This window comes from Isoptericola sp. Y541, assembly GCF_059445465.1.
In genome coordinates this window covers 1-92474 of the sequence record NZ_JCAIUJ010000011.1, presented here as the reverse complement: position 1 = coordinate 92474, position 92474 = coordinate 1, and the positions used below count along the sequence as shown (strand labels likewise).

Here is a 92474-nt window from a genome sequence, read left to right as displayed (position 1 = left end):
TGGGGTGGAACGACAACTGTTGGCGTCCCCGCCCGAGCTTCTCTATCTCGCGTCGACCCGCGCGCCCCACTTGCTGAAGGTCGACTCCACGTCGAGGTGACCGCGTCGGCCATCGCCTCGGTCTGGGCCCCGGCCTCCATGGACTCCATCGAGTCGAACGTAACCGCCATGGCCGGGTCCTCGGCCATCTCGTCCAGAGACATCCAGAAGTACTCGCCCTGGCTCAGCTCGCCCATAGCGATATACATGGTGCCGCCGAGGAGGATCATGTCCATGTCCATCCCCATGACGGCATGGACATCTGCGTCGACGTGTCCTCGAGCGTGGCCCCTTGCTCGCCGCCACCGCCGCCCTGCGTGAACGCCGCGAGCTCCTGGCCCCCGCAGGCTCGAGGGCGCCACGATCGGGCGATCGTTGCCGATCCGTGAGGCGGACGCACGAGGGCCCCTCGCTCCGGCTGGAGCGGGGGGCCCTAAGACATCCCGTGTGCGCGCGACGCGCCCGGACGTCAGTGCGCGTGCTGGCCGCGGCTGAACTCGAAGACCCAGCCGACGAGGCCGATCACACCCAGGGCGAAGCCGACGTACAGCACCCACCAGCCGACGGCCAGGCCGAGGAACGCGATCGCGGCGGAGGCTCCGATGACCAGCGGCCACCAGCTCCACGGCGCGTACACGCCCTGGTCGCCGGCACCCTGCTCGATCTCGCCTTCCTCATCGTCCTCGGGCCGCGGGTCGATCCGGCGCGCGGTGAGCGCCAGGTACGCGCCGATCATCGCCATCAGGGCACCCACGAGCGGGAGCCCGAGGTAGCCCACAGCGTCACGGAACCCGGAGACCAAGCCGTAGATGACACCCACCACGACGAAGAAGGGGGCGAGGAACAGGAAGAGCTTGACCTCGATCTTCACTTGCGGTCCTCCTGGTCGTCCGGCCGCTCGTCGTCGATCACCGTAGTGGTCGACTGGGACTTGGCCGAGGAGTCGGTGTCGCGCCGCTCCTCGACGAGCTCCTGTTGGCCTCGTCGGTCCGGGTCGCCGTAGACGGCGTCCAGCCCACCGTGGCCAGGGGCCTGCTCCAGCGCCGCGACCTCGGGGTGGTGCAGGTCGAAGGCGGGCGACTCGGAGCGGATGCGGGGCAGAGAGGTGAAGTTGTGCCGCGGGGGCGGGCAGCTGGTGGCCCACTCGAGCGAGCGCCCGAAGCCCCACGGGTCGTCCACGGTCACCTTGGGCGCGTTGCGCCAGGTGGTGTACACGTTCCAGAGGAACGGCAGCGTCGACGCAGCGAGGATGAACGCGCCGACCGTGGAGACCTGGTTCTCCCAGGTGAAGCCCTCCTCGGGCATGTAGTCGGCGTACCGACGCGGCATGCCCTCGACACCCAGCCAGTGCTGGATCAGGAACGTCATGTGGAAGCCGACGAACAGCAGCCAGAAATGCACCTTGCCGAGCCGCTCGTTGAGCATGCGGCCGGTGAACTTGGGCCACCAGAAGTAGAAGCCGGCGAACATCGCGAAGACCACGGTGCCGAAGACGACGTAGTGGAAGTGCGCCACCACGAAGTACGAGTCGGACAGGTGGAAGTCCAGGGCCGGGCTCGACAGGATGACGCCGGTCAGGCCGCCGAAGAGGAACGTCACGAGGAAGCCGATCGACCACAGCATGGGTGTCTCGAAGGTGAGTTTCCCTCGCCACATCGTGCCGATCCAGTTGAAGAACTTCACTCCCGTCGGGATGGCGATGAGCATCGTCATGAAGGCGAAGAACGGGAGCAGCACGGCCCCGGTCACGTACATGTGGTGGGCCCACACGGTCACGGACAGGGCAGCGATCGCGATGGTCGCGTAGATCAGCGTCTTGTACCCGAAGATCGGCTTACGGCTGAAGACCGGGAAGATCTCCGACACGATGCCGAAGAACGGCAGCGCGATGATGTACACCTCGGGGTGGCCGAAGAACCAGAACAGGTGCTGCCACAGGATCGCCCCGCCATTATCGGGGTTGAAGACCTGCGCACCGAGGCGGCGGTCGGCGCCGAGCGCGAACAGCGCGGAGGCCAGCGGCGGGAAGGCCATCAGGACCAGCAGGCTGGTGACGAGCGTGTTCCAGGTGAAGATCGGCATCCGGAACATGGTCATGCCCGGCGCACGCATCGTGATGATGGTGGTGATGAAGTTGACCGCACCAAGGATCGTGCCGAAGCCGGCCAGGGCCAGCCCGAACACCCATAGGTCTCCACCGAGCCCTGGACTGAACGTCGTGTTGGACAACGGCGCGTAGGCGAACCAGCCGAACGAAGCCGCACCCTGCGGGGTGAAGAATCCGGCCCCCGCGATGATGCCGCCGAAGAAGAAGAGCCAGTAGGCGAACATGTTGAGTCGCGGGAACGCGACGTCCGGCGCGCCGATCTGCAGCGGCATGATCACGTTCGCGAAGCCCGCGAACAGCGGTGTCGCGAACAGGAGCAGCATGATCGTGCCGTGCATCGTGAAGAGCTGGTTGTACTGCTCGTTGCTCTGCACCACCTGGATGCCCGGCATGAACAGCTCGGCGCGGATGAGCAGCGCGAGGACCCCGCCCACTGCGAACCAGACGAACGACGTGATGAGGTACATGTACCCGATCGTCTTGTGGTCCGTGGAGGTGATCCACTTGATCACGGTGCGGCCAAAGTTCTGGTGCTTCGGCGGAAGGCCAGGAATGACCTCGGCGCCGTGCGCGGTTTCGGTGGTGACGGCCATCAGCCTTCGCCCTCCTCGGTGCTGGCGTCGGTAGCTGACTCAGGGTGCTGCTGACGGTTCAGGTCGAGTCCGAGCTCACCAGTCTGCCCCGCGTCCCGCAGGTCGTCCATGTGGGCGTCGTACTCCGCCTGCGACACGACCTGGACGTTGAAGAGCATGCCGGAGTGGAACTCGCCGCAGAGCTCGGCGCACTTGCCGGCATAGGTGCCCTCACGCGTCGGGGTCACCTGGAACGTGTTGGTCCGCCCCGGGATCATGTCCCTCTTGTACAGGAACGCGGGGATCCAGAAGGAGTGGATGACGTCGCGCGAGTCGAGCGTGAACTCGACGGACTGATCGACCGGCAGGTAGAGCGTCGGCACCTCCTTGGAGGTGCCCGGCGTGTGGTCGACCTCGTCCTCGACCGTCTGCCCGCCGACGTCACGCAGGTGCTGGCCGGTGTCGTAGACGCCGGCGTCCAGGTAGTTGAAGTCCCAGCTCCACTGCTTGCCGATGACCTGGATGTTCACGTCGGCCTCGCCGGAGGTGTCCTGCACCGCCGACATGTCGCGGTCGGTGTAGAAGAACAGGACCATGACCATGATGGTCGGCACGGCCGTGTACATGATCTCGAGCGGCATGTGGTACCGGGTCTGCACCGGGAGCTGGTGGTCGTCGCGGCGCTTGCGGTAGGCAGCGACGCACCACAGCATCAGCCCCCACGTGATCAAGCCGATGATGAGTGCCGCGATCCAGGAGCCGACCCAGAGGTTCGTGATCCGCTCGGTCTGGTTGGTCACCTCCCCGTCGGTGTAGCCGGGCAGGTATCCGCGCTTCACGGAGTCGCTGGCACAGCCGGAGGCCAAGACTACGACCGCGCCGGCGATCGCCGTCGCGCGCAGGATGACCCGCCGTGTGCGGGTGGTGCTCTTCGAGTGCAAGGGAGGCCTTTCACGTCACGTCCTGCCCGAGGCCACGGCCCCCCTTAGGGCAACGGGCGCGTGGACAGGACCTTCGTCCTCGATGAGATGTAGCCTAGCGCGCCCGGAGCGGGTTCGACGCCGCAGCGCCCCCGTCAGGACGTGACTCTTTCCGCACCGGACGTCCACATCTGCGAGTTGCACACAGACTCTCAGGGAGTGTCAGATCGTTACCCTGAGGTGTCAGATCCTCGCGCCGCCGTCGATCGTCGCGCTCCCCTCGACGAACCGCTCGAGATGGCACGATCGTGCCTCAGACGCCGCGTCCGGACCCGTTCGACGCCCCCGAGGACCGTGCCGGCGACTTCACGACCCGACCGCCACCCACCGGAGCGCACCTGTGACCCACACCACCGACCATGCGGGCGCCTCCCCGGCTGCGGCGCCGCCCCGCGTGCATCTCGACAACGGCGGGAGCGCACCCCTGCACCCGCTCGCACGCCAGGCGCTGCTGCAATCGATGGACGACGGCTGGGCGGACCCGCACCGCCTGCACACGGAGGGCCGGCGCGCCGCACGGCTCCTCGACGGCGCCCGCGAGGCGGTCGCCGGCCTCCTGGGCGCCCGTACCGAGGAGGTCCGGTTCACGGCCAGCCACACCGCCGCCCTGCACGCCGCCGTGCTCGGGACCGCTGCGGCCCGGCGCCGCGCCGGGGGCGACGTCGTGGTGGGCGCTGCCGAGCGGGCGGCCGTCCTGCACGCCGCGTCCTCCGCGTCGGCCCTGCACGGCGGTGCGCGCCAGGTCGTGGACGTCGACCGCCAGGGCCGCGTGGACGCCGACGCCTTCGGCGCCGCCGTGCGCGGCCGCCGCGTCGCGGTCGCCGCGCTCCAGCACGCCAACGGCGAGGTCGGGACGCGGCAGCCGCTCGCCGCGGCGCACGCGGCCGCCCGTGCGGCCGGGGTCCCGCTGCTCGTGGATGCGGGCGCGAGCCTCGGCCACGACGACGTCCCCGGCGCCTGGGATCTCCTCGCCGCCGACCCGGCCGACTGGGGCGGGCCCGCCGGCGTCGGCATCCTCGCCGTGCGCCAGCGCGTCCGGACCGTGCCGCCGGGCCCCGAGGACGCGGACCCCTGGGCGCCGGGCGGCGTCAGCGTGCCGGCGGCCTTCGCCGCCGCCGTCGCCCTGCAGTCCGTCGCGGCGGACCGCGCGGAGCAGGACGCGCGCCGCCGCGTGCTCGTGGAGCGCGTGCGTCGCGCCGTCGCCACGCTCCCCGACGTCGAGGTGGTGGGCGACTCGGACGACCGGCTCCCCCACGTCGTGACGTTCTCCTGCCTCTATGTCGATGGCGAGGCGCTGGTGACCGAGCTCGATCGCGCGGGCATCGCCGTGGGCTCGGGCTCGGCCTGCACCGCGAGCACCCTGGAGCCCTCGCACGTGCTCGCGGCGATGGGCGTGCTCACGCACGGCAACGTGCGGATCGCCCTGGACCGGTCCACGACCGAGGACGACGTCGACCGCTTCCTGGGCGTGCTGCCCGGCGCCGTGCAGCGGGTGCGGGACGTGCTCGGCGTGGGTGGCCTGTGACGACGCCCGCCGGCGGCGAGCTGCCCGCCGACCTCCCCGGCGACGAGGTGGTCGACGCACGCGGGTTGCGCTGCCCGCTCCCCGTGATCCGGCTCGCGGCGCGGGCACGCGACCTGCCGCCGGGCACGCTGGTCACCGTGGTCGCCACCGACCCGGCGGCCCGCCACGACGTACCCGCCTGGGCTCGGATGCGCGAGCACACCATGGCCGGCGGGGCGGAGCGCCGAGAGATGACGGCCGGCGGCCCCGCCTGGGTGCTGACGGTGCGGCTGGGCGACAGCGCCTGAGGGCACGGCTCCTGAGGGCAGCGTCCGGACGCACGACGGCCCGGTCACCACGAGGGTGACCGGGCCGTCGGAGTCAGGTCAGCGGCTCAGCCGAACGAGCCACCGCACGCGCAAGAGCTGCCCGCGTTCGGGTTGTCGATCGTGAAGCCCTGCTTCTCGATCGTGTCGGCGAAGTCGATCGACGCGCCCTCGAGGTACGGCACGCTCATACGGTCCACGACGACCTCGACGCCGTCGAAGTCGCGCAGTGCGTCCCCGTCGAGCAGACGCTCGTCGAAGTAGAGCTGGTAGATGAGGCCGGAACAGCCGCCGGGCTGGACGGCTACGCGCAGACGGAGGTCGTCGCGGCCCTCCTGCTCGAGCAGGCTGCGGACCTTCCCCGCGGCGACGTCGGACATGTCCACGCCGTGCGTGGCGATCTCGGTGGTGTCGGTCATGCTTCCTCCAACATGCGGACCGGGTGCGGCTGTTCCCGATCCTACGCGCGAATTTCCGGGGCGCGATGACACGGGTCACAGGCGCGCCGCGCAAGCCGTCCTGACCGGTCACGACCGGTCATCCCGGTGCATCAGGCCCAGGACGGCGCCCAGGTGCGGGCCACCCGTGCGACGGCCGCCACCGGGTCGGGCCCCACCTCGTGCACGCCACTGATCCCGGCCCCCGACCACTCACGCCGCGAGACCTCGCTGCGGCCCGCCAGCACGACGACCGGCACGGCATGCGGCGCGGCCGCCCGCACCGCCTGCGCGACGCGACCCTCGTGCGTCGACCCGCCGTCGAGCACCGGCACGTGCACGACCACGAGGTCGGCCGCCCGCGCCTGCACCCCGAGCGGCCCCTCGGCCTGCTCCGCGACGCTCCCGAGGCCGAGCGCGGACAAGGGCACGAAGACGCCGCCGGGGTGCGAGCCGTCGGCGGGGGCCGCCGGCGTCTCGGCGAGCGCGACCGTCTCGATGGTGCATCGGGGCGCCGCGTCGCGCCACGCCGTCGCGAGCGCCGGGCCCAGGGTGTCGGCGTCGCCGCCGAGGCAGAGCAGCACGTGCATCCCGCGATCGTGGCACACGCCCGCACGGTCGCGCCGATCGTGACGGCCGATCGTGACAGCCGATCGTGACGCGGCGCCCGACGCCGCGCGGGCGTGCGCTGTGGAAGCATGAGCGGGTGACCACCCTGCTGAACGAATCCGCGGGCGCCTCGACCGGCTTCCTCGAGCCCGCACCGTCCGCGCTGCTGCTGCTCGGCCAGGGCCGCGATCTCGAATCCGAGCGCGGCGTCGAGTGCGCGGGCGCGCTACCCGCGCCGTCGGACCCCGACCTCGTGGAACGCGCCCGGGCCGCCCGCGCGGCCCTCGGCGACCGTGCCTTCGTGCTGGGCCACCACTACCAGCGCGACGAGGTGATCGACTTCGCCGACATCACGGGCGACTCCTTCAAGCTCGCGCGCGAGGCGGCCGCCCGACCCGAGGCCGAGTTCGTCATCTTCTGCGGCGTGCACTTCATGGCCGAGAGCGCGGACATACTCACCTCGGATGCCCAGCAGGTGGTGCTGCCCGACCTCGCCGCCGGCTGCTCCATGGCGGACATGGCGGAGATCTCGCAGGTCGAGGAGGCCTGGGCGGTGCTGCAGGACGTCGGGATCGCCGACGACACCGTGCCCGTGACGTACATGAACTCCACCGCCGCGATCAAGGCGTTCACGGGGCGCCACGGCGGCACCGTGTGCACGTCGTCGAACGCGCAGGTGGCGCTGCGCTGGGCGTTCGAACGGGTGGGCGGCGTCGAGGGCACCGGCAAGGTGCTCTTCATGCCGGACCAGCACCTGGGCCGCAACACGGCGGTCCGCGAGCTCGGGATGCGCCTCGACGACTGCGTGGTCTACGACCCGCGCAAGCCCCTCGGCGGCCTCACGGAGCAGCAGCTGCGCGACGCCCGCATGATCCTGTGGCGTGGGCACTGCTCGGTGCACGGCCGCTTCTCGGAGCGCAACGTGTCCGACGTCCGGGCGAAGGTGCCCGGCGTCCAGGTGATGGTGCACCCCGAGTGCAAGCACGAGGTCGTGACGGCCGCCGACCACGTCGGCTCCACCGAGTTCATCATCAAGGCGCTGGAGGCCGCCGAGCCAGGCAGCTCCTGGGCCGTCGGCACCGAGCTCAACCTGGTGCGGCGCCTCGCCAAGGCGCACCCGGACAAGCAGGTGCACTACCTCGACTCGACCGTCTGCTTCTGCTCCACGATGAACCGCATCGACCTGCCCCACCTCGTGTGGGCGATGGAGTCGCTCGCGGACGGGCGCACGGTCAACCGGATCGTGGTCGACCCCGACGACGCGCACTGGGCACGGGTCGCGCTCGACCAGATGCTGGCGCTGCCGGGGATCTGACCGCCCGGCGCGCGGGCGAGCGACTCCGCGGAACGGAAGGACACGACGATGAGCACCGACGGCGGGCTCCACATCGGCATCCTCGTCTTCGACGAGGCGGAGGAGCTCGACGTCGTCGGGCCGTTCGAGGTGCTCGCCGCCTGGGAGGAACACTCGAGCGCCGAGTCGGGGCCGAAGCCGCATGTGAGCACCTTCTCCCGCGACGGCGACGGGGTGCGCCTGGCCAAGGGGCTGCGGATCCTGCCCGCCCGCTCCGCCGACGACGTCGGCCCGCTGCACGTGCTGGTCCATCCGGGCGGGTGGGGCACGCGGGCGATGATCGCCGACGCCACGCACCTGGAGTGGCTGCGCCAGGTGCGAGCGCAGACGCCGATCGTCGCGAGCGTGTGCACCGGCGCGCTCGTGCTCGCCGCGGCCGGGCTGCTGGGCGGGCGGCCCGCGACGACCCACCGCGACCACTACGACGACCTCGCCGCCATCGACCCGAGCGTCGTGATCGACACGGAGGCCCGGTTCGTCGACGACGGCGACATCGTGACCGCCGCGGGCGTCTCGGCGGGCATCGACATGGCGCTGCACCTCGTGGCCCGGTTGGAGTCGCCCGAGGTCGCGCGCGCCGTCCGCCGCGGGATCCAGTACGACCCGGCGCCCCCGGTCTGACCCGGACGGGCGCGCAAAGTACCTGCTACCGGCCGTATCCGATATAACCTGCTCAGGTGACTCGAATGATCCAGCTCGCCTGGGCCTCCCTGCGACCGCGCAAGCCGATCCCTGGTCGGGGCCTGCTCGACCCGTCCGTGACGCGGATGCGCGTGCACCCCGGCGACCTCGACATGTACCTGCACGTCAACAACGGCTCGTACCTGCAGATGATGGACGTGGCCCGGTCGAACTACATCGCCGACATCGACGGCTTCAGCAAGATCGGCGACCGCAAGTGGTACCCGGTCGTCGCCGCCTCGACGATCACCTACAAGCGGTCGCTCCAGCTCTGGGACCGGGTCGAGATCACGACGCGGATCCTCGGCTGGGACGAGCGCGTGATCTACCTCGAGCAGGTCTTCACCGGCCAGGGCGGCCGGCTCTACGCCAAGGGGTACGTCGCCGGTCGCTTCCTCGGCCCGGGCAACGCGCGCATCCCCGCCCCCGACGTCGTGGCGCTCATGGGATCCGACGCGCCGGAGCGCAGCCCCGAGCTCCCCGGCGACGTCGCCGCGTGGGCCCGCGCCCTGGACGTCGCCCACCGAGACCGCTCCGAGGCCTGAGGGCCGCCGTCGGGCTCCGTCGTCAGGACGGTCCCGACGGCGGGCGTCACGCGGGACCGGCGTCGTGCAGGCCCTGCGCCTCCTCTACCGCCTGCTGCACCGCGGGGTCGTCGCTCCCCGCCGCCAGCGCGTCGAGCTCGGACAGCAGGTCGCCGGCGGCGCCGGAGTCGCCCGCCCGCACCGCGAGCTCGGCGAGGAAGGCGAGGGCGGACGCCAGCTCGCCGGCGGGCGGCGTGGTGCCCGACGCGCGCCGGAGCGCCCCGCCCAGCAGCTTGCGCGCCTGCGCGACCTCGCCGTGCGAGTCCGCGACGACGACGGCGTTCTCCGTCGCCCGGGCCAGCGGCCCGCCGCCGCCCGACGTCCACGGCGTCGTGCCACCCTCCCCCGCCACGACCGGCGTCTCGGGGGCTCGGGTGACGCGCACCCAGTTGCCCGCCGGGTCGACGAGGCTGAACCCGCTCAGCCCCGCGTTGTTCGCCCGGCGCCGCGGCCGTGTCACGCGCGGCGCCCCCGACATGGGCAGCCTCCCGAGCATCTCCTTCAGCCCCGCGGCGAACGCCTCGTAGACCGGTTCGGTGTCCGGCACGACCACCACGCACGACGAGTGGCTCTGCTCCGGGTCCCAGCCCGGCATCCCGTAGTACTGCAGCTGGATACCGCCCCGGCCGAACGCCACGATCGGGTTGGGGCGGCGCTGCCGGTACGTGACCTCGAGGCCGAGCCCCGTCCAGAACGCGACCATCTCGTCGAGGTCCGCCTCCGTGCCGCCGCACGGGAGCAGCGGCACCATGATCGCCCTCCCGGCGGCGGCCCCGAACGCGTCGTCGGTCATCCCTCGGCCCTCATCCCTCAGATGCCGGTCGTCGCGACCTGGCGCAGCAGCAGCGCCTCGGCGAGCACGACGTGGCGCAGCTCGCCCAGGTGCACCGACTCGTTGGCGCCGTGCGCGCGCGAGTCCGGGTCCTCGACGCCGGTCACGAGCACGGCGGCGTCGGGGAAGAACTCGAGCAGGTCGGCGATGAAGGGGATGGACCCGCCGACGCCGATGTCCACCGGCTCGACCCCCCAGGCGGCGGCGAACGCCGATCGCGCGGCCCGCATCGCCGCCGTGTCGTCGGCCGCGTGGAACGACCGGCCCTGCTCGCCCGGCCGCCAGGTGACCCGCGCGCCGAACGGGGCACTCGCCTCGAGGTGCGCGCGCAGCGCGTCCTCCGCCGCCTGCGGGTCCTGGCCCGGCGGGATGCGCAGCGACAGCTTCGCCGCCGCGCGGGGCGCGATCGTGTTGGAGGCGTGGGCGACGCTCGTGGCGTCGATCCCGATGACCGACAGCGCCGGCTTCGCCCAGAGGCGGCCCGCGATGGTGCCATCGCCGGCGAGCCGCACGCCGTCGAGCACAGAGGAGTCCGCGCGGAACGCCGCCTCGTCGTAGTCGACCTCGGGCTCTGGCGCGCTCGTCAGGCCGGGCACCGCGACGTTCCCGGCGTCGTCGTGGAGGGTCGCGATGAGGCGGGCGAGCAGCGTGTTCGCGTCGAGCAGCGGCCCGCCGAACATCCCGGAGTGCACGGCGTGCGCGAGCGCCTCGATCTCCACCACGCCGTCGACCAGGCCGCGCAGCGACGTGGTCAGGGCGGGCACGCCGACCTTCCAGTTGGTGGAGTCGGCGACGACGATGACGTCCGCGGCGAGCAGCTCGCGGTGGTCCGCGAGGAACTGGTGGAAGCTCGGGGAGCCGGACTCCTCCTCGCCCTCGACGAAGACGGTCACGCCCAGCGGCAGCGCCTCGCCGTCCTGCCCCTCAGCGAGGGCGGCCAGGGTCCGGAGCGCGCCGACGTGGGCGATCAGCCCCGCCTTGTCGTCGGCCGCGCCCCGCCCGAAGAGGCGCTCCCCCACCTGCACCGGCTCGAACGGGTCGGTCTCCCACGTCGCGGCGTCGCCCGGCGGCTGCACGTCGTGATGCGCGTACAGCAGGACGGTCGGGCGGCCCCCGGGCGCCGGCCGGCGCGCGATCACCGCGGGGGCGCCGGGCGTCCCGTCGGGGCGGTCGGAGCGCAGGATGCGCACGTCGGGCAGGCCCGCCTCGCGCAGCAGCGCGGCCACGGCGTCCGCGCTCGCGGCCACGTGCGCCTGGTCGAAGGCGGCGGCCGAGACGCTCGGGATGCGCACGAGGCGCTCGAGGTCGGCCTGGAGCGCGGGGAAGAGTCGCTCGACGTGCGCGCGGAGGGTGGCGGCGTCGTGGGGGACAGCGTCCGGGGTGGCGTGGTTCGAGTCGGTCACGCGGCTCACGCTACCCGCGCGCTCGACTACTCTGAGAGTGTGTTCTCCCGCAACAAGTCCGGCGCGACGCCGCCCGCCCCCGATGCCAGCGACCCCGTCGACGCGGCCGCCGAGATCGAGAAGGCCGGCGTCGCCGACAGCCGCAAGGGCCGCCCGACGCCGAAACGCAGCGTCGCCGAGGCCGCCAACAAGCGCCCGCTGGTGCCGAACGACCGCAAGGCCGCGACGCGCGCCGCGCGGGAGAAGGCACGCGAGCAGCGCAACCTCGAGTACAAGGCGATGCAGACCGGCGACGAGCGCCACCTGCCGCCGCGCGACAAGGGCGCGCTGAAGCGCTACGTGCGCGACTACGTCGACGCCCGGTGGAACCTCGGCGAGTTCTTCCTGCCGATCGCGTTCGGCTTCATCGTGCTGAACCTGATCTTCATGCAGAACGTGACGATGTCCGCCGTCGTGCTCATGCTGCTGTACGCGATCGTGCTGCTCACCATCGCCGACGCGTTCCTGATGTGGCGCGGGCTGAAGAAGCGGCTGCACACCAAGTTCGGCGAGGTCCCCAAGGGCACGTTGATGTACGCCGTCATGCGCGCCTTCCAGATCCGTCGCTCGCGCCTGCCCAAGCCGATGTCGAAGAAGCACGGCGTCTGGCCGGAGTGACCGCCCGGCCGATCTAGGGTGACGCCATGGTCAACTACCGGTACCTCGGCAACAGTGGTCTGAAGATCTCCGAGATCACCTACGGCAACTGGCTCACCCACGGCTCCCAGGTGGAGAACGACGTCGCCACGCAGTGCGTGCGCGCCGCGCTCGACGCCGGAATCACCACGTTCGACACCGCGGACGTCTACGCCAACACCAAGGCGGAGCAGGTGCTCGGCGACGCCCTCGCGGGCGAGCGGCGCGAGTCGCTCGAGATCTTCACCAAGGTCTACTGGCCCACGGGTCCGGGCGGCCCCAACGACACCGGACTGTCGCGCAAGCACGTCATGGAGTCGATCAACGGCTCCCTGCGGCGTCTCGGCACCGACTACGTCGACCTGTACCAGGCGCACCGCTACGACACGGAGACGCCGCTCACCGAGACGATGCAGGCGTTCGCCGACATCGTCCGGCAGGGCAAGGCGCTCTACATCGGCGTCTCCGAGTGGACCGCCGACCAGATCCGCGCCGGCGCGGCCCTGGCCAAGGACCTCGGCTTCCAGCTCATCTCCTCCCAGCCGCAGTACTCGATGCTGTGGCGCGTCATCGAGGATGAGGTCGTGCCCGCGTCGAGGGAGGCCGGGCTGTCACAGATCGTCTGGTCGCCGATGGCGCAGGGCGTGCTGTCCGGCAAGTACCTGCCCGGCAAGGAAGCCCCCGCCGGCTCGCGCGCAGCCGACGCGGAGGCCGGGCGCGGCGGCATCAGCCGCTTTATGACCGACGACGTCCTCACGCGGGTGCAGGGGCTCAAGCCCGTCGCCGACGAGCTCGGCCTCACCACGGCGCAGCTCGCGATCGCCTGGGTGCTGCAGAACGACAACGTCGCCGCCGCCCTGGTCGGCGCGTCCCGCCCCGAGCAGGTCGCGGAGAACGTCAAGGCGTCCGGCGTGACGATCCCGGCCGAGCTCATGGCACGGATCGACGACGTCCTCGGCGACGTCGTCGAGCGCGACCCGGCGAAGACGGCCGAGAACGCCCCGCAGACCCGCGTGGCCTGACCGACTGCCACACGCCGCCGGCGACGTAGCGGTTCCTTCGCGTCCGCGCACGGGACGCGAAGGAACCGCTACGTCACCGCCGTGGCAGCCCTCGAGACGGTCACCGGTCGCGCTGCTCCCGCGCGACGACGTCGAGGGCCCGCAAGATCTCCCGGGCGCGATCGTCACGTGTCCCGCCGGGGACGTCGCGGACGGAGCCGCGCCGGGGACGGTCCGCCGCCTCGCCCGTCAGTCCAGCCGGGACCAACCAGCGCCACCGCACGGTCGCCTGCACCACGGGGCCGACGCAGAACGCGTAGGCGAGGGTCGCCCAGCCGAACGTGCCGCCCAGCAGCACGCCGGCCAGCACGACGACGACCTCGATGCCGGTCCTGACCAGCCGCACGGACCAGCCTGTGCGGGCCACGAGGCCGGTCATGAGCCCGTCGCGCGGCCCGGGGCCGAGACGCACGCCGATATAGGCGGCGGTCGACACGCCGTTCAGCACGATGCCGGCGACGGCGAGGCCGACGCGCGCCGCCACCCCCGGCTCGGGGGCCAGCACGGCGACGGCGGCCAGGCACGGCCCGATCGCCACGCTGATGATGACGGCGTTCGCCACCGTGCCGATGCCCGGGCGCTGCCGCAGCGGGATCCACATCGCCAGCACCACGACTGAGACGACCCCGGTCACCACACCGAACGACAGCCCGGTGGTGCGCACCAGCCCCTGCGAGAGCACGTCCCACGGCATGGCACCCATCGACGCGTGCAGCAGCATCGCCATCGACCAGCTGTAGCCGAGCAGCCCCAGCATCAGCTGGACCCCGCGACGCACCGGGCCCAGGACCACCACGGGGCGCATGGTGGAAGGCTCGGTCGCGTGCTCGGCGACCAGACCACGAGGGACCGGGCGATGGGAGGCCGGCCGGCGGACGGGTCGCCTGAGGACGGGTCGCAGGAGGGCCGGGAACGAGAACGTCATGGTGCCACCCTGCGCCGCAATGGCCTTGTTTTCCATATCCAATCGGGGAACAGTGGCCCCGTGACCGTCACCTCCGCGCCGCCCGCGGTGCGCCAGCTCTCCCCCACCGCCACCGCCCGCCTGCTGGGCGACTGGCGGGCGGGCGGGCCGGCCTATCTCGCGTTGTCGGACGCTCTGCGGGCCGCGGTCCTCTCGGGCAGCCTGGCGCCCCTCACCCGGGTCCCCAGCGAGCGCGAGCTCGCCGGGGCGCTCGGCGTCTCGCGCACCACGACCTCCGGCGCGTACGCCCGGCTGCGCGAGCTCGGCTTCCTCGCCAGCCGGGTCGGGTCGGGCACGGTGACGACGCTGCCGCACGGCTCCGGCGGCCGTCGGGCGCCCGAGCCGGCCGGCGACGCGCCCGCGGCGGACCTGCCGACGAGGATCGGCGCGCTCCCGGGGCGGTCCGGCACGCCGGTCGGGGTCACGAGCGACGCGCCGATCGATCTCGCCCAGGCGACCCCGTCGGCCACGCCCGCGCTGCACGACGCCTACGTCGCCGCCCTCGAGGCCCTGCCGGGCTACCTCGGCACCGGCGGCTACGCGCACCTCGGCATCACTCCCCTGCGCGTGGCGATCGCGGCCCGGTACACCGCGCGGGGCGTGCCCACCACGCCCGAGCAGATTCTCGTCACGACCGGCGCGCAGCAGGCGATCTCCGTGCTCACGCACGCGTTCGTCGGGCGGGGCGAGACCGCCGTCGTCGAGTCGCCCACGTACTTCCACGCCCTGGAGCCCGCCCGCCGCCTCGGCGGCCGGGTGGTCGGGGTGCCCGTCGGCGACGTCGAGACCCTCGCGTCCGCCGTGCGACGCACCCGCCCCCGGCTCGTCTACCTCGTGCCGGACTTCCACAACCCCACCGGGGCCACGATGTCCGCCGACGAGCGGGCCGCGGTCCGCGAGATCGCCGACCGCGCAGGCGTGACCGTGGTGGGCGACGAGACCCTCACCGACCTCGCGCTCGATCCCGGCGCCGCGGTGCCCGCGCCGTTCGCCGGCAACGGCACGTCGCCGCACGTCGTCACCATCGGGTCGGCGTCCAAGGCCTTCTGGGGCGGGGTGCGCGTGGGCTGGGTGCGCGCGGACGCGCAGGTGGTGCGGCGCCTCGGCCGGGTCCGCGAGTCCGCCGACATCGCGACGCCCGTCCTCGAGCAGCTCGCCGTCGTCGAGCTGCTCCGACGCCGCGACGAGATCCTGCCGGGCCGGCTCGCGGAGCTGCGCGCGCGGCGCGACCTGCTCGTCGACCTCGTCCGCGAGGCCCTGCCGGAGTGGCGTGCGCCGGCCCCGGCGGGCGGGCTGTGCCTGTGGGCCGACCTGGGCCGACGGCTCGCCCAGCCGCTCGCGGCGGCCGCGGTGGCGCACGGCGTGCTGGTGACGCCCGGCCCGGCGTTCACGCCCGACGGCTCGGCCCGCGACCGGGTCCGCCTCACGTTCACCCGGGACCCCGACCAGCTCGCCGAGGCCGTGCCCCGGCTCGCGCGCGCCTGGGCGCAGGTGACGTCCGGCCGTCAGACGGCGGGGAGCACCACGCTGGGGGTCGCCTGAGCCCCGCCGTGCAGCAGGCGGGCGGTCGTCGCCCCGGCCGCGGACAGCTCGCGCCAGTGCTCGCCGAGCCACTGCTCGGCGTCGTACTGCGTGGTGAACACGGGGCTGGGCGCGGCGGAGAGCTCGCGCCCGTCGGCGTCGTCCAGCCCCCACTCCCAGCGCGGGTGGATCATGCGGCGCTCCTCGGGCTGCTACCCGAGATGCTCCCGGCGGCGACGGAGCCACGGGTCCGCGTGAGGGCCCGGTTGACCCGCGACGGCCACAGCGGCCCGGAGTAGATGAACGTCGTGTACCCCTGGGTGAGGTCCGCGCCCGCGCGCAGGTATGCCCGCACGTCGTCGGCGCCGGCGATCCCGCCCACGCCGATGATCACGGGGCCGGCGCCGAGGCGCTCGCGCAGCCGGGAGACCACCTCCAGCCCGCGCTCCAGCAGCGGCGGGCCCGACAGCCCGCCGGGTCCTCGGTCGTGGCCGATGGTCGTGTTGACCGCCACGACGCCGTCGAGCCCGAGCTCGGTCACGAGGTCGGCTACGGCGTCGACGTCCGTGGCCGCGAGGTCGGGGGCGATCTTCACCAGGAGCGGCGCGCGGCGCGTCCCGGCGGCGGCCGTCGCCTCGTCGGCCGCGTCGCGCGCGGCGACGAGGATGGGCCGCAGCTCGGCGGTGGTCTGCAGGTCACGCAGGCCGGGGGTGTTCGGCGACGAGACGTTCACCACGAGGTAGTCCGCCCACGGGGCGAGCTCGCGCGCGCACGCGGCGTAGTCGTCGGCGGCCTGCTCGGCCGGCGTCGTCTTGTTCTTGCCGATGTTGGCGCCGACGACGGCCGCGCGACCCGCGGTCGTGGCCCGCAGCGCGCGCAGCCTGGCGGCCGCAGCGGGGGCACCCTCGTTGTTGAACCCCATGCGGTTGCGGACCGCGCGCAGGTCCAGCTCACGCCACATGCGCGGCTTCTCGTTGCCGGGCTGCGGGCGCGGGGTGACGGTGCCGATCTCCACGAAGCCGAAGCCCAGCATCGTCAGACCCCGGATCGCGCGGGCGTTCTTGTCGAAACCGCCCGCCAGCCCGAAGGGCGCCGGCACCGTGCGCCCGAGCACCGCGATGCTGCCGGGGCCGCCGCTGCCGCGCCCCAGGTACGGCGAGATCGCGCCCTGGACGACGTCGCGCAGCACCGGCACGCGGCCGGCGAGCGCGATCGCGCCGAACGCGAGCTGGTGCGCGCGCTCGGAGTCCATCCGGCGGAGGACGCCGTTGAAGAGCAGGGAGTACGGGGTCATCGGACCTCCGGGTCGGTGGCGGTCGGCTCGGGCGGCGTGGCGGCGATGTCGCCGGGGCGAGTGTGCCAGAGCCACCACAGCCCGACGAAGGGCAGCACGAGCGGCACGTAGCCGTACCCCTGCCCGAAGCCGGACCAGACCGTCGCCTCGCCGAGCACGTCGGGCGACGCGACCGAGGCCGCACCGACGGCCAGCACGCCGACTGCCTCGAAGCCCACGGTGACCCACGCCACGATGCGCCAGCGCGGGCCGCCCTTGGCGAGGGCCACCGTCGCGAGCACGTACACGACCGCCGACAGCGTCGAGAGCGAGTAGGCGACGGGCGCCTCGGAGAACTTGGTCGCCAGCTCGTACGACGAACGGCCGATCGCGGCGAACGCCAGGACCCCGTACACCGTCACAAGGAGCCGGCCGAAGCCCGACCCCGTGCGGCGGCCGCGAGCGCCGGCCGTCCTGCCCGGTGTGGTCGTGTCGCTCATGCCACCCCCCAGATCTGCCAGAGCCGCCAGTCGAGGAAGCCCACCGTGACGGCGGCCACGGCGAGCACCACGGACGACCACTTGGTGCGCTCGGCGAACGCCCAGACCGCGGCGACGGGGAGCACCACCAGCGCCGTCGCGACGTACCCCCAGAACAGGGGGGCGTCGACGGCATGGTCCTGCGTCGCCATCAGCACCCCGGCCACCACGGCCTGGACCACGACCAGCGCCTCGACGACCGCGGCACCGAAGAGCTGGCGCAGCACCACCGCCCGGTCCCGGACGACGAACCACAATGCCCACCCCGCGAGGGCGGCGCACGCCACCAGGACGAGGATCAGGAGGGGAAGAACCACGCCCGCAGACTACCGGCCGTGCGGGGCACGCCGAGGATCCACCCGCAGCGCCCGGTGACCCCTCGGGACAGGGATAGCATCGGCCCGTGGCTGACCTCACCCTGACTGGCAAGAATCCCACCACCCTCAAGGTCGACGCGCTCGTCGTCGGGACCTGCTCCACCTCGGACGGCGTGGCCGTCGTGGCGGACCAGCTTCCCGAGCCGCTCGTGCGTCAGATCGAGACCCTGGCGCCTCGCCTGGGCGTGACCGGTGCCCGCGACGAGGTGCGCCGCCTCCCCGCAGGCGACGGCGTCGCGGCGGACGTCCTGGTCCTCGCGGGCCTCGGCGAGCGCGCTCCTGACGGCACGTTCGCACCCGAGGTGCTGCGCTCTGCGGCCGGCGCCGCCACCCGCGAGCTCACGGGCACGGCGACCGTGGCCGTCTCCCTCCCCGCAGTCGACGAGGACGAGCTCGCCGCCGTCGTCGAGGGCGCCCTGCTGGGCGCGTACTCCTACACCCGGTACCGGTCCGACGACGCCGCCTCGAAGAAGGCGCCCGTCGGCAGCATCCAGATCGCCACGTCGTTCGCCCGGTCCGGCCGCGCCAAGGCCGCCGTCACGCGGGGCGAGGTGCTCGCCGCCGCCGTGCACGGCACCCGCGACCTCGTCAACGACGCCCCCAACGAGCTGTACCCGGAGGCATTCGTCGATGCGGCCAAGGCCGCGGTCAAGACGCTCGGCCCCAAGGGCATCAAGGTGTCCGTGCTCGACGACAAGCAGCTCGCCGCGGGCGGCTACGGCGGCCTCGTGGGCGTCGGTCAGGGCTCGCCCCGCGGCCCCCGCCTGGTGAAGCTGACCTACTCCCCCGCCAAGGCGACGACGAAGGTCGCGATCATCGGCAAGGGCATCACCTTCGACACCGGCGGCATCTCGCTGAAGCCGCCGGCCAGCATGCCCACGATGAAGTCCGACATGGCGGGCGCCGCGGCCGTGTTGCACACCGTCCTGGCGGCGGCGCGCCTCGGGCTGCCCGTGGCGGTCACCGGCTACCTGTGCCTCGCCGAGAACATGCCGGGCGGCAACGCTCAGCGCCCCGCCGACGTCATCACGATCCGCGGCGGCAAGACCGTCGAGGTCACCAACACGGACGCCGAGGGCCGGCTCGTCATGGCTGACGGCCTGGTCGCCGCCGTCGAGGACGGGCACGACGTCGTCCTCGACATCGCGACCCTCACCGGCGCGCAGATGGTGGCGCTCGGCAACCGCACCTCCGGCGTCATGGGCACCGACGCCGTGCGCGACGAGGTGAAGGCCGCGGCCGACGACGCCGGCGAGGCGTTCTGGCCGATGCCGATGCCGGCCGAGCTCAAGGCCGGGCTCAAGTCCAACGTCGCGGACATGGTGAACTCCGCGCCCACCCGCTGGGGCGGGATGCTGTTCGCCGCCCACTTCCTCGCCGAGTTCGTGGGCGACACCCCGTGGGCGCACCTCGACATCGCCGGCCCCTCGTACAACGAGGGCTCGTCGTTCGGGTACACGCCGACCGGCGGCACCGGCGTGGGCGTGCGCACCCTGCTCGCGTTCCTCGAGGGCCGCGCGGGCCTCTAGCGGGTTTCGCTCCGGCCGGGGACGCGGCCGGCCGCGTACCGCAAGGCGCCAGCGAGGCGGTAGCCGCCGTCCGGCGTCCGGAACGGGGCGGCGGCCGCGACCACGACGGGTGCGAGCTCGGCCATGGTGGCGGGGTCCTCGCCGAAGAGGACCCCGCGCACCAGCCGTTCGTCGTCGGCCGCCGTCCAGGGCACCTCGACGAGGCCGGCGGTCAGCACGTCCAGGCCGGCGTCGGCGAGGGCGGCCTCGAGCCCGCCCTCCGGGCGCAGTGGGCCGTCGGGCGGCACGTCCTCCTCGAACGCCGCGGCGACGGCGCACTCGACGACGTCGAGGTCGTTGCGCGCGCCCTCGGCCCAGCAGGCGAGCCCCACGCGGCCGCCGGGGACCAGCACGCGGGCGGCCTCGGTCAGGGCGTCGCGGGTGTCGTCGGCGAACTGCAGGGCGTTGACGGCGAGGACGACGTCGAACTCGTCGTCGTCGAACGGCAGGTGCTCGGCGTCGCCGATGAGAACGGTCACCCCTTGGTTCCGCTCCTGCGCCTGCCCGGCCATCTCGGGGGCCGGGTCGACGCCGGCGGCCACCGCCCCGGCCGCCACCAGGTGGGCCAGCAGCTCGCCCGTGCCGCAGCCGACGTCGAGCACCCGGGTGCCGGGTCGGACCTGGGTCGCCACGAGCAGGGGCTCCCAGACCGGGGCGGCGAACTCCCCCCAGTAGTCGGCCCAGTCGTCGGCCACCGCCGACCAGCGCTCCGCCCCGCCGCCGTCCATCCCCGGTGCCTGCTCAGCCCTTGCGCCGCTGCGCCGAGCTCCAGTCCCGCATGCGCTGCGGGTAGCCCGTGAACCGCACGTTGTAGACCGGGACCCCGAGCGAGCGCGCCACCTCGAACCCGGTGCGCTCGTCCGGGACGCGACGACGCGTCCACTCGCCGGTGGTCGCGACCAGCAGCACGGTCGTCGGGGTCTGGGAGTTCGGCGGCTCGACGTAGGCCTCGACGCCCACGCGGGTGCGCACGAACTCCTGCAGGTACGCCACGGTCTCGCCGCGCGACCCGGTCGTCGGCGCGGCGCCGGCGGGGGTCGAGGGTACCGACCTGCCCAGCAGGCGTCCCAGCGAGGTCCTGAGCGACATGGCGCGAGAATACCGCCCGACGGCCGGGCCTCGTGCTGGAGGTGTGCCGCAGGTGTCCTGGAGGTCCTGAAGGGGTCGGGTGTTCCCAGCGTCACACCGACCGCGGCCTCGGACGATTGGGGCGGACCCCGCGGAGGTGACAAGATGGCAGGCAGTGACCAGAACGCGGCAACCGGGGCTGGCGCGGACCGCTGGACCGATCCGCCTCGGCACGTCGCCTGACCCACTGATCGAAGGAGACTCCACAGGTCATGTCTGAGAACGTGCAGCTCCCTGCACTCGGCGAGTCCGTTACCGAGGGCACCGTCACCCGATGGCTCAAGGCCGTCGGCGACACCGTCGCCGTCGACGAGCCCTTGCTGGAGGTCTCCACCGACAAGGTCGACACCGAGATCCCGTCGCCCGTCGCCGGAGTGCTCGAGCAGATCCTTGCCGAGGAGGACGAGACCGTCGAGGTCGGCGCCACCCTCGCCGTCGTCGGTGACGGCTCCGGCGCGGGGTCCTCCGACGCCGCCCCGGCCGCCGAGGCTCCCGCCGCCGAGCCCGAGCGGCCCGCAGCGCCCGAGCCTGCACCCGCCGAGCCTGCTCCCGCAGCCGCGGCGCCGGCAGCTGAGGATCCCGCCGCAGAGGCGCCCGCCGCCGGTGGTGGCGAGGGCACCGAGGTGACGCTGCCCGCCCTGGGCGAGTCCGTCACCGAGGGCACCGTCACCCGGTGGCTCAAGGCCGTCGGCGACTCGGTGGAGGTCGACGAGCCGCTGCTCGAGGTCTCGACCGACAAGGTCGACACCGAGATCCCCTCCCCCGTCGCCGGGACCGTGCAGCAGCTCCTGGTCGAGGAAGACGCCACCGTCGAGGTCGGCGCCGTCCTGGCGGTCGTCGGCTCCGGCGCCGCAGCACCCGCCGCACCGGCACCTGCCGCCGCACCGGCCACCCCCGAGCCCGCCGCCGCGCCGCAGCAGGCCGAGGAGCCCGCCCCGGCACCCGCAGCTCCCGCTCCCGCAGCAGCCCCGGCACCCGCCGCCCCGGCCCCGGCTGCCCCGGCCCCCGCCGCGGAGGCCGCCCCGGCGCCCGCCTCGTCGGGCAAGGGCTCCTACCTCACGCCGCTGGTGCGCAAGCTCGCGGCCGAGAAGGGCGTGGACGTCTCGAGCATCCAGGGCACCGGCGTCGGCGGCCGCATCCGCAAGGAGGACGTGCTCGCCGCGGCCGAGAAGGCCGCCGCTCCGGCAGCCTCCGCCCCGGACGCTGCCGCCCCTGCGGCGTCGTCGTCCGCGCCGAAGACACCGAGCGTGCCGCCGGTCTCCCCGCTGCGTGGCACCACGGAGAAGATGTCTCGCCTGCGCAAGATCGTCGCGGAGCGCATGGTCGAGTCGCTCCACACGCAGGCGCAGCTCACGACCGTGGTCGAGGTGGACGTCACCAAGGTGGCCAGGCTGCGCGCCAAGGCGAAGGAGTCGTTCAAGGCCCGCGAGAACGCGAACCTCACCTACCTGCCCTTCTACACGCTCGCCGCGGTCGAGGCGCTCAAGGCGTTCCCGAAGATCAACGCGTCGATCGACCCGGAAAAGGGCGAGATCACCTACCACCCGTCGGAGAACGTCGGCATCGCGGTCGACACCGAGCGTGGCCTGGTGGTCCCGGTGATCAAGAACGCCGGCGACCTGAACCTCGCGGGCATCGCCCGCCAGATCGGCGACCTGGGTGCCCGCACCCGGGCCAACAAGGTGGGCCCGGACGAGCTGTCCGGCGCGACCTTCACGATCACGAACACCGGTTCGGGCGGCGCGCTCATCGACACGCCCATCGTCCCGGGCGGCCAGGTCGCGATCCTCGGCACCGGCACCATCACCAAGAAGCCGGCCGTCGTGACGGGCCCGGACGGCGAGGAGACCATCGCCATCCGCCAGTTCGCGTACCTGTTCCTCTCCTACGACCACCGCCTGGTCGACGGTGCGGACGCCGCCCGCTTCCTCACCGCGGTCAAGGCCCGCATCGAGGAGGGCGCGTTCGAGTCCGAGGTCGGCCTCTGACGGCTCGCTGTCCCTGACGACGAAGGGCGCCCCGGCTCCGGCCGGCGCGCCCTTCGTCGTCCGTGCTCGACGCCGTTCATACGCGACGTCGTTCATACGCGACGTCGTTCGTGCTCGACGTCGTTCGTGCTCGACGTCGTTGGTACGCGACGTCGTTCGTGCTCGACGTCGCGCTCATCCGACCTCGGCGACCCGCCACCCCTCAGGTGTCCACGCGAGCCGCAGGGTCGCCCGCCGCGCGTCGGACGCGGGCACCGCCGTCACCTCGCCGTCGTCCGCGACCTGCTCGTGCGGACCCACGGTGTACTCCACCTCCACCTCCGCCTCGTCACCGTCGTGCCGCTCGGTGCGCACGTCGTCGACGAGCACCTCCGCGCCACGCACCCGCGTGCCGGCGAGCTCGGCCTCGTCCAGCAGCGCCACGTCGGCATCGTGCGCCGCCGACCCGGGCACATCCACCCCGTCGACCCCGTCCACCCCGGCGCCGACCTCGGTGCCGTCCTTGGTGCCGTCCTTGGTGCCGCCGTCCGCACCCCCGGACAGCAGCGCACCCCGGCGCTCGGTGAGCTCCGCCGCCGCGGCGGCCGGGTCGTCGCGGTCCTGCGTCCGGTCCGCCGCCGTGGTCGCGGCCACCTCCTTCGCCGGTGCCGTCGGGGCGAGGACTCCCGCGTCGTCCGGCGGGCGCACCTGGAGGGCCACCGCCGCCAGGACCACCACGAGCCCCACCGCCCCGACCGCGCCGAGCACCCCTCTGGGCACTCCCCGAGGCACTCCCCGCGACGGGCCGCCCGCCCGGCGCGACCCCCGCCGCCCGGGCCGCGGGCGCCGGGACGCGCGGGTCGGGCGCACGCCCCGGGTACCGGGCCCTGCCGCCGCGCCGCGCTGCACCACGCGCCGACGCCGCGCCTGCGGGCCGGGCCCCGGAGCCGACGACCGCAGTCCGAGCGACGCGGCCGCGAGGGTCGCCGCCTCCGGCAGCCGCACCGGCTCCGGAGGGACGGCGGCGTCGGCCTGGGCCGCGAGGGTGCCCGCCTCCGGACGCACCCGGGGATCCGGCGCCGCCGCGGGGGCCAGGACCGCCCGGAGGGCCGTCGCCTCGTCGTCCGCGCGATCGCCCAGGAGATCCCCCACCAGCGCGGCGAGCGCGTGCACGTCCTCCGCGCCCGGGTCGCCGTCCGGCTCCCCCGCGCCGCCCACCCGCGGCCGCAGCATCGCCTCGCCGCTCGGGCCCAGCACCACGTCCGCCGCCGTGAGCGCGCCCTGGGCCAGGCCCTCGCTGTGCAGGGCGGCCAGCCCGCGGGCCGCCGCGACCAGCACGCCCGCGGCCTCCCGGGACGTCAGCCTGCCCCGCACGGCGAGCACGGTCGGCAGGTCGCTCGCCGCCCCCGCGCCGCGACGGACCGCGAGAGTCCCGTCGTCGCGAACGTCGAACGCCGCCACGGGCTCGAGGCACGGGTGGCGCAGCCCGGCGAGCGCGCTCACCCGTTGCAGGAGCGCCTCGCGGGCGCCGGAGTCCGTCGGGATCGGCAGCGTCTGAGTGGGCACGGAGCCATCGAACACCCTCGGCGGGCACCGCACGCCGCGTCATCCACAGGCAGCGTCATCCACAGGCCGTGCGTCAGACCGAGATGCGCCGCCCGTCGCGCGCCGAGACCCGCGCGGCGTCGAGCACCTCGGCGGTGCGCACCGCGTCCGCCGGGTCGACGGGGGCGGGCTCGTCCCCGCGCAACCAGGGGCCGAGGGCCCGGTAGAAGTCCGCGTGCCCGCCCGGCGCCGCCTCCACCGCGCGGCGCTCCCGCCCGCGGGTCAACCACCCGAGCGAGCCGTCAGGGGCGTCGTCGTCGAAGACCTCGAACGGTGAGGCGTCCTGCTCGAAGGTCGTGACCAGGTAGGCCCCCGCGGAGCCGAGCACGCGCGTGCGCGGACCGGGGGCGCCCACCACCGAGCCCGCCCACAGCCGGGAGACCACGCCGTGCGGGCTCCCGGCCCGCCCGCCGCCGGGCTCGTGCTGCAGCACCAGGAAGACGTCGTCCTCCGTCGGGGTGGTCAGCTTCCGCAGCTGCGCCCACACGGACTCCACCCGCCCGAAGAGCTGCGTCGCGGAGTCCACCAGGTGCGGGCCGAGGTCCAGCAGCAGCCCGCCGCCCACCGGGTCGTTCTCCTTCCAGCGCTGCCGCGGGGTGGGGCGCCAGCGCTCCCAGCGCCGCTCGAACGTGTGCACGTCGCCGAGGTCGCCGCCGTCGAGCAGGCTCGCCAGGGTGAGCTGCTCGGGATCCCAGCGCCGGTTCTGGAACACCGTGAACGGCGTGCCGGTGGCGGAGGCCTCCTCGACCACGGCGCGCGCCTGGTGCGCGTCGAGCCCGATCGGCTTGTCCAGCACGAACGGGATCTCGGCGCGGGCCAGCGTGGCCGCGTGCTCGGCGTGCAGCGACGTGGGGCTCGCGACGACGACCAGGTCGTACGCGCGGCGCGCGGCGACCAGGGCGTCCAGGTCGGACAGCAGCCGCGCGCCCGGCCAGTCCCCCGCCGCCTGGTTGCGCCGCCCGGGGTCTCGGGTCACGACCGCCGTGACGGGCAGCCCCGCCTCCGCCGCGAGCCGGCCGTGGATCTCCCGGCCCGCGCCGCCGTAGCCGACGATCGCCAGCCGCGGCGGGGGCGCCGCCGCCATGTCGTCGGTCGTGCCCGTCGCCGTCGCCTCGTCCGTGACCATGCCTCCATGGTGCCCGGCCGGGTCCCGACCCGGCCGGGTGCCACGCGGGAGGCCTGCTACCGCCCGGTCGTGCCGGCCACCCCGACGCCAGGACGAAAGTGTGCTGCGGCAATAGCCTGGGCGACGACCTCACCGCAGAGGGCGGCGGGGTCGCGTGAAAGGAGCAGCACATGGCACAACGACGTACCACCGTCGTCACCACGACGGCGGCCGCTCTGCTCGCAACCGGCCTGGTCGCCTCCGGCGCCCTCGCGAAGACGCCGTCGGACGCGTCCGGAAGCACGCTGACGGCGGCCACGGCGGACATCGCCACCCCCGAGGAATACTTCGGGTTCGAGATGGGCACGGAGGGACGGCTCGCCGCCTACCCGGACGTACTCGACTACATGCGGACCGTCGCCGAGAGCTCGGACCGCGTCACCTACGAGACGGTCGGCGAGACCACGGAGGGCAACGAGTACGCGACCGTCTTCATCAGCTCGCCGGAGAACCTGCAACGGCTCGACGAGATCGTGGAGCTGAACAAGCGCCTGTCCGACCCACGGTCGACGACGCCCGAGGAGGCTCGCGCACTGGCGCGCGAGAGCGTGCCGATCTACCACCTCGAGGCCACCGTGCACTCCACCGAGGTCGGCAACGGGCAGGCGATCAACGACATCGTGCACCGGCTCGCGACCGAAACCTCGGACTACACCGAGAACGTGCTGACGAACTCGGTGATCATGCTGGTCCCGTCGCAGAACCCTGACGGCCAGGTCAAGGTCGTCGACCACTTCGACCGCACCGCCGACACGGACCTGGCCCGCGTCTACCCCGACCTCTACCAGAAGTACACCGGGCACGACGACAACCGTGACTGGACGATGTTCACCCAGGTCGAGGCGCGGTACCGGCTCGGGCTCAGCCAGGAGTACCGGCCGGTGATGACCCACATCATGCATCAGCAGGGCAGCTCCGGTGAGCGGATCTTCGTGCCGCCGTACGGGGGCGTCACCAGCGCGAACGTGCCGGCCAACTCCAACGCGTCCAGCTCGGCGGTAGGCCAGCACGCCATGCGCGACCTGACGGCCGACGGCAAGAAGGGCGTGGGCACGGACGACTACCACATCTACTGGACCCTCGAGCAGCCCGTCGGGTTCTTCCCGTTCACGGGGACCGGCGTGTACCTCACGGAGATCGCGTCGGTGGCCGACCTGGCGTACCCGCAGCGGTCTGATGACGGGAGCCCGCTGGGCCCCCAGACGCCCACGCAGGACCTCATCCAGCCGTACGACAACGACACCTGGACGCTGCGGGACATCGTCGAGTACGCCGAGACCGCCACCTACGCGGGCATGGAGTACGTGGCCGACAACGGCGAGGAGCTGCTGTACGACAACCTCTACGCCGCGCCGCAGGAGTTCACCGAGAACGGTGTGGCGTCCGGTGTCGCGGCCTACGTGGTGGGCGCCGATCAGCGTGACCCCTACGCGACGTACGAGATGCTCGAGCGGCTCGACTGGACCGACGTCGAGATCGACCGGGCGACGGCGCCCTTCACGGCCGGCGGCGAGCGGTACCCCGCCGGGTCGTGGGTGATCGCGACGCACCAGCCGCTGGGCAACTGGGCCGACCAGCTGCTCGGCACCGACGAGTACCCGGTCGACGACCTGCCGTACGCCGAGGCGACGACGAGCCTGCCGCTGCAGCTCGGCGTCGACGTCGCCGCGATCGACGAGCCGCTCGAGGCCGACCTCGAGCGCGTGGAGGAGATCGAGGTGCCCGAGGTCGAGATGCCGGCGGCACCGGGATCCACGGGGGCGTACCTCGTGCGGCCGGAGTCGTACGGGACGATCCCGATGGTGGCCGCCCTGCAGAAGGCGAACATCGCCACCTTCCGCGCGGGCGCCGAGTTCACCTCCGACGACACCGCCTACCCCGCGGGGACGTACGTGGTCCCGGCCACGCCGCAAGCGCGGCGCGTGCTCGCCACGTCGAGCGCCGACGTCGGCGTGCCCGTGGCGGCGACGGCACAGGCACCGGCCGTCGAGGGGATCCAGCTCAAGCCCCGCACCCGGGTCGGCCTGCTGCGCGGGGCGAACAACATGCCGGGCGGCTGGGACATGTACCTCATGGACCAGTACAAGGTCGCCTACGACGTCGTCGGCGCGCAGGACTTCCAGAGCGGGCGGCTGATCGACGTCTACGACACGATCATGCTCCCGCAGGGCATCTCCCGGAAGGACATCGTCGAGGGCCTCGACCCGCAGAAGTACGACGAGGAGTTCGCGTGGGCCTACGGCGTCGGGCAGAAGGGCTGGCGCAAGCTCGCCCAGTTCGTGCGCCAGGGTGGCACGCTCCTGGCCATCGGCGACTCGGTCGCCACCGCGAAGGAGCTGCTGGACCTGCCGATCGAGCCGGCGCTGCCCGACGACTCCGACGAGTTCGCGACGGGCGGCAGCCTGCTCAACCACGAGTTCGACACCTCGGACATGGTCGCGTGGGGCATGCCGGAGCAGTGGCCGGTCTGGCTCTACGGCACCCAGGCGTGGACCCCGACCGGCCCCGACGCCGACGTGGTGTCGACCTACCCGGACTCCGGCGTGCTCGCCAGCGGTTATCTCCGGGGCGAGGAGCACATCGCGGGCGCGGCCAACGTGGTGTCGTTCGACATCGGCAAGGGCAGCGTCGTCACGTACGGCAGCGAGGTGACCTTCCGGTCGCTGCCCCGCTCGTCGTTCAACCTCGTCTACAACGCGCTCTACGGCGGGCCCGCGGCCGAGGTCAGCAAGAGGCAGCTCGCCGGGCTCCGGCCGGCGTTCACGGCCGACGGCACCCTGCGCTCGCGGTAGGGCCCTGACGGGCCGGGCGGCGGCGCGCGGGGTGGAACCGCGCACCGCCGTCCGTCACCCGCCCTGCGCGCCTGCCCGGCCGCGCCCCAGGCGCGACGGCCACCAGACGCGATCGCCGACGTCGTGCACGAGGGCGGGCACCAGGAGGCTGCGTACCACCAGCGTGTCGACCAGCACGCCGAACGCGACGATGACCGCCAGCTGCGCGAGGAACAGCAGCGGGATGACCCCGAGCGCGGCGAAGGTCGCGGCGAGCACGACCCCGGCGGACGTGATGACCGAGCCCGTGACGGCCAGCCCCCGCAGCACGCCGCGCCGCGTGCCGACCTCGAGGCTCTCCTCGCGCACGCGGGTCATGAGGAAGATCGAGTAGTCGACCCCCAGCGCGACCAGGAAGCAGAAGGCGTACAGCGGCACCGCCGGGTCGGCGCCCGGGAAGTCGAGGACGTGGTTGAACACCAGGGCCGCGACGCCGAGCGCGAACCCGAACGACAGGACGTTGGCCGCCATGAGCAGCACGGCCGCGAGGACCGAGCGCAGCAGCAGCACGAGGATCAGCAGGATCACGGCCAGCACCACGGGGACGATGGTGCGCAGGTCGCGCTGCCCGGCGACCTGGGTATCGAGCCGCTCGGCGGCCGCACCGCCGACCAGGGCGTCCGGGCTCGCCTCGTGCACCGCGGCACGCAGGTCGGCGACGGTGTCGACCGCCTCCTGGCTGTCGGACGGCGCCTCGGTCGTGGCGTCCACGCGCACCTTCCCGTCGACGACGAGCGGGTCACCCTGGGCAGGCCGCCCCGGCGCGGCGGCCGGCTGGTCGGTGACGACGGTCGCGGCGGTGATCCCGTCGGTGTCCTCGGCCGCGTCCACCACGGCGTCGGCGTCCTCCTCGGGGGCGACGACGATCGCGGGCTGGGCGGAGACTCCCTCGAAGTGGCTCGTGAGCACCTTCTCGCCGTCGACCGAGTCGACCTGGGTGAGGAACACCTCCGAGTCCCCCGTACCGTTCGCGTCCAGCGTCGGGACGAACGCCGCTCCCCCGGCCAGCACGACGGCGGTGGCGATCCACACCACCCGGTCGTGGCGCCCGACGAAGCCGGCGACGCGGGACCAGACGCCGTGCCCCGCGACCTCCACGTGTGAGTCGTCGTCCGTGGATCCGACGGACGCCCCCGGGGCGTCGGGGTGCCGCCCGAGCGCGTGCGGGACCCGGGGCCAGAAGACCCACCGGGCGCGCTGCCCGCCGACGAGCAGCATCGCGGGCAGGAACGTCATCGCCGACAGGAACGCCGCGGCGATGCCGATGGCCGCGACCGGACCGAGGCTGCGGTTGGACGACAGGTCGGACAGCAGCAGGCAGAGCAGCCCCGCGATGACTGTCCCCGCACTGGCGGCGATCGGCTCGACCGAGGCCCGGAGGGCGCGACGCATCGCCGTGTACGGCGACACGGTCGTGCGCAGCTCCTCGCGATAGCGGGCGACGAGCAGCAGGGCGTAGTCCACCGAGGCGCCCACCACGAGGATCGACAGGATCCCCTGGGACTGCCCGTTGAGGGTGAGGACGTCGTTCGCGGCGAGGTGGTACACCACCAACCCGGCGAGGCAGAGCGCGAGCACGGCCGTGAAGATCACGACGAACGGCAGCACCGGCGAGCGGTAGACGAGCGCGAGGATCACGAAGACGGCACCGAGCGCGACGAGCAGCAGCACGGTGTCGATCGCCCCGAACGCGCTCACGAGGTCCGCGACGAAACCGGCCGGCCCCGTGACCCACGTCTCCAGACCGGTGCCGGCGAGCCCCCCGTCCGCGGCGTCGGCGGCGGCGAGCGTCCGCAGCGCGCCGATCGCGAGCTCGGAGACGCTCGACTCCTCCGCGCCGACGTCCTCGGAGGCCTTCGCCGCGTCGAGGGAGACCACCACGAGGGCGGCCCGCCCGTCCTCGGACGGCACGACGACGGGGTCCGCCACGCTCGCGTCCCCGACGGTCCGCGGCTCGTCGCCCGAGGTGCCCTCGAGCGGGGCGTCGCCGATCGACCCGGCGAAGGCCTGGACGTCGGCAAGCTGCTCCTTCGTCAGCGCGGACCCGTCGGCAGTCTCGCTGACCACCAGTGCGGGCAGCGTCTCGGAGTCGGTGAACTCGCGGGCGAGCTCGGCGGCCTGCGTGGACTCGGCGCTCGCGGGCAGGAACGCGGCGTTGTCGTTCGTCTGGACGCTGCTCAGGTTGCCCTGCGCCTGTCCGCCGATCGCCCCGATGGCGAGCCACACGCCGATCGCTGCCAGAATGGCGAGGCCCCGGAGGAGTCCTGATCTACGATTGCTCAGCATGCTGAGTATCCTGCCTGACAGGGAGGCGAGCAGCAAGTGACCGACGACGCGACCCCGTCCGACGCGACGTGGCCCGACGCCGCCGCGGCCGAACCCACGAGCGACGATCCCGCGCGGTGGCCGACGGGGCGCCTCCTCTTCACCGTCGTCCGCCGCATCGAGCACGACTGGAACGCCCACCTCGCGGCGTGGGACCTCAACCATGCAGGGTTCCCCGTGCTCCTGCACCTGCTCGCCGGCCCCCGCACGCAGCGTGAGCTCGCGCGGCTCAACGGCGTCACCGAGCAGACCATGAGCCGCGTCGTCGCACGGCTCGAGCGCTCCGGCTACGTGTCCCGCCGCGAAGACCCGCACGACCGCCGGCGGCGGGCCGTCGCCGTCACCGAGGCAGGTCGGGCTGCCGCCGCCGAGGCCGGACGGGTGCAGCCTGCCGAGGACCTGACGACCAGCGGCCTCGACGACGACCAGGTGGCGCAGCTGCGCGAGATCCTCGTCACCCTCGTGCGCTCACAGCGCGGCGAGGGCTAGCCTCGCCGGGTGGACGTGATGACGCTGCCCGGACTGACCGAGTACCACGAGGCGTGGGAGCTCCAGCGCCGCGTGCACGCCGACGTCGTCGCCGGAGACCGACCCGACACGCTGATCGTCGTGGAGCACCCCGACGTCTACACCGCGGGCCGGCGCACGCACCGCGACGAGCGCCCTACCGACGGGACCCCGGTGGTGGACGTCGACCGCGGCGGCAAGGTCACCTGGCACGGCCCCGGCCAGCAGGTCGTGTACCCGATCCTGCGCCTCGCCGAGCCGATCGACGTCGTGGCTTACGTGCGGGCGCTCGAGGAGGCCGTGATGCAGGTGTGCGCGGGCTTCGGGCTCGAGACCATCCGGGTGGAGGGGCGCACGGGCGTGTGGCTGGCCGCCGACGCCGACCGCCGCGAGCGGAAGGTGTGCGCGATCGGGGTGCGCACGGCCAAGGGCGTGACGATGCACGGCATCGCCCTCAACTGCTGCCCCGATCTGAGCCGCTTCGAGCTGATCGTGCCGTGCGGCATCACCGACGCCGACGTCACCTCCCTGACGATCGAGACCGGTCGCACCGTCACCCTCGGCGACGCGTACGGCCCCCTCGTCGACGCCCTCGCCCGCCGGCTCGAGCCGCTGCGCGCGGTGGCGGCGCCGGCGCCGGTCACCGCACCGGTCGCCGTGCCGGTCGCGACCGCCTGACGTCGGGAGCGTTGCCCACGTCACGTCCACACGGTGGGCATCGCACCTGGCCGGGCGGCCCGGCTCACGTCGTCTGACCCGGCTCACGTAGTCCGACCCGGCTCACGTAGTCTGACGAGGTCCGGCGCGGGCTCCCGGCCTCACAGGCCGAGCCCGCCCGGCGTCCACCCTGCTCGACGACGACCGGGAGACACCCGTGACGATCGCACCCGAGGGCCGCCGCATGCTGCGCATCGAGGCCCGGAACGCCACCACCCCCATCGAGAAGAAGCCCGAGTGGATCAAGACCAAGGCCGTGATGGGTCCCGAGTACCGGGAGCTCAAGGGCCTGGTCAAGGGCGAGGGCCTGCACACGGTGTGCGAGGAGGCGGGCTGCCCCAACATCTTCGAGTGCTGGGAGGACCGGGAGGCCACGTTCCTCATCGGCGGCGACCAGTGCACGCGGCGCTGTGACTTCTGCCAGATCGACACGGGCAAGCCGGCCGACCTCGACGCCGACGAGCCCCGCCGCGTGGCCGAGTCGGTCCGCACGATGGGCCTGAAGTACTCGACGATCACCGGCGTCGCCCGCGACGACCTCGCCGACGGCGGTGCCTGGCTCTACGCCGAGACGGTTCGCCAGATCCACGCGCTCAACCCGGGCACCGGCGTGGAGCTGCTCATCCCCGACTTCAACGCCATCCCCGAGCTGCTCGACCAGGTCAACGAGTCGCGGCCCGAGGTCCTGGCCCACAACGTGGAGACGGTGCCGCGGATCTTCAAGCAGATCCGTCCGGCCTTCCGCTACGACCGGTCGCTGTCCGTACTCACCCGCGCGCGCGACGCAGGGCTCGTGACGAAGTCGAACCTCATCCTCGGCATGGGCGAGACCATCGAGGAGTGCAAGGTCGCGCTGCAGGACCTGCACGACGCCGGCTGCGACCTCATCACCATCACGCAGTACCTGCGTCCGTCGTTGCGCCACCACCCCGTGGACCGCTGGGTGCGTCCCGAGGAGTTCGTCGAGCTGTCGGACGCCGCCGAGGAGATCGGCTTCCTCGGCGTCATGGCCGGCCCGCTCGTGCGGTCGTCGTACCGCGCCGGGCGCCTGTGGGGACAAGCGATGACCCGCCGCGGGCTGCCCATCCCGGAGTCGCTGGCGCACCTCGCCGAGCCGACCTCGTCGCGCCAGGAGGCGGCGAGCTTGCTCGCCCGCCCCACCCGCTGACCGAAGCACTGCACCCGCCCACTAGACTGGACGACCATGGCCCGCACCAAGTCCGACGCCGGCGCGTCCGCCGACGCCAACGGTAAGCAGAAGAAGCCCAAGAAGCAGCGCTGGTACCACCAGGTGTGGTCCGCGTACCAGATGACGCGCAAGCAGGATCCGACGGTCACCTGGGTGCTCCTGGGCGCCTTCGTCGGCATCCTCGCGGTGGCGTTCGTCATCGGGTTGCTGCTCGACGCCCCTGTCTATGCGATGGTCGTCGGCCTGCCGTTCGCCCTGCTGGGTGCCATGTTCATCCTGACGCGCAAGGCGGAGCGGGCCGCGTACACGCAGATCGAGGGCCAGCCCGGCGCGGCTCGCGCGGCCCTCGGCACCGTCCGCGGCGGCTGGGAGTTCGACGACGAGCCGATCGCGGTCAACCCGCGCACGCAGGACTTCATCTTCCGCGGGGTCGGGCGCCCCGGCGTCGTGCTGGTCAGCGAGGGCCCGTCGCACCGCGTCAAGCGTCTCCTCGAGGACGAGCGAAGGCGCGTGTCGCGCGTGCTGCCGAACGTGCCGATCACGCTCATCGAGTGCGGCAACGAGGAGGGGCAGGTCCCGCTGCCCAAGGTGGCGCGCAAGGTGCAGAAGCTCAAGAACACCCTGACCAAGCCCGAGGCGGACCAGGTCAAGAAGCGGCTCAAGGCGCTCGGCGGCGCGCGGCTGCCGATCCCGAAGGGCGTCGACCCGATGAAGGCCCGCCCCGACCGCAAGGGCCTGCGCGGGCGCTGACCAGGACGCCGCCCGCAAACGACGGGCCGGGTCGCCACGGGCGACCCGGCCCTCGTTGCGTGAGCCCGTCGATGCGATAGTCCGTCGATGCGATAGTCCGCCGTTGCGTCAGCGGCGGAGCAGCACCGTGCCGGCCGCGCGGTCGTGCAGGCCGCGACCGTCGCCGTCCCACACGACGGCGGGGATGACGAGGCACAGCAGCAGGGTCCGTACCAACCCGCGCACGAACCCCGGGGCGACGTCGGCGGGGGCACCCAGCACCCGCACCTGCAGGCCGAGCAGGCGGTGCCCGATGGTGAAACCGACGGTGCTGACCAGCAGCAGGTTCTCGAGCGCGAACACCCCGAGAGTCACCCACGAGTTCAGCTCCGCGAACGATGCGGGGCTCGTCACCAGGTAGGCGATCAGGGTGGCGACGGCCCAGTCGACGACGAGCGCGACGGCCCGCCGGCCGAGCCGTGCGAGCGATCCCGGGCCCGACTCGGGGAGCCCCAGGCGACCCCGCGCACCGCTAGGGTCCGTCCTCCTGCCGCCCTCGAGCCACGAACCCATGTCCTCACGCGACGCCATTGCCTCAGAGTACGTGGGGCACATGAGGTAGCGTCGCGTGGCGCCATCGTCGAGGTCTCCGTAACGTGTTCGAAACATATGCGCCACGCCGGAGAAACGCTGCCGCCATACCGTCGTGGTCGCCGAGCGGCGGGCTGTGCCCGCCGGCCACGTCCTTCCAAGGAGCGCATGCATGTTCACGAACGCCGAGGAGGCCATCGCCTTCACCCGTCGCGAGGGGGTGGAGTTCATCGATGTCCGGTTCATCGACCTGCCGGGCGTGATGCAGCACTTCAACATGCCCGTCGAGCAGTTCTCGGAAGACTCCTTCACCGAGGGCCTGATGTTCGACGGGTCGTCGATCCGCGGGTTCCAGGCGATCCACGAGTCGGACATGAAGCTGGTCCCGGACGTCACGACGGCGTACCTGGACCCGTTCCGCAAGCGCAAGACGCTGATCATCAACTTCTCGATCGTGGACCCGTTCACGGACGAGCCATACGCGCGTGACCCGCGCACCATCGCCGCCAAGGCCGAGGCGTACCTGAAGTCGACCGGCATCGCCGACACCGCGTTCTTCGCCCCCGAGGCGGAGTTCTACATCTTCGACGACGTGCGCTTCAAGACCTCGGCGAACGAGGGCTACTACCACATCGACTCCGTCGAGGCCGCGTGGAACACCGGCCGCGAGGAGGAGGGTGGCAACCTCGGGTACAAGACCCGCTACAAGGGTGGCTACTTCCCCGTCTCCCCGAACGACCAGTTCGCGGACCTGCGCGACGAGATGTGCGCCGTGCTTGCCGCGGTCGGCCTCGACGTCGAGCGCGCGCACCACGAGGTGGGCACCGCCGGTCAGCAGGAGATCAACTACCGGTTCAACACGCTGCTGCACTCGGCCGACGACCTGATGAAGTTCAAGTACGTCATCAAGAACGTCGCGTGGCAGGCCGGCAAGTCGGTCACCTTCATGCCGAAGCCGATCTTCGGCGACAACGGCTCGGGCATGCACTCGCACCAGTCGCTCTGGATGAACGGCGACCCGCTGTTCTACGACGAGAAGGGCTACGGCGGCCTGTCCGACATGGCTCGCTGGTACATCGGCGGCCTGCTCAAGCACGCACCGTCGCTGCTCGCCTTCACCAACCCGTCGGTGAACTCCTACCACCGCCTGGTGCCGGGCTACGAGGCACCGGTCAACCTGGTCTACTCGGCCCGCAACCGCTCCGCGTGCATCCGCATCCCGGTCACCGGCTCCTCGCCGAAGGCCAAGCGCGTCGAGTTCCGCGTGCCGGACCCGTCGGCCAACCCGTACCTCGCGTTCGCCGCCCAGCTCCTCGCGGGCATCGACGGCATCAAGAACCGCATCGAGCCGCCGGCGCCGATCGACAAGGACCTGTACGAGCTGCCCCCCGAGGAGCACGAGCAGATCGCCCAAGTGCCCGCCTCCCTCGGCGAGGCTCTGGACAACCTCGAGCGCGACCACGACTTCCTCACCCAGGGCGACGTCTTCTCCGAGGACCTCATCGCCACCTGGATCGACTACAAGCGCACCAACGAGATCGACCCGATCCGTCTGCGCCCGCACCCCCACGAGTTCGAGCTCTACTACGACATCTGAGTTCGGCTCATTCCGGACCGGCGGCGACGCCAAGAAATCGCTGCTGGCCTGCAGAAACGCCCCGCACCAGCTCGCACTGGTGCGGGGCATCTCGCGTTCGCCGAGCGCGTGAGGAGCACAGGAGCTGCCGGACCGGACAACGGTCGTCGCGGCCTTGGAGGCGCAGCGCCAAGGCTAAGCCGAACCGTCCGCAGTTTGCTGCCCGGAGCGTCCCCGGGCCAGTCGTCCGGGACCCGTTCTCGACGGCGTCGTTCAGCCGCTCGGTCCCTCGCCGAGCGCACCAGACCTCTGCGACGGCATCGGTGCCAGCTCTTCGGGTACGGGTGATGCGCGGTCCCCCCCAAGACCCCCGTCACTCACATAGCTCAGGAGCCTGAGCTACATATCGTCCGCATATCGAAAATCGCATACGTGCCGGCAACACCCCGCCGTCTTGACTTGCAGCATGGCCCACGGCGAACTCGGTTGGATCCCAAGCGGAGCGGTCGCCGGCCGACGCGCCCGTGCGACGGCCGAGCCGCCCCCCCTTGCCATCGCAACGGCGGGGATCACGGTCTTCGGGTGCAGCCAGGACGAAGCCGCCATGTTCCGCGAGATGGGTGCTCGTCTCGACGTATCGCCAACGATCGTAGAGTCGGCGGTCTGTGAAGCAAATGCTGAGCTTGCACGTGGCAGCCGATGCATCAGCGTGAACCACAAGACCCAGATCACGAACTCCACGCTTCTGGCGCTCAGCAATGCCGGCGTGGGTTACATCTCCACCAGAAGCATCGGCTACAACCATATCAACCTGGAGTACGCCGAGCACGTCGGCATCTCAGTGGGCAACGTCGCCTACTCACCGGACAGCGTAGCCGACTACACGCTGATGTTGATGCTGATGGCCGTGCGGCACGCAAAGTCCACCATCCGTCGCACCGATACTTATGACTATCGACTGAATGAGAGCCGCGGTAGGGAACTACGCGACCTGACCGTGGGCGTGGTCGGAGCGGGGCGCATTGGCACAGCAGTGATCGACCGCCTGCGAGGCTTTGGGAGCCGCGTGCTCGTCAGCGCAAAGCCGTCTCGCGCCGGCACCGACCATGTGCCGCTGGACGAACTGATCGAGCAGAGCGATATCGTCACGCTCCATACCCCGCTCACCGCGGACACGCACCATCTCCTCGATCGCGATCGCATCGAGCGGATGAAGCCCGGCGCGTACGTCGTCAACACGGGACGCGGACCGCTGCTCGATACCGAGGCCCTCCTGTCGGCGCTGGAGAGCGGCCGGTTGGGCGGTGCGGCGCTGGACGTCCTCGAAGGCGAGGAGGGGATCTTCTACGCCGACTACCGAGACAGGCGTATCGACAACGAGGTCTTGGTGCGACTACAGCGCATGCCCAATGTGCTGATCAGTCCGCACTCCGCCTATGACACGGATCACTCCCTGAAAGACATCGTCGAAAGCAGCCTCATCAGCTGCCTGAATTTTGAGAGCGGGAAGACAACATGAACAAGGTGAAGGTCGGAATCATCTTTGGTGGCGCTTCCGAGGAGCACCCCATCTCCATCAAATCGGCGCAAGAGGTCGCCAGGAGCCTCGACACGGAGATGTATGAACCGTTCTGGATCGGCATCACCACGGGCGGCGCCTGGAAGCTCTGTGACGGCCCCGGCGCGGATTGGGACAACGCCAGTGCTCGTCCAGCCGTGGTGTCACCCGACCGAAGCGTGCACGGCCTGCTGGTCATGGGGCAGGAAGGCTTCGAGACAGAGCGCCTCGACGTCATCTTTCCCGTGCTTCACGGCAAGCTCGGCGAGGACGGCGCGATCCAGGGCCTGCTGGAGCTCTCCGGCATCCCCTACGTGGGCTGCGACGTCCAGGGCTCGGCCGTGTGCATGGACAAGTCACTGGCCTACTCCGTCGCGAGGAGCGCAGGAATCGCCACGCCGAACTTCTGGGTCGTCGGGGAGGATGAAAAGCTCGACGCCGACAACCTCCCTTATCCCGTCTTCGTGAAGCCAGCTCGATCGGGTTCATCGTTCGGCGTCAGCAAGGTCACTGACAAGGACGAGCTGCCGGGCGCGCTGAGTTCGGCGCGACAGTACGACTCGAGGGTTCTGATCGAGGAAGCGGTGGTCGGTGGGGAGATCGGGTGTGCGGTCCTCGGGGAATCGTCCGGTCTGATCGTGGGAGAGGTGGACCGCGTCGACCTCTCCCACGGATTCTTCAGAATCCACCAGGAGGACTCGCCCGAGTCCGGGTCGGAGAACTCGACCTTCATCGTTCCCGCCGACATCTCCGACGATTCGCGCCAGCTCGTCCAAGAGACCGCCAAGACCATCTACCGCTCCCTGGGCTGCAAGGGACTTGCCCGCGTCGACATGTTCCTCACCGACGACGGGCGCGTGATCCTCAACGAGGTCAACACCATGCCTGGTATGACGTCTTACAGCCGCTACCCGCGGATGATGGCCGCCGCAGGAGTGCCGCTCTCTGATCTGATCGACCGGCTCCTCTCGACGGCACTGCTCGGGAAAAAGCAATGAACGATGGTTTCGTCTACGTCGACGAGTGGGTCCCGGGCGTCCGCTGGGATGCCAAGTACGCCACCTGCGACAACTTCACCGGCGCACCGGTGGACGGCTATCTCGCGAATCGGATCGTCGGCACTCGGTCCCTGTGCGCATCCCTGGAGCAGGCGAGCGAGAAGGCAGCCGCACGTGGCTTCGGGCTGCTTCTCTGGGACGGGTATCGCCCCCAACGCGCAGTCGACTGCTTCATCCGCTGGTCGACGCAACCAGAAGATGGCCGGACGAAACCGCGACACTACCCCAACATCGACCGGGCGGAGATGGTCACGGACGGATATGTGGCCGCGAAGTCGGGGCACAGCAGGGGCAGCACCGTCGACCTGACGCTCTTTCACCTTGCCACCGGTGACCTGGCTTCCATGGGCGGCGACCACGACCTCATGGACCCGATCTCACGTCATCAAGCTCAAGGAGTCACGCCGATCGAGGCCCAGAACCGTGGGCATCTCCGTTCCATCATGGAGGACTGCGGATTCGATCGGTACGACTGTGAGTGGTGGCACTACACGCTGAGAAACGAGCCTCATCCCGATGTCTATTTCGACTTTCCCATCACGTGATCGGAGTCTCCGTTGCATCTCGCAGTGGGGAGATCTGGAGCGCAACGATGTGGTGGTGATGCAGCGCACCCAGCGATCGGGGCTGGAGGTGTTCCTGCCGCGCACCGATCCCTCGCAGCTGCACGACTGGGCCTCCGACGGATACCGCTCGGTCGACGAGTACCTGTTCTGGTCCCGCAAGGTCTGCGGTCTGGCGTGTCTGCAGTCGCTGCTCCATGGCTGGACCGACGTCCGGCTGACGATGGGCGAGCTCCTTGCGCTGGCCCTCGACTGGGGTTGCTACGTGGTGGAGCCCTCCGGCAAGGTCCAAGGACTCATCTACCGGCCTTTCATGGCCTGGGTCAGCTCACAGTTCGGATTCCACTGCGAGCTGGTCGAGCGGACGCCGATTGGCGTCTCCGGCAGAGAGGTGCGACCTGGGCAGGTCATGATCGCCTCGGTATCTCCTGAGATTCGCGACTCCGACATCCACGACCCGCAACGAGGGGGCCACCTCGTGCTGGTCTATGCGGTCGAGGACGGGGTAGTGCGGTTCCACAACCCGTCGGGCTACTCCCACAACTCAGATTCCGCGTCGCTACCCATGCACGTATTCGAGCGGTTTCATGCACACCGAGGAATCTTGATCGGCGCAACATCGTGACGCCAGGCGAACCAGCACCCCACATCGTCGCCGCAGGTGGCTACTCGGCCGGTCACATCGAGCCCGCGACGAAACGGCGCCGCCGCAATACGTAGGCTGGAGCCCACGGCGGAGATCACCGCTCTCGGCACGGTCCGCGGACTGGACACCTGCTGCAGCAAGGCCTGCACCTGATCGACCACATCGACCACCAGGTCGGGGCGGGAGACGAACGGGTGGTGCCCGGTCGACAACTCGACGGAGCGTGTCGCTCGACCCGCATGGATGCGCTGCAGCTCGACCGAGGTGCTTCGGTCCCTCCCGCAGACGATGTGCGTCGAATCGGCCCCGCGCCAGCGACAAGCGCTCGGCTCCAGGCCCGGTTCGACGACCCGGCCAGGGCGACCTACATCGTTCCTACGAGACCTGCCGAGCTGTCGCGGGTAGTCGTACCGTGGCGCAGAGCCCACCGTCGGCGCGCGGGCTGAGCGAGAGCGTTCCGTCATGCGCTTGGGTGATGCTCTTGGCGATCGCCAGGCCGAGGCCGGCGCCCACATGGTCGCTGCGGACGCGATCGGTGCCGCGCTGGAACGGCTCGGTGAGGGTGGAGACCACGTGCGGGCTGATCTTGTCGCCGGTGTTCTCGACCGTAAGCACGGCGCCATCGGGACCGACAGTGGTGCTGACCTGAATGGTGCCGTATTCGGGCAGGTTGTGGACGATCGCGTTGTGCAGGAGGTTCGTGGTCAACTGCAGCAGGAGCGCAGGCGACCCGAAGGTCGGGGTGATGTCCCCCGAGGTTTCAATGACGACGCCGTGCTTCTCTGCGAGCGGGAGGAGCGTTTCGGTGGCTTCTTCCGCGACGAGCGACAAATCGACGTCATCTCGGGCGAAGGAGTGCTGGTCAGTGCGACTGAGGAGGAGCAGTGCTTCGGTGAGGTCGATCGCTCGGGTGTTGACGACGCGGAGGCGCTCATCGAGCTCGCTGTCTTCCCTGTTCGGATCGCTCCGAGCGACGTCGAGCAGGGTCTGCGTAATCGCAAGCGGAGTTCGCAGCTCATGGGAGGCGTTGGCCGCAAAGCGTTGGTGTTCGGCGACATGCGCTTCGAGCCGCGCGAGCATGCCGTCGAAGGCGTCAGCGAGCTCTCGGAACTCGTCCTGGCGCCCATCCAGCTCGATCCGGTGAGAGAGGGATCCCTTCGCAGCCGTGCGCGTGGCATCGGCGATGCGGGTCAGCGGGGCCAGCATCCGCCCAGCGAGAATCCACCCTCCGGCGAGACCGAACACCAGGAGGAACACCATCGCGCCGGCGGCCGCCGGCGCGAAGTCACGCAGTAGTTCGGTGCCCGAAGGCGCGATCACCACCTCGCCAGTGTCCTGTGCCCTCTCCCGGTAGTCGCTCAGGAAGACCGCGAGTGCCCCGAGCAGCACGGTGCCGGCGAGCATGAGGACGCCGGCATAGCTGAAGGTGAGCTTGAGGCGAACGCTCAACCCAGGCGCCCTATCCACGTTCGTCTCCCTCGTTCCCGGAGCGTGGTCGCGTGTCGATGCGGTAGCCGACGCCGGGCACCGTGGCGATCACCCAGGGTTCGCCGAGCCGCTTGCGCAGTGCGGATACCGTGATGCGCACGGCGTTGGTGAACGGGTCGGCATTCTCATCCCAAGCCCGTTCCAGGAGCTCTTCGGCGCTGATGACACCGCCGTCGGCAGCCACGAGGACTTCGAGCACCGCGAACTGCTTCCGGGTGAGCGCGACGTACCGACCATCCCGGTAGACCTCGCGGCGGAACCGGTCCAGTCGCAGGCCGGCGAGCTCCCACACTGGCGGCCTGTTGCGCGCACGCCTGCGGTCGAGAGCCCGGAGCCTGAGCACGAGCTCGCGCAGCGCGAACGGCTTGGTGAGGTAGTCATCGGCGCCGAGCTCGAACCCGGAGGCCTTGTCGTCCAGCCGGTCCGCAGCGGTGAGCATCAGGATCGGCATGCCGCTGCCGGACGCGACGATGCGCTCGGCAACCTCGTCACCGGAGGGCCCGGGGACGTCGCGGTCGAGGACGGCGATGTCATAGGTGTTGACGCCGAGCAGCTCCAGGGCGGTGTCGCCGTCCCCGGCGATATCGGCCGCGATCGCTTCCAGGCGCAGTCCCTCGCGGATGGCCTCGGCCATGTAGCGCTCGTCCTCGACAACCAGCACACGCATGCTCTCAATCGTAGGAGCAGGCGGATATCACTGGCGTATCGAAACCGCGTACGGGCCGGTAACACGATTCCGGCCTTGAATTGAGTCCCAGAAAGTGGTCTAGCGTGGTCGCGGGTGTGATGTCTCAGCTCAGATCACCGACCGCCACACCACTCTGCGGGCCCTGGCCAAGGCCCGCCCCGCAGCAGGCGGGGCGGGCCTTCGTCATTCGCTCAGACCGCCTGCTCGACCTGACGTGTCGCGGCCGCGACCGCTGCGTCGTCGGGCACGTACCCCTCGACGTGGCGCTCGGCGACGCCGTCGTAGGCGCTCAGCGGGCGGATCAGCGCGTTGGACGCGAGCTGCTCCTGGACGTGCGCGGTCCAGCCGGCGATCCGCGAGGCGACGAAGAGCGGGGTGAACAGCTCCGTGTCGAAGCCGATGAGGTGGTACGCCGGGCCGGACGGGTAGTCCAGGTTGGGGTAGATCCCCTTGCGGCTCACGAACTCCGCCTCGAGGGCGTCGTAGAGCTCGGCCAGGTCGGGGCGGTCGTCGTGGACGACCAAGGTGTCGAGGGCGGCCTTCATCGTGGGCACCCGCGAGTCGCCGCGCTTGTAGACGCGGTGCCCGAAGCCCATGATCTTGCGCTTGTCCGCCAGCGCGGCGTCGAGCCACCCGGCGACGTCGTCGGCCGAGCCGATCTCGTCGAAGGTGTGCATGACGGCCTCGTTCGCCCCGCCGTGGAGCGGGCCCTTCAGGGCACCGATCGCCGCCACGATCGCGCTGTAGTAGTCGGACAGCGTGGAGCTGACGACGCGCGCGGCGAACGTCGAGGCGTTGAAGGAGTGCTCGGCATAGAGCGTCATCGAGACGTCGAAGGCCTTGCGCACCACCTCGTCCGGCTCCTCACCGAACGACATCCACAGGAAATTAGCGGCGTACCCCAGGTCGTCGCGCGGCGGGACGACCGGGAGCCCGCGCCGACGTCGTTGCAGGTGCGCGACGACGGTCGGGAGCTTCGCATACAGCACGAGGGCCTTGTCGAGGACGGCGTCCGGCTCGTGGCTCCACGCGTCCGGGTCGTCGCCGCCGAGGATGCTGACGGTGGTGCGCACCACGTCCATCGGGTGGGCGCTCGCGGACAGACCGTCGATCACGCGCACGAGGTCCTCGTCGAGGGCTCGGTGGCGCCGCTCCTCGGCCGTGAACCGCTCGAGCTGGTCCGCGTCCGGCAGCTCGCCGTGCCACAGCAGGTGCACCACCTCCTCGAACGACGCGGTCGCGGCCAGCTCCTGCACGGGGTACCCGCGGTAGAGCAACGAGTTGCTCGCGGCGTTGACCTGGGAGACCGCGGTGCGGTCGACCGTCACTCCCGCGAGTCCCTTCTTGATCTCGACGGTGTCGTTCATGGTCGCTCCTTCGTGACTGGGCGGGCAGGTGGAATCTCGAGGGTCGGGTGCGGGAGGCGTCGGCCGGTGCGGCCCCGGGCTCAGCGCCTGCTGACGGTGCCGAAGCGGCGCGCCACGGGCGCGACGACAGCGGGTCGCAGGGCGAAGGCCGCGCCGACGATCACCACGAGCGAGACGAGGAAGAGCACGAAACCGACCCAGCTCGCGTCGTCCCGGCCGGCGTACATGTGGTTGAGGTTGCGCTGGGCCCCCGTCGCGAGCACGAGCGCGACGTGCAGCACCACGAACGCGACGAAGTAGAGCATCACCGGGAAGTGGAGCCGCCGGGCGAGCCCGATCGGGACGACGCGGTCCCATGACGGCCGGGCTCGCCAGTAGACGCTCATCCGCACGCCGCTGGCGATCGCCAGGGGCGCCGCGACGAAGACCGTCACGAAGTAGGCGAGCTGCTGCAGGGCGTTGTAGTGCACCCAGCCGTCCTCCGCCGGCCAGCTCAGCGACAGGTACTGGACCCCGGCCGACACGGCGTCGGGGAACACGCTCCAGCGGGTCGGGACGACGCGCACCCACTGCCCGCTCGCGAACAGCAGCACGACGTAGACGACGCCGTTGAGGACCCAGAACACGTCGAGCGCCTGGTGGGTCCAGGCCATGAGGCCGATCCGCGCCTGCGGGTCCGACCGCGGCGCCCAGGACGCCGTGGGTCTCGTCCGTCGGCGCACCTGCAGCCCGGTCCGGACGATCAGGACGAGGAGGAAGACGTTGAAGAAGTGCTGCCACGCGAGCCACGCCGGGATGCCCACCGGGGCGCCCTCGGGCAGCGGGGAGGTGCCCGGGTACGCGGCGAGGAAGCGCTGCCCGGCGTCGGTGCCCACCCACCACCGCGCGAGCAGGACAAGGACACCGAGGAGGACCGCCGCCCCCGCTGCCACGATCCCGGCACGCCCCGCCCACGCCGGCACCCGACGGCGACGGACCCGCCCCGGCAGATGCCCAGGGACGGGTAGAGGCACAGGCATGGCCGCGCCCGCACCCCGTCCGTCGCTCGGGTCCCGCGCGTCCGTCGCATCGGGCTCCCGAACGCCCACGGCCGCCGCGGCGACACGGGGAAGGCCACGGCGCGCCGGCCCAGGCTCCCCTGTCGATGCCCGGGAAGCCGACTCGACGGACACCACGGGCGCGGGCGGCCGCGCCTCGTCCACGGGCGGCCACGGCGGGCCGCCCGGACGGCGGGGCAGCCCCTGTCGCGGTGGCGCGGTCATCCCTCTCGCCTCGCCTCGAGCGCCGCGACGAGCCGCGGCACCACGTCGTGCACGTCGCCGACGATGCCGAAGTCCGCGAGGGCGAACAGGGGCGCGTCCTTGTCCTTGTTGACCACCACGATGGTCTGGGCCGTCTGCATGCCGGCGCGGTGTTGGATCGCGCCGGAGATGCCGAGCGCGACGTAGAGCCGGGGCGACACCGTCGCCCCCGTCTGACCGACCTGGCTCGACGCCGGCACGAACCCGGCATCGACCGCCGCCCGGGAGGCTCCGACCGCCGCGCCGAGCGCGTCGGCGAGCTGCTCGACCAGGGCAAAGCCCTCCGCCGAGCCCAGGCCCCGGCCGCCCGAGACGACCTTGGCGGCCCCGCGCAGCTCGGGTCGGGTGGAGCTCGACCGGACGGGTTCGACGTCGAGCACCGTGGCGGTCGGGAGTCCGGAGGCGGTCACCGCCAGCTCCTCGACCTCCGCGCCTGCGACCGCGTCGGACCGGTCGTCGATCGCCCCCTCGCGGACGGTGACGACCAGCGCACCGAACGTGGCCGCGGAGTCGACGAGGTACGCGCCCCCGTAGGCCGAGTGGTGGGCGACGACGCCATGGTCGTCCCGCGAGACGCCCACGGCGTCGACCGCGAGCGCCGAGCGCGACCTGACCGCGTAGCGCGCGGCCACCTCACGCCCCTCGACGGAGTGCGAGACCAGCACCCCGGCCGGCCGCACCCGGTCGGCCGCGGCCTGGAGCGCGTCCACGCGCGGCACCCCCAGCGCGTCCTCGGCGGCGGGCGCGAGCAGCACCCGGCGTGCCCCGAGCGCGGCCGCGGCGGCGGCCAGCGCGTCGGCCCCCGCCCCGACGACGAGCGCCACCGGGCTGCCGATCGACGCCGCGGCAGCGAGGAGGCCCGCGCTCGACCGCGCCAGCCCGCCGTCCGGGTCTCGGTCGAGAAGCACCAGGATCGGATACTCGGTCAGGTCGGTCATCACGGTCCCCCTCACGCCAGCCGGTTGTCGACGAGGAACTGCGCCAGCTGTTCGCCGGCGTCGCCCGAGTCGACGATGGTGGTGCCGGCCGTGCGGGCCGGCCGCTCCGCGATCGCGATCATGATCGACCGCGCGGCGTCGGGGGCGTCGGGATCGACCCCCAGCTCGGCCGCCGAGACCGTCTCGATCGCCTTCTTCTTGGCAGCCATGATCCCCTTGAAGCCGGCCAGCCTGGCGCCGGGCAGCGCCTCGGTGACGGACACGATCGCCGGCAGGGGCGCGGAGACCCGCAGGGTGGCGCCGTCCGACACCCGCACGCCGGCGACCTCGGACTCGGTGACGTGCACCTCGTTCAGGGCGCTCGCGCACGGCACGGCGAGCATCTCGGCCATGGCGGCGGGCACCACTCCCCCGGAACCGTCGGTGGACGCGTCGCCGGCCACGATGAGGTCGAAGCCCACGTGCCGCGCCGCCGCGGCGAGGACCTGCGCCGTGAGCACGACGTCGGCACCGACGAGCCGCTCGTCGATCACCTGGAGCGCCGACGACGCCCCCATCGCCAGCGCCTTGCGCAGGCTGCTCTGCGCGAGCTCCGGCGCCATGGCGAGCACCACGACCTCGGTGTCGGGGTGCGCGTCGGCGTGGGCGACGGCCACCTCGAGCGCCCGCTCGTCGACCTCGTCCAGAACGGCGTCGTCGGTCGTGCGCGCGGCCAGCCCGGTCTCGAGGGACAGCGTGCGGTCCCCGTAGGTGTCCGGGACCACCTTCATCAGGACGGCGATCTTCATCGGTCTCCTCCTTCGTGGCGGGACAGCGCCCGCGCGGCGGCCTCGGCGAGCGCGGGGACCCCGTCGGCGAGCCCCGGGGCGAAGGCGTCGTCGGGCCGCTGCCCGTCGAGCCAGCGGGTGTACATCGCCTCGCAGAAGATCGCCGACTTCCACAGGGCGAGCGCCTCGTACCAGGGCAGGGCGGCGACGTCGGCGCCGGTGCGCGCGGCGTAGCGGTCGACGAGGTCGGCGCGCGACGGGAACCCCGCCTCGGCGGTGACCGGCGTGAGGTCCATCGGCGTCAGCGCCGCGCCCGGCTCGGTGTAGGTCGCGACGAGGTAGCCGAGGTCGGCGAGGGGGTCGCCGAGCGTGGCCATCTCCCAGTCCAGGAGGGCGGCCACGCGCCCGGGGGCGGCGAACATGATGTTCCCCAGGCGGTAGTCACCGTGCACGACGCCGACGCGCGACGACTCCGGCCGGGTGGCCTCGAGCCGTTCGGCGAGCGCGTCGACGAGCGGGACGGTGCGCCGGGTGTTCAGCGGCCAGAGCTGGGCGAACCGGCGGACCTGCCGGCCCAGGTACCCGGCGGGCCTCCCGAGTTCCGCCACCTCACCCTCGAGCGGGACCTGGTGCAGGTCGGCGAGGGCGTCGACGGCCGCGTGCACCAGGTCGGCGCGGGCACCCGGCCCGTCGAAGCCGCCGGGGAGCCGGGTCGTCACGACCTCGCCCTCGACGAGCTCCATGAGGTAGAACGGCGCGCCCACGACCGCGGGGTCGTCGCCGACCGCGCGCACGGCCGGGACGGGGACCCCGGCGGCGCCGAGGGCCGCGACCACGCGCGCCTCCCGGAGCATGTCGTGGGCCGAGGGCGGGAAGGGCGGACGCGGTCCGCGCCGGAGCACCACCCGCTCGCCCCCACGTTGCAGCTCGTACGTCACGTTGGCCTGGCCGTCCCCGATCCGGCGCCACGCCAGCTCTCCGGCCCGGACGCCGGCATCGTCGAGGAAGCGTTCGAGCGGCTCGAGGACCAGCAGCGGGGGCCGCGCGGGCGCGGCATCTGCCTCGAGCCGACGCACGACGTCGACGCCGTCCGGGGCGGTCGCGAGCGCGCTCATCGCCGACCCTCCGCCCGGTCCAGCACCGCTTCCCCGGCCTCGACCTCGCGGCGCCTGCGGGCGACGGCCCGGCGGGCGATCGCCCAGCGGTGCGTCTCGCTGGACCCGTCGTAAACCCGGAACGGGCGCACCTCGTCGAGGAACGCGGCCAGGGGCAGCTCCAGGGTGACCCCGTCGCCGCCGCAGAGCTGGACGGCACGATCGACCACGCGGCCCACCGCCTCGGAGCAGTGCACCTTCGCGATGGACGAGGCCTGGGCGCCGGCCCGGGCGTCCTCCTCCATCGTCCGCGCCGCCCGGTCGATGAGCGCCGCACTGCTGGCGAGGTCGATCTCGGAGTCGGCGAGCATGCCCTGGGCGATCCCCAGCTCGGCCAGCGGGGTGCCGAACAGCTCGCGGTGGCCCACCCGGTCGAGCGCGGTGTCGTGGGCGCGGCGCGCCAGGCCAAGCCACCGCATGCAGTGCGTCAGCCGCGCCGGGCCGAGGCGGACCTGGGCGTGTCGGAAGCCGTCGCCCGGGGTGCCGAGCACGTCGGCTTCGCTCACGAAGCACCCCGTGAGGTGGACGTGGGGGTGCCCGCCGGTGATCGCCCGCTCCAGCGTGCGGATGCTGTGCCCGATCTCGACCCCGGGGGCGTCCATCCGCACGAGGAACATCGTCGCGGCCTCGGCCCCGAGCTCCGACGTCCGCGCCATGACGATGGCGAAGTCGGCCTCCTCGGCCCCGGAGATGAATCGCTTCTCCCCGTCGAGGACCCACCCGCCGTCGACGCGGCGCGCGGTGGTCGTCAGCGCGGCCGGGTCCGAACCGGCGCCGGGGTGCGGCTCGGTCATGGCGAAGCACGACCGCGCCTCGCCGGCCGCGAGCGGCGCGAGGAAGCGTTCCTGCTGCCCCTCGGTCGCGATCCGCTCCAGCAGCAGCATGTTTCCCTCGTCCGGCGCCATGCAGTTCAGCACCGCCGGTCCGATGGGTGAGTACCCCGCCTCCTGGAAGACCTCGGACCACTCGCCCAGCCGCAGCCCCAGGCCGCCGAGGCGGGCCGGCACGTGCGGGGCGAAGACGCCCGCGTCACGCGCCTGCTGCTGCAGCGCGCGCCGGGTCGCGGCGTCCAGCGCGGTCCCGGCGGGCGGTTCCGCCGGGAGGACGACGTCGCGGACGAACCGCCGGGTGCGCCGGGCGACCTCGCGGGCGCTCATGCCGTGCCCCCCGCGGCCAGGAGCCCACCGTCGAGGGTGAGCACCTGGCCGGTGATCCAGCTCGCGTCGTCGGAGCAGAGGAACGCGGCGGCGGCCGCCACGTCGTCGGGCCGCCCGAGGCGCCCGAGGGGGTAGCGCGCGGCCACCTCCTCCTCGCGTCCCTCGTACAGGGCGCGGGCGAACTGCGTCCTGACCACGGCCGGGGCGAGCGCGTTCACCCGGACCCGGGGGCCGAGCTCGGCCGCCAACGTCACGGTCAGGTGGGACACCGCCGCCTTGCTGACGCCGTACCAGCCGATGCCCTGGGACGGGACGTCCCCGGTCACGGACGACATGTTCAGGACGGCGCCGCCGTCGCGGTCGCCGAGACCGGCCGCGACCGCCTCCTGCACCCAGCCCAGCGTGCCCACGACGTTGACCTCGAGGACCTTGCGGGCGGCCTCGGGATCCAGGCCGACGAGGGGACCGTAGACGGGATTGATGCCCACGTTGTTCACCAGCACGTCCACCGCGCCGAACTCGCGCACGGCCGTCTCGATCACCTCGCGCCGGTGCCCGGGGTCCTGGGCGCGGCCCGCGACGACGCGCACGGAGGCCTCCCCCAGCGACGCCGCCGCCGATTCCAGGTCGTCGGACGACCGCGCGGTCAGGACGAGCGAGGCACCCTCGGCGGCGAACCGCTGGGCGATCGCATACCCGATGCCGCGGCTCGCACCGGTGACGACCGCCACCCGGCCGGAAAGGCGCCGGTCGTCCGCCGGTCGAGAGGGCCTGTCTCCCATGCCACGCTCCCTTGCGCGATCGCTTAACCAAGATTCAATCCTCGGGCATCGCACCACGACAAGAGGCTGAGATCAAGCCCTGGCCGCTACAGTTTCTAATGTGATATAAAAAGTGGATGGTCGAGATCAAGGACGATCGGAGGCAGCATGACCGGCATCATCCGGCCGCGTGACCTGTACGAGGACGAGCACGAGCAGTTCCGCGAGATGGTGCGCGCCTTCGTCGAGCAGCACGCCCGCCCCCACGCCGACCGCTGGGAGCAGGAGGGCCGCGTCGATCGCAAGCTCTTCGTGCAGGCGGCCGAGGCGGGCATCCTCGGGTTCGGCATCCCGGAGCGCTTCGGCGGCGGGGGGTCGGACGACTTCCGCTTCAACGCGGTGATGGGCGAGGAGCTCGCGCGCCATCCCGTGTCCTCCGGGATGGCCGGCATCGCCCTGTCGAACGACATCGTCATCCCCTACTTCACGGACCTGACGAACGACGAGCAGAAGCAGCGCTGGCTGCCCGGCATCGCGGCCGGCGACTCGATCGTCGCGGTGGCGATGTCGGAGCCGGGCACCGGCAGCGACCTCGCCGGGATCCGCACGTCAGCGGTCCGGGACGGCGACGACTACGTCGTCGACGGTTCGAAGATCTTCATCTCGAACGGCCAGAACGCCGACCTCGTGGTGACGGCGGTCCGGACCGGGGAGCACCCCCACCGCGGCCTGAGCCTCCTGGTCATCCCGGCCGACTCCCCCGGCTTCTCCCGCGGTCGCCGGCTCGACAAGATCGGGCTGCACGCGCAGGACACCAGCGAGCTCGCGTTCCAGGGCGTGCGCGTGCCGGCCGCGAACCTCCTGGGCGCCGAGGGCACCGGGTTTGCCGGGCTGATGAACAACCTCCCGCAGGAGCGCATCTCGATCGCCGCGGCGGCCGTGGCCTCCAGCGAGGGGGTGCTGGAGCGCACCCTGGAGTACGTCAAGCAGCGACACGCGTTCGGGCAGCCCATCGGGTCGTTCCAGAACACCCGCTTCGAGCTGGCCGAGATGGTCACCGCGGTGCGCGCGAGCCGCGCACTGATCGACGGCTGCCTCGCCCGGCACAACGCCGGCGCACTGAGCCCCGAGGACGCCGCCGCGGCGAAGTTCTGGACGACGGAGCAGTACGTCGACGTCGTGGGCCGCTGCCTGCAGCTCCACGGCGGCTACGGCTACATGCGGGAGTACCGCATCGCACGGGACTACGAGGACGCCCGCATCACCACCATCTACGGAGGCACGACCGAGATCATGAAGGAGATCGTCGGTCGAGGCCTCGGACTGTGAGGAACCCGTGACCGAGGCACTCATCTACGACGCCGTGCGCACGCCGCGCGGCAAGAACCGTGGCGGCGCCCTCCACGGCACCAAGCCCGTCGATCTCGTCGTGGGGCTGATCCACGCGCTCGAAGAGCGCAACCCCACGATGGACCCTGGGCTCGTCGACGACATCGTGCTCGGCGTGGTCTCGCCCGTCGGCGAGCAGGGCGGGGACATCGCGCGGACGGCGGCGCTGGTTGCGGGGCTCCCAGAGACCGTTGCGGGGGTTCAGCTCAACCGGTTCTGCGCGTCGGGCCTGGAGGCGGTCAACGTCGCGGCCCAGAAGGTTGCGAGCGGGTTCGAGGACCTCGTCCTCGCCGGCGGTGTCGAGTCGATGTCCCGCGTGCCGATCGGCTCCGACGGCGGCGCGTACGTGCAGGACCCGACGACGAACTACGACCTCTACTTCGTCCCGCAGGGCATCGGCGCCGACCTCATCGCCACGCTCGACGGCCTCTCGCGCGAGGACGTCGACACCTACGCGGTCGAGTCGCAGCGCCGAGCCGACGTGGCGTGGCGCGAGGGCCGCTTCTCCCGCTCGGTCGTGCCGGTGCGCGACGTCAACGGCGTCACCGTGCTCGACCACGACGAGCACCGCAGGCCGGGCTCGACCGTCGAGAGCCTGGGCCACCTCAAGCCGGCGTTCGAGATCCCGGGCGCGGAGGCGGGCTACGACGCGGTGGCCCTGCAGAAGTACCACTGGCTCGAGGCCATCGACCACGTGCACACGGCCGCCAACTCGTCGGGCATCGTCGACGGCGCGGCGCTCGTCACGGTCGGCAGCCGGGAGACCGGCGAGCGGCTCGGCCTCGCGCCCCGGGCCCGGATCGTGTCGACCGCCGTGACGGGCTCCGAGCCGACCATCATGCTGACCGGCCCCGCACCCGCCACCCGCAAGGCGCTCGCGCGGGCCGGCCTCACGGTCGACGACATCGACCTGTTCGAGCTCAACGAGGCCTTCGCCTCGGTCGTGCTGCGGTGGGAGCGCGAGCTGGGGATCCCGCACGACAAGGTCAACGTCAACGGCGGGGCGATCGCCATGGGCCACCCGCTCGGCGCGACGGGCGCGATGATCCTCGGCACGCTGCTCGACGAGCTGGAGCGTCGTGACCTGCGCCGCGGCCTGGCCACCCTCTGCGTCGGTGCCGGCATGGGCATCGCCACCATCATCGAGCGGTTCTAGGAAGGGAACGCCATGAGCGTGATCGAGGACAGGGCCGACGTGCAACGCGGCTACGAGTGGGACGTGGACGACGACGGCGTCGTCACCCTCACCTTGGACGACCCGGACCGCAGCGCCAACACCATGAACGCGCACTTCAGGGCAGCGCTCGAGGCGAGCGTGGAACGCCTGGAGGCCGAGCGCGACCGGATCTCCGGGGTGATCCTCGCCTCGGCGAAGAAGAGCTGGTTCGCCGGGGGCGACCTCGAGCTGCTCCGCAGCGCCGACCCGGAGCGGTCGGCCGCGGAGACCGCGGACATCGAGCACGTGAAGTCGCTCCTGCGCAGGATCGAGCAGCTGGGCAGGCCCGTGGTCGCCGCGATCGACGGCACGGCGCTGGGCGGCGGCCTCGAGGTGGCGCTGGCCACGCACCACCGCATCGTGGCCGGCGACGTCGAGGGCATCCGGCTGGGGCTCCCCGAGGTCTCGCTCGGGCTGCTGCCCGGCGGCGGCGGCGTGACCCGCACGGTGCGGATGCTCGGGCTGCAGAAGGCCCTGGCCGACGTCATCCTCCCGGCGACGCGGTTCACGCCCGAGGGCGCGCTCGCGGCCGGCCTCGTCGACGAGATGGCGCCCGCGGCCCAGATCCGCGACCGCGCCAAGGCGTGGATCGCCGCCAACCCCGCGCCGGTCAAGCCGTGGGACGCCAAGGGCTTCCGGATGCCCGGCGGCTCCCCGACGTCGCCCTCCCTCGCCACCGCGCTCGCGGCCATGCCGGCGCTGCTGCGCAAGCAGGTCAAGGGCGCGCCGACGCCCGCGCCCCGCGCCGCGATGGCGGCCGCCGTCGAGGGGGCGTACGTCGACTTCGACACCGCCTCGACGATCGAGACCCGCTACCTGGTCCAGCTCACGCACACCGCGGTCGCCAAGAACATGATCAAGGCGTTCTTCTTCGACCTGGAGGCCATCAACTCCGGCGCCAGCCGGCCCGAGGGGTTCCCGACGTTCCGCGCGGCGAAGCTCGGCGTCGTCGGCGCCGGGATGATGGGTGCCTCGATCGCCTACGTGGCGGCCCGCAGCGGCATCGACGTCGTGCTCAAGGACACCTCGATCCAGGCGGCCGAGCAGGGCAAGGACTACGCGCGCCGGCTCGAGGAGAAGGCCCTCCGGCGCGAGAAGACCACGCCCGAGCGCAGCGCGGAGCTCCTCGAGCGGATCGTCACCACCGCCGACCCCGCCGACTTCGCGGGCGTCGACCTCGTCATCGAGGCGGTCTTCGAGTCCGCCGACCTCAAGCAGGGCGTTTTCCGGGAGATCCAGGACGTCGTCGAGCCGGACGCCGTGCTGGGCTCGAACACGTCCACGCTCCCGATCTCGCTGCTCGCCGAGGGGGTGGACCGGGTCGAGGACTTCATCGGCATCCACTTCTTCTCCCCCGTCGACAAGATGCCGCTGGTCGAGATCGTCCGGGGCGCGCGCACGAGCGACGCCGTCCTCGCGAAGGTCTTCGACTTCGTCCTGCAGATCCGCAAGACGCCGATCGTCGTGAACGACGCCCGCGGGTTCTTCACGTCCCGGGTGATCGGCAGGTTCATCGACGAGGCGGTCGCCGCCGTCGGCGAGGGCGTCGAGCCCGCGTCCGTGGAGCAGGCCGCCCTGCAGGCCGGATATCCCGCGGGGGCCCTGCAGCTCCTCGACGAGCTCACCGTGTCCCTCACCCAGAAGATCCGGACCGAGACCCGGTCCGCCGAGGAGGCGGAGGGCAGGACCTGGGTCGAGCACCCGGCCGAGGCGGTGGTCGACTGGATGGTCGACGACCAGGACCGCCCGGGCCGCAAGGCGCGCCGCGGCTTCTACGACTACGACGGGTCGGGCCGGCGGACGGGGCTCTGGCCCGGCCTGCGGGAGAGGTTCGGCTCGGGCAGCACCCAGGTCCCGCTGGTGGACCTGCAGGAGCGGATGCTCTTCGCGGAGGCGCTCGACGCCATCGCCTGCCTCGACGACGGCGTGCTCACCTCCGTCGCCGACGCCAACATCGGCTCGATCTACGGCATCGGTTTCCCCGCCTGGACCGGCGGCGTCCTGCAGTACGTCAACCAGTACGACGGCGGTCTGGCGGGCTTCGTCGCGCGGGCGCACGAGCTGGCGGACACCTACGGCGAGCGGTTCCGGCCGCCGTCGTCGCTCGTGGCGCGGGCCGCCGCCGGCGAGACCTACGAGTAGGGGGACCGATGTTCGCAACACGCTTCACCGAGGCGTTCGGGATCGAGCATCCGATCGTCCAGGGCGGCATGATGTGGGTCGGCCGGGCGGAGCTGGCCGCCGCGGTCTCGGAGGCCGGCGGGCTGGGGATCATCACGGCCCTCACCCAGCCCACCCCGGGCGACCTGGTCAAGGAGATCGAGCGCGCCCGGCGCCTGACCGACAAGCCCCTCGGGGTCAATCTCACGATCCTGCCGGCGATCGACCCGCCGCCGTACGACGAGTACCGTCGCGCGATCGTCGACGCCGGCATCACCATCGTGGAGACCGCCGGCTCCAACCCCGAGCCGCACATGCAGATGTTCGGCGAGCACGGGGTGCGGGTCATCCACAAGTGCACCAGCGTCCGGCACGCGCTCAAGGCCCAGGCCGTCGGGGTGACGGCCGTGTCGATCGACGGGTTCGAGTGCGCCGGCCATCCCGGCGAGGACGACGTGCCCGGGCTGGTGCTGGTCCCGGCCGCCGCCGACCGCCTCTCGATCCCCTTCCTCGCCTGCGGCGGCTTCGCGGACGGTCGCGGCCTCGCGGCGGCCCTGGCGCTCGGCGCCGACGGCGTCACCATGGGGTCGCGGTTCATGTGCACGGCGGAGTCCCCGGTCTCGCCCGTCGTCAAGCAACGGATCGTCGAGGCCTCCGAGCGGGACACCCACCTCATCTTCCGTCCGCTGAGAAACACGGCGCGGGTCGCGAAGAACGCCGTCAGCGACGAGGTGGTCGAGATCCTCGAGCGCGGCGGCGGGTTCGACGACGTCCGCGCGCTCGTCGCCGGCGCGCGTGGTCGCACGGTGTTCGAGGACGGTGACCTCGACGCGGGGATCTGGAGCGTCGGCCTCGCGCAGGGCCTCATCCACGACGTCCCCACGGCCGGTGAGGTCGTGCGGCGCACCGTCGCCGAGGCGGAGGCGGTGCTGCGGGCGCGGCTCGGGCTGGTCAGCCCACCCCGGCTCCGTGCCTGACCATGCCCTGCGCGGTCGCCACCAGCTCGTCGAGCGACCGGGTGCGCGGGTTCCACCACTCGACCACCCAGTTCATCGCCCCCAGCAGCAGCAGCCGGAAGATGTTGATGTCGAGGTCGGCGCGCACCTCGCCCGCCTGCTGGGCGGCGACGAACAGGTCGCGCCACAGCCGGCTGTACAGCGCCTCCTCGGCGGCCGGGCGGACGCGCAGCTGCTCGGGGACGTGACCCGCGTTGCGGACCGACGCCGTGGCGTAGTCCGACACCTGCAGCTCGTAACGCAGGTGGGCGTCGACGGCCACGACGAGCCGGTCCATGGGCGTGGTGTCGGCCGGCAGCGCGTCGAGGGTCTCCTCGACGTGGAGCCGCACCCGGTGCGCGCCCTCCCACATCACCTCCTCCACGAGCTCGTCGCGTGAGGCGAAGTAGTAGTAGATCGCCGGCGCCTGCACGCCGGCCGCCGCGGCGACGTCCGCGAGCCGCGTCCCCGCGTAGCCCTTGCGCGACAGCACCTCCGCCGCCGCGTCCAGAATGCGCTGGCGTGTCTGCGCCGACTTCGATGCAGACCTCGACGCCGACCTCGATGCCGACTTCGATGCCGACTTCGATGCCGCTGGTGTCGCATCCGTCCCGGTCGCGTCCATCCCCGGATTTTAACCGAGATTAGAGAAATCCTTGTGCGCGGTCGCGGTGCGGCCTAGTGTGTGATCCACGATTCACTTATCTGCTCGACGAGGAGTAGGAGACCCGGCGATGACCCTTGCGGACCAGACCTCCCCGGCCGGGCAGGTGACGACGCACAGTCCCGTCGACGGCGAGGCCGTCGGCAGCTACCCGGTGGCCGGCCCCGCCCAGGTCGACGCCGCGGTCGCCCGCGCGCGATCGGGCGCGGGCTGGTGGCGCGAGCAGCCGTTCGCCGCGCGGCGCGCCCACCTGCTGCACTGGAAGTCCCGGATCGCGCTGCGCGCCGACGAGCTCGCGGCGCTCATCAGCGCGGAGACCGGCAAGCCGGCCGGCGACGCCCTGCTCGAGGTCATGCTCACCCTGAGCCACCTCGACTGGGCTGCGAAGAACGCCGAGCGCGTGCTGCGCCGACGCCGCGTCAAGGCGGGCCTGATCAACTACAACCAGCGCGCCAGCGTGGGCTACGAGCCGTACGGCGTCGTGGGCGTGATCGGGCCGTGGAACTACCCGCTGTACACCCCGATGGGCTCGATCTCCTATGCGCTCGCCGCGGGCAACTCGGTCGTGTTCAAGCCCAGCGAGCTGACCCCCGGCCCGGCCGTCTGGCTCGCCGAGCGCTGGGAGGAGGCCGTGGGCCACGACGTGCTCGTCGCCGTGCCGGGCGACGGGGCGGCCGGAGCGGCGCTCGTCGGCTCCGACGTCGACAAGATCGCCTTCACCGGCTCGACTGCCACCGCGAAGAAGGTGATGGCTGCCGCCGCGCATCGACTCACCCCGATCGTGGCCGAGTGTGGCGGCAAGGACGCGATGCTCGTCGCGGCGGACGCCGACCTCGACGCGGCGGCCGACTTCATCGTCTTCGGCTCCATGGGCAACGCCGGCCAGACCTGCGTAGGGGTCGAACGCGTCTACGTGGTCGACTCGGTGCGCGACGCGCTCGTGTCCCGCGTCGTCGGCCTCGCGGAGCAGCTGCGCACCGAGGGCCCCGACGCGCAGTACGGGCCCATGACGCTCCCCGCCCAGGTGGACGTGGTCCGCCGGCACGTCGACGACGCCCTGCGGTCGGGGACGGCCGCGTTCGGGGGCCCGGAGAGCTTCCACGGCCGCGTGATCGGCCCGGTCGTGGTCACCGACGTCGACGAGCACTCCGAGGCGGTGCGCTCCGAGACGTTCGGCCCGCTCGTCGTCATCAACGGCGTCGCCTCCCTCGACGAGGGGGTCGAGCGCGCGAACGCGACGCCGTACGGCCTCGGCGCGGCGGTCTTCACGAAGGACGCCAAGGCGGCCGAGAGAGCGGCCGCTGCCCTGCGTGCCGGCGTCGTGACCATCAACTCCGTGCTCGGGTTCGCCGGCGTCGCGGCGCTCCCGTTCGGCGGGGTCAAGGAGTCGGGCTTCGGCCGCATCCACGGCGCGGACGGCCTCCGGGAGTTCAGCACGGTCAAGTCGGTGGCGAAGCAGACGCGCAAGCCGGCGCTGAACCTGCTGACCATGAACCGCACCGACAAGGACATGCGCCTGGTCGCCCGGCTGATCCCGATGCTGCACGGGCGGTCGAAGGCGACGCGACGCTAGACGCCCAGGACCGTCTCGAGGACGGCCTCGATCCACTCCTTGGCGGCGGGCGCCGGGGAGCGACGGAGCGCGACGCTCAGGTCGGCGACCACGTTGAAGCCGGCGTGCACGAGGAACCGCAGCTCTCGCGGGTCGAGGTCCGGGCGAACCCGGCCGAGGAGCTCGACCCAGTCGTCGACGTGCGCCCGCTGCAGCCGGCGGAGCCGGCGCTGGTCCTCGGCGTCGAGCGCGCCGACGTCCGCCGTGTACACGTCCATCAGGTCGCGGTCCTCCACCGCGAAGCGGACGTACGCGGCCTCGAGGAGGCGGAGTGCCTCGCGCGGCTCCGGACGGCTCAACGCGTCCTCCGCCGCGGCGTCGAGCGTCGCCGCGGCGCGCTCGCACGCGGTGCGCAGGATCTCCGACTTGCCGCTGAAGTGGCGGTAGACGCCGGACGGCGTGATCCCCACCGCCGCCGCGATCTCCTCGATCGACGCCTCGTGGTAGCCGCGCAGCGCGAACGCCGCGATGCCCGCCTGGGCAAGCTGGTCCCGCCGCCGGCTCGCCACCGGCGCGGCGCTCGGCTCGCCGGGCCCGGCGGACGGGGCCGGCCCCTGCGTGCGCGACAGCACGCGTAGCGCCCCGTCGCGCAGCAGCACCCGCAGGGTCCCCGCGGCCATCGCGGTGCGGTGCGTCGTGACGCTGGCGATCACGCTCAGGGCGGCGAGCGCGACGAGGTCCAGCGTCTCGGGGTCCAGGTCCGGCCGCAGCGTGGCGGCGGGTTCCGCCAGCCGCCGCCGCAGCGCCGCGAACTGGGCACCGAGGGCGCGCCGGTCCGCGGGCCGCAGGTAGCGACTCTCCCAGCGATAGATGTTGCCCGTGGCCCGCATCGCGATCGTCTCGCCGGCCACGGCGTCGAGGAGGGCCTGCACCTCGTCGAGCGCCGACTCCGGCGTCCGGTCCGCCCCCGCCTCGACGTCGTGCGTCGCCGCGGCGAGCTGCGCGGCGAGGCCCATGGCGATCTCGCGGAACAGCTCGTACTTGTTGTCGAAGTGCCGGTACAGCGCCGCCGCCGTGATCCCCACGGCGTCGGCGACGTCCTGCATCGCGACGCCGTGGTACCCGTGCTCCGCGAACGCGACTGCGGCGGCCGCCTCGATGGTGCGGCGGCGGTCGCGCGGACGCCGCCTGACGGGGTCCACCGTGCTCGCCTCGCTCACGCCGTTCACCCTAGTGCCGGCTCACCCTCTCGGGCTCTGGCACCACGATGTGAATCACGAGTAACATGATGCCCGGCCGTCCCCGGGCGGCCGCAGAACGGACGGGGCGAGGCGACGGTGCCCGCCCCGACAGGGCTCACGTACGAAGAGGTGCATGCCATGAGCGACTCCACGGGCACCATCCCGCCGGGGATCCGACGCAACCACTGGATGAACCAGGTCCTGATCCACGCCGCGACGACGCCGGACGCGACCGCGTTCAAGTTCGAGGGCGAGGTGACCACCTGGGCCGACGCCGCGCGGCACATGGACGTCCTCGCCGCGGCGCTGCGGCGTCGGGGCGTCGGCTTCGGCGACCGAGTGCTGCTGCTGACCTTCAACCACCCCCTCGTGATCGAGACCGTGTTCGCGATCAACCGCCTCGGCGCGATCGCCGTCCCCGTGAACCTGCGGCTCTCCCCCGCCGAGGTCGCCTACATCATCGACGACGCGGACGCGGACGTCATCGTCGTCGACCAGCCGCTGGCGCCGCTCGTCGCCGCGGCGGGCCAGCTCACCGACCGCCTCGAGCGCGTCGTCGTGGTGGGCGAGGCCGCGGACGGGCAGGAGAGCATCGCTGACCTGCTGGCCGAGGCGCCGGACGGCTTCGTCGCCCCGGACGTCCCCGAGGACACGACCTGCCTGATCATGTACACCTCGGGCACCACCGGGAGGCCCAAGGGCGCGATGCTCGACCACGTCAACATGGCGGCGCAGTCCCTCACCGTCATCCGCGTCAACGAGATCTTCGACGAGTCGGACGTCGCCTTCCTCACCGCCCCCCTGTTCCACATCGCGGGACTGGGCTCGATCGCCTCGAACTTCGTGGTGGGCATCCCGACCGTCATCCACCCGCTCGGCGCCTTCGACCCTCGGGCGCTCGTCGACGCGTGGGAGCGGGAGAAGGCCACCATCGTCTTCAATGTGCCGCAGCAGTGGCAGGCGATCTGCGCCGTACCGGGGATTCGCGAGCGCGACCTGCGCCTGCGGGTCATCAGCTGGGGGGCGGCGCCGGCGTCGGACACGCTGCTGCGCACGATGACCGAGACCTTCCCCGACGCCCTCAACGTCGCCGTGTTCGGCCAGACCGAGCTCTCTCCCATCACCTGCGCGCTGCGTGGCGGCGACGCGCTGCGCAAGCTGGGGTCGGTCGGGCGCCCGGTCCCCACGCTCGAGACCCGGATCGTCGACGCCGCGCTCCGCGACGTCGCGCCGGGGACGGTCGGCGAGATCGTCTACCGGGGGCCGAGCCTGATGCACGGCTACTGGCGCAAGCCCGCCGAGACGGCGGCGGCGTTCGACGGCGGCTGGTTCCACTCGGGCGACCTCGTGCGCCAGGACGAGGACGGCTTCGTCTGGGTCGTCGACCGGCTCAAGGACATGATCATCTCGGGCGGGGAGAACGTGTACTGCGCCGAGGTCGAGAACGCCCTCTTCGCCCACCCCAAGATCCTCGGTGCGGCCGTCTACGGCCGGCCCGACGAGCGCTGGGGCGAGGTGCCCGTCGCGGCGGTGGTCCTGCACCCGGGCGAGTCCCTCGAGCTCGAGGAGCTGCAGGGCTGGCTCGGCGACACCCTCGCCCGCTATAAGCAGCCCAAGGCGATCCGCGTCGTCGAGGAGATCCCGACGAACGCGTCCGGCAAGGTCAACAAGGTGGCGCTGCGCGAGGGCGATCGCGCGGTCGCCGTCGCCCCGTAGCCGGACGACCGAGGGTTCACCCAGTCCACCAACCGATGAGCTGCGCCCGCGAACTCCGTCGGCACGAGATGAGCACCTTCGATCTCGCTGTCGCCCTGCCTACCGAGAGCCGTCAGCGCGCGTATGCCTACGTGCGGGCGCTGGGGCTCGAGACCCCGGGGCAACCTCAGGGCAGACCACCGCCGCCCCGGGCGCCGCCGAGTGCCTCCTCGGCATCGCGGTCGGCTCGACCGAGGCAATGGACGACCTGGTTCGCGCTGCGACGAGAGGGGGCGCGACGATCACGAGCCCCCCAACGCAGCGCGCATGGGGCTACACCGGCACGTTCACCGACCCCGACGGCCACCTGTGGGTGGTCCTGCATCCGGCCAGCGAGACCGAGTGAGTTATCGGCATCGACGCTCCGATGCCGCTGATGTGGTGGCCGAGGCGTACCTGATCGCGTGGCGACGGATGAACGAGATACCGCTCGGAGAGGACGCCCGCCCGTGCCTCTTCGGCGTCGTACGACGGGTGCTGAGCAACCACCGACGAGGCCCCTGCTCGCCCTGGTGGCACGAACGGACGGAGCCGCGCGAGCCACACGCCCCCGGCGAGGGCGCCGAGGTTGCATCCCAGGACCCATGTCGTCCGGGGTTCACCCTGAGTTCCCCCTGAACTGTTGCTCCACGGGTTCCCGACGACCTGTCACGGGCATACGGTCGGTGCCGTGCCAGTCATCACGACACAGCAGCTCACGAAGCGCTATCCCCGCGTCACCGCGCTCGACGACCTCACGCTCGAGGTCGGCGACGGTGTCACCGGCCTGGTGGGCGCCAACGGCGCGGGCAAGTCCACGCTGATCAAGATCCTGCTGGGGCTCTCCGACGCGACGTCGGGCAGCGCCCGGGTCCTCGGTCACGACATCCGCGACGACGGCGCAGCGCTGCGCAGCCGGGTCGGGTACATGCCCGAGCACGACTGCCTGCCCGCCGACGTGTCGGCCACCGAGCTGGTGGTCCATCTCGCCCGGATGTCCGGCCTGCCGACCGACGCGGCCCGCGAGCGCGCGGCCGACACCCTGCGGCACGTCGGGCTCTACGAGGAGCGCTACCGGCCGATCGGGGGCTACTCCACGGGCATGAAGCAGCGCGTCAAGCTCGCACAGGCGCTCGTGCACGACCCGGACGTCGTCTTCCTCGACGAGCCCACCAACGGCCTCGACCCGGCGGGCCGCGACGAGATGCTCGGCCTGGTCCGGCGCATCTACGACGACTTCGGGATCTCGGTCCTCGTCACCTCGCACCTGCTCGGCGAGCTGGAGCGCATCTGCGACCACGTCGTGATCGTCGACGGCGGCGTGCTCCTGCGGTCGTCGACGGTCGCCGACTTCACCCGGGCGAGCGCCCAGCTCGCCGTCGAGGTCGCCGGCGACCCCGACGTCGCCGCATCCGCCCTCGCGGCGGCCGGGTTGCAGGTCGGCCGGGACGGGCCGCGGCTCGTCGTCGAGTTGCGCGGCGAGGAGACGTACGACCTGGTCCGCGACGTCGTCGTCGATCACGGCCTCGGCCTGGTCCGGCTGGAGCCGCGCCGCCACCACATCTCGGAGGTCTTCGACGGGGAGGCGACCCATGTCGCAGTCTGAGGCGACGCCCGCGGGCGTCATCCACAACATCGGGTACCGCGATTACGACGGCGAGCGGCTCAGCCGGCGCGGGATCGCCTACGCGCTGTACACGCACACCCTGCGGGGCGTCTTCGGGCTGGGTCGCGCGCCCCGGTCCAAGGTCGTGCCGTTCGCGATGGTCGCCGTGATGCTCCTCCCGGCGATCGTGCTGGCTGTGGTCTCGGTGGTCATGGCTGGGCAGGGGCTGATCTCCGAACCGGTGCTGCCGTACACGCGGTACGCGATGGTCACGCAGGCGGCGGTCGCGATCTTCGTCGCCGTCGCCGCACCCCAGGCGGTCTCGCTCGACCTGCGGTTCCACACGCTGCCGCTGTACCTCTCCCGGCCGCTCGAGCGGGTCGATTACGTGCGGGCCAAGCTCGCGGCCCTGTCTACTGCGGTGTTCCTGCTGATCACGGCGCCGCTCCTGGTCATGTACCTGGGTGCGCTGGCGGCGGGGTTCGACGCCGGCACGCAGACCGTCGAGGTCCTGCAGGCGCTGGCCGGGGCCGTCCTGTTCGCGGTGGTGCTGTCGGGTATCGGCCTGGTGATCGCGTCCCTGACGGCCCGCCGCGGGTTCGGCGTCGCGGCCATCATGACCGTCCTGGCGCTGAGCTACGCCATCGTCACCAGCATGCAGGGCCTGGTCGGCTTCGAGGCCGGGGACATGACCACCGCCGGCTGGATCGGCCTGTTCTCGCCGATGACCCTCGTGGACGGTGTGCAGGTCTGGGCGTTCGGCGTCGAGACGTCGTCGCCTGCCGGCCCGCCGAGCGACGCCGCCGGCCTCGCGTTCCTCCTCGTCACCCTGGGGGTCGTCGCGCTGGCCTACGGGGCCCTGTCCGCGCGCTACCGGAGGGTACGGCTCTGATGGCCACGCTGAAGATCGACGCCTGCTCGCGCTGGTTCGGCAACGTCGTGGCGGTCAACGACGTCACGATGACGATCGGCCCGGGCATCACCGGGCTGCTCGGGCCGAACGGCGCCGGGAAGTCCACGCTGATCCACATGCTCGCGGGCTTCCTCCCGCCGTCCACCGGGACGGTGACCCTCGACGACGCGGCGATCTGGAAGAACCCGGACGTCTACCGTGCCATCGGCGTCGTCCCCGAGCGCGAGGCCACCTACGACTACCTCACCGGCCGACAGCTGGCCGTGGCCAGCGCCGAGCTCCACGGCCTGCCCGACCCGGGCGCCGCCGCCGCTCGCGCGCTCGCCGCCGTCGAGATGCAAGGCGCGCAGGATCGCAAGGTCGGCGAATACTCCAAGGGGATGAAGCAGCGGATCAAGATGGCGTCCGCCCTCGTGCACGACCCGTCGGTGCTGCTGCTCGACGAGCCGTTCAACGGCATGGACCCGCGCCAGCGCCTGCATCTGATCCAGCTGCTGCGCACGATGGGCGACGAGGGGCGCACCGTGCTGTTCAGTTCCCACATCTTGGAGGAGGTCGAGCAGCTCGCCCACCAGATCGAGGTCGTCGTCGCCGGGCGCTACGCCGCCTCCGGCGACTACCGCGAGATCCGTCGACTGATGACCGACCGACCGCACCAGTACACGATCGCCTCGAGCGACAACCGGGCGCTCGCCTCGGCACTCATCGCGGACGGCTCGACGGCGGGCGTCGGCCTCGAGCGTGACGTCCTGCGGGTACAGGCCGCCGAGTTCCTGCGGTTCGCCGACCTCCTGCCCCGCGTCGCGCGCGACGCCGGCGTGCGGCTGTTCCAGGTGACGCCCGCCGACGAATCCCTGGAGAGCGTGTTCTCCTACCTGGTCGAGAGCTGAGGAGCGCCGACGTGAACAGCACGATCGTCCGTCTGACCGCCCGCGCGATGCTCGGCGGGAGGCGCGTGTGGCTGCTCGCCGCCCTGGCGCTGCTGCTCGTGGGCATCGCGGTCCTCACCCGCGCGCTCGTCCCGGTCTCCGACGCGGACGCCGCCGCCCTCCTGCAAGGGGTGTCGTTCGCGACGTTCCTGCCGCTGTTCGGGCTGATCGTCGGGACGGGGGCGATCGCGCCCGAGATCGACGACGGGTCGATCGTCCACCTGCTGTCGAAACCGGTCTCGCGGCACACCATCGTGCAGAGCAAGCTCGCGGTGGCCGTCGGCGCGACGGTCGTCTTCGCGGTCGTCCCGACCATGCTGGCGGCAGCGGTCCTCGGTGGCGGCATCAGCACCGTGCTCGCGTTCGGGGCGGGCGCCCTGGCGGCCGGCGCTGTCTACAGCGTGGCCTTCCTGCTGCTGTCGATCCTGACGCGGCACGCGGTGATCATCGGGCTCCTCTACGCGCTGATGTGGGAGAGCCTTGTGGGCAGCTTCGTCCCGGGCGCCCGCAACCTCAGCGTGCAGCAGTGGGCCCTGTCGGTGACCGAGTCCATCGCACCGCCCGGCCTGGTCACCGCGAACGTCGGCCTCGGGCTCGCGTGCGCCCTGATCGTCGGCGTGTTCGTCGCGGCGACCTGGTACGCCGGCAACCGCCTGCGCGTGCTCACTCTCGCGTCAGAGGACTGACCGGACGGCGCTCAGTGCGCCGCGGCGGCCTCGTCGTGCTTCTTGCCGAAGGGCAGCAGGTGAACCACCGCGAGGACCACGGCACCGACGACGACCCCCACCAGGGCGGAGCACAGCGTGTTGACCAGCCACGCGAGGAACCCGCCGATCGCGGGCGCGGCGTGCGCCACGGCCTCCTCGAGGTGGTGCACGATGTCGTAGAGGCCGTGCCAGCCGAGCTCGTCGGCACCGGTCAGCAGGATGTGCCCGCCGACCCACAGCATCGCGACGGTGCCGACCACGGAGACCACAGCGAGCACCTTCGGCATGCCCGCGACGAGTCCACGGCCGATGCGTTGGCTGGCCGTCGAGGCCCGGCCCGCGAGCGCCAGGCCGACGTCGTCCATCTTCACGATGAGGGCCACCACGCCGTAGACGATGACGGTGATGACCAGCGCCACGACGAGCAGGATCACGAGCCGCGCGAAGAACGGCTCGTCGGCGACCTCGTTGAGCGAGATGACCATGATCTCGGCCGAGAGGATGAGGTCGGTGCGCACCGCGCCGGCGATGAGCGTCTTCTCCGCCTCGGGCCCGACGGCGGCCGCGGGCTTGTCGTGGCCCTCGTTCCCCCTCAGGCGGCCCCAGATCTTCTCCGCGCCCTCGAACGCGAGGTAGGTGCCGCCGAGCATGAGGATCGGCGTGAGCAGCCACGGCGCCCACTGGCTGAGGATCATGGCCACCGGAAGGATGATCAGCACCTTGTTCCGGATGGAGCCCCAGGCGATCTTCTTGACGATCGGGATCTCGCGGTCGGCCGCGACGCCGTGCACGTACTGCGGGGTCACCGCCGTGTCGTCGACCACCACGCCCGCCGCCTTCGCCGTCGCCCGCCCGGCCGCGGCACCGACGTCGTCCAGCGAGGCCGCAGCGAGCTTCGCGATGGCCGCGACGTCGTCGAGCAGGCCCAGCAGCCCGGCGCTCAAGCGACCGCTCCCGCCGGGAGAGGGCGGGCGGGCGAGGCGCCCGCGGGCGGCGTCGGAGGCTTGCGCATGGACATATCGTGCCGCACCCGCCGGGTGCGAACTACCTCGGCACGTTTCGCACTACCTCGACAGGACTGGAACTACCTCGGCCGTCAGTCCTCGCCGTAGAAGACGCGCTCCATCACGGCGCGGGCCCGGCGGGCGGTGCGCAGGTACAGCTCCTCGAGCTCTCCCCCGGTGCCGACGTCACCGAGCAGCCCGGCGACGCCGGCCAGGTCGTGGGAGTCGTGCGGCAGCTGGTCCACCTGCGCCCCCGTGGTGCGCCCTGACCAGAGCACGACGGCGGAGCGAAGGCGGGACGCGAGCACCCAGGCGTCGCGCAGCTGGGTTGCGTCGTCCGGGTCCAGCAGCCCCGCCGCGACCGCCCCGTCGAGCACCGCGACGGTGCCCGTGGTGCGCAGCGTCTCGACGTCGGCCGCGTGCTGCAGCTGCAGCAGCTGCGCCGTCCACTCGACGTCGGAGAGCCCGCCGCGGCCGAGCTTGAGGTGGCGCGCCGGGTCGGCGCCGCGCGGGAGCCGTTCGGCCTCGACGCGCGCCTTGATGTGCCGCACCTCGCGGAGCCGTGCGTCGTCGAGGCCACCCGGCGGGTAGCGCAGCGGGTCGACGAGGGTCACGAACCGGGTGCCCAGAGCGTCCGGCCCGCCGACATCGCCGGCCACCGGGCGGGCGCGCAGCAGCGCCTGCGACTCCCAGACGCTGGACCAGCGGCCGTAGTACTCGGCGTAGGAGTCCAGCGTGCGCACCAGTGGGCCCTGCCGCCCCTCCGGGCGCAGATCGGCGTCGACGGGGAGCGCGGGCTCCGGCCCGACCTCGGACAGCAGCGCCCGGAGCCGCGTCGCGACGCGCGTCGCGAAGTCCTGGGCGGCCTTCGGCTCGGCGCCCGGGCGCGGGTCGTGCACGAACATGACGTCCGCGTCGGAGCCATAACCCATCTCGCGGCCGCCGAGCCGCCCCATCGCGACCACGAGCATGCGCGTCGGGTCGTCCTCGGGCGAGGCCCCCAGGCCGAGCTCGGTCCGTGCGGCGTGCTCGGCGACGCGCAACCCCCCGACGAGGACGACGTCGGCCGCGTCCGAGATCGCGGCCGCCGCGCCCACGGGTTCCAGCAGCCCGAGCACCTCCGCCGCGCCGGTGCGGGCGAGCTCCCGGCGGCGCAGCGCCCGGAGGCGGCCCGCCGCGGCCTTCGGCTCGTCCGCCCGCGTAAGGATCGCGTCCGCCTCCGCGGCGAGCCGCTCCGGCCCGCGCGGTTCGAGCCCCGACGTGTCGGCCAGCCAGCGCACCGACTCGGGCGACCGTGCCAGCGCGTCGGCCAGGTAGGTGGACGACGACAGCAGCTGCGACAGGTGATAGGCCGCGTTCTCGGAGTCGCGCAGCAGGCGCAGGTACCAGGGCGTGGTGCCGAGCGCCTCGGACAGCTTGCGGAACGCGAGGAGCCCGGCGTCCGGGTCGGCGCCCTCCGCGAACCAGCCCAGCAGCACGGGCAGCAGCTGTCGCTGCAGGGCGGCCCGGCGCGACGTGCCGCTGGTGAGCGCCGCGACGTGCCGCAGCGCGCCGTCCGGGTCGCGGTAGCCGGCGGCGGCGAACCGCTCGCGCGCCACGTCGGGGGACAGCGACAGCTCCGCGTCCGAGAGCTGGGCGGACGCCGGCAGCAGGGGGCGGTAGAACACCTCCTCGTGCAGCGCGCGTACCTCGCGGCGCGTGGCGCGCCAGCGCTCGAGCAGGCCGGCCGCCCCCTCGGCGCGCATCCCCAGCGACCGCGCGAGGCGGCGCAGGTCCTCCTCCGCGGTCGGCAGCAGGTGGGTGCGCCGCAGCCGGTACAGCTGCACCCGGTGCTCCAGCGACCGCAGGAACCGGTAGCAGACCGCCAGCCGCGCGGCATGCTCGCGCCCCACGTAGCCGCCGGCCGCGAGCGCCGCGAGCGCCGCGAGCGTGTGCGGCGACCGGATCTGCGGGTCGGCCCGCCCGTGCACCAGCTGGAGCAGCTGCACGGTGAACTCGACGTCCCGCAGGCCGCCCTTGCCCAGCTTGATCTGCCGGTCCGCCTCGGCCGCGGGCACGTGGTCCTCGACCCGGCGGCGCATCGCCCGGGAGTCCTCGACGAAGTGCTCCCGGTGCACGGCGGACCAGATGAACGGCTCCACGGTCTGGCGGTAGGCGCGCCCCAGCTCCGCGTCCCCGGCGACGGGCCGCGCCTTGAGCAGCGCCTGGTACTCCCAGGTCTCGGCCCAGCGCTCGTAGTAGGCCTGGTGGCTCGCGAGCGTGCGCACCAGCGGCCCCTGCGCGCCCTCCGGCCGCAGGGCGGCGTCCACCGGCCAGAGGGGCGGCTCGGCGGAGGTGCTCGAGCACACCCGCTGCAGCCCGGCGGCGAGCCGGGCTCCGGTGGCGAGCGCCGTCTCCTCGTCCAGAAGGGTGCCGTCGGGCAGCTCCCCAGGCTCGCACACGTACACGACGTCGACGTCGGAGACGTAGTTGAGCTCCCGTCCGCCCGTCTTGCCCATCCCGATCACCGCGAGCCGCACGCCGCGGCCGTGGTCGTCCAGCGCGGCGCGCGCCACGGCGAGCGCCGCCTCGACGGCGGCGGACGCGAGGTCGGCCAGCGCCGCCCCGACGGCGGGCATCCGGGTCAGGGGGTCGCCGGCGGTCAGGTCGTCTGCCGCGAGGGCGAGCAGGTGGGTGCGATAGGTACGGCGCAGCGCGTCCGTCGTCGTGCCGGCGTCGGGGTCCGGCCAGCCGGTCCCCGGCTCGGCGTCCGGGGGCGCCGCCACGGGGACGGCCTCGTCGGGGTCGGCGCCGACCGCCCGCAGCAGCGCCGCCCGCACCTCGTCGGGGCCAGGCGTCGCGTCGGGGCCGGGGGTCGCGCCGGGGCCGGGGGTCGCGCCGGGGCCGGGGGTCGCGCCGGGCTCGTCGTCGCTGTCGGAGTCGCCGCCGGAGGCCTTGTCGGAGGCTTGATCGGGGGCGTCCTCGGCCAGCACGTCGAGCAGCTCGGGACGGCGCACGATCTCGTCCCCGAGCGCGGACGACGCCCCGAGCACCGCGAGCAGGCGGGTGCGGGTGCGGATCTGCGCGTCGCCCCCGTCGAACAGCTCGACCAGCCGCCCCCGCGCACCAGGCACCTCGGCCAGGCGCACCAGCTGCAGCAGCGCGAGGTCCGGGTCCGCGCACGCACCCAGCGCGGCGAGCGCCGCGTCCTCGTGCTCCGGGGTGGCGAGGGCCTCCTGCAGGCCGGCGTCGGCCCACAGCCCGGCCGACCGCGTGAGGTCGGCGAACCCGGCGTGCAGCAGCCGGCGCGTCAGGGTGGCGCGCCTGCCGGCCCCCGACGTCGTGCTCACGCCAGCGACCCTAGCGGCACCTCGTCACCCTCAGCATGTCGCCCCGGGCCGTCACAGGAACTGCAGGAACCGGTGCAGCTCGTACGGCGTGACCTGCGCCCGGTAGGCGTCCCACTCCTGCCGCTTGTTCCGCAGCACGAAGTCGTACACGTGCTCGCCGAGGGTCTCCGCGACCAGCTCGGACCCCTCCATGAGCTCGATCGCCTCGTCGAGGGACTGCGGCAGCGGCGCGATGCCGAGGGCCCGGCGCTCGCGGTCGGTGAGCTCCCACACGTCGTCGCCCGACGCGTCGGGCAGCTCGTAGCCGTCCTCGATCCCCTTGAGGCCGGCGGCGAGGAGCACGGCGAACGCCAGGTACGGGTTGGCCGCGGAGTCGACCGCCCGGTACTCCACCCGCGCGGAGTTGCCCTTGCCCGGCTTGTACATCGGGACGCGCACGAGGGCGGAGCGGTTGTTGTGGCCCCACGAGATGTAGCTCGGCGCCTCCGCGCCGCCCCACAGCCGCTTGTAAGAGTTGACGTACTGGTTGGTGACGGCCGTGATCTCGGCGGCGTGCACCAGCAGCCCGGCGATGAACTGCCGCGCCGTCTTGGACAGCTCGAACTGCGCGCCCGGCTCGTGGAAGGCGTTGTGGTCGTCCTCGAACAGCGACAGGTGGGTGTGCATGCCGGAGCCCGGGTGGTCGGCCATCGGCTTGGGCATGAACGACGCGAAGACGCCCTGCTCCAGCGCCACCTCCTTGACCACCGTGCGGAAGGTCATGAGGTTGTCGGCGGTGGTGAGCGCGTCCGCGTAGCGCAGGTCGATCTCGTTCTGGCCGGGGCCGGCCTCGTGGTGGGAGAACTCCACCGAGATTCCCATCGACTCGAGCATCGTGATGGCCGCCCGGCGGAAGTCGTGCGTGCTGCCGCGCGCCAGGTGGTCGAAGTACCCGCCGTTGTCGACCGGGACGAGCGGCTCGTCCGGCGAGGCGATCTGGTTGAAGAGGTAGAACTCCACCTCGGGGTGCGTGTAGAAGGTGAAGCCGCGGTCGCTCGCCTTCGCGAGGGTCCGCTTCAGCACGTTGCGCGAGTCGGCCAGCGACGGTTCGCCCTCGGGCGTGAGGATGTCGCAGAACATCCGCCCCGTGCCGTGCCGCTCCCCGCGCCAGGGAAGCACCTGGAACGTCGTCGGATCCGGCTTGGCGATCATGTCCGCCTCGTAGACCCGCGTCAGCCCCTCGATGGAGCTGCCGTCGAACCCGATGCCCTCCGTGAACGCCTGCTCGAGCTCGGCCGGGGCGACCGCCACCGACTTCAGCACGCCGAGCACGTCGGTGAACCAGAGTCGGATGAAGCGGATGTCGCGCTCCTCGACCGTGCGGAGCACGAACTCCTGCTGCCTGTCCATGGACCCCATCCTGCACGAGAAGTGTTACTGGCGGATGTCGTGACTGGCATACGCTAGCGGCCATGGCGACACCAGGCCACGACGCCCCCACCGGCTCCACCGCAGGAGCCCCCTCGCCCGCTGCTGACCTGACACGCCGCCGCCGGGTCCGGGTCCATCATCTGGCCGAGGCGAAGGAGCGCGGCGAGCGGCTGACCATGCTCACGGCGTACGACGCCGTCACCGCGCGCCTCTTCGACGCCGCGGGCCTCGACCTGCTACTCGTGGGCGACTCGATCGCCAACACCATGCACGGGCACGCGACGACGCTGCCCGTCACGGTGGACGACATGATCCCCGCCGCCCGTGCCGTCGCGGGCGCGGCGGAGCACGCGCTCGTCGTCGTCGACCTGCCGTTCGGCTCGTACGAGGCAGGCCCGGAGCAGGCCCTCGCGACTGCGGTGCGGTTCATGAAGGAGACGACCGCCGCGGCGGTCAAGCTGGAGGGCGGACGCCGGTCGGCCGCCCAGATCCGGGCCCTCACCGACGCCGGCATCCCCGTGGTCGGCCACCTCGGCTACACGCCCCAGTCGGAGAACATCCTGGGCGGGCCCCGCGTGCAGGGGCGCGGCGACGAGGCGGCCGAGGTGCTGTGCGCGGACGCGCTCGTGGTGCAGGAGGCCGGCGCGGTCGCCGTCGTGCTCGAGATGGTGCCGGTGGACGTCGCGGCACGCGCCACCGAGATCCTGCACATCCCGACGATCGGGATCGGCGCCGGGCCCAGCGTGGACGGCCAGGTGCTCGTGTGGACCGACATGGCCGGGATGACCGACTGGTCGCCGCGGTTCGCCCGCCGGTTCGCCGAGGTCGGCAACCTGCTGCGCCAGGCGGCGCAGGACTACGCCGACGAGGTCCGCGCCGGCACGTTCCCGGACGCCGCGCACTCCTTCGAGCAGTAGGCGGGCTGACCGGTACGGCTACCGCCTGCCTCCGGCGTGCGGGTCCCCGAGCATGCCCTGGAGACCGAGCATCGCTGCCGCGACCCGACCGGCATCCGCGTCCGGGATCGCCGTCGATGCGCGCTCGAGGACGAGCAGTCGTGCCCCCGGGATCTCGCGTGCAAGAGCCTCCCCGTTGCCGACCGGGAAGAACGGGTCGTGCCGACCGTGCACCACCAGTGTCGGCACCGCGACCTCGGTCAGGCGTGCACGCCAGCGCGGCTCGCACTCGAGTCTTGAGAAGACCGCTCCCAGCTGGTTGGCCATCTGCACGGAGGGCGCCGTGCCCGGTGTGCGGTCCCAGGTGCGCCCGGCGACCACGCGCGCAACGGCTGGGTCGTCCCCGAGGATCTCGGCGCTTTCGGCCGCGTGCTCCGCCACCGCGTCGCGGTCGGACCAGTCGGGCGTGGGGAGCGAGAACAGCCGGTCCATGGTCGCCGCGTCGTGGTCCGGCAGGTCGTCATCGACCGGGCCTGGCGCGACAGGCCGCGTCCCTGCAAGGGTCAGCGCCGCGAACGACTCCGGGTGCTCGACGGCGGCGACCTGGGCGACCATGCCGCCGACACCGATGCCCGCCAGGTGTGCCGGCCGGTCGTCGAGCTCCCGGGCGAGAGCCGCCGCGTCGGCGGCAAGATCGCGCAGCGTGTACGCCGGCACCTCGGGGTCGCCGGTGGTCGACGCACCCGAGTCGCGCAGGTCGTACCGCACCACGTGACACCCGCCGCGTGCGAGGGACTCGCAGAGCGTGTCGGGCCAGGAGAGCATCGTCGTACCGCCCGCGCAAAGGAGCAGCGGCCCCGCCGGGTCACCAAAGTGCTCGACGCCGAGCGTGACACCGTTCGCTTCGACGGTCCCTGTCATGGTCACCCTCCGTGGTGACGCCCCCTGAGGACGGCCCCACATCGCGTTCCGGGCTGGCGTCGTCGAGTCGGGAGTTCCGAGCCGTCCTCCGAGTCGGACGCCAGAGGCCGCGGGAACTCATCGCCCCTCGTCCGTGGAACGCCACGCGATCAGTCGCGGCCGCGCCAGTCCTTGTCCTCGCCCTCCCAGGTGTCGTTGCGCCGGGCGGCGGAGTCGAGGGCGTGCTCGGCCGCGTCGCGCGTCGGGTAGGGCCCCATGCGGTGGCTCCAGCTCGAACGGTCGCGGCTCTCCTCCACCTCACCGGACTTGGTGTTGTACCAGTACTGCACCGGACTGATGTCGCTCATAGGACGATCCTGCATCAAGATGGGGTCCATGGTGGAGGCAGCGTCGCAGCACACGGTCGCGTTCGGCATCGACATCGGCGGGTCGGGCATCAAGGGGGCACCGGTCGACCTGGCGACGGGCGAGTTCACCGACGAGCGGCGCCGCATCCCGACCCCCGAGAAGTCCACGCCGGACGCCGTGGTCGGCGTGCTCGCCGAGCTGGTGGACTCGTTCGACCTGCCCGCGCACGTGCCCGTGGGCGTGGCCTTCCCCGCCCCGATGGACCACGGCGTCGTGCGGTTCATCGCCAACCTCGACAAGTCCTGGAAGGGCGTCGACCTGCTCGCCCTCGTCCACGACACGACCGGGCGCGAGGTCACGGCCGTCAACGACGCCGACGCGGCGGGAGTCGGCGAGCAGCGGTACGGCGCCGCGCAGGGGCGCGACGGGGTGGTGCTGGTCGTGACGCTCGGCACCGGGATCGGCTCGGCGCTGCTCGTGGACGGCGTGCTGGTGCCGAACACCGAGCTCGGTCACCTGGAGATCGACGGGCACGACGCCGAGTCGCGGGCCGCCGAGTCCGCCCGCGAGCGCGAGGACCTCTCGTGGCAACACTGGGCCAAGCGGCTGCAGCGCTACTTCGAGACCGTCGAGATGCTCCTGTCCCCCGAGCTCATCGTGGTGGGCGGCGGGATCAGCAAGCAGCACGACAGGTTCCTGCCGCTGCTCGACCTGCACGCCCCCGTCATTCCGGCCACCCTGCGCAACCGTGCCGGGATCGTCGGGGCCGCCGCGCTCGCCGCGAGCGGGCGCGATCACTGACCAGGCGCTGTTCGCGAAACTGGGGCTGTCAGCCCGCGAGGCTGTGCGGTGCCGCCGGCGTGGTCGCCGGCGCCTCGCCGTCCAGGCCGACGTTCGCATCCGGCGGCACGTCCAGGTGGAGCATCCGCAGCACGTCCAGCACCGCCAGCGGCGGTCGGTGCAGCGAGACGCGCAGCCCCTCGTCCCTGCCGATGCGGCAGAGCTGGACGAGGAAGGCGACACCCGCCGAGTCGATGAACGTCACGCGCGAGGTGTCCACCACCACGGGGAGATCACGCTCGAAAGCACGGGCAAGGGCCGCGCTCGCCTCGTTGCGCAGGGCGATATCGATCTCGCCCCACATGTCCACCACACTGACGTCGGGTCGCTCCACGAGGGCGATGCCCCCGGTCTGCGCCTCGTTGGTGAAAGTCACATCCGCACCTTCGTCCCACGTTCCGCGTCCTGTGCGCCACGGTCTCGGGCGCTGCGTTCCGGACTCGCGACCTCGTCGTCGCGACGCCCGCCACGCTAGCACCGCGACACCCGCGGAAGGAACTCCGCATAGGAACTCTTTACGTACCGTTCACACAAGAGCGCCGGGCAGCGACGGCTCCTGCCGTACGACGGGAAGGTCGAGGTACGTGGATTCGCCCACATGGCGGGATGGTCCTGAACAGGTACGAGACGAGGCGCTGAGCACGATCAGCCCGCGATGGGCCATCAGAGCGGACGAGCCGGCCTGTATGCCGGGTGCCCTGGAGGCTCGACGGCGTTTCGTGGGCTCTTGCGGACTACCTGCGGACTCGGTAATCCGGGCGCGGCGATGAACTGCGAACCCTAGATTGCGTGGCGTGGACCTTTCGCACCTCGGGACGACGGTGCCACCGCGGCAGAGGCTCTGATCGACACCCCTCGGAGTGCCCCCGCCGAAATTCCTGCGGACTCTCTGCGGACTGAGGCATCCCTCGCCACATAAAACCACAGGTCAGACCGTGTGAAGCGGACGAGCCGGTCTGTACGCCGGGTTCTGTTCCCGCGCCGGGTTGCCCCGGCACGGGCGACGGTCATCCATCTAGGCCCTGCGTTGCCGCAGGGCTCGAGCGATCTACCCGGAAGCTTCGGGCGGGCCGCCCTCGAACGCTCCCTGTCTGACCTTGCTCCAGGTGGGGTTTACCTAGCCGCGCCCGTCGCCGAGCACGCTGGTGGTCTCTTACACCACCGTTTCACCCTTACCGCCGCCGGTCTCCCGGCGGAGGCGGTCTGATTTCTGTGGCACTGTCCCGCGGGTCACCCCGGGTGGCTGTTAGCCACCACCTTGCCCTTCGGAGCCCGGACGTTCCTCGGCGACGACACCCGAGGGTGCCGCCGACGCGACCGTCCGACCGACTCGTCCGCGCCGCACAGTCTATGCGCCGGCGAGGCGCTCCAGTGCCGCGCGCACGCGCTCGACCCCCGGCCCCGCGTGCGGCCTCGCGCCCACGGTGGTCTCGCTGCCTCGGCCGCGCTCCAGGGTATCGGCGCGGTCACGCGCTACGTGGGCTCCAGCGTGTGCGCCCCCGCTCAGACGTCGACGGTGTAGTTCAGCGTCAGCTCGTCGCCCGCGCGCCCGCGGATCCCCCAGCTCTCGGCCGGAGACTCGATGACGACGAGCTCCAGGTCGTCGGCGTCCAGCCCGAGCCGCGGCGCGACGTCGTCGTACAGGCGACGGATCAGTTCGCGCTTCGCCTCCGGCGACCGCCCCGTGAAGGCAACGATCTCGATCATCAGATAGGCGTCGGAACGCGGGGCCACGAGGTCGCCGTCATCCAGGAGCAGGAACCGGTGGAACCGCTTGTCCTCGGGGATCCGCCACGCCGCGACCAGCACCTCGTGCAGCGCGTCGGAGACCTCCGCACGCCGCTCGCCCCAGACCCGCCGGTTGCCGTAGACCTTCACCTGGACCATGCCCGACGACGCTAGCGGTGACGGACGCCACTGTCACCAGCCCGTCCGCCGGCCGACCACCCGACTGCCGGACACCGATTGCCGGACACCGGCTGCCGAACACCGGCTGCCGAACACCGGCTGCCGAACACCGTCGGCGGGGCTCAGCCGGCCGCGACGCCCTCGAACCTGGGGCGCTGCTCGACCATCTGCACGGGATCCCAGGTGAGCGCGCCGGACCGCAGGTCCGCGACGACCCCGCGCACCCAGTCGAGCTCGGCGCGGGTCACCGCCACGAAGTGCTCGTGCTCCAGCATCAACACCCGCGGCAGCCCCCACGCGGCGCTGGTCGCCGCGTCCTCGGCCGCCCGCGCGAGCACGGCCTCGAGGGCATCGGCCCGCTCGGCCAGCCGGTCGGCGACGACCGTCGGCGACGTGAGCGCCACCACGGCCAGCACGGCCCGGAACTCGGGGAACTCCCGGGCCTGGTTCGCCAGGGCGGCATCGACCCAGCGACGCAGCGCCTCCCGCCCCGCGTCCGTGAGCGCATAGACGATGCGCGCCGGTGCGACGTCGGCCGCCACCTTCTCGCGCACCTCGATCAACCCGTCCCGCCGGAGGCGCTCCAGCGCCTGGTAGACGCTGTTGCTGCGCGCGACGTTGACCACGGCGTCCTTCTGCCGCGTCTTGATCAGCCGCTGCATCCGGTAGGCGTGCATCGGCTCCTCGGCGAGCAGGGCCAGGAGCACCATCGCCAGCGGCGATCGAGGTCGGTCGGTCACGGCCTCAGCCTAGAGCGCGGGCTCGACGCTTGCCATTTTATGGTTAGCCATTTTATGGTGTTGGCATGAGAGCAATCGTGATCGGAGCGGGCATCGCCGGACCCGTGACCGCCATGGCACTGCAGAAGGCCGGCATCGAGACCACCGCCTTCGAGGCGCACGCCCGGACGGCTGACGACGTCGGGGCCTTCCTCACCCTCGCCCCCAACGGGGTCCACGCCCTCGGGGTGCTGGGCTTCGACCACCGGTCCCTCGGCGGGTTCGACACCACGCGGATGGAGATGCGCGGCGCGTCGGGGCGGCTGCTGACGCGGCTGCCGATGGACGCACCCGGTGGCGGGCCGCACAGCCAGACCGTGCGGCGGTCGGACCTCTACGCGGCCCTGCGCGACGAGGCCGCGCGCCGCGGGATCGTCGTCGAGCACGGCAAGCGCCTCGTCGACGCCTCGACCCGGCCCGACGGCACGGTCGTCGCCGCGTTCGACGACGGCACGACGGCGACCGGGGACCTGCTCGTCGGCGCCGACGGGCTCGGGTCGCGCACCCGACAGGTCCTGGACCCGGGCTGCCCGGCGCCGCGATACACCGGGCTGCTCAACACCGGCGGGTACGCGACGGGCGTCGACGTCGACACCGACCCGGGCGTCTTCACGATGGTCTTCGGACGACGCGCGTTCTTCGCGTACCTGCGGCGCGCGCCGGGCGAGGTCTGGTGGTTCGCGAACGTGCCACGCGCGACGGCGGCGACGCCGGCCGAGCTCGCCGCCTGGACCCCGGACGCCTGGCGGGCGGAGCTGGCGGGGCTGTTCGCGGACGACGACTCGCCCGCGCTCGACCTCATCGCGGGTTCTCCCACGCCGCTCGGCCCCTGGAACACCCTCGACCTCCCGAAGGTGCCGGTGTGGCACCGGGGGGCCGTCGGCCTTGTCGGCGACGCCGCGCACGCCATCTCACCCACGTCCGGCCAGGGCGCGTCGCTGGCGATCGAGGACGGCGTCCTGCTCGCGCGCCTGCTGCGCGACCTGCGTGACCCGGCGGCTGCCTTCGCCGCCTTCGAGGCCCAGCGGCGGCGCAGGGTCGAGCGCCTGGTGGCGCAGGCGAAGCGCACGTCGAGCCTCAAGATCCCTCATGCCGCCTCGCGTGCCCTGCGCGAGCGGGTGATCCTGCCGATCGTCGGCCGCGTCGCCACCCGCGCCTCCCACGACTGGGTCACGGACTTCCGCGTCGGCTGGGACGAGCCGGTCGACGCCGCCCGCTGAGGTCACCGCCGACCGGCCGGCGAGGGGCCGGCGGCCGCCTACAGTGTCGGGGTGCTGATCTGTCTGCCGCCCTCCGAGGGCAAGACCCCCGCGCCCGCCGACGCCGCACCCGTCGACCTCGCGGGGCTCACGGGGGCGGCGGAGCTGACCCACCACCGCCGCGCCGTCGCCGAGGCCCTGGCCGCCGTCAGCCTCCGCCCCGACGCGACGACGGTCCTCGGGGTCGGCCCGTCCCTCGCCGACGAGGTCGCGCGCAACGCCGACCTGAAGGGCTCCCCCGCGGCCCCCGCCGCCCGCGTGTACACCGGCGTGCTGTACGCGGCCGCGGGCCTCGCCGACCTCGACGGCGACGTCGCGCGGCGTGCCACCCACGACGTGCGGGTCTTCTCCGGCCTGTGGGGCGCGGTCTCCCCCGCCGACCGGATCCCGGCCTACCGGCTGTCCATGGGCGTGGACCTGCCCGGCGTCGGGAAGCTCGCCACCGCCTGGCGCCCCCATCTCGCCGCGGCCCTCGACGCGCGCGCCCTGGGCGACGTCGTCGTCGACTGCCGCTCGGCGACCTACCTCGCCGCATGGAAGCCGGCCACCACCGGCGGGTCCGCCGCCGACTGGGTGACCGTCCGCGTGGTGCGCGAGACCGACGGGAAACGCGCCGTCGTGTCCCACAACGCCAAGCACACCCGGGGTGTGCTCACAGGCCACCTGCTGCGCCGGCCCGGCCCGGCGCCGTCGAGCGCCGAGGAGCTGCTCGACGCGGCGCGCGAGCTCGACGGCGAGATCATCGGCACCGAGGTCGGAACGGGCCTGAGCTACCGCATGATCGAGGCCACGCTGCACGACCCCGCCACCCGTCGCGGGCCGCGCACCCTCGAGGTCGTCATCGCCTGACGAGCACGTCCTGAGCCGGCTCCGAGGCGACGCGCACGCCCGCCGGGGACCCACGGACTCCGCGCCTGGGTGACGCGCGGCGTCGACCTGGCGCTCGCGACGCCGCCCGAGCACGCGAAGCGATAGGTCCACGGGACCGCCCTCAGGCGTCGGTCGGGAAGCCGACCGTCGTGACCTCCGCGACGGCGAGCTCGCCGTCGTCCGCCCCGAGCCCCAGCCGCAGCACCGTGAGCGAGCACGGCGGCACGCGCAGCCGCGGCCACGTCGACGGGGGCGCCGCGAGCGCGCGTCCCACCAGGGAGCGGATGGTCACGGTGTGCGCGACGACGACGGTCGCCGCGGACGGGTCGCTCGCCGCGACGACGTCGCGCAGGCCCGCCCAGGCGCGCTCGCCCACGTGCGCGTACGACTCCCCACCCGGGGCGGGGTGCGTGCCCGTGGTGGCCCACGCCGCGAACTCGTCGGGCCAGCCGTCGGCGATCCGGTCGGCCCCCAGGCCCTCCCACTCGCCGAAGACGCACTCGGCGAACCGGTCGTCGGGACGCGGGTGCTGCCCGATCCGCCGGCCGATCGCGGCCGCCGTCTCGAGGGTGCGCACCATCGGCGACGCCAGGAGGGCGCCGGCCCGCGGCAGGTCGGGCCACAGGTCCTTGCCGATCCGGAACACGGCGTCGGCCGCCTGCGCGGCCTGGGTCCGGCCCCGCGTGGTCAACGACGGCCCGGGCACGCCGCCGCCCGAGTACGCGCGCGCCTCCGTCAGCGGCGTCACGCCGTGCCGGACCAGGACGACGGTCACCGTCTCGGCGCCCGCCAGCGGGCTCACCCCGGACGGGCGCGCCATCAGACCCCCGCGCCCTCGTCCACCTGGCGCACGAGGATGCGCCCGCACTCCTCGCACCGCACGACCTGCTCCGGCGGGGCCGCCTTGGCCGCCGCGAGCTCGCCGGAGTTGAGCTCCAGCCGGCAGCCCTCGCACCGGCCGCCGCGCAGGGCCGCCGCTCCCGTGCCGCCGAGCTGGGTGCGCAGCCGGTCGTACAGCGTCACGAGGCCGGCGTCGAGCCCGGCGACCGTCGTCGCGCGCTCCGCCCGGACCGCGGCCGCGGCCGCGTCGATCTCCGCCCACGCCGCATCGCGCTCCGCACGGGCCTTGTCCTGGGCGGCCACGAGCTCCGCGTGCGCGGACTCGACCTCCGCGAGCGAGCCCTGGTGCGCCTCGAGCCGCTCCATGACCTCGAGCTCCGCGTCCTCCAGCACCGACTGACGCCGGGTCAGGGACTCGAGCTCGCTCACCAGGGCCTGGGAGTCCTTGGCCGACAGGGCACCCGAGTCGAGCTTCTGCTGGTCGCGGTCGGCGCGCGTGCGCACCTGCGCGACGTCCGCCTCCGCCTTGGCGACCTCGCGCTCGAGGTCGGCCACGGCCGTCCGCGAGTCGACCAGCGACCCGTGCAGGTCGGCGATGCGCTTGTCCAGCTCGGCGAGGGTGGCCAGGGACGGGTGGTGACGTCGCTGGTGGGCGAGCTGCTGCAACCGCGTGTCGAGGGCCTGGACCTCGAGCAGTCGGCGCTGGTCCTCGGGCGGTGCAGTGGCCACGGGCGGGTCCTCTCGCGTGCGTTCAGGTGAGTGAGGGTCAGCGCGCCGCCTCAGCGAGCAGAGCTCGCCACCCGTGCGGTCCATGGGTCGGTGCCGATCGTGCTCACCCTCGTTGTCACCGTACCGTCTCCGGGCTCTCCCCCAGCGCGCTCCAAGAGCCGCGCGACGACGTCCTCGGCGGCATAGGCCAGCCATGGCCACTCGCTCGCGAAGTGGGCGACGTCGACGAGGAACGGAGTGGCGGCGGCCGCGCCCTGCGGCACGTCCTCGAGCCCGGCCTCGAAGGCCGCTCGTTCGCGCAGCTCGGACGCCGGATGGTGCCGCAGGTCGGCGGTCACGTAGACGTCCACGGCAGCCGCGCGCACGGCGTCGAACAGGGAGTCCCCCGATCCGCCCACGACGGCGGCGGTGCGCACGCGCGCGTCGAGGTCCCCGGCCACCCGCACCCCCTGGGCGGTGGCGGGCAGCACCTCCGCCACGTGGCGGGCGAACTCGCCCAGGGTCGTCGGCTGGGCGAGGCGCCCGACCCGGCCGATGCCCCGCTCGTCGTCTCCCTCCCGTGCCACGAGCGGCCGCCGCTCGGTGATACCCACGAGATCGGCGAGCGCGTCCGCGACGCCGCGCGGCGCTGCGTCGGCGTTGGTGTGCGCCACGTACAGGCCGCAACCGGCGACCAGCAGGCGGTGCACGACGTCGCCCTTGAAGGTCGTGGCGGCCACCGAGTGCACGGGCCGCAGGAAGAGCGGGTGGTGCGTGACCAGCAGGTCGGCGCCCCACGCGATCGCCTCGTCGACGACGTCGGCCACGGGGTCGACGGCGAACAGGATCTTGCGCACCGGCGCGCCCGGGTGCCCCACCACGAGCCCCACGGCGTCCCAACCCTCCGCCGTCGACGGCGGGTAGAGGTCCTCGAGGACGGCGACGACGTCGCGCACGGTGGGGTCGCTCGTGGTCATGCCGCGACCCTAACCGTCACTTCGCGTCGGCGTAGGAATCCACGTCCGCGACGGTGAGCGGGAAGTCGACGGGGAAGTCGCCGAACAGCAGCCGTCCCGCCTCCTCGGCGGCCGCGCGCACCGCGGCCGCCACGTCGTCGGCCATCGACTCCGGGGCGTGCACCACCACCTCGTCGTGCAGGAAGAACACCAGGTGCGGGCGGTCCGCGAACGGCGCGGGGGCGAGGCCGGCCGCCGCGGCCGGCACCGGGCCGAGCTCCCACAGCCGCCGCCGGATCGACGCGAGCCAGCACAGCGCCCACTCCGCGGCCGTGCCCTGCACCACGAAGTTGCGCGTGAACCGGCCCCAGGACCGGGTGAACGACCGGGCACGGGCTGCCGCGTCCGCCCCGTCGGTGTCGAACGCGCCGGCCTGCGCGGCGTCCCACGCCTCGCCCGGGGGCGGGGACGACCGGCCGAGCCGGGTCGTGACGACGCCGCCCCGCTCCCCCGTGCGGGCGGCGTCCTCGACCAGCGCGACGGCGCGCGGGAACGCCCTGGCCAGCCTCGGCAGCACCTGGGCGCTGGCCCCCGTCGTGCCGCCGTACATCGCGCCGAGCATCCCGACCTTCGCCAGGTCGCGCGTCTCGACGGCCCCCGACGCGACGATCCCCGCGTACAGGTCGGCGCCCCGGCCCGCGCGGGCCATCGCCTCGTCATGGGCCATCCCGGCGAGCACGCGGGGCTCGAGCTGGGCCGCGTCCGCGACGACGAGCCGCCACCCCGGGTCGGCCACGACCGCGCGACGGACCCCCTTCGGCAGCTGCAGGGCCCCGCCGCCGCTGGAGGCCCACCGGCCGGTCACGACGCCGCCCACCACGTACTCCGGCCGGAACCGCCCGTCCGTGACCCACGCGTCGAGCCAGTGCCAGCCGTTGGCGGTGAGGAGCCGGTAGAGGTTCTTGTACTCCAGCAAGGGCTCGACGACCGGGTGGTCGACCTTCTCCAGCTCCCACTTGCGCAGGCTGTTCGCCCCCACCCCCGCGTACTGCATGGCCTTGAGGAGGTCCGGGTGGGAGTCCGGGTTGAGCGTGGGCGGTGCGTCGAGCGCCGTCCGGATGCGGTCCACGAGCGCCTCGAGCCGCGCCGGGCGCTGCCCCTCGGGCGGTCGGGGGCCGAGGGCCTCGGTGAGGATCGTGTCGTGCACGTCGGCACGCCACGGCAGCCCGGCGTGCCGCATCTCCGCGGCCACCAGCGCGCCCGCGGACTCGGCGGCCAGCAGCAGGCGCAGGCGCCCGGACCCCGCCGACCCGGCGACGGCGGCCTCCTGCGCCCCCAGCTCGGCGAGCGGGTCGGCGGCGTCCGGCGACGGCCCGCCACCCGCGCCCGGACGCGGCGCGGTGTCGGCGACCAGGTCGAACAGCGCGTCCGGCTGCGGCGCCCTCGCGGCCGGCACCGGGGGCGCGACGGTCACGGGACCCTCGTCCCAGGGGCTCGCCGGCGCGGCCGCGAGCGCCGACGACGCCGCCAGCACGGAGTGCCGCAGGATCCGGTGGCACAGCCGCAGGTCGTGGGCCCGCTCGACGCGCACGCCGGCCGTGAGCAGCCCCGAGTACCAGACCGACGTGTCGTCCCACGTCCAGCGTGGCACCGGGCCGGCGCCCGTCGCCGCCCCCGACTCGGCCCCGCGCACCACGACCGGCAGTTCGGATGCGGGCAGCTCGGCGCCGGGCAGGACGGCGCCGGGCACGGACGCGCCATGGTGCACGCGGACCGCGCCGTCGCGCTCTCGGGTCAGGACGACGTGCACGGCACCATCCTGCCGTGCGCCACCGACGCCCCGTCGCCCGCGTCGCCGGGCGACCGCCCGGTCGGGAGCTCGGTCAGGACGTCGGTGAGGACGACCGCACCGCGAGCGCCGCCGCGTCGTCCAGGCGTGCCAGCTCCGCGGCGGACATCGTGGGGTTGGCGCGCCGCATCGCGACCGCGTCGTCCATGTGGTCCCGGTAGGCCGGACCCGATGCTGCCGCGAAGGCTTCGAGCAGCGGCCGGACGGCCGCCGCGACGTCGCCCGCGGGGCTCTCGACCCCGGTCGCCAGCTCCGGCGAGAGCACCGTCTGCGCGCAGATCAGCGCCGTCATCGCGACGTCCAGCCCCGCCGGGCCCGGCCGGGCGTTGGTCCAGTCGATGACCACCGGCCCGTGCCCGGCGAGGATCACGTTGAGCGGGTGCAGGTCGAGGTGCAGCAGCGTGCCGCCGTCCCAGGGGACAGCATGGAGGCGGGCCTGCAACGACGCGAGCAACGCTCCGGCGTCGGCGGCGTCGTACCGACCGTCGAGCAGCGCGCTCCCGAGCGTCGGGCCGTCCAGCCGTTCGAGGACGAGGCCGGGTCCGTCGACGGCGAGGACCGCCGGCGCGGGGTAGCCCGCCGCCACCACGGCGGCGAGCAGCGCGGCATCGTCGTGGGCCGGGCGGCCGTCGCGGTAGCGCCGCAGCACGCGCTCGTCGTCCAGCGCGAAGACGTCGGCGTCGCGGCCGGCGGCGAGCAGCTCCATCGGCACAGCGTGCCAGACTGCCGGCTCGACGCGCGATGCCGCGTCCGATGTGGTGCGCTGACGGTGGCCCGCGCCGTCGCGGCCACCCCACCCGTGCGCGAGGAGAACCGATGACCACCGAAGAAGCCACCGAGACCGTCGACGTCGTGGTGATCGGCACGGGACCCGGAGGCGAGGATGCCGCCGGCCGGCTGGCACGCGCGGGTCTGGACGTGGTGGCCGTCGAGGCCCGCCTGGTCGGGGGCGAGTGCCCGTACTACGGCTGCATCCCCACCAAGATGATGGTCCGCGCGTCCGACGCCCTCGCGGAGGCACGGCGCGTCGCGGCGCTCGCCGGCCGCGCCGACGTGACGCCCGACTGGGCGCCTGTCGCGCGTCGCGTGCGCGACGAGGCGACGACCGACTGGGACGACACGGCCGCCGTCGAGCGGCTCCAGAAGGCCGGCGGGCGGGTGGTGCGCGGACGCGGGCGCCTCGTCGGACCCGGCGAGGTGGCGGTGGACACGCCCGACGGCGAGCGCCGGTTCCGCGCGACGCGCGCGGTGCTCCTCAACCCGGGCACGGAGCCGACGGTCCCGCCGATCGACGGCCTCGCCGGGACCCCGTTCTGGACCAACCGCGAGGCGGTGCGCGCCACCGAGGCGCCCGCGTCACTCACGGTGCTCGGCGGCGGCGCGATCGGTTGCGAGCTCGCCCAGGTCTTCGCGCGGTTCGGCACCGCCGTCGAGGTCGTGGAGGCCGGGCCGCGGCTGATCGCCGCCGACGAGCCGGAGGCGAGCGACCTGCTCGCGTCCCGCTTCGCCGCGGAGGGCATCGGGGTGCGCACCGGCGCGAACGTCTCGTCGGTGACGCACGACGGCGGCGGGTTCACCCTCACGCTCGACGACGGCACACAGCTCGTCTCCGAGCGGCTGCTGGTCGCGGCCGGTCGCCGCACGGACCTGAGAGCCCTCGGCATCGCGACCGTCGGCCTCGACGACTCCGCCCGCACCATCGCCGTCGACGAGCGCCTGCGCGCGGCCGACGGCGTGTGGGCGGTGGGCGACGCCACCGGGCACGGCGCGTTCACGCACGTGTCGATGTACCAGGCGCGCATCGCCGTGGCGGACATCCTCGGCGTGGAGGGGGCCGACGCCGAGACCGCCGACTACCGGGCGGTGCCGCACGTGACGTTCACCGACCCGGAGATCGGGGGCGTCGGGCTCACCGAGGCCGCGGCGCGCGACGCCGGCCTGACCGTGCGCACGGGCGTCACCGACCTCGCCGCGTCCTCGCGCGGCTTCGTGCACGGCCCGGGGAACGAGGGGCTGATCAAGCTAGTCGAGGACGCCGACGCCGGTGTGCTGGTCGGGGCCACTGCCGCGGGCCCGGCGGGCGGCGAGATCCTCGGCGTGCTCACCCTCGCCGTGCAGGCACGAGTGCCGGTGGCCGAGCTGCGGCACATGATCTACGCCTACCCCACCTTCCACCGCGCGATCGAGAGCGCGCTGGCCGAGCTCGACGAGGGATGACGGATGTCGGTGCCACGACCTACCGTCGCGCCGTGACGACCGCTACCGCTGACCACCGCACCACCGACCGCCTCGACCTGGCGCCGGTCTCTCCCGGCGACCTCGACGAGCTGTACGCTCTGCACGCCGACCCCCGCGTGTGGGTGCACTTCCCCTCGGGGCGGCACGCCAGCCGCGAGAAGACGGAGGGCCAGGTGAGCGCCTTCGCCGCGGACTGGGAGCGCGACGGGATCGGCTACTGGACGGCGCGGCGCCGGGACGACGGCTCCTTCGTCGGCATCGGCGGCCTGCGATTGCGCCCGGCCGGCGTGCTCAACCTCTACTACCGGCTGTCTCCCGAGCAGCAGGGTCAGGGCTTCGCGGCCGAGCTATCCCGCGCCGCGCTCGCTCTCGCCGCCGAACGGCTCCCCGACGTGCCGGTCACCGCGTTCCTCCTGGAGCACAACGTCGCGTCGCGGGCCACCGCCGAGCGGATCGGCCTGCGCGTCGCGTGGCGCGGGCCGGACGCGGGCAACCCGGAGCCGGACGCGGTGCGCCTGGTCTTCGCCGACCGGGAGCTGGGCGACGCCACCCTCACGAGCCTGGTCCAGGGCTGAGACCGACGATCCCACCGGTGAGCCTCAGGTCCGTCACGACCCCGCGCTCGGGCCCCGTGCAGCACGTGCCGCCACCACATATCCTGTGGTGGCCCATGACTGAAATGACCGAGATCACCGCACCGACCTCACCGCCGCGCGCGGGAACCCACCTCGACCCCCCGCTCCAGCAGCGGACGATCGCATGACGCGGAACGAGCCGGCCGGCGAGTCGGCCTCCGGGCACGTGGTGCTCGGTGGGAAGTACACCCTGGGCGACATCCTCGGCACCGGGGGCACGTACACCGTCTACGAGGCGTCGCGCCTGCACGCCGCGGACGCCACGGGCGCCGCGGGCGCCGCGTCGGGCGGCGAAGACGGCGGCGCAGTCGGCGGCGCCGAGACAGAGCCGGAGCTGCTCGTCAAGGTCCTCCATCCGCACCTGGTCGACGACGACGCGACGCGCGCCGCGCTGGCCCGCGAGATCGCGGCGTCGGCGCCGGTGGACCACCCGGGAGTCGCCAAGGTCCTCGACACCGGGGAGGACGAGGTCGCGGGTGCGAACGTCCCCTGGCTCCTGATGCGGCGCCTCCCCGGCGTCCCGCTCTCCGAGCTGGCGGCCGGAGACGGCCTGCCGTGGCCGAAGGCGCTCGCCGTGGTCCAAGGACTGCTCGAGGCGCTGACCGCCGTGCACGCGGCGGGCCTGGTGCACCGCGACGTCAGTCCGCGCAACGTCGTGGTCGACCGGCACGACGACGGCACCATGACGGTCGGGCTGCTCGACCTCGGTCTCGCCGCGCCGGGTGGTGGTGACGGCGATGGCGAACGCGTCGCCGGCTCGGCGGCGTACATGTCGCCCGAGCAGGCCCAGGGCAGGCCGCTCGACGCGCGCAGCGACCTGTACTCGGTCGGGGCGCTGGCGTACTTCGCCCTCACGGGTCATCCGCCGTACGAGCGGGCCAGGCCGGGTGACGTCCTGCTGGCCCACGTCGGGGCGCCGGTGCCCGCGCCGTCGGCACGCCGGCCCGCGGTGCCGGGCGTCGTGGACCGATTCGTGGCGCGGGCGATGGCCAAGAACCCGGACCGACGGTTCACGTCCGCCGACGCGATGGGCGCGGCCGCAGCGGCACTGCTCGGCACGGGGCCGGTCGCGAGCCACGGCGACACCTCGGGTTCCGACCAACCGGGCCCCGACCAGACGATGACGCTGGGCCAGATCGCCGCAGAGGATCCCCACCGGACCGCAGTCATCGGCACGGCAGCCGCAGCGGCGGCCGCAGCCGCAGCAGCCGCCGCGGGCGACGAGACCGAGCTCCTCCGCACGCAGCAGCTCGGCGCGGTCGGCGCGCCTCCGCCACCACCGGGCGACACACCCGGGCCGATGGCGGAGGAGGCATCCGAGCAACCGGGTCCCGAGCAACCAGGTCCCGAGCAACCGGAGCCCGAGCAGTCCCGGTGGCGCGCGTTCATCACCAGCCCGAAGGGGATCGCGCTCGCCGTGGTCGTCCTGGTCCTGGTCCTCGCCGGAGGGGCGTTCGCGTTCTGGTCCCTGCGCGACGACGAGAGCGAAGTACCGGTCGCCCCGGTCACGCACAGCCCGTCGCCCACGCCGACGGAGACGCAGTCCACGACCGCTCCGCCCTCGGAACCCACGACCGGATCGACGTCCCGCCCCACGCAGACCGAGACCGCGACCCCGACCGAGACCCCCACGCCTACGGACGACCCGAAGCCCACGGAGACTCCCACGCCGACCTCGACGCCCACCTCCACGCCGACGCCGACCGACGACCCGACGCCGACCGACGACCCGACGCCGACCGACGACCCGACGCCGACCGATGACCCGACGACGGATCCGACGCCCACCGACGACCCGACCACGCCGGCGCCCGGCCCGACGCCCACCGGTGGTGCGGACGGCGGCGGCTCCGACACCGCGCCGTGACCAGCGGTCCCCGCCCCGGAGCGACGGCCCGGGGCGGGGACCTCGACCTTCCATCGGCGAGATGTCGCGACAGGTCAAGCGACTTCCTCGGCGACGTCGGCGCCGAGGGCCTCGAGGACCGCGGCGGTGACCTCGTAGGGGCGCGAGACGGCGATCGCGTGGGACGAAGACGAGGCCGATGACGTCGGGGTTCTGCGCCGCCGCCTCGGTGATCACGATCCCGCCGTAGGAGTGTGCGCGACCAGCAGGACGGGCCGGCCGATCCCGGCGACGACGTCGCGGACATACGCGGCGGTGCCTCAGCCGGCGTGGAGTGCCGCACGGAGGACGTCGACGGCCTGCGCGATCGCGCCGGACGACGCGGCCGACGGCCGCAGCGGGTTGAGCATCATGAAGTCGTGGATCGTCGCGTTGTAGCGGACGGTCGTGGTCCGCACGCCGGCCTGGACGAGCTTGCGCGCGTAGGCCTCGCCCTCGTTGCGGAGCACGTCGTTCTCGTCGACGACGACGAACGCCTCCGGCAGCCCGGCCAGGTCCTCCGGCGTGGCCCGCAGGGGCGACGCGGTGATCTCATGGCGCCGGGACACGGGAACGTCACGTCGCCCCGCTGCTTGGCCAGGATCGCCACGGCGGCCGCACGGACCAGGCGGTCGTGCGTGCCGGCGTCGCCCAGCACCCCGCCCCCACCATGGATGTACAGGACCGCGGGCAGCGGGTCGGTGGCACCGACGGGCCGGACGACGCGTACGCGGACGTCGCCGACGGAGGCGGCCACGACGATTCACTCCTCCTCGACGTGCGGCTTTCGTGTGGGCTCCGCCTGGACGGCGAGGACCTGACGCGCGTCCTGGGGCGTCATCTCGTGGAAGTAGGGCGGTTGCGCCGTCGCGTCGGCCATGGCCTGGGCCTCGGGCTCGAGCCCGGGCTCGAGAACGTGGTCGCTCATGGGGGGTGTCCTTCCTTGGTCGTCCGAAAGGTCGGCTGGAGGTCGCCGGGACGCGCTGCGGCGGTGGTCGCCCGGTGCCCGTGGACGGCGTGCGCCGTCGTCCTGAACGACCGGGCACCGGGCGCGGGCGTGACACCGGGCCGCTACTCGACGAGCTTCCCGTCGGCGGAGACGTCGTGCATGCGTTCGGCGATGTCGGTCGGGATCGGCGGAAGCGCCTCGCGGCGCACGCCGGTGCGCGGGGACCACACCAGGTTGACCTGGAGCTCCGGATCCAGGTCGGGATGGTCGGACCTGCTGTGGCACCCGCGCGACTCCCGACGCTCCAGCGCGCACACCAGGGTCGCCCTGGCCGCGAGCGCCGCCGACCGCAGGTCGAAGGCGTGCGCGAGGTCCTGGTAGCCGCTGATGTCGATGTGGATGCCCGCCCGGGTCATCCGGTCCTCGACCTCGTCGAGGGCATCCAGGCCGGCGCGCAGCCCCGCCTCGTCCCGCACCACGCCGGCGTGCTCGGTCATGAGGTCGCGCACGCTGCGCTGCATCGCGCGCACGTTCTGGTCGCCGTCGGCGGCGAGCAGCCGGTCGACCGACGACTCGGCGTCCCGGACCGCGCCGAGCGACCGGCGCTGCGTCGCCAGACCCGCGGAGTAGGCGGCCGCGGCGCGGCCAGTGATCCGGCCGTACACCAGGAGCTCGATGAGGGAGTTCCCCCCGAGCCGGTTGGCACCGTGCAGGCCGCTCGAGGCCTCGCCGATGGCGAAGAGCCCGAGCACGTCGGTGCTGTGGTCCTCCGGGCGCACCCACACCCCCCCCATCGAGTAGTGCGCGGTCGGGGCCACCTCGATCGGGTCGCGCGTGACGTCCAGCACCTGCAGCTCCAAGAGGGTCTGGTGGACGCGCGGCAGCCGGGTGAGGATCGTCTCGCGCGGCAGGTGGGACAGGTCGAGCCACACGCCCCCGGCGCGGGTCCCGCGGCCCTCCTTGATCTCCGTGTAGGACGCGAGCGCGACCCGGTCGCGGGTGGACAGCTCCATCCGCTCCGGGTCGTACCGCGACATGAACCGCTCGCCCTGGTTGTTGAGCAGCACCCCGCCCTCGCCCCGCGCGGCCTCGCTGACGAGGGTCCCCGCGGCGTCCTCGGGCTCGATCAGCCCCGACGGGTGGAACTGCACCAGCTCGGCGTCGCGCAGCCGGGCTCCGGCGTCGGCCGCGAGACGGAACGAGTCCCCCGTGTTCTCGTCGCGTCGTGACGAGGTGCGCCGCCAGATACGCGTGTGGCCGCCGGTCGCGAGGATCACGGCGTCGGCGTGCACCAGATAGCGCGACCCGTCGACGAGGTCGAACCCGTACGCGCCGAACACCACCCCGTCGTTCACCAGCAGCTCGGTGACGTAGACAGTGGACAGCACCGGGATGTCGAGCGCGGCCGCACGCTGGACCAGCGTGCGCTGCACCTCGAGCCCCGTGTAGTCGCCCACGAAGGCGGTGCGCCGGTACGTGTGGGCGCCGAAGTAGCGCTGCGCGATCCGCCCGTCCGGCTGCCGGTCGAAGCGCGTGCCGTAGCGCTCCAGGTCGGCGATCCCCCGCGGCGCCCCCTGCGTCACCACCTGCACGGTCCGTGGGTCGGCCAGGAGATAGCTCTCCTGGAGCGTGTCGGCGGCGTGCTGCTCCCACGTGTCGGCGGGGTCGGTCGTGGCCAGGGCGGCGTTGATGCCGCCGGCGGCCAGCGAGGTGTGCGCGTCGGGCGCGGGGCGCTTGCCGACCGCGAGCACGGCGACTCCGGTCTCGGCGAGCTCGATCGCGGCGCGCAGGCCCGACCCGCCGGTGCCGATCACGAGCACCGCGGTGGCGAGCTGATGGATGGGTGTGGACACGGTTCCTCCTGCGACAGGCGTCTGCTGACCTAGTCTCGACCGCGTGGCGACGCCGCGCGTGACACGGGCCGGTAATCTGCCCCCGAGGGCGCCACCGACGATGCGCTCCCCACGAGGCCCAGGAGGTGCGATGAGCGCGAATCCCCTCCCCCACCTGGTCGGACGCGGCAGCGAGCGGGCGGCCCTCGACGAGATGCTCGCGAGCCTCCGCCGCGGGAGCTCGGCGGTGCGCGTCCTGCGGGGCGGGGCCGCGTGGGCAAGTCGCTGCTGCTCGACTACGTGGCCGCCCAGGCGTCGGGGGTCACTGTGACGAGGGCCTGCCCTGGGCGTCGAGGCGGACATGGAGCTGGCGTACGCCGGCCTGCAGCAGCTGTGCGCGCCGTTCCTCGGCGAGGCGAGTAGCCTCCCCGACCCGCAGCGCGACGCCCTGCAGGTGGCCTTCGGGACGGCGACGGGAGCGCCGCCCGCCCGGTTCCCGGTCGGGCTGACACTGCTCACCCGCGCGTCGGAGGTACGGCCCGTTCTCGTCGTCGTGGACAACGCGCAGTGGCTGGACCAGGCGTCGCTCCTGCCGCTCGAGTTCGTCGCCAGGCGCCTCCTGGCCGAGTCCGTCGCGATGGTGGCCGCCGTGCGCGACCCCGACGGGGCCACGGCGATGGCCGGGCTCGACGAGCTGCGGATCGAGGGTCTCGACCCGCGGTCGGCCGGCGAGCTGCTCGATTCGGCCGTCGACGGGCGGCTGGAGGCACGCGTGCGGGACCGGCTCGTCGTCGGCGAGACCCACGGGAACCCGCTCGCGCTCCTGGAGCTCGACCGGGGGCGCAACGGCGCCGAGCTAGCCTACGGGCTGGACGCGACCGGGCCCGGCTCCGTCTCGAACCGCGTCGAGCAGGACTTCGCCCGGCGCCTGGGAGCACTTCCGCCCCCGACCCGGACCCTCCTGCTGGTCGCCGCCGCCGAGCCGGTCGGCGACGCCCGGCTGCTCCTGAGGGCGGCCGAGCACCTGGGCGTCGTCCCCGACGCCGCGCCCGCCAAGGCGGCCGGCCTCATCGAGTTCGGGGAGTCCGTCCGGTTCCGCCACCCGCTCGCCCGGTCCGCGGCCTACCGCGCCCGCCACCCCCGCGGATCGCCGCGCCGTGCACCGCGCGCTGGCGTCGGCCACCGACCCGGTCCACGATCCCGACCGGCGCGCGTGGCACGCCGCGCAGGCCTGCGACGGGCCCGACGAGGAGGCCGCGCACGGCCTGGGGCGGGCGGCGGACCGCGCCGGGCAACGCGGCGGCATCGCCGCCGAGGCGGCGCTGCTCGAGCGTGCCGCGGAACTCACGCCGGACCCGCGGCGGCGCGGGCGCCGCGCCCTGGCCGCGGCCGAGGCGCACTTCTCGGCGGCAGCCCCCGACCGCGCGACGGAGATGGCGACGGTCGCCGATCTCTGCCCGCTCGACCCGCCGGACCGCGCCCGGGTGAGCAGGCTCCGTGCCCGCGTGCTCTTCGCGCGCAGCCGGAGCGACGAGGCGGCCCCGCTCCTGCTGGACGCCGCCGCCGGCCTGGCCGCGGCGGGATCACCGCTGGCCCGGGAGACCTACCTCGAGGCGATCAGCGCGGCCGTGTTCTCCGGCCGCGTCCACGGCCCCGCCGGCGTCGCAGGGGCGGCGACGGCCGCCCGCGGTCTCGACGGGACGCTGCCCGGCTCCAGTCCCTCGGACGCCCTGCCCGACGCGATCGCGACCCTCCTGGCCGACGGCCCCGAGGGGGGTCGGTGCGATCCGGGCGGCGCTCGACCCGTTTGCGCACGAGGAGCTGGTTGGCCCGGAGGCCACGATGCGGTGGCTCCTGCTGATGTCCACCTGCCCGGCGTGCCGCGCGGTCTCTTCGATCGCGTGTACCAGGTGCCATCGCAGCGCTGGCCCCTGAGGTTCCCTGCACCGGGAGTCCCACAGCGTGCCCGGCGCCAGCGTCCGGCTCGAGATGTACTCGGCCGGCCCCTCGCTGAGCGTGAGGCGCTCGACGACGACGTCGCGCCGGTCCGGGGGACGCCACTCGTGATGATCGATGAGACGCCGCTCCGCGACCAGCCGGGCCTCCGCGGCCAGCCGGTCGCCGAACTGGCGCGTGTAGCGGCTGCCGTCGGGACCGTTGTAGCGCGCCCGCCGGGCGATGATCTCTTCTTGGTCTTGGTGCTCTTGCGAGCCTCGTGCTCACCGAACGACCGTCGCACGCTCGCCACGGGAACCACCCTCGTTCGCGCGGAAGGTGTGTCCGGTACCCCCGGATCTCTCGGGGGTCGGTAGTGGGTCCAGGAGTCCCTCCGGGGCATCCCAGGCCAGACGTGTCCACGAGCTACAGGAACAAAGCTGCGGGTCAGCGCAAGAAAAGCGGGGGTGATGGACCTAAGTGGGCTATTCACGGAACGGGTCGCGACGATGCGGCCGGGTGAGAGCGCACCGGCTCTCTGACCTGCAACGATGGGGTTACCACACCATCCATCGACGAGGATTGAGAGCCGGTGCGCTACGAGTCTACGACCGGGTTGGACGCTGTCCAGATGACGGAGCTGGTCGCCAGGATCTACCAGGTCGAGTCCGGGCGGTCCTGGGACGAGCGGGGGCACTTCTGCATGGGGTTGCGTGACCAGGTCCGACTGGCGTTGACGCTGCTGCGCACGAACCTGTCCCAGGCGATGGTCGGGGAGTTCTTCACCGTCTCGCA

86 protein-coding genes and 1 other RNA gene are annotated in these 92474 nt (G+C 72.8%); 38 read left to right on the top strand and 49 right to left on the bottom strand.

The features are described from left to right. The 4 genes from AC1C2V_RS18870 to ctaC all read right to left on the bottom strand — a co-directional run. A partial coding sequence (locus tag AC1C2V_RS18870) for a hypothetical protein (protein WP_495391185.1) occupies nucleotides 1-275 on the bottom strand: 275 nt, incomplete at its 3' end. A gap of 233 nt (nucleotides 276-508) precedes the next feature. Continuing rightward, entirely contained in the window at nucleotides 509-910 is a 402-nt protein-coding gene (locus AC1C2V_RS18865) for a cytochrome c oxidase subunit 4 (protein WP_495391184.1), read from the bottom strand. After that, nucleotides 907-2739, bottom strand: a complete 1833-nt coding sequence (gene ctaD, locus AC1C2V_RS18860; RefSeq protein ID WP_495391183.1) for an aa3-type cytochrome oxidase subunit I — start codon at nucleotides 2737-2739, stop codon at nucleotides 907-909. Before ctaD ends, AC1C2V_RS18865 begins: the two co-directional genes overlap by 4 nt. Beyond that, a complete protein-coding gene (gene ctaC / locus AC1C2V_RS18855) occupies nucleotides 2739-3659 on the bottom strand; it encodes an aa3-type cytochrome oxidase subunit II (RefSeq protein ID WP_495391182.1) in 921 nt (306 codons plus the stop codon). The genes ctaD and ctaC overlap by 1 nt, the downstream gene beginning before the upstream one ends. Before the next feature lie 379 nt (nucleotides 3660-4038). Between ctaC and AC1C2V_RS18850 the strand changes: the two genes are divergently transcribed. Further along, complete coding sequence (locus AC1C2V_RS18850; protein WP_495391181.1) at nucleotides 4039-5223, top strand: cysteine desulfurase family protein; 1185 nt, start codon at nucleotides 4039-4041, stop codon at nucleotides 5221-5223. Further along, on the top strand, nucleotides 5220-5510 hold the full coding sequence (locus tag AC1C2V_RS18845; protein ID WP_495391180.1) for a sulfurtransferase TusA family protein: 291 nt from the start codon (nucleotides 5220-5222) through the stop codon (nucleotides 5508-5510). Before AC1C2V_RS18850 ends, AC1C2V_RS18845 begins: the two co-directional genes overlap by 4 nt. A gap of 86 nt (nucleotides 5511-5596) precedes the next feature. On the opposite strand, the gene AC1C2V_RS18840 is transcribed toward AC1C2V_RS18845, so the two are convergent. After that, nucleotides 5597-5947 carry a HesB/IscA family protein gene (locus tag AC1C2V_RS18840; RefSeq protein ID WP_495391179.1) on the bottom strand — a complete coding sequence of 117 codons (351 nt, stop codon included), beginning with the start codon at nucleotides 5945-5947 and terminating at the stop codon, nucleotides 5597-5599. Nucleotides 5948-6078: 131 nt separating this feature from the next. After that, nucleotides 6079-6555: a hypothetical protein gene (locus AC1C2V_RS18835; protein ID WP_495391178.1), complete on the bottom strand. Its 477-nt coding sequence runs from the start codon at nucleotides 6553-6555 to the stop codon at nucleotides 6079-6081. A 116-nt stretch (nucleotides 6556-6671) separates the two neighbouring features. Here AC1C2V_RS18835 and nadA point away from each other — a divergent pair, with 116 nt between their 5' ends. The 3 genes from nadA (at nucleotide 6672) to AC1C2V_RS18820 (ending at nucleotide 9154) form a co-directional block, all read left to right on the top strand. Then, nucleotides 6672-7889, top strand: coding sequence for a quinolinate synthase NadA (gene nadA, locus AC1C2V_RS18830; RefSeq protein WP_495391177.1), 1218 nt, complete (start codon nucleotides 6672-6674; stop codon nucleotides 7887-7889). A 48-nt stretch (nucleotides 7890-7937) separates the two neighbouring features. Then, the gene (locus AC1C2V_RS18825; RefSeq protein WP_495391176.1) at nucleotides 7938-8549 is read left to right on the top strand and encodes a DJ-1/PfpI family protein; all 612 of its coding nucleotides are present in this window, start codon (nucleotides 7938-7940) and stop codon (nucleotides 8547-8549) included. Nucleotides 8550-8614: 65 nt separating this feature from the next. Continuing rightward, nucleotides 8615-9154: an acyl-CoA thioesterase gene (locus tag AC1C2V_RS18820; RefSeq protein WP_495391190.1), complete on the top strand. Its 540-nt coding sequence runs from the start codon at nucleotides 8615-8617 to the stop codon at nucleotides 9152-9154. Nucleotides 9155-9200: 46 nt separating this feature from the next. Here the strand turns inward: AC1C2V_RS18820 and AC1C2V_RS18815 are convergent, their stop codons facing one another. Then, the gene (locus AC1C2V_RS18815; protein WP_495391175.1) at nucleotides 9201-9986 is read right to left on the bottom strand and encodes a DUF8817 family protein; all 786 of its coding nucleotides are present in this window, start codon (nucleotides 9984-9986) and stop codon (nucleotides 9201-9203) included. Between the two features lie 17 nt (nucleotides 9987-10003). After that, on the bottom strand, nucleotides 10004-11428 hold the full coding sequence (locus AC1C2V_RS18810; protein ID WP_495391174.1) for a dipeptidase: 1425 nt from the start codon (nucleotides 11426-11428) through the stop codon (nucleotides 10004-10006). Nucleotides 11429-11467: 39 nt separating this feature from the next. On the opposite strand from AC1C2V_RS18810, the gene AC1C2V_RS18805 reads away from it, so the two are divergent. Together AC1C2V_RS18805 and AC1C2V_RS18800 are read left to right on the top strand one after the other, a co-directional pair. Further along, nucleotides 11468-12085: a DUF3043 domain-containing protein gene (locus tag AC1C2V_RS18805; RefSeq protein ID WP_495391173.1), complete on the top strand. Its 618-nt coding sequence runs from the start codon at nucleotides 11468-11470 to the stop codon at nucleotides 12083-12085. Nucleotides 12086-12111: 26 nt separating this feature from the next. Then, nucleotides 12112-13125: an aldo/keto reductase family protein gene (locus tag AC1C2V_RS18800; RefSeq protein WP_495391172.1), complete on the top strand. Its 1014-nt coding sequence runs from the start codon at nucleotides 12112-12114 to the stop codon at nucleotides 13123-13125. Between the two features lie 100 nt (nucleotides 13126-13225). On the opposite strand, the gene yczE is transcribed toward AC1C2V_RS18800, so the two are convergent. After that, nucleotides 13226-13969: a membrane protein YczE gene (yczE, locus tag AC1C2V_RS18795; RefSeq protein WP_495391171.1), complete on the bottom strand. Its 744-nt coding sequence runs from the start codon at nucleotides 13967-13969 to the stop codon at nucleotides 13226-13228. A 180-nt stretch (nucleotides 13970-14149) separates the two neighbouring features. Here yczE and yczR point away from each other — a divergent pair, with 180 nt between their 5' ends. Continuing rightward, nucleotides 14150-15670 (top strand): MocR-like transcription factor YczR, encoded by a 1521-nt coding sequence (gene yczR, locus AC1C2V_RS18790; RefSeq protein ID WP_495391170.1) that lies wholly within the window; start codon nucleotides 14150-14152, stop codon nucleotides 15668-15670. On the opposite strand, the gene AC1C2V_RS18785 is transcribed toward yczR, so the two are convergent. Genes AC1C2V_RS18785 through AC1C2V_RS18770 form a run of 4 tightly spaced genes read right to left on the bottom strand, consistent with a single transcriptional unit; the run spans nucleotide 15634 to nucleotide 17778 of the window. Continuing rightward, a complete protein-coding gene (locus AC1C2V_RS18785; RefSeq protein ID WP_495391169.1) occupies nucleotides 15634-15843 on the bottom strand; it encodes a hypothetical protein in 210 nt (69 codons plus the stop codon). The genes yczR and AC1C2V_RS18785 overlap by 37 nt on opposite strands. Next, entirely contained in the window at nucleotides 15840-16943 is a 1104-nt protein-coding gene (locus AC1C2V_RS18780; protein WP_495391168.1) for a quinone-dependent dihydroorotate dehydrogenase, read from the bottom strand. The genes AC1C2V_RS18785 and AC1C2V_RS18780 overlap by 4 nt, the downstream gene beginning before the upstream one ends. Then, nucleotides 16940-17422, bottom strand: a complete 483-nt coding sequence (locus tag AC1C2V_RS18775) for a hypothetical protein (RefSeq protein ID WP_495391167.1) — start codon at nucleotides 17420-17422, stop codon at nucleotides 16940-16942. The genes AC1C2V_RS18780 and AC1C2V_RS18775 overlap by 4 nt, the downstream gene beginning before the upstream one ends. Then, the gene (locus AC1C2V_RS18770; RefSeq protein ID WP_495391166.1) at nucleotides 17419-17778 is read right to left on the bottom strand and encodes a hypothetical protein; all 360 of its coding nucleotides are present in this window, start codon (nucleotides 17776-17778) and stop codon (nucleotides 17419-17421) included. The genes AC1C2V_RS18775 and AC1C2V_RS18770 overlap by 4 nt, the downstream gene beginning before the upstream one ends. Before the next feature lie 86 nt (nucleotides 17779-17864). Here AC1C2V_RS18770 and AC1C2V_RS18765 point away from each other — a divergent pair, with 86 nt between their 5' ends. Next, complete coding sequence (locus tag AC1C2V_RS18765) at nucleotides 17865-19367, top strand: leucyl aminopeptidase (RefSeq protein ID WP_495391165.1); 1503 nt, start codon at nucleotides 17865-17867, stop codon at nucleotides 19365-19367. Here the strand turns inward: AC1C2V_RS18765 and AC1C2V_RS18760 are convergent. Both AC1C2V_RS18760 and AC1C2V_RS18755 read right to left on the bottom strand, forming a co-directional pair. Continuing rightward, the gene (locus AC1C2V_RS18760; RefSeq protein WP_495391164.1) at nucleotides 19364-20134 is read right to left on the bottom strand and encodes a class I SAM-dependent methyltransferase; all 771 of its coding nucleotides are present in this window, start codon (nucleotides 20132-20134) and stop codon (nucleotides 19364-19366) included. The two genes, AC1C2V_RS18765 and AC1C2V_RS18760, sit on opposite strands and share 4 nt — an antisense overlap. 13 nt (nucleotides 20135-20147) lie before the next feature. Further along, nucleotides 20148-20495 (bottom strand): oxidoreductase, encoded by a 348-nt coding sequence (locus AC1C2V_RS18755; protein ID WP_495391163.1) that lies wholly within the window; start codon nucleotides 20493-20495, stop codon nucleotides 20148-20150. A gap of 251 nt (nucleotides 20496-20746) precedes the next feature. Between AC1C2V_RS18755 and sucB the strand changes: the two genes are divergently transcribed. Continuing rightward, nucleotides 20747-22522, top strand: coding sequence for a 2-oxoglutarate dehydrogenase, E2 component, dihydrolipoamide succinyltransferase (sucB, locus tag AC1C2V_RS18750; RefSeq protein ID WP_495391162.1), 1776 nt, complete (start codon nucleotides 20747-20749; stop codon nucleotides 22520-22522). A 174-nt stretch (nucleotides 22523-22696) separates the two neighbouring features. On the opposite strand, the gene AC1C2V_RS18745 is transcribed toward sucB, so the two are convergent. Beyond that, complete coding sequence (locus AC1C2V_RS18745; protein ID WP_495391161.1) at nucleotides 22697-24067, bottom strand: hypothetical protein; 1371 nt, start codon at nucleotides 24065-24067, stop codon at nucleotides 22697-22699. 73 nt (nucleotides 24068-24140) lie between these two features. Further along, on the bottom strand, nucleotides 24141-25190 hold the full coding sequence (locus AC1C2V_RS18740; protein ID WP_495391189.1) for a Gfo/Idh/MocA family protein: 1050 nt from the start codon (nucleotides 25188-25190) through the stop codon (nucleotides 24141-24143). A gap of 212 nt (nucleotides 25191-25402) precedes the next feature. Here AC1C2V_RS18740 and AC1C2V_RS18735 point away from each other — a divergent pair, with 212 nt between their 5' ends. Beyond that, nucleotides 25403-28063: a M14 family zinc carboxypeptidase gene (locus AC1C2V_RS18735; RefSeq protein WP_495391160.1), complete on the top strand. Its 2661-nt coding sequence runs from the start codon at nucleotides 25403-25405 to the stop codon at nucleotides 28061-28063. Between the two features lie 54 nt (nucleotides 28064-28117). Here AC1C2V_RS18735 and AC1C2V_RS18730 read toward each other — a convergent pair whose 3' ends face one another. Next, nucleotides 28118-30388: an MMPL family transporter gene (locus AC1C2V_RS18730; protein WP_495391159.1), complete on the bottom strand. Its 2271-nt coding sequence runs from the start codon at nucleotides 30386-30388 to the stop codon at nucleotides 28118-28120. A gap of 36 nt (nucleotides 30389-30424) precedes the next feature. Between AC1C2V_RS18730 and AC1C2V_RS18725 the strand changes: the two genes are divergently transcribed. From AC1C2V_RS18725 to AC1C2V_RS18710, 4 genes are all read left to right on the top strand, one after another. Then, nucleotides 30425-30916, top strand: coding sequence for a MarR family winged helix-turn-helix transcriptional regulator (locus AC1C2V_RS18725; RefSeq protein WP_495391158.1), 492 nt, complete (start codon nucleotides 30425-30427; stop codon nucleotides 30914-30916). A gap of 18 nt (nucleotides 30917-30934) precedes the next feature. Further along, nucleotides 30935-31612 carry a lipoyl(octanoyl) transferase LipB gene (gene lipB, locus AC1C2V_RS18720; protein ID WP_495391188.1) on the top strand — a complete coding sequence of 226 codons (678 nt, stop codon included), beginning with the start codon at nucleotides 30935-30937 and terminating at the stop codon, nucleotides 31610-31612. A 196-nt stretch (nucleotides 31613-31808) separates the two neighbouring features. Beyond that, nucleotides 31809-32819 (top strand): lipoyl synthase, encoded by a 1011-nt coding sequence (gene lipA, locus AC1C2V_RS18715; protein WP_495391157.1) that lies wholly within the window; start codon nucleotides 31809-31811, stop codon nucleotides 32817-32819. Between the two features lie 36 nt (nucleotides 32820-32855). After that, a complete protein-coding gene (locus AC1C2V_RS18710; protein ID WP_495391156.1) occupies nucleotides 32856-33590 on the top strand; it encodes a DUF4191 domain-containing protein in 735 nt (244 codons plus the stop codon). A gap of 108 nt (nucleotides 33591-33698) precedes the next feature. On the opposite strand, the gene AC1C2V_RS18705 is transcribed toward AC1C2V_RS18710, so the two are convergent. Further along, nucleotides 33699-34160 (bottom strand): RDD family protein, encoded by a 462-nt coding sequence (locus AC1C2V_RS18705; protein WP_495391155.1) that lies wholly within the window; start codon nucleotides 34158-34160, stop codon nucleotides 33699-33701. Between the two features lie 172 nt (nucleotides 34161-34332). Between AC1C2V_RS18705 and glnA (AC1C2V_RS18700) the strand changes: the two genes are divergently transcribed. The 5 genes from glnA (AC1C2V_RS18700) to AC1C2V_RS18680 all read left to right on the top strand — a co-directional run bounded on the left by glnA (AC1C2V_RS18700) (nucleotide 34333) and on the right by AC1C2V_RS18680 (nucleotide 39540). Further along, nucleotides 34333-35757 (top strand): type I glutamate--ammonia ligase, encoded by a 1425-nt coding sequence (gene glnA / locus AC1C2V_RS18700; RefSeq protein ID WP_495391154.1) that lies wholly within the window; start codon nucleotides 34333-34335, stop codon nucleotides 35755-35757. Nucleotides 35758-36289: 532 nt separating this feature from the next. Beyond that, a complete protein-coding gene (locus AC1C2V_RS18695) occupies nucleotides 36290-37255 on the top strand; it encodes an NAD(P)-dependent oxidoreductase (protein WP_495391187.1) in 966 nt (321 codons plus the stop codon). Further along, nucleotides 37252-38292: a D-alanine--(R)-lactate ligase gene (gene vanA, locus AC1C2V_RS18690; protein WP_495391153.1), complete on the top strand. Its 1041-nt coding sequence runs from the start codon at nucleotides 37252-37254 to the stop codon at nucleotides 38290-38292. Before AC1C2V_RS18695 ends, vanA begins: the two co-directional genes overlap by 4 nt. Then, the gene (vanX, locus tag AC1C2V_RS18685; protein WP_495391152.1) at nucleotides 38289-38897 is read left to right on the top strand and encodes a D-Ala-D-Ala dipeptidase VanX; all 609 of its coding nucleotides are present in this window, start codon (nucleotides 38289-38291) and stop codon (nucleotides 38895-38897) included. Before vanA ends, vanX begins: the two co-directional genes overlap by 4 nt. A gap of 55 nt (nucleotides 38898-38952) precedes the next feature. Next, nucleotides 38953-39540: a hypothetical protein gene (locus AC1C2V_RS18680; protein ID WP_495391151.1), complete on the top strand. Its 588-nt coding sequence runs from the start codon at nucleotides 38953-38955 to the stop codon at nucleotides 39538-39540. Between the two features lie 396 nt (nucleotides 39541-39936). Here AC1C2V_RS18680 and AC1C2V_RS18675 read toward each other — a convergent pair whose 3' ends face one another. The 9 genes from AC1C2V_RS18675 to AC1C2V_RS18635 form a co-directional block, all read right to left on the bottom strand. Then, on the bottom strand, nucleotides 39937-41010 hold the full coding sequence (locus AC1C2V_RS18675; RefSeq protein WP_495391150.1) for a sensor histidine kinase: 1074 nt from the start codon (nucleotides 41008-41010) through the stop codon (nucleotides 39937-39939). A gap of 10 nt (nucleotides 41011-41020) precedes the next feature. Continuing rightward, nucleotides 41021-41716 carry a response regulator transcription factor gene (locus AC1C2V_RS18670; protein ID WP_495391149.1) on the bottom strand — a complete coding sequence of 232 codons (696 nt, stop codon included), beginning with the start codon at nucleotides 41714-41716 and terminating at the stop codon, nucleotides 41021-41023. Nucleotides 41717-41928: 212 nt separating this feature from the next. Beyond that, on the bottom strand, nucleotides 41929-43104 hold the full coding sequence (locus tag AC1C2V_RS18665) for a bifunctional 2-methylcitrate synthase/citrate synthase (RefSeq protein ID WP_495391148.1): 1176 nt from the start codon (nucleotides 43102-43104) through the stop codon (nucleotides 41929-41931). A gap of 80 nt (nucleotides 43105-43184) precedes the next feature. Beyond that, nucleotides 43185-44036 carry a cytochrome b/b6 domain-containing protein gene (locus AC1C2V_RS18660; protein WP_495391147.1) on the bottom strand — a complete coding sequence of 284 codons (852 nt, stop codon included), beginning with the start codon at nucleotides 44034-44036 and terminating at the stop codon, nucleotides 43185-43187. 326 nt (nucleotides 44037-44362) lie between these two features. Then, on the bottom strand, nucleotides 44363-45343 hold the full coding sequence (locus tag AC1C2V_RS18655; RefSeq protein ID WP_495391146.1) for an electron transfer flavoprotein subunit alpha/FixB family protein: 981 nt from the start codon (nucleotides 45341-45343) through the stop codon (nucleotides 44363-44365). A gap of 11 nt (nucleotides 45344-45354) precedes the next feature. Further along, nucleotides 45355-46131, bottom strand: a complete 777-nt coding sequence (locus AC1C2V_RS18650) for an electron transfer flavoprotein subunit beta/FixA family protein (protein WP_495391145.1) — start codon at nucleotides 46129-46131, stop codon at nucleotides 45355-45357. After that, nucleotides 46128-47225 carry a phosphotransferase family protein gene (locus AC1C2V_RS18645; protein WP_495391144.1) on the bottom strand — a complete coding sequence of 366 codons (1098 nt, stop codon included), beginning with the start codon at nucleotides 47223-47225 and terminating at the stop codon, nucleotides 46128-46130. Before AC1C2V_RS18645 ends, AC1C2V_RS18650 begins: the two co-directional genes overlap by 4 nt. After that, on the bottom strand, nucleotides 47222-48421 hold the full coding sequence (locus tag AC1C2V_RS18640; protein ID WP_495391143.1) for an acyl-CoA dehydrogenase family protein: 1200 nt from the start codon (nucleotides 48419-48421) through the stop codon (nucleotides 47222-47224). Before AC1C2V_RS18640 ends, AC1C2V_RS18645 begins: the two co-directional genes overlap by 4 nt. Further along, a complete protein-coding gene (locus tag AC1C2V_RS18635; protein WP_495391142.1) occupies nucleotides 48418-49203 on the bottom strand; it encodes an SDR family oxidoreductase in 786 nt (261 codons plus the stop codon). Before AC1C2V_RS18635 ends, AC1C2V_RS18640 begins: the two co-directional genes overlap by 4 nt. Nucleotides 49204-49350: 147 nt before the next feature. Here AC1C2V_RS18635 and AC1C2V_RS18630 point away from each other — a divergent pair, with 147 nt between their 5' ends. Genes AC1C2V_RS18630 through AC1C2V_RS18615 form a run of 4 tightly spaced genes read left to right on the top strand, consistent with a single transcriptional unit; the run spans nucleotide 49351 to nucleotide 54924 of the window. Further along, entirely contained in the window at nucleotides 49351-50511 is a 1161-nt protein-coding gene (locus tag AC1C2V_RS18630; protein WP_495391141.1) for an acyl-CoA dehydrogenase family protein, read from the top strand. 7 nt (nucleotides 50512-50518) lie between these two features. Next, nucleotides 50519-51727, top strand: coding sequence for an acetyl-CoA C-acetyltransferase (locus tag AC1C2V_RS18625; RefSeq protein WP_495391140.1), 1209 nt, complete (start codon nucleotides 50519-50521; stop codon nucleotides 51725-51727). 12 nt (nucleotides 51728-51739) lie between these two features. Next, nucleotides 51740-53929 (top strand): 3-hydroxyacyl-CoA dehydrogenase NAD-binding domain-containing protein, encoded by a 2190-nt coding sequence (locus AC1C2V_RS18620; protein ID WP_495391139.1) that lies wholly within the window; start codon nucleotides 51740-51742, stop codon nucleotides 53927-53929. Between the two features lie 8 nt (nucleotides 53930-53937). Then, entirely contained in the window at nucleotides 53938-54924 is a 987-nt protein-coding gene (locus tag AC1C2V_RS18615; RefSeq protein WP_495391138.1) for an NAD(P)H-dependent flavin oxidoreductase, read from the top strand. On the opposite strand, the gene AC1C2V_RS18610 is transcribed toward AC1C2V_RS18615, so the two are convergent. Next, nucleotides 54899-55567 carry a TetR/AcrR family transcriptional regulator gene (locus AC1C2V_RS18610; protein WP_495391137.1) on the bottom strand — a complete coding sequence of 223 codons (669 nt, stop codon included), beginning with the start codon at nucleotides 55565-55567 and terminating at the stop codon, nucleotides 54899-54901. The two genes, AC1C2V_RS18615 and AC1C2V_RS18610, sit on opposite strands and share 26 nt — an antisense overlap. A gap of 109 nt (nucleotides 55568-55676) precedes the next feature. Between AC1C2V_RS18610 and AC1C2V_RS18605 the strand changes: the two genes are divergently transcribed. Next, on the top strand, nucleotides 55677-57179 hold the full coding sequence (locus AC1C2V_RS18605) for an aldehyde dehydrogenase family protein (RefSeq protein ID WP_495391136.1): 1503 nt from the start codon (nucleotides 55677-55679) through the stop codon (nucleotides 57177-57179). Here the strand turns inward: AC1C2V_RS18605 and AC1C2V_RS18600 are convergent. Beyond that, nucleotides 57176-58378 carry a TetR/AcrR family transcriptional regulator gene (locus tag AC1C2V_RS18600; protein ID WP_495391135.1) on the bottom strand — a complete coding sequence of 401 codons (1203 nt, stop codon included), beginning with the start codon at nucleotides 58376-58378 and terminating at the stop codon, nucleotides 57176-57178. The genes AC1C2V_RS18605 and AC1C2V_RS18600 overlap by 4 nt on opposite strands. Nucleotides 58379-58537: 159 nt before the next feature. Here AC1C2V_RS18600 and AC1C2V_RS18595 point away from each other — a divergent pair, with 159 nt between their 5' ends. The 6 genes from AC1C2V_RS18595 (at nucleotide 58538) to AC1C2V_RS18570 (ending at nucleotide 64267) form a co-directional block, all read left to right on the top strand. Then, on the top strand, nucleotides 58538-60115 hold the full coding sequence (locus tag AC1C2V_RS18595) for a long-chain-fatty-acid--CoA ligase (RefSeq protein ID WP_495391134.1): 1578 nt from the start codon (nucleotides 58538-58540) through the stop codon (nucleotides 60113-60115). 238 nt (nucleotides 60116-60353) lie between these two features. Then, nucleotides 60354-60500 (top strand): VOC family protein, encoded by a 147-nt coding sequence (locus tag AC1C2V_RS18590; RefSeq protein WP_495391133.1) that lies wholly within the window; start codon nucleotides 60354-60356, stop codon nucleotides 60498-60500. A gap of 324 nt (nucleotides 60501-60824) precedes the next feature. Then, on the top strand, nucleotides 60825-61739 hold the full coding sequence (locus tag AC1C2V_RS18585; protein ID WP_495391132.1) for an ABC transporter ATP-binding protein: 915 nt from the start codon (nucleotides 60825-60827) through the stop codon (nucleotides 61737-61739). After that, nucleotides 61726-62631 (top strand): ABC transporter permease, encoded by a 906-nt coding sequence (locus tag AC1C2V_RS18580; protein ID WP_495391131.1) that lies wholly within the window; start codon nucleotides 61726-61728, stop codon nucleotides 62629-62631. Before AC1C2V_RS18585 ends, AC1C2V_RS18580 begins: the two co-directional genes overlap by 14 nt. Further along, nucleotides 62631-63542 carry an ABC transporter ATP-binding protein gene (locus tag AC1C2V_RS18575; protein ID WP_495391130.1) on the top strand — a complete coding sequence of 304 codons (912 nt, stop codon included), beginning with the start codon at nucleotides 62631-62633 and terminating at the stop codon, nucleotides 63540-63542. The genes AC1C2V_RS18580 and AC1C2V_RS18575 overlap by 1 nt, the downstream gene beginning before the upstream one ends. Nucleotides 63543-63553: 11 nt before the next feature. Beyond that, complete coding sequence (locus AC1C2V_RS18570; protein WP_495391129.1) at nucleotides 63554-64267, top strand: ABC transporter permease; 714 nt, start codon at nucleotides 63554-63556, stop codon at nucleotides 64265-64267. Between the two features lie 11 nt (nucleotides 64268-64278). Here the strand turns inward: AC1C2V_RS18570 and AC1C2V_RS18565 are convergent, their stop codons facing one another. From AC1C2V_RS18565 to glnA (AC1C2V_RS18555), 3 genes are all read right to left on the bottom strand, one after another. Beyond that, complete coding sequence (locus AC1C2V_RS18565; protein ID WP_495391128.1) at nucleotides 64279-65232, bottom strand: DUF808 domain-containing protein; 954 nt, start codon at nucleotides 65230-65232, stop codon at nucleotides 64279-64281. Nucleotides 65233-65384: 152 nt separating this feature from the next. Beyond that, nucleotides 65385-68621: a bifunctional [glutamine synthetase] adenylyltransferase/[glutamine synthetase]-adenylyl-L-tyrosine phosphorylase gene (locus AC1C2V_RS18560; protein ID WP_495391127.1), complete on the bottom strand. Its 3237-nt coding sequence runs from the start codon at nucleotides 68619-68621 to the stop codon at nucleotides 65385-65387. Between the two features lie 51 nt (nucleotides 68622-68672). After that, on the bottom strand, nucleotides 68673-70010 hold the full coding sequence (gene glnA, locus AC1C2V_RS18555) for a type I glutamate--ammonia ligase (protein WP_495391126.1): 1338 nt from the start codon (nucleotides 70008-70010) through the stop codon (nucleotides 68673-68675). 62 nt (nucleotides 70011-70072) lie between these two features. On the opposite strand from glnA (AC1C2V_RS18555), the gene panB reads away from it, so the two are divergent. Then, entirely contained in the window at nucleotides 70073-70948 is an 876-nt protein-coding gene (panB, locus tag AC1C2V_RS18550; RefSeq protein ID WP_495391125.1) for a 3-methyl-2-oxobutanoate hydroxymethyltransferase, read from the top strand. A gap of 18 nt (nucleotides 70949-70966) precedes the next feature. Here panB and AC1C2V_RS18545 read toward each other — a convergent pair whose 3' ends face one another. Beyond that, nucleotides 70967-71848: an alpha/beta fold hydrolase gene (locus AC1C2V_RS18545; RefSeq protein WP_495391124.1), complete on the bottom strand. Its 882-nt coding sequence runs from the start codon at nucleotides 71846-71848 to the stop codon at nucleotides 70967-70969. Nucleotides 71849-71997: 149 nt separating this feature from the next. Continuing rightward, nucleotides 71998-72195, bottom strand: coding sequence for an SPOR domain-containing protein (locus AC1C2V_RS18540; protein WP_495391123.1), 198 nt, complete (start codon nucleotides 72193-72195; stop codon nucleotides 71998-72000). Nucleotides 72196-72223: 28 nt separating this feature from the next. On the opposite strand from AC1C2V_RS18540, the gene ppgK reads away from it, so the two are divergent. Continuing rightward, nucleotides 72224-72997: a polyphosphate--glucose phosphotransferase gene (gene ppgK / locus AC1C2V_RS18535; protein ID WP_495391122.1), complete on the top strand. Its 774-nt coding sequence runs from the start codon at nucleotides 72224-72226 to the stop codon at nucleotides 72995-72997. A 28-nt stretch (nucleotides 72998-73025) separates the two neighbouring features. Here ppgK and AC1C2V_RS18530 read toward each other — a convergent pair whose 3' ends face one another. From AC1C2V_RS18530 to AC1C2V_RS18515, 4 genes are all read right to left on the bottom strand, one after another. Next, nucleotides 73026-73412, bottom strand: a complete 387-nt coding sequence (locus AC1C2V_RS18530; protein WP_495391121.1) for an STAS domain-containing protein — start codon at nucleotides 73410-73412, stop codon at nucleotides 73026-73028. Between the two features lie 567 nt (nucleotides 73413-73979). Then, nucleotides 73980-74369: RNase P RNA component class A (gene rnpB, locus AC1C2V_RS18525), an RNA gene on the bottom strand. Between the two features lie 170 nt (nucleotides 74370-74539). After that, nucleotides 74540-74923 carry a tautomerase family protein gene (locus AC1C2V_RS18520; protein WP_495391120.1) on the bottom strand — a complete coding sequence of 128 codons (384 nt, stop codon included), beginning with the start codon at nucleotides 74921-74923 and terminating at the stop codon, nucleotides 74540-74542. Nucleotides 74924-75066: 143 nt separating this feature from the next. Then, nucleotides 75067-75684, bottom strand: a complete 618-nt coding sequence (locus AC1C2V_RS18515; protein ID WP_495391119.1) for a PadR family transcriptional regulator — start codon at nucleotides 75682-75684, stop codon at nucleotides 75067-75069. A gap of 65 nt (nucleotides 75685-75749) precedes the next feature. On the opposite strand from AC1C2V_RS18515, the gene AC1C2V_RS18510 reads away from it, so the two are divergent. Both AC1C2V_RS18510 and AC1C2V_RS18505 read left to right on the top strand, forming a co-directional pair. Then, nucleotides 75750-76943, top strand: coding sequence for an FAD-dependent oxidoreductase (locus tag AC1C2V_RS18510; RefSeq protein ID WP_495391118.1), 1194 nt, complete (start codon nucleotides 75750-75752; stop codon nucleotides 76941-76943). 51 nt (nucleotides 76944-76994) lie between these two features. After that, entirely contained in the window at nucleotides 76995-77831 is an 837-nt protein-coding gene (locus AC1C2V_RS18505; RefSeq protein ID WP_495391117.1) for a YaaA family protein, read from the top strand. A 142-nt stretch (nucleotides 77832-77973) separates the two neighbouring features. On the opposite strand, the gene AC1C2V_RS18500 is transcribed toward AC1C2V_RS18505, so the two are convergent. The 5 genes from AC1C2V_RS18500 to AC1C2V_RS18480 form a co-directional block, all read right to left on the bottom strand. Beyond that, nucleotides 77974-78672 carry a histidine phosphatase family protein gene (locus AC1C2V_RS18500; RefSeq protein WP_495391116.1) on the bottom strand — a complete coding sequence of 233 codons (699 nt, stop codon included), beginning with the start codon at nucleotides 78670-78672 and terminating at the stop codon, nucleotides 77974-77976. Continuing rightward, nucleotides 78672-79421 (bottom strand): zinc ribbon domain-containing protein, encoded by a 750-nt coding sequence (locus AC1C2V_RS18495; RefSeq protein WP_495391115.1) that lies wholly within the window; start codon nucleotides 79419-79421, stop codon nucleotides 78672-78674. The genes AC1C2V_RS18500 and AC1C2V_RS18495 overlap by 1 nt, the downstream gene beginning before the upstream one ends. A 50-nt stretch (nucleotides 79422-79471) precedes the next feature. Further along, nucleotides 79472-80377, bottom strand: coding sequence for a Nif3-like dinuclear metal center hexameric protein (locus AC1C2V_RS18490; RefSeq protein WP_495391114.1), 906 nt, complete (start codon nucleotides 80375-80377; stop codon nucleotides 79472-79474). A 16-nt stretch (nucleotides 80378-80393) separates the two neighbouring features. Continuing rightward, nucleotides 80394-82166, bottom strand: a complete 1773-nt coding sequence (locus AC1C2V_RS18485; RefSeq protein ID WP_495391113.1) for a bifunctional 3'-5' exonuclease/DNA polymerase — start codon at nucleotides 82164-82166, stop codon at nucleotides 80394-80396. Between the two features lie 73 nt (nucleotides 82167-82239). Beyond that, nucleotides 82240-82911, bottom strand: a complete 672-nt coding sequence (locus AC1C2V_RS18480) for a phosphotransferase (protein ID WP_495391112.1) — start codon at nucleotides 82909-82911, stop codon at nucleotides 82240-82242. A gap of 110 nt (nucleotides 82912-83021) precedes the next feature. Here AC1C2V_RS18480 and AC1C2V_RS18475 point away from each other — a divergent pair, with 110 nt between their 5' ends. The 3 genes from AC1C2V_RS18475 (at nucleotide 83022) to AC1C2V_RS18465 (ending at nucleotide 86945) form a co-directional block, all read left to right on the top strand. After that, nucleotides 83022-84422 carry a dihydrolipoyl dehydrogenase family protein gene (locus AC1C2V_RS18475; protein WP_495391111.1) on the top strand — a complete coding sequence of 467 codons (1401 nt, stop codon included), beginning with the start codon at nucleotides 83022-83024 and terminating at the stop codon, nucleotides 84420-84422. Nucleotides 84423-84454: 32 nt separating this feature from the next. Continuing rightward, nucleotides 84455-85018 carry a GNAT family N-acetyltransferase gene (locus AC1C2V_RS18470; RefSeq protein WP_495391110.1) on the top strand — a complete coding sequence of 188 codons (564 nt, stop codon included), beginning with the start codon at nucleotides 84455-84457 and terminating at the stop codon, nucleotides 85016-85018. Between the two features lie 184 nt (nucleotides 85019-85202). Beyond that, nucleotides 85203-86945, top strand: a complete 1743-nt coding sequence (locus AC1C2V_RS18465; RefSeq protein WP_495391109.1) for a serine/threonine-protein kinase — start codon at nucleotides 85203-85205, stop codon at nucleotides 86943-86945. 299 nt (nucleotides 86946-87244) lie between these two features. Here AC1C2V_RS18465 and AC1C2V_RS18460 read toward each other — a convergent pair whose 3' ends face one another. From AC1C2V_RS18460 to AC1C2V_RS18440, 5 genes are all read right to left on the bottom strand, one after another. Next, nucleotides 87245-87532, bottom strand: a complete 288-nt coding sequence (locus tag AC1C2V_RS18460) for an alpha/beta hydrolase fold domain-containing protein (protein ID WP_495391108.1) — start codon at nucleotides 87530-87532, stop codon at nucleotides 87245-87247. A gap of 194 nt (nucleotides 87533-87726) precedes the next feature. Continuing rightward, nucleotides 87727-87891: a hypothetical protein gene (locus AC1C2V_RS18455; protein WP_495391107.1), complete on the bottom strand. Its 165-nt coding sequence runs from the start codon at nucleotides 87889-87891 to the stop codon at nucleotides 87727-87729. Nucleotides 87892-88034: 143 nt separating this feature from the next. Further along, a complete protein-coding gene (locus AC1C2V_RS18450) occupies nucleotides 88035-89765 on the bottom strand; it encodes an FAD-binding protein (protein ID WP_495391106.1) in 1731 nt (576 codons plus the stop codon). Between the two features lie 301 nt (nucleotides 89766-90066). Then, the gene (locus AC1C2V_RS18445; RefSeq protein ID WP_495391105.1) at nucleotides 90067-90549 is read right to left on the bottom strand and encodes a hypothetical protein; all 483 of its coding nucleotides are present in this window, start codon (nucleotides 90547-90549) and stop codon (nucleotides 90067-90069) included. A gap of 778 nt (nucleotides 90550-91327) precedes the next feature. After that, a complete protein-coding gene (locus AC1C2V_RS18440; protein ID WP_495391186.1) occupies nucleotides 91328-91654 on the bottom strand; it encodes a hypothetical protein in 327 nt (108 codons plus the stop codon). Nucleotides 91655-92474: the final 820 nt, after the last annotated feature.

What these genes read in the sequence shown, in the direction of transcription:
- AC1C2V_RS18455 (WP_495391107.1), bottom strand. Translation starts at nt 87,891, where the DNA reads ATGAGCGACCACGTTCTCGAGCCCGGGCTCGAGCCCGAGGCCCAGGCC.
- AC1C2V_RS18540 (WP_495391123.1), bottom strand. Translation starts at nt 72,195, where the DNA reads ATGAGCGACATCAGTCCGGTGCAGTACTGGTACAACACCAAGTCCGGT.
- AC1C2V_RS18480 (WP_495391112.1), bottom strand. Translation starts at nt 82,911, where the DNA reads ATGGAGCTGCTCGCCGCCGGCCGCGACGCCGACGTCTTCGCGCTGGAC.
- AC1C2V_RS18590 (WP_495391133.1), top strand. Translation starts at nt 60,354, where the DNA reads ATGGACGACCTGGTTCGCGCTGCGACGAGAGGGGGCGCGACGATCACG.
- lipB (WP_495391188.1), top strand. Translation starts at nt 30,935, where the DNA reads ATGACGCTGCCCGGACTGACCGAGTACCACGAGGCGTGGGAGCTCCAG.
- AC1C2V_RS18710 (WP_495391156.1), top strand. Translation starts at nt 32,856, where the DNA reads ATGGCCCGCACCAAGTCCGACGCCGGCGCGTCCGCCGACGCCAACGGT.
- AC1C2V_RS18640 (WP_495391143.1), bottom strand. Translation starts at nt 48,421, where the DNA reads ATGAGCGCCCGCGAGGTCGCCCGGCGCACCCGGCGGTTCGTCCGCGAC.
- AC1C2V_RS18735 (WP_495391160.1), top strand. Translation starts at nt 25,403, where the DNA reads ATGGCACAACGACGTACCACCGTCGTCACCACGACGGCGGCCGCTCTG.
- AC1C2V_RS18635 (WP_495391142.1), bottom strand. Translation starts at nt 49,203, where the DNA reads ATGGGAGACAGGCCCTCTCGACCGGCGGACGACCGGCGCCTTTCCGGC.
- ppgK (WP_495391122.1), top strand. Translation starts at nt 72,224, where the DNA reads ATGGTGGAGGCAGCGTCGCAGCACACGGTCGCGTTCGGCATCGACATC.
- AC1C2V_RS18760 (WP_495391164.1), bottom strand. Translation starts at nt 20,134, where the DNA reads ATGGACGGCGGCGGGGCGGAGCGCTGGTCGGCGGTGGCCGACGACTGG.
- AC1C2V_RS18705 (WP_495391155.1), bottom strand. Translation starts at nt 34,160, where the DNA reads ATGGCGTCGCGTGAGGACATGGGTTCGTGGCTCGAGGGCGGCAGGAGG.
- ctaD (WP_495391183.1), bottom strand. Translation starts at nt 2,739, where the DNA reads ATGGCCGTCACCACCGAAACCGCGCACGGCGCCGAGGTCATTCCTGGC.
- AC1C2V_RS18775 (WP_495391167.1), bottom strand. Translation starts at nt 17,422, where the DNA reads ATGAGCGACACGACCACACCGGGCAGGACGGCCGGCGCTCGCGGCCGC.
- AC1C2V_RS18620 (WP_495391139.1), top strand. Translation starts at nt 51,740, where the DNA reads ATGAGCGTGATCGAGGACAGGGCCGACGTGCAACGCGGCTACGAGTGG.
- AC1C2V_RS18730 (WP_495391159.1), bottom strand. Translation starts at nt 30,388, where the DNA reads ATGCTGAGCAATCGTAGATCAGGACTCCTCCGGGGCCTCGCCATTCTG.
- AC1C2V_RS18740 (WP_495391189.1), bottom strand. Translation starts at nt 25,190, where the DNA reads ATGGCGGCGGCGCCCCCGCCGCGGCTGGCGATCGTCGGCTACGGCGGC.
- AC1C2V_RS18785 (WP_495391169.1), bottom strand. Translation starts at nt 15,843, where the DNA reads ATGATCCACCCGCGCTGGGAGTGGGGGCTGGACGACGCCGACGGGCGC.
- AC1C2V_RS18595 (WP_495391134.1), top strand. Translation starts at nt 58,538, where the DNA reads ATGAGCGACTCCACGGGCACCATCCCGCCGGGGATCCGACGCAACCAC.
- AC1C2V_RS18670 (WP_495391149.1), bottom strand. Translation starts at nt 41,716, where the DNA reads ATGCGTGTGCTGGTTGTCGAGGACGAGCGCTACATGGCCGAGGCCATC.
- AC1C2V_RS18815 (WP_495391175.1), bottom strand. Translation starts at nt 9,986, where the DNA reads ATGACCGACGACGCGTTCGGGGCCGCCGCCGGGAGGGCGATCATGGTG.
- AC1C2V_RS18665 (WP_495391148.1), bottom strand. Translation starts at nt 43,104, where the DNA reads ATGAACGACACCGTCGAGATCAAGAAGGGACTCGCGGGAGTGACGGTC.
- AC1C2V_RS18605 (WP_495391136.1), top strand. Translation starts at nt 55,677, where the DNA reads ATGACCCTTGCGGACCAGACCTCCCCGGCCGGGCAGGTGACGACGCAC.
- AC1C2V_RS18610 (WP_495391137.1), bottom strand. Translation starts at nt 55,567, where the DNA reads ATGGACGCGACCGGGACGGATGCGACACCAGCGGCATCGAAGTCGGCA.
- AC1C2V_RS18835 (WP_495391178.1), bottom strand. Translation starts at nt 6,555, where the DNA reads ATGCACGTGCTGCTCTGCCTCGGCGGCGACGCCGACACCCTGGGCCCG.
- AC1C2V_RS18655 (WP_495391146.1), bottom strand. Translation starts at nt 45,343, where the DNA reads ATGACCGACCTGACCGAGTATCCGATCCTGGTGCTTCTCGACCGAGAC.
- AC1C2V_RS18840 (WP_495391179.1), bottom strand. Translation starts at nt 5,947, where the DNA reads ATGACCGACACCACCGAGATCGCCACGCACGGCGTGGACATGTCCGAC.
- AC1C2V_RS18580 (WP_495391131.1), top strand. Translation starts at nt 61,726, where the DNA reads ATGTCGCAGTCTGAGGCGACGCCCGCGGGCGTCATCCACAACATCGGG.
- AC1C2V_RS18575 (WP_495391130.1), top strand. Translation starts at nt 62,631, where the DNA reads ATGGCCACGCTGAAGATCGACGCCTGCTCGCGCTGGTTCGGCAACGTC.
- yczE (WP_495391171.1), bottom strand. Translation starts at nt 13,969, where the DNA reads ATGCGCCCCGTGGTGGTCCTGGGCCCGGTGCGTCGCGGGGTCCAGCTG.
- glnA (WP_495391126.1), bottom strand. Translation starts at nt 70,010, where the DNA reads ATGGACAGGCAGCAGGAGTTCGTGCTCCGCACGGTCGAGGAGCGCGAC.
- sucB (WP_495391162.1), top strand. Translation starts at nt 20,747, where the DNA reads ATGTCTGAGAACGTGCAGCTCCCTGCACTCGGCGAGTCCGTTACCGAG.
- vanX (WP_495391152.1), top strand. Translation starts at nt 38,289, where the DNA reads ATGAACGATGGTTTCGTCTACGTCGACGAGTGGGTCCCGGGCGTCCGC.
- AC1C2V_RS18465 (WP_495391109.1), top strand. Translation starts at nt 85,203, where the DNA reads ATGACGCGGAACGAGCCGGCCGGCGAGTCGGCCTCCGGGCACGTGGTG.
- panB (WP_495391125.1), top strand. Translation starts at nt 70,073, where the DNA reads ATGGCGACACCAGGCCACGACGCCCCCACCGGCTCCACCGCAGGAGCC.
- AC1C2V_RS18630 (WP_495391141.1), top strand. Translation starts at nt 49,351, where the DNA reads ATGACCGGCATCATCCGGCCGCGTGACCTGTACGAGGACGAGCACGAG.
- AC1C2V_RS18520 (WP_495391120.1), bottom strand. Translation starts at nt 74,923, where the DNA reads ATGGTCCAGGTGAAGGTCTACGGCAACCGGCGGGTCTGGGGCGAGCGG.
- AC1C2V_RS18780 (WP_495391168.1), bottom strand. Translation starts at nt 16,943, where the DNA reads ATGACCCCGTACTCCCTGCTCTTCAACGGCGTCCTCCGCCGGATGGAC.
- AC1C2V_RS18825 (WP_495391176.1), top strand. Translation starts at nt 7,938, where the DNA reads ATGAGCACCGACGGCGGGCTCCACATCGGCATCCTCGTCTTCGACGAG.
- AC1C2V_RS18510 (WP_495391118.1), top strand. Translation starts at nt 75,750, where the DNA reads ATGAGAGCAATCGTGATCGGAGCGGGCATCGCCGGACCCGTGACCGCC.
- vanA (WP_495391153.1), top strand. Translation starts at nt 37,252, where the DNA reads ATGAACAAGGTGAAGGTCGGAATCATCTTTGGTGGCGCTTCCGAGGAG.
- AC1C2V_RS18615 (WP_495391138.1), top strand. Translation starts at nt 53,938, where the DNA reads ATGTTCGCAACACGCTTCACCGAGGCGTTCGGGATCGAGCATCCGATC.
- AC1C2V_RS18500 (WP_495391116.1), bottom strand. Translation starts at nt 78,672, where the DNA reads ATGGCGCGCCCGTCCGGGGTGAGCCCGCTGGCGGGCGCCGAGACGGTG.
- AC1C2V_RS18475 (WP_495391111.1), top strand. Translation starts at nt 83,022, where the DNA reads ATGACCACCGAAGAAGCCACCGAGACCGTCGACGTCGTGGTGATCGGC.
- AC1C2V_RS18820 (WP_495391190.1), top strand. Translation starts at nt 8,615, where the DNA reads ATGATCCAGCTCGCCTGGGCCTCCCTGCGACCGCGCAAGCCGATCCCT.
- AC1C2V_RS18490 (WP_495391114.1), bottom strand. Translation starts at nt 80,377, where the DNA reads ATGACCACGAGCGACCCCACCGTGCGCGACGTCGTCGCCGTCCTCGAG.
- AC1C2V_RS18545 (WP_495391124.1), bottom strand. Translation starts at nt 71,848, where the DNA reads ATGACAGGGACCGTCGAAGCGAACGGTGTCACGCTCGGCGTCGAGCAC.
- AC1C2V_RS18650 (WP_495391145.1), bottom strand. Translation starts at nt 46,131, where the DNA reads ATGAAGATCGCCGTCCTGATGAAGGTGGTCCCGGACACCTACGGGGAC.
- AC1C2V_RS18755 (WP_495391163.1), bottom strand. Translation starts at nt 20,495, where the DNA reads ATGTCGCTCAGGACCTCGCTGGGACGCCTGCTGGGCAGGTCGGTACCC.
- AC1C2V_RS18645 (WP_495391144.1), bottom strand. Translation starts at nt 47,225, where the DNA reads ATGAGCGCGCTCGCGACCGCCCCGGACGGCGTCGACGTCGTGCGTCGG.
- glnA (WP_495391154.1), top strand. Translation starts at nt 34,333, where the DNA reads ATGTTCACGAACGCCGAGGAGGCCATCGCCTTCACCCGTCGCGAGGGG.
- AC1C2V_RS18800 (WP_495391172.1), top strand. Translation starts at nt 12,112, where the DNA reads ATGGTCAACTACCGGTACCTCGGCAACAGTGGTCTGAAGATCTCCGAG.